This is a genomic window from Rhodobacter capsulatus (assembly GCF_052363175.1).
GTDB classification, from domain to species: domain Bacteria; phylum Pseudomonadota; class Alphaproteobacteria; order Rhodobacterales; family Rhodobacteraceae; genus Rhodobacter; species Rhodobacter capsulatus_D.
In genome coordinates, this window is record NZ_CP198946.1 from 1053580 (window position 1) to 1161332 (window position 107753).

Annotated in this window: 112 protein-coding genes, 3 tRNA genes, 1 other RNA gene, 2 pseudogenes and 3 riboswitches (2 of these 121 only partly in view); of the genes and pseudogenes, 50 read left to right on the top strand and 68 right to left on the bottom strand. The window is 65.6% G+C overall.

Annotation, left to right across the window (positions count from 1 at the left end; all coding sequences use genetic code 11):
• From ACTTAI_RS05970 to ACTTAI_RS06015, 10 genes are all read right to left on the bottom strand, one after another.
• A protein-coding gene (locus ACTTAI_RS05970; RefSeq protein WP_444454891.1) for a phage portal protein crosses the window boundary here: on the bottom strand, positions 1–636 show its 5' portion. 657 nt of this gene lie to the left of the window's left edge; 636 of the gene's 1293 nt are visible here — the first part of the coding sequence; it begins with the start codon at positions 634–636; its stop codon lies beyond the left edge, outside the window.
• Complete coding sequence (locus tag ACTTAI_RS05975) at positions 633–2306, bottom strand: terminase large subunit (RefSeq protein WP_444454892.1); 1674 nt, start codon at positions 2304–2306, stop codon at positions 633–635. Before ACTTAI_RS05975 ends, ACTTAI_RS05970 begins: the two co-directional genes overlap by 4 nt.
• The gene (locus ACTTAI_RS05980) at positions 2290–2730 is read right to left on the bottom strand and encodes a phage terminase small subunit P27 family (RefSeq protein WP_444454893.1); all 441 of its coding nucleotides are present in this window, start codon (positions 2728–2730) and stop codon (positions 2290–2292) included. The genes ACTTAI_RS05975 and ACTTAI_RS05980 overlap by 17 nt, the downstream gene beginning before the upstream one ends.
• A gap of 124 nt (positions 2731–2854) precedes the next feature.
• Entirely contained in the window at positions 2855–3229 is a 375-nt protein-coding gene (locus tag ACTTAI_RS05985) for an HNH endonuclease (protein WP_444454894.1), read from the bottom strand.
• A 95-nt stretch (positions 3230–3324) separates the two neighbouring features.
• Positions 3325–4236, bottom strand: coding sequence for a hypothetical protein (locus ACTTAI_RS05990; RefSeq protein ID WP_444454895.1), 912 nt, complete (start codon positions 4234–4236; stop codon positions 3325–3327).
• The gene (locus ACTTAI_RS05995) at positions 4233–4847 is read right to left on the bottom strand and encodes a hypothetical protein (RefSeq protein ID WP_444454896.1); all 615 of its coding nucleotides are present in this window, start codon (positions 4845–4847) and stop codon (positions 4233–4235) included. Before ACTTAI_RS05995 ends, ACTTAI_RS05990 begins: the two co-directional genes overlap by 4 nt.
• 172 nt (positions 4848–5019) lie before the next feature.
• Positions 5020–5685: a hypothetical protein gene (locus ACTTAI_RS06000; RefSeq protein ID WP_444454897.1), complete on the bottom strand. Its 666-nt coding sequence runs from the start codon at positions 5683–5685 to the stop codon at positions 5020–5022.
• A gap of 109 nt (positions 5686–5794) precedes the next feature.
• Entirely contained in the window at positions 5795–6115 is a 321-nt protein-coding gene (locus tag ACTTAI_RS06005; protein ID WP_444454898.1) for a hypothetical protein, read from the bottom strand.
• The gene (locus ACTTAI_RS06010) at positions 6112–6558 is read right to left on the bottom strand and encodes a hypothetical protein (protein WP_444454899.1); all 447 of its coding nucleotides are present in this window, start codon (positions 6556–6558) and stop codon (positions 6112–6114) included. The genes ACTTAI_RS06005 and ACTTAI_RS06010 overlap by 4 nt, the downstream gene beginning before the upstream one ends.
• Complete coding sequence (locus tag ACTTAI_RS06015) at positions 6555–6887, bottom strand: helix-turn-helix transcriptional regulator (protein WP_444454900.1); 333 nt, start codon at positions 6885–6887, stop codon at positions 6555–6557. Before ACTTAI_RS06015 ends, ACTTAI_RS06010 begins: the two co-directional genes overlap by 4 nt.
• Positions 6888–6979: 92 nt before the next feature.
• On the opposite strand from ACTTAI_RS06015, the gene ACTTAI_RS06020 reads away from it, so the two are divergent.
• From ACTTAI_RS06020 to ACTTAI_RS06065, 10 genes are all read left to right on the top strand, one after another.
• Entirely contained in the window at positions 6980–7318 is a 339-nt protein-coding gene (locus ACTTAI_RS06020) for a helix-turn-helix domain-containing protein (RefSeq protein WP_023920829.1), read from the top strand.
• Between the two features lie 426 nt (positions 7319–7744).
• A complete protein-coding gene (locus ACTTAI_RS06025) occupies positions 7745–7969 on the top strand; it encodes a hypothetical protein (RefSeq protein ID WP_444454901.1) in 225 nt (74 codons plus the stop codon).
• A gap of 69 nt (positions 7970–8038) precedes the next feature.
• The gene (locus ACTTAI_RS06030; RefSeq protein WP_444454902.1) at positions 8039–8332 is read left to right on the top strand and encodes a DUF2312 domain-containing protein; all 294 of its coding nucleotides are present in this window, start codon (positions 8039–8041) and stop codon (positions 8330–8332) included.
• An 86-nt stretch (positions 8333–8418) separates the two neighbouring features.
• Complete coding sequence (locus ACTTAI_RS06035) at positions 8419–8631, top strand: hypothetical protein (RefSeq protein ID WP_023912138.1); 213 nt, start codon at positions 8419–8421, stop codon at positions 8629–8631.
• Positions 8628–8822, top strand: a complete 195-nt coding sequence (locus tag ACTTAI_RS06040; RefSeq protein WP_444454903.1) for a hypothetical protein — start codon at positions 8628–8630, stop codon at positions 8820–8822. The genes ACTTAI_RS06035 and ACTTAI_RS06040 overlap by 4 nt, the downstream gene beginning before the upstream one ends.
• Positions 8822–9541, top strand: a complete 720-nt coding sequence (locus tag ACTTAI_RS06045) for a hypothetical protein (protein ID WP_444455703.1) — start codon at positions 8822–8824, stop codon at positions 9539–9541. The genes ACTTAI_RS06040 and ACTTAI_RS06045 overlap by 1 nt, the downstream gene beginning before the upstream one ends.
• Entirely contained in the window at positions 9534–9743 is a 210-nt protein-coding gene (locus tag ACTTAI_RS06050) for a hypothetical protein (protein ID WP_444454904.1), read from the top strand. The genes ACTTAI_RS06045 and ACTTAI_RS06050 overlap by 8 nt, the downstream gene beginning before the upstream one ends.
• A 2-nt stretch (positions 9744–9745) precedes the next feature.
• Entirely contained in the window at positions 9746–9910 is a 165-nt protein-coding gene (locus ACTTAI_RS06055) for a hypothetical protein (protein ID WP_444454905.1), read from the top strand.
• A complete protein-coding gene (locus ACTTAI_RS06060) occupies positions 9897–10196 on the top strand; it encodes a helix-turn-helix domain-containing protein (protein WP_074555961.1) in 300 nt (99 codons plus the stop codon). Before ACTTAI_RS06055 ends, ACTTAI_RS06060 begins: the two co-directional genes overlap by 14 nt.
• Positions 10082–11083 (top strand): tyrosine-type recombinase/integrase, encoded by a 1002-nt coding sequence (locus ACTTAI_RS06065; RefSeq protein ID WP_444455704.1) that lies wholly within the window; start codon positions 10082–10084, stop codon positions 11081–11083. The genes ACTTAI_RS06060 and ACTTAI_RS06065 overlap by 115 nt, the downstream gene beginning before the upstream one ends.
• 82 nt (positions 11084–11165) lie before the next feature.
• Here ACTTAI_RS06065 and ACTTAI_RS06070 read toward each other — a convergent pair.
• From ACTTAI_RS06070 to ACTTAI_RS06085, 4 genes are all read right to left on the bottom strand, one after another.
• A tRNA-Val gene (locus tag ACTTAI_RS06070) sits at positions 11166–11240 on the bottom strand.
• A 19-nt stretch (positions 11241–11259) separates the two neighbouring features.
• Positions 11260–11616, bottom strand: coding sequence for an HU family DNA-binding protein (locus tag ACTTAI_RS06075; protein ID WP_444454906.1), 357 nt, complete (start codon positions 11614–11616; stop codon positions 11260–11262).
• Between the two features lie 136 nt (positions 11617–11752).
• A complete protein-coding gene (lon, locus tag ACTTAI_RS06080) occupies positions 11753–14164 on the bottom strand; it encodes an endopeptidase La (protein WP_444454907.1) in 2412 nt (803 codons plus the stop codon).
• Positions 14165–14724: 560 nt separating this feature from the next.
• Positions 14725–16065: an ATP-binding protein gene (locus tag ACTTAI_RS06085; protein WP_444454908.1), complete on the bottom strand. Its 1341-nt coding sequence runs from the start codon at positions 16063–16065 to the stop codon at positions 14725–14727.
• A gap of 39 nt (positions 16066–16104) precedes the next feature.
• Here ACTTAI_RS06085 and ACTTAI_RS06090 point away from each other — a divergent pair, with 39 nt between their 5' ends.
• The 3 genes and pseudogenes from ACTTAI_RS06090 to ACTTAI_RS06100 form a co-directional block, all read left to right on the top strand.
• On the top strand, positions 16105–16977 hold the full coding sequence (locus ACTTAI_RS06090; RefSeq protein ID WP_444454909.1) for an MBL fold metallo-hydrolase: 873 nt from the start codon (positions 16105–16107) through the stop codon (positions 16975–16977).
• Between the two features lie 66 nt (positions 16978–17043).
• Positions 17044–17118, top strand: a tRNA-Asn gene (locus tag ACTTAI_RS06095).
• Positions 17119–17170: 52 nt separating this feature from the next.
• Positions 17171–17380: pseudogene (locus tag ACTTAI_RS06100) on the top strand (DUF6538 domain-containing protein); the annotation flags it as partial.
• A 614-nt stretch (positions 17381–17994) separates the two neighbouring features.
• On the opposite strand, the gene ACTTAI_RS06105 reads toward ACTTAI_RS06100, so the two are convergent.
• From ACTTAI_RS06105 to ACTTAI_RS06115, 3 genes are all read right to left on the bottom strand, one after another.
• Entirely contained in the window at positions 17995–18315 is a 321-nt protein-coding gene (locus ACTTAI_RS06105) for a J-domain-containing protein (protein ID WP_444454910.1), read from the bottom strand.
• Positions 18312–18929, bottom strand: coding sequence for a TetR/AcrR family transcriptional regulator (locus ACTTAI_RS06110; protein WP_444454911.1), 618 nt, complete (start codon positions 18927–18929; stop codon positions 18312–18314). The genes ACTTAI_RS06105 and ACTTAI_RS06110 overlap by 4 nt, the downstream gene beginning before the upstream one ends.
• 125 nt (positions 18930–19054) lie before the next feature.
• Positions 19055–19963, bottom strand: coding sequence for a pirin family protein (locus tag ACTTAI_RS06115; RefSeq protein WP_444454912.1), 909 nt, complete (start codon positions 19961–19963; stop codon positions 19055–19057).
• 270 nt (positions 19964–20233) lie between these two features.
• On the opposite strand from ACTTAI_RS06115, the gene ACTTAI_RS06120 reads away from it, so the two are divergent.
• Both ACTTAI_RS06120 and ACTTAI_RS06125 read left to right on the top strand, forming a co-directional pair.
• Complete coding sequence (locus ACTTAI_RS06120; protein WP_444454913.1) at positions 20234–21439, top strand: GTP-binding protein; 1206 nt, start codon at positions 20234–20236, stop codon at positions 21437–21439.
• 2 nt (positions 21440–21441) lie between these two features.
• A complete protein-coding gene (locus tag ACTTAI_RS06125; RefSeq protein WP_444454914.1) occupies positions 21442–21708 on the top strand; it encodes a DUF6525 family protein in 267 nt (88 codons plus the stop codon).
• Here ACTTAI_RS06125 and ACTTAI_RS06130 read toward each other — a convergent pair.
• From ACTTAI_RS06130 to ACTTAI_RS06150, 5 genes are all read right to left on the bottom strand, one after another.
• Positions 21692–22432, bottom strand: a complete 741-nt coding sequence (locus tag ACTTAI_RS06130; RefSeq protein WP_444454915.1) for an ABC transporter ATP-binding protein — start codon at positions 22430–22432, stop codon at positions 21692–21694. The two genes, ACTTAI_RS06125 and ACTTAI_RS06130, sit on opposite strands and share 17 nt — an antisense overlap.
• A complete protein-coding gene (locus ACTTAI_RS06135; RefSeq protein ID WP_444454916.1) occupies positions 22429–23415 on the bottom strand; it encodes a FecCD family ABC transporter permease in 987 nt (328 codons plus the stop codon). Before ACTTAI_RS06135 ends, ACTTAI_RS06130 begins: the two co-directional genes overlap by 4 nt.
• Positions 23412–24257, bottom strand: coding sequence for an ABC transporter substrate-binding protein (locus ACTTAI_RS06140; RefSeq protein WP_444454917.1), 846 nt, complete (start codon positions 24255–24257; stop codon positions 23412–23414). The genes ACTTAI_RS06135 and ACTTAI_RS06140 overlap by 4 nt, the downstream gene beginning before the upstream one ends.
• Before the next feature lie 2 nt (positions 24258–24259).
• On the bottom strand, positions 24260–26116 hold the full coding sequence (locus ACTTAI_RS06145) for a TonB-dependent receptor plug domain-containing protein (protein WP_444454918.1): 1857 nt from the start codon (positions 26114–26116) through the stop codon (positions 24260–24262).
• Between the two features lie 129 nt (positions 26117–26245).
• Positions 26246–26440, bottom strand: a riboswitch (cobalamin riboswitch).
• Between the two features lie 19 nt (positions 26441–26459).
• Positions 26460–27299, bottom strand: a complete 840-nt coding sequence (locus ACTTAI_RS06150) for a DUF4198 domain-containing protein (protein WP_444454919.1) — start codon at positions 27297–27299, stop codon at positions 26460–26462.
• Positions 27300–27423: 124 nt separating this feature from the next.
• Positions 27424–27632, bottom strand: a riboswitch (cobalamin riboswitch).
• 63 nt (positions 27633–27695) lie between these two features.
• A riboswitch (cobalamin riboswitch) is annotated at positions 27696–27882 on the top strand.
• Between the two features lie 186 nt (positions 27883–28068).
• Here ACTTAI_RS06150 and ACTTAI_RS06155 point away from each other — a divergent pair.
• The gene (locus ACTTAI_RS06155; RefSeq protein ID WP_444454920.1) at positions 28069–29640 is read left to right on the top strand and encodes a cobyric acid synthase; all 1572 of its coding nucleotides are present in this window, start codon (positions 28069–28071) and stop codon (positions 29638–29640) included.
• Positions 29637–31091, top strand: coding sequence for a cobyric acid synthase (locus ACTTAI_RS06160; RefSeq protein ID WP_444454921.1), 1455 nt, complete (start codon positions 29637–29639; stop codon positions 31089–31091). The genes ACTTAI_RS06155 and ACTTAI_RS06160 overlap by 4 nt, the downstream gene beginning before the upstream one ends.
• A gap of 103 nt (positions 31092–31194) precedes the next feature.
• On the opposite strand, the gene ACTTAI_RS06165 is transcribed toward ACTTAI_RS06160, so the two are convergent.
• The 3 genes from ACTTAI_RS06165 to ACTTAI_RS06175 form a co-directional block, all read right to left on the bottom strand.
• Positions 31195–32025 carry an amino acid kinase family protein gene (locus ACTTAI_RS06165; protein ID WP_444454922.1) on the bottom strand — a complete coding sequence of 277 codons (831 nt, stop codon included), beginning with the start codon at positions 32023–32025 and terminating at the stop codon, positions 31195–31197.
• Positions 32026–32038: 13 nt separating this feature from the next.
• Entirely contained in the window at positions 32039–32851 is an 813-nt protein-coding gene (locus ACTTAI_RS06170) for an amino acid kinase family protein (protein ID WP_444454923.1), read from the bottom strand.
• Positions 32852–33143: 292 nt separating this feature from the next.
• Positions 33144–33647 carry an isochorismatase family protein gene (locus tag ACTTAI_RS06175; RefSeq protein ID WP_444454924.1) on the bottom strand — a complete coding sequence of 168 codons (504 nt, stop codon included), beginning with the start codon at positions 33645–33647 and terminating at the stop codon, positions 33144–33146.
• Positions 33648–33738: 91 nt separating this feature from the next.
• On the opposite strand from ACTTAI_RS06175, the gene ACTTAI_RS06180 reads away from it, so the two are divergent.
• Both ACTTAI_RS06180 and ACTTAI_RS06185 read left to right on the top strand, forming a co-directional pair.
• A complete protein-coding gene (locus ACTTAI_RS06180; protein WP_444454925.1) occupies positions 33739–34497 on the top strand; it encodes an AraC family transcriptional regulator in 759 nt (252 codons plus the stop codon).
• On the top strand, positions 34439–34741 hold the full coding sequence (locus ACTTAI_RS06185; RefSeq protein WP_444454926.1) for a hypothetical protein: 303 nt from the start codon (positions 34439–34441) through the stop codon (positions 34739–34741). The genes ACTTAI_RS06180 and ACTTAI_RS06185 overlap by 59 nt, the downstream gene beginning before the upstream one ends.
• On the opposite strand, the gene ACTTAI_RS06190 is transcribed toward ACTTAI_RS06185, so the two are convergent.
• The gene (locus ACTTAI_RS06190) at positions 34732–39114 is read right to left on the bottom strand and encodes a beta strand repeat-containing protein (protein ID WP_444454927.1); all 4383 of its coding nucleotides are present in this window, start codon (positions 39112–39114) and stop codon (positions 34732–34734) included. The two genes, ACTTAI_RS06185 and ACTTAI_RS06190, sit on opposite strands and share 10 nt — an antisense overlap.
• Before the next feature lie 324 nt (positions 39115–39438).
• On the opposite strand from ACTTAI_RS06190, the gene ACTTAI_RS06195 reads away from it, so the two are divergent.
• The 6 genes from ACTTAI_RS06195 (at position 39439) to fumC (ending at position 44226) form a co-directional block, all read left to right on the top strand.
• Positions 39439–40719: a hemolysin family protein gene (locus ACTTAI_RS06195; RefSeq protein WP_444454928.1), complete on the top strand. Its 1281-nt coding sequence runs from the start codon at positions 39439–39441 to the stop codon at positions 40717–40719.
• A 33-nt stretch (positions 40720–40752) separates the two neighbouring features.
• Positions 40753–41107, top strand: a transfer-messenger RNA (tmRNA) gene (gene ssrA / locus ACTTAI_RS06200).
• Between the two features lie 74 nt (positions 41108–41181).
• Positions 41182–41607, top strand: coding sequence for a nuclear transport factor 2 family protein (locus ACTTAI_RS06205; RefSeq protein WP_444454929.1), 426 nt, complete (start codon positions 41182–41184; stop codon positions 41605–41607).
• Positions 41608–41685: 78 nt separating this feature from the next.
• The gene (locus tag ACTTAI_RS06210; RefSeq protein WP_444454930.1) at positions 41686–42147 is read left to right on the top strand and encodes an SspB family protein; all 462 of its coding nucleotides are present in this window, start codon (positions 41686–41688) and stop codon (positions 42145–42147) included.
• 11 nt (positions 42148–42158) lie between these two features.
• A complete protein-coding gene (locus ACTTAI_RS06215) occupies positions 42159–42746 on the top strand; it encodes a hypothetical protein (RefSeq protein ID WP_444454931.1) in 588 nt (195 codons plus the stop codon).
• Between the two features lie 85 nt (positions 42747–42831).
• A complete protein-coding gene (gene fumC / locus ACTTAI_RS06220) occupies positions 42832–44226 on the top strand; it encodes a class II fumarate hydratase (protein ID WP_444454932.1) in 1395 nt (464 codons plus the stop codon).
• Between the two features lie 38 nt (positions 44227–44264).
• On the opposite strand, the gene ACTTAI_RS06225 is transcribed toward fumC, so the two are convergent.
• Together ACTTAI_RS06225 and ACTTAI_RS06230 are read right to left on the bottom strand one after the other, a co-directional pair.
• Positions 44265–45077: an alpha/beta fold hydrolase gene (locus ACTTAI_RS06225; protein WP_444454933.1), complete on the bottom strand. Its 813-nt coding sequence runs from the start codon at positions 45075–45077 to the stop codon at positions 44265–44267.
• Complete coding sequence (locus ACTTAI_RS06230; RefSeq protein WP_444454934.1) at positions 45077–45676, bottom strand: 2-hydroxychromene-2-carboxylate isomerase; 600 nt, start codon at positions 45674–45676, stop codon at positions 45077–45079. Before ACTTAI_RS06230 ends, ACTTAI_RS06225 begins: the two co-directional genes overlap by 1 nt.
• Before the next feature lie 107 nt (positions 45677–45783).
• Here ACTTAI_RS06230 and ACTTAI_RS06235 point away from each other — a divergent pair, with 107 nt between their 5' ends.
• Positions 45784–46803: a ribose-phosphate pyrophosphokinase gene (locus tag ACTTAI_RS06235; RefSeq protein WP_444454935.1), complete on the top strand. Its 1020-nt coding sequence runs from the start codon at positions 45784–45786 to the stop codon at positions 46801–46803.
• Between the two features lie 905 nt (positions 46804–47708).
• Here the strand turns inward: ACTTAI_RS06235 and ACTTAI_RS06240 are convergent.
• From ACTTAI_RS06240 to ACTTAI_RS06250, 3 genes are all read right to left on the bottom strand, one after another.
• On the bottom strand, positions 47709–48773 hold the full coding sequence (locus ACTTAI_RS06240; RefSeq protein WP_444454936.1) for a 5-(carboxyamino)imidazole ribonucleotide synthase: 1065 nt from the start codon (positions 48771–48773) through the stop codon (positions 47709–47711).
• Positions 48766–49251, bottom strand: coding sequence for a 5-(carboxyamino)imidazole ribonucleotide mutase (gene purE / locus ACTTAI_RS06245; RefSeq protein ID WP_444454937.1), 486 nt, complete (start codon positions 49249–49251; stop codon positions 48766–48768). The genes ACTTAI_RS06240 and purE overlap by 8 nt, the downstream gene beginning before the upstream one ends.
• Positions 49252–49317: 66 nt before the next feature.
• The gene (locus ACTTAI_RS06250) at positions 49318–49548 is read right to left on the bottom strand and encodes a YdcH family protein (protein ID WP_444454938.1); all 231 of its coding nucleotides are present in this window, start codon (positions 49546–49548) and stop codon (positions 49318–49320) included.
• A 223-nt stretch (positions 49549–49771) separates the two neighbouring features.
• Between ACTTAI_RS06250 and ACTTAI_RS06255 the strand changes: the two genes are divergently transcribed.
• Together ACTTAI_RS06255 and ACTTAI_RS06260 are read left to right on the top strand one after the other, a co-directional pair.
• Entirely contained in the window at positions 49772–50185 is a 414-nt protein-coding gene (locus ACTTAI_RS06255) for an Hsp20 family protein (protein ID WP_444454939.1), read from the top strand.
• A 9-nt stretch (positions 50186–50194) separates the two neighbouring features.
• Positions 50195–50422, top strand: coding sequence for a DUF1150 domain-containing protein (locus tag ACTTAI_RS06260; protein WP_444454940.1), 228 nt, complete (start codon positions 50195–50197; stop codon positions 50420–50422).
• 127 nt (positions 50423–50549) lie between these two features.
• On the opposite strand, the gene ACTTAI_RS06265 is transcribed toward ACTTAI_RS06260, so the two are convergent.
• Positions 50550–52256, bottom strand: coding sequence for a bifunctional sulfate adenylyltransferase/adenylylsulfate kinase (locus tag ACTTAI_RS06265; protein WP_444454941.1), 1707 nt, complete (start codon positions 52254–52256; stop codon positions 50550–50552).
• 238 nt (positions 52257–52494) lie between these two features.
• Between ACTTAI_RS06265 and ACTTAI_RS06270 the strand changes: the two genes are divergently transcribed.
• Entirely contained in the window at positions 52495–52950 is a 456-nt protein-coding gene (locus ACTTAI_RS06270; protein ID WP_110806299.1) for a hypothetical protein, read from the top strand.
• 54 nt (positions 52951–53004) lie between these two features.
• On the opposite strand, the gene trxB is transcribed toward ACTTAI_RS06270, so the two are convergent.
• On the bottom strand, positions 53005–53946 hold the full coding sequence (gene trxB, locus ACTTAI_RS06275; protein WP_444454942.1) for a thioredoxin-disulfide reductase: 942 nt from the start codon (positions 53944–53946) through the stop codon (positions 53005–53007).
• Between the two features lie 185 nt (positions 53947–54131).
• Between trxB and ACTTAI_RS06280 the strand changes: the two genes are divergently transcribed.
• The gene (locus ACTTAI_RS06280) at positions 54132–54632 is read left to right on the top strand and encodes an Lrp/AsnC family transcriptional regulator (RefSeq protein ID WP_110806297.1); all 501 of its coding nucleotides are present in this window, start codon (positions 54132–54134) and stop codon (positions 54630–54632) included.
• A 184-nt stretch (positions 54633–54816) separates the two neighbouring features.
• Here ACTTAI_RS06280 and ACTTAI_RS06285 read toward each other — a convergent pair whose 3' ends face one another.
• From ACTTAI_RS06285 to ACTTAI_RS06295, 3 genes are all read right to left on the bottom strand, one after another.
• Positions 54817–55788, bottom strand: coding sequence for a Gfo/Idh/MocA family protein (locus ACTTAI_RS06285; RefSeq protein ID WP_444454943.1), 972 nt, complete (start codon positions 55786–55788; stop codon positions 54817–54819).
• A 51-nt stretch (positions 55789–55839) separates the two neighbouring features.
• A complete protein-coding gene (gene rpoH / locus ACTTAI_RS06290; RefSeq protein ID WP_444454944.1) occupies positions 55840–56739 on the bottom strand; it encodes an RNA polymerase sigma factor RpoH in 900 nt (299 codons plus the stop codon).
• Positions 56740–56876: 137 nt separating this feature from the next.
• Positions 56877–57920 carry an RluA family pseudouridine synthase gene (locus ACTTAI_RS06295; RefSeq protein ID WP_444454945.1) on the bottom strand — a complete coding sequence of 348 codons (1044 nt, stop codon included), beginning with the start codon at positions 57918–57920 and terminating at the stop codon, positions 56877–56879.
• Between ACTTAI_RS06295 and ACTTAI_RS06300 the strand changes: the two genes are divergently transcribed.
• Complete coding sequence (locus ACTTAI_RS06300) at positions 57910–58212, top strand: DUF6476 family protein (RefSeq protein ID WP_444454946.1); 303 nt, start codon at positions 57910–57912, stop codon at positions 58210–58212. The genes ACTTAI_RS06295 and ACTTAI_RS06300 overlap by 11 nt on opposite strands.
• Before the next feature lie 136 nt (positions 58213–58348).
• Here the strand turns inward: ACTTAI_RS06300 and ACTTAI_RS06305 are convergent, their stop codons facing one another.
• A complete protein-coding gene (locus ACTTAI_RS06305; protein ID WP_023916636.1) occupies positions 58349–58588 on the bottom strand; it encodes an accessory factor UbiK family protein in 240 nt (79 codons plus the stop codon).
• Between the two features lie 135 nt (positions 58589–58723).
• Here ACTTAI_RS06305 and lgt point away from each other — a divergent pair, with 135 nt between their 5' ends.
• The 5 genes from lgt (at position 58724) to ACTTAI_RS06330 (ending at position 62966) form a co-directional block, all read left to right on the top strand.
• A complete protein-coding gene (gene lgt / locus ACTTAI_RS06310; RefSeq protein ID WP_444454947.1) occupies positions 58724–59608 on the top strand; it encodes a prolipoprotein diacylglyceryl transferase in 885 nt (294 codons plus the stop codon).
• Positions 59605–60675, top strand: coding sequence for a class I SAM-dependent methyltransferase (locus tag ACTTAI_RS06315; RefSeq protein WP_444454948.1), 1071 nt, complete (start codon positions 59605–59607; stop codon positions 60673–60675). The genes lgt and ACTTAI_RS06315 overlap by 4 nt, the downstream gene beginning before the upstream one ends.
• A 3-nt stretch (positions 60676–60678) precedes the next feature.
• Complete coding sequence (pgeF, locus tag ACTTAI_RS06320; RefSeq protein ID WP_444454949.1) at positions 60679–61440, top strand: peptidoglycan editing factor PgeF; 762 nt, start codon at positions 60679–60681, stop codon at positions 61438–61440.
• Positions 61441–61663: 223 nt separating this feature from the next.
• The gene (locus ACTTAI_RS06325) at positions 61664–61834 is read left to right on the top strand and encodes a hypothetical protein (protein WP_444454950.1); all 171 of its coding nucleotides are present in this window, start codon (positions 61664–61666) and stop codon (positions 61832–61834) included.
• 316 nt (positions 61835–62150) lie between these two features.
• The gene (locus ACTTAI_RS06330; RefSeq protein WP_444454951.1) at positions 62151–62966 is read left to right on the top strand and encodes a Hint domain-containing protein; all 816 of its coding nucleotides are present in this window, start codon (positions 62151–62153) and stop codon (positions 62964–62966) included.
• A 214-nt stretch (positions 62967–63180) separates the two neighbouring features.
• Here ACTTAI_RS06330 and ACTTAI_RS06335 read toward each other — a convergent pair whose 3' ends face one another.
• Entirely contained in the window at positions 63181–64356 is a 1176-nt protein-coding gene (locus tag ACTTAI_RS06335; RefSeq protein WP_444454952.1) for a dipeptidase, read from the bottom strand.
• A 77-nt stretch (positions 64357–64433) separates the two neighbouring features.
• Positions 64434–66260: a M3 family oligoendopeptidase gene (locus tag ACTTAI_RS06340; RefSeq protein ID WP_444454953.1), complete on the bottom strand. Its 1827-nt coding sequence runs from the start codon at positions 66258–66260 to the stop codon at positions 64434–64436.
• Between the two features lie 202 nt (positions 66261–66462).
• Between ACTTAI_RS06340 and ACTTAI_RS06345 the strand changes: the two genes are divergently transcribed.
• Genes ACTTAI_RS06345 through ACTTAI_RS06360 form a run of 4 tightly spaced genes read left to right on the top strand, consistent with a single transcriptional unit; the run spans position 66463 to position 70396 of the window.
• Positions 66463–67875 (top strand): circularly permuted type 2 ATP-grasp protein, encoded by a 1413-nt coding sequence (locus ACTTAI_RS06345; protein WP_444454954.1) that lies wholly within the window; start codon positions 66463–66465, stop codon positions 67873–67875.
• Between the two features lie 4 nt (positions 67876–67879).
• Positions 67880–68833 (top strand): alpha-E domain-containing protein, encoded by a 954-nt coding sequence (locus ACTTAI_RS06350; RefSeq protein ID WP_444454955.1) that lies wholly within the window; start codon positions 67880–67882, stop codon positions 68831–68833.
• Positions 68830–69642 (top strand): transglutaminase family protein, encoded by an 813-nt coding sequence (locus tag ACTTAI_RS06355; protein WP_444454956.1) that lies wholly within the window; start codon positions 68830–68832, stop codon positions 69640–69642. The genes ACTTAI_RS06350 and ACTTAI_RS06355 overlap by 4 nt, the downstream gene beginning before the upstream one ends.
• Positions 69643–69670: 28 nt before the next feature.
• Positions 69671–70396: a peptidase gene (locus ACTTAI_RS06360; protein ID WP_444454957.1), complete on the top strand. Its 726-nt coding sequence runs from the start codon at positions 69671–69673 to the stop codon at positions 70394–70396.
• 236 nt (positions 70397–70632) lie between these two features.
• Here ACTTAI_RS06360 and ACTTAI_RS06365 read toward each other — a convergent pair whose 3' ends face one another.
• A complete protein-coding gene (locus ACTTAI_RS06365; protein ID WP_444454958.1) occupies positions 70633–71571 on the bottom strand; it encodes an alpha/beta hydrolase in 939 nt (312 codons plus the stop codon).
• On the bottom strand, positions 71568–71855 hold the full coding sequence (locus tag ACTTAI_RS06370; RefSeq protein ID WP_110806284.1) for an SCP2 sterol-binding domain-containing protein: 288 nt from the start codon (positions 71853–71855) through the stop codon (positions 71568–71570). Before ACTTAI_RS06370 ends, ACTTAI_RS06365 begins: the two co-directional genes overlap by 4 nt.
• A 63-nt stretch (positions 71856–71918) precedes the next feature.
• Between ACTTAI_RS06370 and ACTTAI_RS06375 the strand changes: the two genes are divergently transcribed.
• From ACTTAI_RS06375 to ACTTAI_RS06395, 5 genes and pseudogenes are all read left to right on the top strand, one after another.
• Positions 71919–72479: a tetratricopeptide repeat protein gene (locus tag ACTTAI_RS06375; RefSeq protein ID WP_444454959.1), complete on the top strand. Its 561-nt coding sequence runs from the start codon at positions 71919–71921 to the stop codon at positions 72477–72479.
• A gap of 18 nt (positions 72480–72497) precedes the next feature.
• Positions 72498–75391, top strand: a pseudogene (locus ACTTAI_RS06380) (helicase-related protein).
• A gap of 3 nt (positions 75392–75394) precedes the next feature.
• On the top strand, positions 75395–75676 hold the full coding sequence (locus ACTTAI_RS06385) for an RNA-binding S4 domain-containing protein (protein WP_444454960.1): 282 nt from the start codon (positions 75395–75397) through the stop codon (positions 75674–75676).
• A 358-nt stretch (positions 75677–76034) separates the two neighbouring features.
• Positions 76035–76373 (top strand): ferredoxin FdxA, encoded by a 339-nt coding sequence (gene fdxA, locus ACTTAI_RS06390; RefSeq protein WP_444454961.1) that lies wholly within the window; start codon positions 76035–76037, stop codon positions 76371–76373.
• 401 nt (positions 76374–76774) lie between these two features.
• Positions 76775–77284 carry a CarD family transcriptional regulator gene (locus tag ACTTAI_RS06395; protein ID WP_013068497.1) on the top strand — a complete coding sequence of 170 codons (510 nt, stop codon included), beginning with the start codon at positions 76775–76777 and terminating at the stop codon, positions 77282–77284.
• 83 nt (positions 77285–77367) lie between these two features.
• On the opposite strand, the gene ACTTAI_RS06400 is transcribed toward ACTTAI_RS06395, so the two are convergent.
• The 5 genes from ACTTAI_RS06400 to ACTTAI_RS06420 all read right to left on the bottom strand — a co-directional run bounded on the left by ACTTAI_RS06400 (position 77368) and on the right by ACTTAI_RS06420 (position 85144).
• A complete protein-coding gene (locus ACTTAI_RS06400) occupies positions 77368–79260 on the bottom strand; it encodes a cation:proton antiporter domain-containing protein (RefSeq protein ID WP_444454962.1) in 1893 nt (630 codons plus the stop codon).
• Between the two features lie 147 nt (positions 79261–79407).
• Complete coding sequence (locus ACTTAI_RS06405; protein WP_444454963.1) at positions 79408–82389, bottom strand: hypothetical protein; 2982 nt, start codon at positions 82387–82389, stop codon at positions 79408–79410.
• 169 nt (positions 82390–82558) lie between these two features.
• A complete protein-coding gene (locus ACTTAI_RS06410) occupies positions 82559–83842 on the bottom strand; it encodes an O-acetylhomoserine aminocarboxypropyltransferase/cysteine synthase family protein (protein WP_444454964.1) in 1284 nt (427 codons plus the stop codon).
• 144 nt (positions 83843–83986) lie between these two features.
• On the bottom strand, positions 83987–84964 hold the full coding sequence (locus tag ACTTAI_RS06415; RefSeq protein ID WP_444454965.1) for a hypothetical protein: 978 nt from the start codon (positions 84962–84964) through the stop codon (positions 83987–83989).
• Between the two features lie 96 nt (positions 84965–85060).
• Positions 85061–85144 (bottom strand) — tRNA-Tyr (locus ACTTAI_RS06420).
• A 107-nt stretch (positions 85145–85251) separates the two neighbouring features.
• On the opposite strand from ACTTAI_RS06420, the gene rlmB reads away from it, so the two are divergent.
• Positions 85252–86046 carry a 23S rRNA (guanosine(2251)-2'-O)-methyltransferase RlmB gene (gene rlmB, locus ACTTAI_RS06425; protein ID WP_444454966.1) on the top strand — a complete coding sequence of 265 codons (795 nt, stop codon included), beginning with the start codon at positions 85252–85254 and terminating at the stop codon, positions 86044–86046.
• Positions 86047–86233: 187 nt separating this feature from the next.
• Positions 86234–86653: a CoA-binding protein gene (locus ACTTAI_RS06430; protein ID WP_444454967.1), complete on the top strand. Its 420-nt coding sequence runs from the start codon at positions 86234–86236 to the stop codon at positions 86651–86653.
• Positions 86654–86767: 114 nt separating this feature from the next.
• Here ACTTAI_RS06430 and ACTTAI_RS06435 read toward each other — a convergent pair whose 3' ends face one another.
• From ACTTAI_RS06435 to ACTTAI_RS06485, 11 genes are all read right to left on the bottom strand, one after another.
• Positions 86768–87952 (bottom strand): DegT/DnrJ/EryC1/StrS family aminotransferase, encoded by a 1185-nt coding sequence (locus tag ACTTAI_RS06435; RefSeq protein ID WP_444454968.1) that lies wholly within the window; start codon positions 87950–87952, stop codon positions 86768–86770.
• Positions 87953–88044: 92 nt separating this feature from the next.
• Entirely contained in the window at positions 88045–89352 is a 1308-nt protein-coding gene (locus ACTTAI_RS06440) for an NAD(P)/FAD-dependent oxidoreductase (RefSeq protein WP_444454969.1), read from the bottom strand.
• 3 nt (positions 89353–89355) lie between these two features.
• Positions 89356–90723: a glutamine synthetase family protein gene (locus tag ACTTAI_RS06445; protein ID WP_444454970.1), complete on the bottom strand. Its 1368-nt coding sequence runs from the start codon at positions 90721–90723 to the stop codon at positions 89356–89358.
• A 39-nt stretch (positions 90724–90762) separates the two neighbouring features.
• Positions 90763–90933, bottom strand: a complete 171-nt coding sequence (locus ACTTAI_RS06450; RefSeq protein WP_444454971.1) for a hypothetical protein — start codon at positions 90931–90933, stop codon at positions 90763–90765.
• Between the two features lie 2 nt (positions 90934–90935).
• Positions 90936–91619, bottom strand: a complete 684-nt coding sequence (locus ACTTAI_RS06455) for a type 1 glutamine amidotransferase (protein ID WP_444454972.1) — start codon at positions 91617–91619, stop codon at positions 90936–90938.
• Positions 91620–91793: 174 nt separating this feature from the next.
• On the bottom strand, positions 91794–93125 hold the full coding sequence (locus ACTTAI_RS06460; protein ID WP_444454973.1) for a glutamine synthetase family protein: 1332 nt from the start codon (positions 93123–93125) through the stop codon (positions 91794–91796).
• 4 nt (positions 93126–93129) lie between these two features.
• A complete protein-coding gene (locus tag ACTTAI_RS06465; RefSeq protein WP_444454974.1) occupies positions 93130–93963 on the bottom strand; it encodes an ABC transporter permease in 834 nt (277 codons plus the stop codon).
• On the bottom strand, positions 93960–94841 hold the full coding sequence (locus tag ACTTAI_RS06470; protein ID WP_444454975.1) for an ABC transporter permease: 882 nt from the start codon (positions 94839–94841) through the stop codon (positions 93960–93962). Before ACTTAI_RS06470 ends, ACTTAI_RS06465 begins: the two co-directional genes overlap by 4 nt.
• 90 nt (positions 94842–94931) lie before the next feature.
• On the bottom strand, positions 94932–95651 hold the full coding sequence (locus tag ACTTAI_RS06475) for a transporter substrate-binding domain-containing protein (RefSeq protein ID WP_444454976.1): 720 nt from the start codon (positions 95649–95651) through the stop codon (positions 94932–94934).
• A 36-nt stretch (positions 95652–95687) separates the two neighbouring features.
• Entirely contained in the window at positions 95688–96485 is a 798-nt protein-coding gene (locus ACTTAI_RS06480) for an ABC transporter ATP-binding protein (protein ID WP_444454977.1), read from the bottom strand.
• A gap of 134 nt (positions 96486–96619) precedes the next feature.
• Positions 96620–97063, bottom strand: coding sequence for a TerB family tellurite resistance protein (locus tag ACTTAI_RS06485; RefSeq protein WP_444454978.1), 444 nt, complete (start codon positions 97061–97063; stop codon positions 96620–96622).
• A gap of 145 nt (positions 97064–97208) precedes the next feature.
• On the opposite strand from ACTTAI_RS06485, the gene ACTTAI_RS06490 reads away from it, so the two are divergent.
• Both ACTTAI_RS06490 and ACTTAI_RS06495 read left to right on the top strand, forming a co-directional pair.
• A complete protein-coding gene (locus ACTTAI_RS06490; RefSeq protein ID WP_444454979.1) occupies positions 97209–97835 on the top strand; it encodes a TetR/AcrR family transcriptional regulator in 627 nt (208 codons plus the stop codon).
• Complete coding sequence (locus tag ACTTAI_RS06495) at positions 97832–98383, top strand: L,D-transpeptidase family protein (RefSeq protein WP_444454980.1); 552 nt, start codon at positions 97832–97834, stop codon at positions 98381–98383. Before ACTTAI_RS06490 ends, ACTTAI_RS06495 begins: the two co-directional genes overlap by 4 nt.
• 94 nt (positions 98384–98477) lie before the next feature.
• Here the strand turns inward: ACTTAI_RS06495 and ACTTAI_RS06500 are convergent, their stop codons facing one another.
• From ACTTAI_RS06500 to ACTTAI_RS06520, 5 genes are all read right to left on the bottom strand, one after another.
• Complete coding sequence (locus ACTTAI_RS06500) at positions 98478–99317, bottom strand: cytochrome c1 (protein WP_444454981.1); 840 nt, start codon at positions 99315–99317, stop codon at positions 98478–98480.
• A 17-nt stretch (positions 99318–99334) separates the two neighbouring features.
• Complete coding sequence (gene petB / locus ACTTAI_RS06505; RefSeq protein ID WP_444454982.1) at positions 99335–100648, bottom strand: cytochrome b; 1314 nt, start codon at positions 100646–100648, stop codon at positions 99335–99337.
• A gap of 12 nt (positions 100649–100660) precedes the next feature.
• The gene (gene petA, locus ACTTAI_RS06510; RefSeq protein ID WP_110806257.1) at positions 100661–101236 is read right to left on the bottom strand and encodes a ubiquinol-cytochrome c reductase iron-sulfur subunit; all 576 of its coding nucleotides are present in this window, start codon (positions 101234–101236) and stop codon (positions 100661–100663) included.
• Between the two features lie 194 nt (positions 101237–101430).
• Positions 101431–102144 carry a response regulator gene (locus ACTTAI_RS06515; RefSeq protein WP_444454983.1) on the bottom strand — a complete coding sequence of 238 codons (714 nt, stop codon included), beginning with the start codon at positions 102142–102144 and terminating at the stop codon, positions 101431–101433.
• Positions 102144–102644 carry a MarR family winged helix-turn-helix transcriptional regulator gene (locus ACTTAI_RS06520; RefSeq protein WP_444454984.1) on the bottom strand — a complete coding sequence of 167 codons (501 nt, stop codon included), beginning with the start codon at positions 102642–102644 and terminating at the stop codon, positions 102144–102146. Before ACTTAI_RS06520 ends, ACTTAI_RS06515 begins: the two co-directional genes overlap by 1 nt.
• Before the next feature lie 148 nt (positions 102645–102792).
• On the opposite strand from ACTTAI_RS06520, the gene ACTTAI_RS06525 reads away from it, so the two are divergent.
• Entirely contained in the window at positions 102793–103662 is an 870-nt protein-coding gene (locus ACTTAI_RS06525; protein ID WP_444454985.1) for a branched-chain amino acid aminotransferase, read from the top strand.
• A gap of 378 nt (positions 103663–104040) precedes the next feature.
• On the opposite strand, the gene ACTTAI_RS06530 is transcribed toward ACTTAI_RS06525, so the two are convergent.
• The 6 genes from ACTTAI_RS06530 to recR all read right to left on the bottom strand — a co-directional run.
• Positions 104041–104235 (bottom strand): hypothetical protein, encoded by a 195-nt coding sequence (locus ACTTAI_RS06530; protein ID WP_110806253.1) that lies wholly within the window; start codon positions 104233–104235, stop codon positions 104041–104043.
• Between the two features lie 82 nt (positions 104236–104317).
• On the bottom strand, positions 104318–105268 hold the full coding sequence (locus ACTTAI_RS06535; protein ID WP_444454986.1) for a DMT family transporter: 951 nt from the start codon (positions 105266–105268) through the stop codon (positions 104318–104320).
• 37 nt (positions 105269–105305) lie between these two features.
• Positions 105306–106343, bottom strand: a complete 1038-nt coding sequence (queG, locus tag ACTTAI_RS06540; RefSeq protein WP_444454987.1) for a tRNA epoxyqueuosine(34) reductase QueG — start codon at positions 106341–106343, stop codon at positions 105306–105308.
• 140 nt (positions 106344–106483) lie between these two features.
• Complete coding sequence (gene fzlA, locus ACTTAI_RS06545; protein ID WP_444454988.1) at positions 106484–107149, bottom strand: FtsZ-binding protein FzlA; 666 nt, start codon at positions 107147–107149, stop codon at positions 106484–106486.
• 74 nt (positions 107150–107223) lie between these two features.
• A complete protein-coding gene (locus tag ACTTAI_RS06550; RefSeq protein ID WP_444454989.1) occupies positions 107224–107571 on the bottom strand; it encodes a TfoX/Sxy family protein in 348 nt (115 codons plus the stop codon).
• Positions 107571–107753, bottom strand: partial view of a recombination mediator RecR gene (recR, locus tag ACTTAI_RS06555; protein ID WP_444454990.1) — the 3' portion only. Its footprint extends 417 nt past the window's final position; the window shows 183 of its 600 coding nt (coding positions 418–600); its start codon lies off the right edge, out of view; it ends in the stop codon at positions 107571–107573. Before recR ends, ACTTAI_RS06550 begins: the two co-directional genes overlap by 1 nt.

Genomic DNA, 107753 nt, shown 5'->3' on the forward strand with positions numbered 1-107753 from the left:
CACCTCGATCGGGCTGCGCCCGGTCCAGCCGTCCTCGGCCATGTAGCGCAGATGCGCCATCACCCGGCCCGAGACACGGCGGTGCACCTGCGCGCCGTCTTCGAACTCGTAATAGCGTTCGCGCCCGCTGCGCAGCACGGTGCAGTGATCGGGCCGGATCGCCTCGATCAGCGTGACCTCGCCCGCGCCGTCGCGCGGCGCAAAGGCAAAGCCGCGGCCGCGCAGGGTGAAGGCATAGCCGATGGCGAAGCGCATCACATGGGCGGGCACGCCGGGCGCGGCCTCGGCATTGAGCAGGTGATCGAGCGGATGGTCGCGCAGCCGGATCTCGCGCCCGCTGCCCGCGCGCTGAAACACGCCGAGCGGCAGCTTTGCCAGATCGCCCGCGATCACCGTGCAGGCGGCCACCACGGTCGCATGCTTTTGCGCCAGATCGGGCGTCACCCGCGGCAGGCTGCGCACCCGGCTTGCGCCCGTGATCCCGAACTCCCGCCAGCCCGCGTCGTGCGAGACGGGCAGGGCGGCCGCGCCCGCCGTCGCCCGTTCCGTCGCCAGTCCGGTCAGCGCCGGTTCGATCCGCGCCGCGGCAAGCCGCGTGGCACGGCCGCCAAAGCCCAGAAGACCGCGCAGGTTCATAATGTCTCCACCCCTCTTGCTTGCTTGCGCCTGCGCTCGCCCGCGGCGGCGCGTCCCACCGCCATGATCATCGCCACCGCGGCATCGATCCGCCCGGTCGAGCGTTTCTTGTTCGGCTTGATGTTCTCGGCCGCGTCCTCGTCGCGGTGCACGTTGCCCACCTGCCAGGCGAGCACCGGATTGCCGCCGTGGCGGATGCGGTTTTGCGCCACCAGCTCCTCGACCCGCTTCATCGGGTTCGACATGCTGGCAAAGCCCTGCCGGTGCTCGACCATCGGCAGGCGCCGCTTCGCCAGCCGGTCGGCCATGTACTTCATCCCCCAGGGATCATAGGCGATCTCCTGCACCGCGAAGGTCTTTGCGATCCAGCCGATCCGCGCCTCGATCTGCGCCTCGTCGATCGAGCCGCCGGTATGCACCTCCAGCCAGCCCTGGTCGCGCCAGGCGACATATTCCCGTTTCTCCTTTTGTGCCCGCACGATGAACCCCTTCGGCCCGGCGGGCAGGAAGGTGTAGGCGATCAGGTAGATCAGCCCGTCGAGCGGCACGGCGACGACAATCGCCGTGGTGTCGATCTTGTTCGACAGGTCCACCCCCACCCAGGCATCGCGGCCGTAAAGCATGCGGGGATCGAAGGGCGCATCGGCCGCGCCCTGATCCCAGCTCTCGCGCGCGATCCACATCTGTTCGCCCTCGGTCCAGAGGTTGCAGTGGAAGCGCTTGAAGTTCGGCATCGAGGCGGCGATCGCCGCCGCTTTCGAGGCCGCCTCGTGCATCTTCCCGATCGGCTTCGACACGCCGAGGTTCGGATTGCCCATCGGCCAGAAGGCCGGATCGAGCGGGTCGCAATCGGCGGGCGGCTCGGCGACGAAGCCGAAAAAGGCGTCATCGGTGATCGCGCCGCGCAGCACGCCCTCGGCATAGCCGCGCAGCTCGCCGCAAAGCGAGTGGCGGTCATGGCCCGCGGTGGTGATCACCCAGTCGATCGGTTGCGCCCGCGCGATCATCGACTCGACGATCGTTTCGGCCAGTTCGCGGTCGGTCCAGCGGTGCATCTCGTCGCGCGCCAGAAAGCTCGGGTTGATCCCGTCGCTGGAATCGCCGTCGCGCGAGAGGCACTTGATCACCCCGTCCACCCGCGGCGTGACGATCTCGTGGCGCATCGTCTGCATCATCTTGCCCAGGACCGGCGAGCGCTTGACGATCCGCCCCACCTCCTTGAACAGAAGCCCCGCCTGATCGCGCGTCGTTGCCGCGCAAAAGCCCTGCGGCGCCGCCTCGCCGTCCAGAAGCTGGGTGAACAGCATCGGCACCGCGGTATCGGTGGTCTTGCCGTTCTTCTTGCCGACCTGGTGATAGGTCGAGCGGAACCGGCGCAGCCCCGAGCCTTCGCGCTTCCAGCCAAAGACCGAGCCGTGCCGGAACACCTGCCAGGGCTGCAGCTCCAGCGGCTTGCCCGCCATCGGGCCGACCGTGTGTTGCAGCATCCGCGCGAAATTGACGATCCGGTCGGCGGCGGCGCAGTCGAAGTAAAGCCCGCGTTCGGCGCCGGTGTCGAGATCGCGCAGATGGCGCGCGCAGGCCAGCCGCACCAGCTCGCCCGCCACGATCCGCCCCTCCATCACATCGGTCGCATAGCGCGAGACCGGGTGATCAAGCGGAGGGCGCATTCACCGCCCGCATCAGATCCTCGAAGAGATCGCCCTGGCTCGCCGCGCCGAGCCGCTTCTCGTCGATCGGCGAGAGCCCGAAGAGCGCGCCGAGCCGGATCATTCCCTCCAGCGCGGATTTACGCAGATGCACCTCGGGGCGGGTGCGCTTTTGGTTGCCGTTGCGCCCCGCGCCGGTCTCATAGGTCACGCCATGCGCGCCGATATCGCGCGTCATCGCGATATAGACCGCGACTTCCTCGCAATAGCCCGCGAAGAGCTCGTGATAATGCGGCTCCAGCCGCTTGAGCCGGACCAGCTGCGGGGCGAGCCGCAGCCAGACTTCGCGCGCATCCGCGCTCATGAACTCGGGCGGCGCCGGGATGGCCTCGTCTTCGCCCTTCATCGGGGTGACGATCCTCAGATTGCCTTTCGCGCCGCGCATGCCGCCCTCGTGTTCCTTCCTTCCAAGTGGGTTTTTGATCCCAATTTCCCGGCCGCGAAAACAGATCTCCTCCCGCCGGTGCGGGGGGGAGGAGGCCAGTTTCCGGATACCCCCCGGGGGGGGCTCAGTCTGCGCCGTGCCAGATCTCGCGCGCGGTCTTGCGCGAATGGCAGCGCTTGCACAGCGGCTGCCAGTTCGTCCGGTCCCAGAACGCCCGCGCATCGCCCCTGTGGCGGGTGATGTGATCGACCTCGCGCGCGGCTTCGATCACGCCCAGTTCGGCGCAATCGGCACAAAGCGGATGCGCCGCCAGAAAGGCCGCCGCCGCCCGCCGCCAGCGCGGATCCTGATAAAGCGCGTGCCAGCGCCTGGCCTCGGCCGAGCGCGCGGCCTTGGCCTTGCGCTCTCTGTCACGGGCCAGATGTTCGGGGCAACGCGAGCCGCCGGGCAGGGCCAGCGCCTCGCAGACCGGCGCCGAACACAGCTTCCTGATGGCCATGTCGTCCCCGGAAAATGAAAACGCCCGCAAGGCCGGTCAGCCTTCGGGCGCAATTCGTGATCATGCAAAATCCATACGCAGTCGCGATTTAACGGTCAAGCGCAAAGTCGCATCCTTTCCAGCGCCGCCGCCAGCGCCTTGCGCAGGGCCTCGATGTTCTGCCCGCTCTTCGCCCAGCCATGCGCCAGCAGCACATCGCCAAGGCTCTGGCCCTGCAGGCAGACACCATCGACCAGCGCCCGATCCGCGATCAGGCGCGCGCCGCCCTCTTCGGCGCGTTTCGAGGGCCGCACCCGGCGCACCGAAAGCGCCGCGCCCGAGCCGATCAGCGCCCGCATCCGCGCCACCCGCGCCGCCGCCTGGGCGTGCCGTTCGATCCAGTCAAGCCCGCCCGCGCCGCCGCCGCCGATCCGCCCTTCGAGGCTGGAGCATTTGACCCCGCCCGCCGAGACGAATTCGACCAGCGCCGCATAGCTGCGCCCCGCCAGAACCTGCCCGGGCGAGAACGGCGCCGCCTGACCGCGCCGCTGCGCCGCCCGTTCCATCTTGTCGAAGAGATCGGCCCGCCGCACCGCATCGCGGCCACGATAGCCCACCGGTTCCGCGGCAAAGCCCTCGGCGCCCTTCGGCACCATTGCGACCGGCTGAAACCGCAGCGCGGCGCCCCGCGCGGGCGCGGCCGCGATCTCCGGCCCGCAGCTTTGCGGCACCGCCGCCCGCGCCATCACGCAGGCCTGCGCCAGCGCCTGCATCCGCGTGACGGAGAGCACCACGTCAAGCGGGCCGCCCGCGCCGCCCCGCCGCGCCCAAAGCTCGCTGCGCGCCACCGCCTTCGTCGTCAGCGCCCAGTCAAGCACCTCGACCCAGAAACGGAACTGCGCCCGATCGCGCTCGGCGAGCGCCCGGATCGCCGCGGGATCGGCCGTGCCCGTCAGCTGGCGCACCGCCAGATCGGCCAGAACTGTCGCGGGAACGACCCGCCCCCCGGGAAATGTCATCAGGCTCATGCCGCGCGATCCTCTGCATCCGAAGTCTTCATCATCGATTCCGCCAGCGCCAGATCGGCGTGATAGGCCTCCAGCCAGGCGTGATCCTCGCGGCGCAGGCTGCTACCGCGCTCCAGCATCTGGCGAAGCCCGGCGCGGCGGCGGGCATTGTCGGCGGCCTCTTCGCGCAGCTTCGAAATCATGTAGCGCCCGGGCGGCGGGCCCAGCCGCCGGGCCATGCGCATCAGCTCGACCAGATAGCCGCCGTCGCCCGCCTCGCGCCCCGCCGCCGAACGTAGCAATGAGGCGACGTAATCGCTCTTTTGCGGCGGCGGTTGCTCCAGCCCATAGCCCCAGCTCAGCAAGAGCGCCGGTTCCGGCCAGACCCCGCGCGCCTGTTTGAGCGCCATCTCGCACAGGCCCCGCAGGTTCTGTCGGCTCATGTAAGACAGCCTGCGCGCGATCATCGCCTGATCGCGGGCATGGTCCCCGGCCGTCACCTTGCGGCTGCGCCGCAGCCCGGCCATCGGCCCAAGCAACTCGGCGCGCACCCGCGCCTCGCTCCGGCCCCCGTCCGGACGTTCACCGTCCTGTTCCTGTTCCTGATCCTGGTCCTGGTCCTGCCCTGTCATCTTCCCTGCTCCTTTCTCGGCACTTATCCACATATCCACAGGCTCGCCGCTCGGGTCCGTCTGCGGATCGGCCTCTATCCCTTTCAATGTCTTGTCCTTTTCCCTGTCGTGCAGGACAGTCCGAGAGTGTCCGAGACTGTCTTGACACTGTCTTTCGGACACTTCGGGACAGTTATGGCCGGTCCGATCTGGCCCGCATGGTCAGGGCCAGCATGTGATCCGACCAGGCCGCCAGCGCCCGCTCGATCCATGCCGAGGACCGGTACTCGCAACCCTGGCTCACCAGCCATTCATCCATGAACAGCAGCGCCGCATCATTTTTGGCCAGATCCGCCGCATAGCCGGAGATCGTGATCCGCAGCCGCTGGCGGCGCTTGGCGGCATTGGCCGCCTCGTTCTTCGCGCGGTTGTCTTCCTTGCGCGCGATCGCTTCGGTCAGGGTGCGCAGCACCATCGGATGCATCAACCGGATCTCGCCGCCATCGCACCGGCAGCGCTCCCAGCGGTGCAGGGGCCCGTAGGGCAGGCTGCACAGCGCCCGCATATGCACCGGATCGACCATCACCAGCCGCGCCAGAATATCGGTGTCGATCGGCAGCGTGCCGACCGGCGACTGGTCATAGGAGATGAAGATCAGATCCAGATAGATCGCCCGGCATTCGGCCGTACCGCGCAAGCGCATGTCGGAGTTCAGCCAGCGCCGCCGCTCCCAGGGAACGAAGTAATGGCTGTCGAGCCGGTCTTCGTTCGACAGCGGATAGTCGCGGATCTCCTCGGCGCCCACCGGCTTGAAGATCGCGGCGCGCTGTATCCCGGCCCCATTGAATGCCTCAACCACCCCAGATCCTCCCCGCGTTGAGAACTGCCCCGCCGACAGGCGACAGCATCACCTTGCCCTGTGCCCGCGGCCCGCTGATCAGCTTCATGCCCATCGTGCCGCCCCGTCCTCAGAACGCCCGCGCGAGCAGGTCATCAACCTCGCCCGCCTCGGGCGGCACATGGACCCCGGCAAAGGCCACCGCCATCGCCGCCCAGGGCGCGCAGCCGATCCGGTCCAGAAAATGCAGCATGCGCAGGCTCGGCACCGCCAGCAGCACCAGCGCGCCGCCCTCGGGCGGTCCCTGCACCAGCCGCACCAGCCCCGCGGCGTCGCAAAACCGCTCGACCGCGTCGATCTCGCCATCGCCCAAAAGCACCAGCCGGTCACGCATCAGCCCCAGAAACCGCGCCATCCGCCCGGTCTCGATCCGCAGCGCCGCGCCGCTCATGGCCGCCCCCGCGCCGCCGGGTCATAGGCCAGCGGCTCCAAGAGCTCGATCAGCCGCGCCGCCAGCGGACGCATCTGCGCCGCCTCGCGGTGATCGACGTAACCATCTGCCACCGCTTCGGAAATCTGCATCACCAGCTCGCCCAGCGAGGCCGCCACCCGCAGATGCTCGGGCTCGCCCGGGCTCGCCTCATGCGCCATCTGCCCGCAGGCCGCCAGAATGTCGCTGGTGAAGGACGGCCCCAGCACCGAGCAGATCGACAAAAGCGCGCTCAGCTGCGGCGTCGTCCCCTGCACATAGCTCTCCAGCGTCCGCGTCGGGATGCCCGTCGCATCCGACAGCGCCGGAAACGAAAACCGACGCCCCCGCCCGACCCGAAGCCGCAGCGCATCCTCGATCCGCCGCGCCGCATCTTCTTGCGAGATCAAAGTGCCGTTTCTCATGGGAGACGTCCTTCCGCACCGTCAGGATGACGCGTATCGGTCAAGGAATTTTGCGAAAGGGCAGGTGCCATTTGAACGGCAGGCAAGGTGCGAAGACCCGGCGCAAGGCTCGCGCCCTCGGCATCCGAGGGGGCATCGGGCTCCGGCACCCAAGAGGCTGCGGGCACGGCGCCAGCGGTTTCACGTTCGATCCGCACCGCGAGATCAAGCGAGGGAAGCCTTGCCCCGCTGATCAATGCGCTGAGGTGACCGCGCGATACGCCAAGAACTTCCGCGAATGCGGATTGCAGCACACCGGCCTGCCGAAGATGTTCCGAGAGTTTGCTCATGCCAAATGTTTGCATGAAGCAAACATAAATTCAAGCGGATTGTTGGCCCTCAGCAATTAGCCAAAAGGCGGGCCAAATGGCATCATGCAAACATGATCAGTGCGATGAAGAAGCTTAGAAACGACCGCGCGTTGACGCTTGAACAGCTCGCCGACATCACGGGGCTGTCCAAAGGCTTTTTGTCACAGATTGAAACGGGAAAGCGTCAGGCCAGCCAGGCGACGCTGCAGCTTATCGCTGACGCGTTGGGCTGTTCCATGTCAGCCCTGATTGCCGAAGAGCTTTCCGCCCAGGCGCTTCGGGTGTTCGAGGCGCTATCGCAGGACGGTCGGCGCGACGCCCTGCGGTACCTTCATTTTCTAGCAGCGCAAGAAGCTTCAGAAGCATCCGAGCCTTGCTCGCCACATCAAGACTCTCGAACCCGTTCTTGAATTCCTCTTTCACTTTATAGACCCCCAGTCGGACGGCGCGAACATTGCGTGAACGAGGGGGCGGCGCAACCCGCAAGATTTTGCGGTCGAATGCACAGCTGAACCCCACTATTTGACGATCCATCCTGGATCAAGCCATCAGGGCAGGGCGATCCCTGCGGGAGGCTCATCGTCTGCGTCGCAGCTTTGCTCGGCATGCGACTCGATTTGCGCTGCCACAAGCCAAGCCTCGCGCAAAGCCTGCTTGCACGGCTGACTTCGCGCCCCGCCCTCCCCTGATTGCATGTCGACAGCATTGCAGAGAGCGAATCGCCCTCAAATCAAATGTTGCTATTAGCAAACTTTTTTCTTGCGTGGAAGTTTGCGGTATGCAAATCTTTGGCGGCGCAATCCAGCGCACCAAAGACCACCACACAGGAGGCAGTGATGCGGCGCGACGAACCCAGATTTTTGCGACTGCGCGACGGGCTTGCCGTGTCGCATCACCCCTCGCTTTCGCTTTCGCTTTCCGCCTATGCGGCGATCCTCGCGGCCACGCTGCTCTTCGGCCATCTTGGCCTGCGCACCGCTTTGAACCTCACCCTCGCGCTCGAACCGCACATCTGCCACCCGGCCTTTGCGACGGCGCCTCTCTATCCCGAGTGCCGTTGACTCCCGGCCGGGCACCTGGCCCGGGCGCTCAAGCGACACCGCGCCCGGGCCCTTTTTCCAGGACACAGGATGCTGGACCAGACCCCGATGAAAGAGACCGCCGCCGATTGCGCGGTGCGCGATCGCGCCTATGCCGTCGCCGCCGACGAGCTGCGCCAGTTTATCGAGCAATACGAGCAGCTTGATGCCGAAAAGAAAGACATCGCCGAACAGCAAAAGGACATCATGGCCGAGGCCAGGGGGCGCGGCTATGACACCAAGGTGATCCGGAAGATCATCGCCCTGCGCAAGCGCGACAAGAATGATGTCGCCGAGGAAGAGGCGATCCTCGATCTCTACAAAACCGCCCTCGGCATGATCTGAGATCCCGTGCGCCCACCCGCACGGGCAAGGCTGCGGCGCGTCATCCCCCTCCACGCGCCGCAGCCCCCCAACACGCGAGCCCCCCCATGACCTTTCCTGTCCGCGTCGAAGTCATCGACCCAGAGCTTGACGAAGTGATCCGCGACACCGGTCGGTGCGAGATCGACTATCACACCCCCGCCGGTCGCGGCTGGCTGCAAGGGCAGATCATGTCCCGCCTGCTGAGCGGCCTTGCGCTGAAAATCACCCCGCTGGCCCGCCCGCGGCCCGGCATCCCGAGAGACAGGAGCGAAACATGACCATCATCGGCGCTATTCTTGTTTTTGTGTCCGTCTTTGGCATCCTTGCCATCAGGCGGGTGATCGTCGCCGATCCGGAAAGCGGCGGACCCGATCGGGTGGCGGACGGGCTCAGCGTCTTGTTGCCAGCCTATGCCTGCTGTGCGCTTGGCTCTTTGGGTGCGTGGCTCATTTTCGCGGCATGGCAATGATGCGCGTTCTGATCGGCTGCGAAACCTCAGGCGTGATGCGCCGCGCATTCTCGGCCCGAGGGCATGATGCCTGGAGCGTCGATCTGCTCCCCAGCGAGGACGGCAGCAACCGGCACATTGTCGGCGACCTGCGCGACTATCTGGCGGACGGCTGGGATCTGCTCGCCGTGATGCACCCGCCCTGCACGCGGCTGTGCAACAGCGGTGTCAGGTGGCTGCACGAGCCCTCGAAGCGCCTGCCGGAGACCTATGCCGCGGCGGAGCGGGAGGCCTACCTGCGCATGAGTCGTGAGGAGCGGCTCGCCTTCCTGTGGGCCGACCTCGACCGCGGGGCTGCACTGTTTGCGGCCTGCTGGCAGGCGCCGGTGCCGCGCGTGGCTGTCGAGAACCCGGTGATGAACCCGCACGCGCGCGAACGCCTGCCCGCGGATCTGCCGCGCCCGCAGATCGTCCAGCCGTGGTGGTTCGGTGATCCGTTCTTCAAGGCCACCGGCTTTTATCTGCGCGGCCTGCCGCCCCTCGTCCCGACGAACAAGCTGGTGCCGCCGCGCAAAGCCGAAGAGCCGGAGCGGCACGCGAAATGGTCCGCGATCCACCGCGCCAGCCCCGGGCCGGATCGGTGGAAGATCCGCAGCCGCACCTTCCAGGGCCTCGCCGAGGCCTGTGCTGATCAATGGGGCGGCTTCGTCGAGCGGCAGCAGGAGGTCCGCAATGGCTGATCAACTGACCAAGGAGCAATTCGTCGAACGGTTCGTTGCGCATTGCCTGACGAAATGCGGGTTTACCCATTTCGACGACGGCACGCCGGTCGCGGCCTATGCCAGCGAGGTCGCGGAATCGTACTTCGCAGATCCTGAATTCGGCAGTGAAGGCCCGGAGGTCTGCGCCGAGAGCGATATGGATTATTGGGGAGAGAGCTGATCATGGCTGGCAAAACCAAGATTGGCTGGACCGGCGCCACCTGGAACATCATCACCGGCTGCAGCATGTATCGCATCGGCAAGCGCGCATCTGGCCGCATGCTCGACGGCCGCACCTGGGACGAAATGCCGGGAAGCAAAGGGGGGCAAGCCAATGACCAAACATGACCAGCGCCCGTTCACGCCGGAAACGTTGGCCGATCTGTGGGGCGTCTCTCCGCAGACGGTGCGCAACTTGATACACCGGCGCGAACTGCGCGCTTACAGAGTCGGCCGCCTGTTGCGCATCAAACCCGACGCCGTCGAAGAATACGAAAGGAACGCGGAGCAATGCCCGACATCAGCATCGGACGCCTGCGAGGCGGATATTGCGTCTACTGGCACGACGATACCGGACGCCGCCGCTATCAGCTTGAGGCACGCACCCGAAAGGAAGCCGAGAGCGAGGCAATAGCCGTTTATCGCCAGAAAACCGCGGCATCGACCAGCGCGGCAACGGTGGCCTCGATCTGGGCAGACTACGTCCGGGATCTTGGCGACAAACCAACCGCAAAGACGATGGGCTACACCGGCAAGGCGATCCTGCCCACCTTTGGTCACATGGCGCCAGAGCAGATCGACCGCACCGCCTGCCGGGCCTATGCCACGGCGCGCGAGGCGGCCGGGATATCGCAGGGCAGCATCTGGACCGAACTCGGCCACCTGCAAAGCGCGCTGAACTACGGCAAAAAAACGCGCCTTTATGCCGGGGAGACCGTGCATGTCTGGCGCCCGCCGAAACCGGATCCCGAAAAGCGCATCCTGAATGCGGGTGAGGCGCGGCGCTTGATCGAGCACGCCAGCGCGCCGCATATCCGCCTGGCGCTGATCCTGTTGCTCGGGACCGGGGCGCGGGTCGGCGCCGTGCTGGATCTGACCTGGGACCGGGTGGATTTCGAGCGCAACTGCATCAACCTGCGAATCGCCGACAGCAAGACCCGCAAGGGCAGGGCCATCGTGCCGATGAATGCCAGCGTGCGCGCCGCACTTTACACGGCGCGCGAGGCGGCACTGTCCGATTCGGTGATCGAATATGCGGGCGGGCCTGTGGCGTGCATCCGCAACGGCGTGAGCGCGGCGGTTCGCCGGGCCAGGCTGGGGCATGTCACCATCCACGAGTTGCGCCACACCGCGGCGGTTCACATGCTCGGGGCAGGGGTGCCGCTTGAGAAAGTCTCGCAGGTCCTCGGCCACAGCAACACCGCGGTGACGTTCCGAACCTATGCGCGCTACCTGCCGAACCAGATGGACGATGCCGTCGCGGCGCTCGACTTCATGAACCTGCGGAAGGTTCCGAAGTGACATTCTAGGTTCACCGAACCGGAGCGCGCTTCGTAGAAATGAAGAAAGCGCCGGAAAAATCCAGCGCTTTCAACGTGAAACATGGTGGGCGATAACGGATTTGAACCGCTGACATCTTCGATGTGAACGAAGCGCTCTACCGCTGAGCTAATCGCCCGGTAGCGGGGTGTTTAGCGTCACTCCTCGGCGACCGCAAGGGGGTCTTCTGCGGAATCGTCATCCTTTTTCGCATCCTCCGCCGTGCCCATCCGGCGCAGCTTGACATGAAGCATGTCGCCACCCGCCTTGCTGATGCTGCGCGTCACCGAAATCTTGCCAAGCGGCGGCAGAACCAGCGTCTCGCCCTTGGCCAGCGCTTCGCCCAGCGTTGCAAGGACCGCCTCGGTCAGATCGCGGGCGACCGGCTTCTTGGCGCCGCTGCGCAGCACCACGCGCTCGACGAAATCGCGTTTCTTGACCTGAACGCTGAGCGCGGCGCCGCCATCGCCCGCTTCGGCCGCGTCCGCGTCGGATGTCTTCGTGGATTTGCTCATGGCTGCCCCATTGGTTCTTCGATCGCCCAGAGGTTAGGTCGCAATGCCGCAACAATCCATCAGATTGCGGAGCACGCGGCCCTGAAAAAAAGACGCGCCCCGAAAGGGGCGCGCCGGGGATCAATCGTCGTGAGGATCAATGCGCGGTGGCACTGGCGGCTTCGGCCCGCGCCGCAGCGGCGGCCGCAGCGGCGGCTTCCTCGGCCGCTTCGTCCCATTCCACGGGCTCGGGCATCCGCACCAGCGCGCGGGCCAGAACCTCGCGCACATGGGTGACCGGGATGATCTCCATCCCTTCCTTCACGTTCGCCGGGATGTCGGCGAGGTCCTTTTCGTTCTCTTCCGGGATCAGCACGGTCTTGATGCCGCCGCGCAGCGCCGCCAGAAGTTTCTCTTTCAGCCCGCCGATCGGCATCGCATTGCCGCGCAAGCTGACCTCGCCCGTCATCGCGATGTCCTTGCGCACCGGAATACCGGTCAGCACCGAAACGATCGAGGTCACCATGGCGAGCCCGGCCGAGGGACCGTCCTTCGGCGTCGCGCCATCGGGCACGTGCACGTGAATGTCGAGCGTTTCGAATTTCGGCGGTTTCACCCCGATTTCCGGCGCGATCGAACGGACATAGCTCGACGCCGCCTCGATCGACTCCTTCATCACGTCGCCCAGTTTCCCGGTCGTCTTCATCCGCCCCTTGCCGGGCAGCTTCAGCGCCTCGATGTGCAAGAGATCGCCGCCGACCGAGGTCCAGGCCAGACCCGTGACGACGCCGACCTGATCTTCGGCCTCGGCCAGACCATAGCGGTGCCGCTTCACGCCGAGATAATCGCCGAGTTTCGCCTCGTCGACCGTGACCGATTTCACCGTGCCCTTGGCCTTGATGATCTCGGTCACCGCCTTGCGAGCGGTCTTGGCGATCTCGCGTTCCAGGTTCCGCACCCCGGCTTCGCGCGTGTAGTAACGCACGATGTCCGAAAGCGCCCCGTCGGTCAGGGTGAATTCGCCCTTCTTCAGCCCATGCGCCTTGACCTGTTTGGGGATCAGGTGCTGACGGGCGATCTCGGACTTTTCATCCTCGGTGTAGCCCGCAAGGCTGATGATCTCCATCCGGTCCAGAAGCGGCCCGGGCATGTTGTAGCTGTTCGCCGTGGTCAGGAACATCACGTTCGAAAGGTCATATTCGACCTCCAGATAGTGATCGACGAAGGTCGAGTTCTGTTCCGGGTCGAGCACTTCAAGCAGCGCCGAGGCCGGATCGCCGCGGAAATCATGCCCCATCTTGTCGATTTCATCGAGCAGGATCAGCGGGTTGGTCGTCTTCGCCTTTTTCAGCGCCTGAATGATCTTGCCCGGCATCGAGCCGATATAGGTGCGCCGGTGGCCGCGGATTTCGCTCTCATCTCGCACGCCGCCAAGGCTGATGCGGATGAATTCCCGCCCCGTCGCCCGCGCGACCGAACGGCCCAGTGAGGTCTTGCCGACGCCCGGAGGGCCGACAAGGCACAGGATCGGCCCCTTGAGCTTGTCCGAGCGCGCCTGCACGGCGAGATATTCGACGATGCGTTCCTTGACCTTTTCAAGCCCGTAGTGATCGGCGTCGAGCACCTTTTCGGCGCCAAGCAGATCCTTCTTCACCCGGCTCTTCACGCCCCACGGCAGATTGAGCAGCCAGTCCAGATAGTTGCGCACCACCGTCGCTTCGGCCGACATCGGGCTCATCGAGCGCAGCTTCTTCAGCTCGCCCTCGGCCTTGTCCTTGGCTTCCTTCGACAGCTTGGTCTTGGCGATCTTTTCTTCAAGCTCGTTGAGCTCGTTCTGACCATCCTCGCCATCGCCCAGCTCGCGCTGGATCGCCTTCATCTGTTCGTTCAGGTAATATTCGCGCTGCGTCTTCTCCATCTGGGATTTGACGCGCGACTTGATCTTCTTCTCGACCTGCAGGACCGAAACCTCGCCCTGCATCAGGCCATAGACCTTTTCGAGCCGCTCCGAGATGTCGAGCGTTTCGAGCAGTTCCTGCTTGAGTTTGACCTCAAGCCCCAGATGCCCCGAGACGAGGTCCGCCAGCTTGTCGGCCTCGCGGGTTTCGGCCACGGCGGCCATCGCCTCTTCGGGGATGTTCTTCTTGATCTTCGCGTAGCGCTCGAATTCCTCGGCGACCGAGCGGGACAGCGCCTTGATCGTGTCAAGGTCGCCCTCGACCTCGGTCAGGGTTTCGGATTGCGCTTCGAAGAAGCTGTCATTCGAGACGAATTCGGTGATCCGCACCCGCGTCTTGCCCTCGACCAGCACCTTGACGGTGCCATCGGGCAGTTTCAGCAGCTGCAGGACATTCGCCAGCACGCCGACGCGGAAGATGCCCTCGGCCGTGGGTTCGTCGATCGAGGGGTCGATCTGGCTGGCAAGAAGGATCTGGCGGTCGTCGGCCATCACCTCTTCGAGGGCGCGCACGGATTTCTCGCGGCCAACGAAAAGCGGCACGATCATGTGCGGAAACACCACGATGTCGCGCAGCGGCAGGACCGGATGGGTGGAGGGGAGTGCGGTCATTCTCTGTCCTTGTTTGCGGCGAAAGGCACTGGTCCCGCGATTGGCAACCCGTCCCTTCCCATGCCCCATATCTAGGGGGGGGCGGGGCACAGTTCAACTGCACCGGACCGACAGCCCTCCCCGCCGTCATCAAGCCTTCACACTGCGGCAGATCGCCCTGCGCTGCAAGCGAAGCTTGGTTCGAATTCGGTGCATCCTTAAGAACGACGCACCTGACCGTTCCTGCGCTGCGGATTTCCGGGCTTCCGGATTAACCAATGAGTAGGAAAGTCGCCCCTGACCCGACAAACCCTGCCGCGGTGAAAGACTTCGTTAAGAATTCGAGCCCTAGCCTGACTTCGGGAAAGTGGGAACTGGTGTGAAGGAGTGGGGTCGTGACAACGACAACAGCGGATATGCATGTCGATGCATCGATGTCGGCAGATCGGGCGGAGGCGGGGGGGGGCATGCCGTCGGGTTGGTGGCTGATCCCCTCGGTCTTGACCGGGGCCGGTATGTGGGTGGGCCTGTTTATCCTGATCCTCTGACCGCAGCCGCGTCTGTGTGGCAGGATCTTGGCCTTACAAAGGCAGGTGCAGTTCCGCCGCAAGACCGCTCAGCCGCGCGCTTTCGAGCAATTTCAGACTGCCGCCATGGCCGCGTGCAATATCGGCGGCGATCGCCAGACCAAGACCGACGCCCTGACCGCGGTCCTGGTTGCGTGCAGGATCCAGCCGCGTGAAGGGTCGCATAGCCTCTTCGCGCCGATCCGCCGGGATGCCGGGGCCGTCATCCTCGACAATGATGCGCAGGCTGCGCGAACGCACGGCGACCGTGACCTCGGCGTTCGTGCCGTATCGGACCGCATTGCCGATCAGATTTTCCAGCGCGCGCCGCAAGGCATCCGGGCGCACCACGGCGGTGACCGGGGTTTCAGGGCAGGCCACCAGCCGCACCGGCTGCCCGGCGCGGATCGCATCTTCGACCACCTGAACCACGAAAGGACAGATGTCGATGCGTTCGGCCTCGCCCGCCACGGCCTCTTCGCGCGCGACATTCAGGAAGGCGTCGATCATCTTGCCCATCTCGGTCACGTCGCGCGCCATCGCGGCGATCTCGGCCTCGGTCTCGGCCTCTTCGGGCAGCATCGACAGCCCCAGCCTGAGCCGCGTCAGCGGCGTGCGCAGATCGTGGCTGATCCCCGACAGCATCAGGCGCCGGCTTTCGGTCTGCCGCTCGATCCGGTCGCGCATCTCGAGGAAGGCCTTGCCCGCCGCCCGCACTTCCAGCGCCCCTGTCGGCCGATAAGCCACCACCTGTCCCTTGCCGAACGCCTCGGCCGCCTGGGCAAGGCGCTGGATCGGCCGCAGCTGGTTGCGCAGGAAAAGATAGGCGATCAGCGTCATCAGCACCGAGACGAAGACCATCAACACCAGAAGCTGGTGCGGGTTCGAGGCCGAGACCCAGCCGCGCGGAAAGGCGATGTAAAGCGGGCCGTAGCGGTTTTCGACCCAGAGCTGCACCCGTCCGCCATTGGTCAGATCGAGCGCGATCAGCCCCGGAAGCCCCGCATGCAGCGTCGATTGCACGGTGAGGCCGGTGAAATCGGTGATCTCGCGCGCGTCGGTGGCCGGGGCGGGGATCTGCGCGGGCAGCGCCAGGTCGAGATCCAGCGCCTGCGACAGTTCCGTCAACCGCGCTTCGGCCTGCGTCAGCGTTGCCGCACTGTCGGCGCGTTCGATCACCAGCGCAATCTCGCGCAGCATCGAGGTCGTCATCTGTTCGGTGACGCGTTCGAAATGGCGCTGGATGAAGACCACAGAGACAACAAGCTGGATCGTGACGACGGGCAAAATCAGGATGAGCGCGGCCCGACCGTAAAGCCCGCGCGGCAGGAATTGTTTGAGCCAGCCGAAATCCATGCCACAACCTAGCGGCGGAAGCGGCAGAGGGGAAGAGCCATGGATATCCTGGAACCGGACGTGCGGCGGCGGCTGGCGCCCAATCCCTCGGCGCTGACCCATCGGGGTACCTGCACCTATGTTCTGGGCACGGGCGAGGTGGCGGTGCTTGACCCCGGCCCGGCCGATCCCGGCCATCTGCGCGCGCTGCTCGATCATCTCGAACCGGGCGAGCGGGTGGGGGCGATTCTGGTCAGCCACGCGCATCTTGATCATTCCGAGGGGGCACGGGCCTTCGCCGATCTGACCGGAGCGCCGATCTTCGCCTTCGGCGGCCCCGAGGCGGGTCGCTCCGCGCGGATGCAGGCGCTTGCGGCCGAGGGGCTCGCGGGCGGTGGCGAGGGGGTCGATGCCGGTTTCCGGCCGGATGTGGTTTTGCTCGACGGCGAGACCCTCGCGATGGGCGACTGGTCGGTGACGGCGCTGCACACGCCGGGGCATTTTTGCAATCACCTGAGCTTCGCGATGGGCGATCGGGTTTTCACGGGCGACGTGGTGATGGGCTGGTCGACGACGCTGATCTCGCCGCCCGATGGCGATCTGGAGGCCTATTTCGCGTCGCTCGACCGGCTGGCGGGGCAGGGGGCGCGGATCTTCTATCCGGGGCATGGCGATCCGGTCTGCGATCCCGCCGCGCGACTGGCGGAACTGGCGGCGCATCGGCTCGCCCGGACCAAGCAGATTCTCTCGGTTCTGGCTGCCGGGCCTGCGACATTGTCGGCGCTGACGGCACAAGTTTACGTCGAAACGCCCGCCGCCCTGCACCCGGCGGCGGCGCGAAATCTCTTTGCGCACCTTGTTTCGCTGGTATTTCAGGGCCGGATCGAGGCCCATCCGCAGCTTGCGACGACGGCGATTTTCGAGATTGCATGAGGTGTGAAAAAAACCGTTTGACCCTCTTGCGCCCCCCAAACACCGCCGCTATACACCCCCTCGTGTTCCGGCGTAGCTCAGCGGTAGAGCAGTTGACTGTTAATCAATTGGTCGTAGGTTCGATCCCTACCGCCGGAGCCAAATCAACCAAATAACTGGCTGATATTGGGTGGATTTCTTGCGAGGGCAAGGGATGAACCCATCAGCGGATAACGAGCCGTATAACAAATCCGGCTCCTTCGTCTTCCAAAAATCCGGTGTTTTCTACTTCGTTCGGCGGGTGCCAACCGACCTCGCACGACATCACACCACACGCCGCATCTCGTTCTCGCTGCGCACCCGCTCGGCGGCAGCCGCAAAGCGGCAAGCCCAAGAAATCGCTGCCAAACTTGATCGTCAGTGGCACGATCTGAGGATGTCTGACGACACCATCGTCTCACGATATCTGCGCAAAATCCCCCAATCGTCTGAAACGATCCCGCAATCCGTGGGGATCGATCCTTCCCCAAGGGTTGCCGCTGATCCTGTTGCCGACCCTGTCGAAGCGTTGCCGAAACTCTCGGTTGCCGTAGAACATTATGTAGAACAAACGGGGCGGAATCGTCCGGCAAGTTTCCATCACGCTGTGCGCAGGGTCTCGCTGAGGCTCATCGATCTTTGTGGCGACAAACCTGCGGACAAATATTCCCGCAAAGATGCCTGCACCTTCCGGGACAGCCTTGTGAACAGCGGTCTGGCAGGAAGCACGATCGTCCGGGAGATCAACACGATCCGGGCGATCCTCAACTTCGCTGCGTCAGAGGCTGGGGTGTCGACTTCGACCACTTTCACGAAACTCTTCGTCGATGCCAAGAGGGGACGACCGAGCGGCAATGGTCCGCGATCTACGGCGCTTGAGCGCTTCGTTATAGGCGGGCCAGTTCCGGGTCTTGTCGGTCGGGCGGCTGCTCATCCAGAACACCTGCCAGACGGGATTTACGAGATGATTTCCCAAAGCGATTGCTGCAACAGAGCCGCTCAGCGGCCGTAAAACCGCCGCCGCGCCTCGACCTCGATGTCGAGGCGCAGCTGCAGATCGGCCAGAACCTTGGTCTCGCGGCGGCGGTCCTCTTCTGTCGTTGCCGCGCGCAGCCGGGCGGTTTGCGCCTCGACCGCCTTGCGCAGCTCGATTTCACGCGGCAGGGCCCCCGCCTCGGCCATGATGCGAAAACCGATGGCATCGGAACTGCCCGCATCATTGTCCATGTTGAGCGGCTTGCCCGCGCCGCGCAGGTTCTCGAACTGCCCCTCGGCCTGCGCCTTCAGGATCTGCCGCTCGGCCATGTCGGAAAACTTCATCGCACTCCTCCCTCAGAGCGGGCCAGCAGCCCGCGTTCGATTTCGGCAAAGACCGGCCAGAACAGCGCCAGCCCGCCGGGGCCGCGCGGACCAAAGGCGCTCAGCGCCCCGGTGATCATCAGCGCGGCTGGCAGCGGTTCGAGATCGGCACGGAAGACGCCCTGGGCGCGGCCCTGCGTCAGGATTTCGACATAGCGGGCGCACCAGCCGCGGGTGAACGCCTCGATCAGTGCGCCGATCGCGGGCTCGGAGGGGGCGATCTGCGTGAGTTGCGCGAAACAGGCGGCGAGTTCGGGGTGATCGCGCAGGCTGTCGTGATAGGCCTGCACCTCGGCGCGCAATTGTTCCTGTGCGCCGAGGTCGGCGGCGGGCAGGGGGGGCAGCAGCGCAAGAAACGTCTCACGCGCCGTCTCGGCCGCCAGCCGCAGCAGATCGGATTTCGTCGCCACATGGAAATGCAGCGTCGAGATGTTGATGCCGACGCGCGCCGCCACGTCGCGGGTGCGCAGTGCCGCGGCGCCCTTTTCGAGGATCAGCGCGATAGCCGCCGCCGCGATCATCTCGCGCCGCGTCTCTTGTCGCAGATAATGGTGAGGCGAGGTCTGTTTACCCATGAATCAATCATATGATTGATTCATGGGTATTTCAAGCCCGTTGCGCGGCTCGCGCGTCGCCGCGAGGGTGCGTTTCCTTCGATGACCCGAATCCGCAAGGAACCTGCCGCCCGGCTGGGGCGTGGTCACCCGTGCTTGATGAAGGTGCCGTTGTTCAGTTCGCGCAACGCCTGATGCAGTTCTTCTTGCGTGTTCATCACGATCGGCCCGTGCCAGGCGACGGGTTCCTGAATGGGGCGACCGGTCATCAGAAGAAACCGGATGCCCTCGTCGCCCGCCTGCACCGTGATCGCATCCCCCGCGCCGAAACGCACGAGCGTGCGATTGCCCGTCCGGTCGCGCAGCGCCAGTTCCTGCCCGCGATACTCTTTTTCGACCTTGATGCCGATGGGGTCGCTGGCATCGCGGAACGTCCCCGAGCCAGCAAAGACATAGGCGAGCGCATTCGCCCGCGTGTCGACCGGCAGCACCTTGCGCCGCCCCGGCGGGACAGAGACGTCAAGCAGCATCGGATTGGCCGCGATGCCATCGACCGGACCGGTCTTGCCCCAGAAGCTGCCGATGATCACCTTGACGGTGGTGCCGTCCTCATCGCCCTCGATCGGAATATCCCCCGCCGCGACGTCCTGATACCGCGGCGCGGTCATCTTCAACGCAGAAGGCAGGTTGGCCCAAAGCTGAAAGCCATGCATTTTCCCCTCGGCATTGCCGAAGGGCATTTCCTGATGCACGATGCCCGAACCCGCGGTCATCCACTGCACGCCGCCGGGGCCAAGCAGCCCCCGGTTGCCCAGCGAATCCGCGTGTTCGACCTGTCCGTCAAGAACATAAGTGATCGTCTCGATCCCCCGATGCGGGTGCCAGGGGAAGCCCTTGGAATAAAACCGCGGGTCGTCGTTGCGGAAATCATCCATCATCAGGAACGGATCGGTGAGCGCGGGATCGCCAAAGCCGAACACGCGTTGCAGATGCACCCCCGCGCCTTCGATGGCCGGTTGTGCGGTGCTGGTGGCCAGAACGGGTCTGAAAGTCATCGGAGCCTCCCTGTTGCGATGTCTTTAATCTGGGCCTGTGCCGAGAAATTGAAATTGGCGAAGATCCGGCATGTGTTGTGCGCTGGCGCGCAGAATGGCCCGTCTCGGGGGCAGCGCACGGGCCGCGCGGACGTGGCATTGCGCCTCTCGGCCAGCTGACCGTCGCAAGTCTTCAGGTTGGGGCGCTGCCCGCTGCCTTCAAGGTCATGGTTGCACGCGGCGGGACGCTGCAGTAGAAAAAATGTAATGATATAACATTAGGTGACCTTCATGACCCTTCCCCCTTCCGACACCCGCCTTCCGGTCACTGTGCTCTCGGGCTTTCTGGGCGCGGGCAAGACGACGCTTCTGAACCATGTGCTGAACAATCGCGCCGGGCGTCGCGTTGCGGTGATCGTCAATGACATGTCCGAGGTGAATATCGATGCCGATCTGATCCGCGAGGGCACCGAGCTGAACCGCGCCGAGGAAACGCTTGTCGAAATGACCAATGGCTGCATCTGCTGCACTTTGCGCGACGATCTGCTCAAGGGCGTGCGGACCTTGGCCGAGGCGGGGCGGTTCGACTATCTGCTGATCGAGGGCACGGGCATCGCCGAACCGCTGCCCGTCGCCACCACCTTCGATTTTCGGGACGAGACCGGCGCCAGCCTCTCCGATATCGCGCGGCTCGATTGCATGGTGACCGTGGTCGATGCGATCAACCTGACCAAGGACTTCTCCTCGAACGATTTTCTGGCCGATCGCGGCGAAAGCCTTGGCGAGGAGGACGCGCGCACGCTGGTGAACCTTCTGACCGAGCAGATCGAATTTGCCGATGTGGTGGTGTTGAACAAGGTCACCGACGCCGGGCCGGAAAGGCTGCGGATCGCGCGGCAGATCATCAAGGCGCTCAACCCCGATGCGCGGCTGATCGAGACCGATTTCGGGCGTGTCGAGGCCGAGGCGATCTTCGACACCGGGCTCTTTGATTTCGACCGTGCGGCGCAGCATCCGCTTTGGGCGAAAGAGCTTTACGGCTTCGCCAACCACACCCCCGAAACCGAGGAATACGGGATTTCGAGCTTCGTTTATCACGCCCGCGCCCCTTTCGATCCGGGCAAGATCGAGGCTGCTCTGGGGGGCGCTCTGCCCGGGGTGATCCGCGCCAAGGGGCATTTCTGGCTGGCGACGCGGCCCGATTGGGCGCTGGAGTTCAGCCTTGCGGGGGCTTCGGCCCGGATCACGCCCTTGGGGCGTTGGTGGGCCTCGGTCCCGCCCGAGCGGCTGCCCGCGCATCCCGAGGCGCAGCGCGAGATTGCACGGCACTGGGCCGAGCCCTGGGGCGACCGGCGGCAGGAGATCGTCTTCATCGGCGCGGGTCTGGATCGCGACAGGATCTGTGCGCGGCTGAATGCGGCGCTGGTTCCGGCCCTGGACTTCACGCCAGAGGTCTGGGCCGGTCTGCCCGATCCGTTTCCGTGTTGGGGGGCGTGAGCATGGGGGCAGGGGGCCTTCGGCGCAACCTTGCCACCACGCTGCCCTGCCGTCTCCGGGCGAATCCGATGGCGGCTTTCGACCGGCTGCCGCCGCCCGCGCGGGCTTGGGTGCGCGACGCGGTGCTGCCCTGGTCGGCGGCCTCTGTCGGACGGCTCTGGGCGCGGGCGCTGGCGGAAACCGGATGCCCGCAGGCCGCGCTGGCGCGTTTGCATGCGGCCGAGGCGCGCATGCTCGCCCGCGAGCGATCTGTCAGCCCGGGGCGGTGACGCCTTCGAGCGGCTGCACGATCAGCCCGGCCTCGGTCTCGGCCAGATGGCAGCGGATGGCAAAGACCTTGCGCAGCAGATCGGGGGTGAGCACGGTGCGGGGCGGGCCGTCAGCAACAATCCGGCCTTGATGCAGCACCAGAAGCCGGGTGCAGAACCGCGCGGCAAGGCCAAGATCATGCGCCGAGGCGATGACGGCGCGCCCCTCGGCGGCAAGATCGGCAAAGACCCGCATGCAGGCGAGCTGATGCGCGGGGTCAAGGCCCGCGATCGGCTCGTCGGCCAGAAGGAGCGGCGTGTCCTGCGCCAAGGCGCGGGCGATCAGCACCCGCGCCTGTTCCCCGCCCGAAAGCGCGGTGGCGGGGCGATCGGCGAGCGACGCCACATCCATGCGCGTCAGGGCCGCGGCAACCTGCGGGGCCGTCGCGTTGCCGTTTTGCGCCAGCGCCACCAGCGCCGCGACGCGCAGCCCCCAGGCGATCTCGCGCGCTTGCGGCAGCCAGGCGGCGGCGCGGGCGCGGGTGGCGGGCGTGAGCCGGGCAAGCGAGGAGCTGCCCAAGGCTGGGATCAACCCGAGGCCCGCGCGCAGAAGCGTCGATTTCCCCGCGCCATTCGGACCGATCAGGCCGATGAACTCGCCCGCATCCACCCGCAGGCTGGCGGGATGCAGCGTGACACGGCCGCTCCGCGTCACGGTCAGATTTTCAAGCTGCATCAGGGTCATGGCTGGCCTCGCATCCGCCAGATCAGGTTCAAAAACACCGGCGCGCCGACGAGCGCCATCAGGACGCCGAGTTTCAGATCCTGCCCCGGTAGCACCTTGCGCACCGCAATGTCGGCGATCAGCACCAGAACCGCGCCGCCCAAGGCCGCCGCGGGCAAGAGCCGTGCGGGGCTCGCGCCCACAAGCGGGCGCAGCAGATGCGGCACGACGAGGCCGACGAAGCCCACCGTGCCCGCCACCGCCGTCGCCGCGCCCACAGAAGCCGCTGTGCCAACAATCACCGCGAGGCGCAGCCGGGTCAGATCGATGCCCATCGAGGCGGCGGCGTCCTCGCCGAGCGTCAGGGCGTCAAGGCCGCGCCCGGAGCGGGCAAGCAGCAGGGCCCCAAGCGCCATGAACGGCGCGGAGATCGCGACATGGATGAAAGAGCAATCGGCGAGCGAGCCCATCATCCAGAACACGATATCCTGCGCGGCGAAAGGGTTGGGCGAGAGGTTGAGGACGAGCGAAGTGAGCGCCGAAGCGAGCGCCGACAAAGCGATGCCTGCAAGGATCAGCGCCAGCGTGCCGCCACCGCGCCCGGCCAGAAACAGGATCGCCCCCACGCCCAGCAGCGCGCCCAAAAGCGCGGCCAGCGGCAGGGCGAGGGCGAAGCTGGCGGCAAGGCCCGTCTGCAGCGCGATCACCGCACCCAAGGCCGCCGTGGCGGAAATGCCGATCACGCCCGGCTCGGCCATCGGATTGCGCAAGAGCCCCTGCAACGCTGCGCCGGACAGGCCAAGGCTCGCCCCCACCATCGCCGCAAGGATCGCGCGCGGCAGCCGGATTTCCCGCATGACGATGCCCAACGGCCCCTCGCCGCCGGTCAAAAGGGCCTTGAGGGCGGTCATGGGGGCGACCTCGGCCACGCCGGTCAGGAGCGAGGCGAGGACCAGCGCGACCAGCGCCAGACCTAGCCCGACATGCAACTGTCTTTCCGTCATTTCATATCCTCGAGCCGTTCGGTGGCGTCGAGAACCGAGGGCAGGCCGCAGATCCAGTCGCGGTCCTCCAGTGCGGCGTGGTTTCCCGTCAGGGCACGGAAGGCCGGATGGGTCAGCGGTTCCTCGGCGCGGGAAGACCCCTTCTCGATCCGGCCCGTCACCACCAGATCGGGCGCGGCCATCACCAGCGCTTCAAGCGGCAGGGTGCTGCCCCGGTCCCGCCCCATCCGGGCGGCGAGCGTGTCGAACCCGGCGGTGGTCAGGATTTCGCCCGCAAGGCTCTTGTGCCCCGACATGTAGCCCTGCGCCGACCATGTTGCGGCGAGCGGGCGCGGACCGGGCAGCGTCGCGGCGCGGATCTGCGCGAGCCTTGCGGCGAAGGTGCGGGTCATCTGCGCAGCCTCGGCCTCGCGCCCAAGGACCTGCCCCATCCGGGTGATGTCCGTTTGCATGTCGGCAAAGCTGGTGGCGGGCTCGAAGACTTCGACCGGAATGCCAAGGCGACGCAGCATCGCCACGGTGGGTTGCGCGGTGAAGCGCCCGGCCAGCACCAGATCGGGATGCATCAGATAGACTTCCTCGGCGCGGCCGCGGTTGGTCGGCCAGGCTTTCGCCGCCTCGGCCATCACCGAAGCGGCGGGGTCACGCGCCAGATGCGTGACCGACACAAGCTGGCCCGGGGCGGCCAGCATCATCGCCAGCTGATCGGTGCACAGGTTGATCGAGACGACGCGGCCGGGGGCAGCCGCGGCAGGCAGTGCCAGCGCGCCGATCAGCGCCAGAGCGCCTGCCCGGGTCCTGAGCCGGGCAGAGGCGGGTTTGGGGAAAGGGCGCAGGCGCATCGTCAGAATGTCGTGCCGATGCCAAGATAGACCGCGCGCTCGGGCTGGTTGTAGCCGGTGACGGTCTCGTAATCGGCATCGAACAGGTTCTCGATGCGCAGGCTGGCCCGGGTCGTGTCGGTCAACGCGTAGCTCACCGTCATGTCTGCCACGGTGTAATCGGGCATCGACACCAGCGCGCCGCTGACCTTGTCGAGCCGGTCGGCCACATGGCGGGCGCTGAACGTGCCCTGCCAGCCCGAGGCGAAATCGCGGCTCACCCCCGCCACCAGCACATGGCGCGGCGCCCTTGCGGCGCGGGTGGTGGTGCCGGCATCGCGCACATCGGCGTCGGCATAGGTGTAGGTGCCGAAGATCTGCCAACCCGCGTCCAGATCGGCCTTGCCCTGAAGCTCGATCCCGCGCGAGCGGGTGGTGCCCGAAACCGTCGCATAGCAGCCCGCCCAGCCGGTGTTCGCGTAGCTCGTGCAGCTGGTTGCGCTCGGGTCCCAGTCGATCTTGTCGGTGATCCGCGTGTCGAACAGCGTGGCCTTGAGTGACCCCGCCGCGAAAAGCCGCTCGGCGCCAAGTTCAAAGCTGCGGCTTTGTTCGGGTTGCAGATCCGCGTCGCCGTAATCGCTCCAGAGCTCATAGGGCGAAGGGGCGCGGAACCCCGTTGCCGCCACGGCGCGGATCACCCAGTCCGGTGTCGGCCGGAAGGCAAGGCCAAGCCGCCCCGAGGTCTCGCCGCCAAAGAGGCTGTGCTGGTCATGCCGCAGCGCAAGCGACAGGTCGAGATCGTCGCGCGGCGCCCAAAGCGCTTCGGCAAAGACCGCATTCGTGGCGATGCCGGTGTCGAGCAGACTGCCGTAGGACGACATGTCCAGATCTTCCTCGGTCCGGTCGGCGCCCCAGTTGAGCGATAGGGCCGCGCCTTCCCAACGTCCGGTATAGGCCTCGGTCAGCCGGTCGCCCTGAAAGACCGAGCCATAGGAATACACCCGCTCGTTTCGCATCCGGGCGAGCGAAACCTCCTGTGTCACTGCTCCGCTCTCCAGCGTGGCAAAGACCCTGCCGCCGCGCAGCCGCGTGTCGACGGTGTCATCGGTATCGCCCGCGGTGCTGTCGAGATCGGCAAGGCTGTCGGCGCCGATCAGGTTCGCGCCAAGGCTGAGGGTCTCGGTGAGCGCGTAGCGGCCGTGCAGGCTGGCCGAGCTGCCGCGAAAGCCGTCGTCCTCGGTGCCGCGCGAAGAGGCCGAAAACCCGTCGGTCAGCGTGCGCGACAGGCTCAGCGCCAGTTCCGCCCGGTCGGATTTGACCCCCGCCGAACCTGCGGCGCGAAGCGTGCCCATCGAGCCCCCCTCAAGGCTCACCCGCCCCGAGGTTCCGTCATGCTCGGGCCGCCAGCTGGTGATGTCGATCACCCCTGCCACCGCCTCCGAGCCGTAAAGCGCCGATTGCGAGCCGCGCAACACCTCGATGCGCGACAGCCCCGCCGTGGTCAGCGTGCCGAAGTCGAACTGCAGCTGCGGCGCGCTCGGGTCGGAAACGTCGATCCCGTCGATCCGGGTGCCGAGGTAAGCCCCCGGCAGACCGCGCAGGCGCAGATCGGTGACCGCGCCAAGCCCGCCGGTCGAGATCAGCGTGACCCCGGGCAAGCGGGAGACAAGCGCGCCAAAGGACAGCGGCGCGGTCTCAAGCTCGGCGCCGGTCAGCACGTCGACACTGGCGCCGGTGCGGCTTAACGCGACAGGCTCGGCCGAGGCGGCGACGGTGATCGTGTCAAGAATGGTGGTGTCCTCCTCCTCCAGCGCAAAGGCGGGCAGCGCCGGGGTGGCAAAGAGCGGGAGCATGAAAGCAAGGCGCGACAAACGCGGCATCGGACAGACCTTTTCCGTTCGGACCCGAAGGCCCGGCATGAGAGATGTCGCGGAAAAGCCTGGGCTTTCCGCAGACGGCGACAGCTCACCTCTGCGGATCAAGCCGCTTCCGCAGCGCCCCACGCGCCCGGAAAGGGTGATGTCCAAGCAGGTCTCCTGGCTCACGGGTCGTTGCTCGGTCGGCCTTCCCGGGGGATCCCAGTGGCATGTCGACGTCGCTCGCCGCTCACAGTTGCGGGGGCAGCCACGGTCTGGGCCTTGCGGCCGTTCCGTGTTCCCTTTCAATCCGGCCCGCAGGCCGGAACTTGGACGGGGGGTACCGAAATCGAAAACGGCCCGCAGGTCAAGCGGGCATTTCGCGGGGCCTGCGCTGCGGCGTGACGGCCCGCGCATGGTCCACGCGCGCGGGAAATTTGTCTGGCTCGGTGCCAGAGGCGGTGCCAAAGCGCAGCCAGGCCGTGGTGACATGTCGCACCGGCCGCAGCCCGGACCAGCCAAAGGGGCCCGTGGCGGTGATCGCCCAAAGACCGGGGGCAGGCAGCGAGAGCTGAAACCGCCCCGCGCGGTCGGTCTCGGCGATCATCCAGAGCGGGGCCGCGTTGCCCGGCAACGCTTGCACACGCCCGCCAAAGGGTTCGGCCGCCACCCGTTCAAGATGCACGGATGTTGCTGCAAGGGGCCGCCCCTGCGCCAGAACCCGGGCCGAAAACCGCATCCCCGGCAGAAACTCCGGCACGAGCACATCGGGCAAGATCTCGACGGCAAGGCCGAGCGGCTCGGGCGTTGCAGCCTCGGTGCTGCGCAGAACAAAAGTCTGGGCCGTGTGCTGCATCAGCCCGCGGCCGTCGGGATCGCGCCCGGCCGGAGCCTCGGCGACGATCCGGTGCAGCCCCGGGCTCGACAGATCGACGCAGCCCTGCCAGGCCCGCGCGGCATTGCCCGCGCCCTGCAGCAGATCCGCCGTCAAGCCAAGCGTGAGGTCGGTGCGGCGGATGCCGTGCAGGTGCACCACTGCGCGCGGCGGGGGCAGGTCAAGAACCACGCCACCCCCCAGCGGGTCGCCAAGGGCGAGGGTCAGCAGATTGCCCGTCTCGGGCAGATGCGCCATCAGCCCCGGTGTGGCGGGGCGGGGGATTGACAGCAGCGCGCGGGCGGCCGCCATCAGGTTGCCGTGTAGAAACATGGTCGTTCCCTTCCGTGGCGGTCCGGGTCACCCGGCCGCAAAACGCGAAAGGACGAAGGGGTTTTGGCACCCGGAGGCTGGACCCCCGAGGGCCAGACGCGCACCCCGGCGTCCGGTTGAATCGGGCAAGGCCCGAGGGGTGGCAGGTCTCCTGGCTTGCGGGTCCGGGCTCGGGTCGGCCTTCCCGGGGAAGCCCCCAGTGGCATTTTCGACCGTCGCTCGCCGCTCACAGTTGCGGGGGCAGCTGCGGTTTTGTCCCGGTCTTTTCCGGGGCGCACCACATTCCCTTTTCATCCCCGCGCGAACGGGGAACCAATCCCGCCTTGGGTGTGACAGGCGCCGGAGCCCGCGTCAATCTGCAAGCTTGGGGGGAATTGACAGTCCCGGGTCAAGCGCGCATGGTCGCCGCGCCTTGGTTCCGCGGCTGATCCCGCGGACGAAGAGGGAAGCCGGTGCAAGTCCGGCGCTGCCCCCGCAACTGTAAGCGGCAAGCCTGAAGCATGGCCACTGACCCACGGGTCGGGAAGGCGCGACGGGCGTTCGAGCCGCAAGCCAGGAGACCTGCCAGGCCAGAAACCATCCCGGGCGGCGGGCCCGGAGGCAGGGTGCTTCGGCTTGTCCGGGGCCTGTCCCCTTACCGCTTTCCGGCCCACTGCCACAGGAACGGTATGGCGCCGAAAGACATGATCTCCCTCAGGGCCCCGTGCGGCCCGGTTTCCGGGCGCAATCGCGGCGCCGTGCTTGCCTTGCCGCCTGAACGGACCCTGCAATGACCTTTTCGCTTCCCGATCCTGACCCGGTGCCACCGCTGCCGGACCTCGATGTGCCGTTGCTGACGCCGCCGCCGCCCCGTCGTGGCCGGGCGCTGATGATCCAGGGCACCAGTTCCGACGTCGGCAAGAGCCTGCTTGTCGCGGGGCTGTGCCGTGCCTATGCCCGGCGCGGGCTGAAAGTGGCGCCGTTCAAGGCGCAGAACATGTCGAACAATGCCGCCGTCACCGTGGACAGCGATCTGCCCCCCGGACCCGACGGCCCGCGGCGCGGCGAGATCGGCCGGGCGCAGGCCTTGCAGGCGCGGGCCGCCGGGCTGGCGCCTTCGATCCACATGAACCCGGTGCTGCTCAAACCGCAGGCGCTGGTCGGCTCGCAGGTGGTGTTGCGCGGCCGGGCACTCGGCAACTGGCCCGCGCGGCATTACCACCATCTGAAGCCCTTCCTGATGCCTGCGGTAATGGACAGCTATCGCCGCATCGCCGCCGAGGCCGATCTGGTGCTGGTCGAGGGCGCGGGCGCGGCGACCGAGACCTGGATCAAGCATTGCGACATCACCAACATGCGGCTGGCCGAGGAGGCGGATCTTCCGGTGGTGCTGCTCACTGACAACGACCGCGGTGGGGCGCTGGCCGCCGTCGTGGGCAGCTGGATGCTGCATGACGAGGCCGAGCGGGCGCGGGTGAAAGGCATTCTCGTCAACAAGTTCCGCGGCTATTTCTCGCTTTACGAACCCGCCTGTCGAACGATGACCGAGCTGACCGGCTGGCCCTTTCTGGGCGTCGCGCGCTGGTTCGAGGCGGCGGGGCAGCTTCCGGCCGAGGATGCGCTCGCGCTTGAACGCCCGGCCACGGGCGCTGGCGCGGGGCTGATCGTTGCCGTGCCGCATCTCGATGGTGTGGCGAATTTCGACGATCTCGACCCCCTGGGCGCCGAACCGGGCGTCGATCTGCGCTGGGTCCGGCACGGCCAGCCGATCCCGGCCGAGGCCGATGTGGTGCTGTTGCCCGGCTCGAAAACCACCCGGGCGGCGCTGGCCACGCTGCGCGCGCAGGGCTGGGATGTGGACATCCGCGCGCATCTGCGCCGGGGCGGTCGTGTTGTGGGGATTTGCGCCGGCTTTCAGATGCTTGGCCGGGTTGTCCGCGACCCCGACGGGATCGAAGGCCCGGCGGGCGAGACCGAGGGGCTGGGGCTGCTCGATCTGGAAACCGTGATGATGCGCGACAAGCTGCTGACCGAGGTGCGGGCGACGGACAGCCTCTCGGGGCAGGTGCTTTCGGGCTACGAGATGCACATGGGCCGCACCACCGGGCCGGGGCTCGATCGGCCGTGGTTTCGGCTCGACGACCGCCCCGAAGGTGCGGTCTCTGCCGATGGCCGGGTGATGGGCAGCTATCTGCACGGGCTGTTCGGCGCGGATGGCTTTCGCAGCCATTGGATCGAGGCGATGGGCGGGCGCACCTCGGGGCTTGATCACGCCGCACAGATCGAGGCGACGCTCGATGCCTTGGCCGATCAGCTCGAGGAAGACCTTGATCTCGATGCGCTTCTGGCGCTGGCGAAATGAGGGCGCGGCGGCTGATGGTGCTCGGCACCGGCTCGGATGTGGGGAAAAGCCTGCTGGTGGCGGGGCTGTGTCGTGCCTTCACCCGGCGGGGCCTCAAGGTGGCGCCCTTCAAGGCGCAGAACATGTCGAACAACGCCGCCGTGACGGCGGATGGTGGCGAGATCGGCCGGGCGCAGGCGCTTCAGGCGCGGGCGGCGGGGCAGCCCCTGTCGGTCCACATGAACCCGGTGCTTTTGAAGCCCGAGACCGATGTCGATGCGCAGGTCGTGGTGCAGGGGCAGGTTCTGGGGCGGTTCTCGGCGGCACAGTATCAGGCGCTGAAGCCAAGCCTGCGGCCGCGGGTGATCGAAAGCCTCGATCATCTGTCAGCCGCCCATGACCTTGTGCTGATCGAGGGGGCGGGCAGCGGCGCGGAACGCTATCTGCGCCCGCAGGACATTTCCAACATGGGTCTGGCCGAGGCCGCCGATCTGCCCGTGGTGCTTCTGGGCGACGAGTCGCGTGGGGGCGTCACGGCGGCGGTGATCGGGCATCATCACCTTTGGAGTGCTTCGGACCGCGCCCGGGTGGGCGGCGTGATCGTGACGAAATTCCGCGGTGATCCGGCGATCTTTGCGCCAGCGGCCCATGACATCCGCACCGAGACCGGTTGGTCGGTGCTGGGGTTGATGCGCTGGTCCGAGGCGGCGCGGCGCCTGCCCGAGGAAGATTCGCTCGGGCTCGCCCGTCGTCCCGGCCCCAAAGGATCGCTGGTGATTGCCGTCCTCGATCTGCCGCGGATCGCGAATTTCGACGATCTCGACCCGCTCGCCGCCGAGCCCGGCGTCGATCTGCGCTGGGTGCGTCCGGGCCAGCCGATCCCGCCCGAGGCCGCGGTGGTGATCCTGCCCGGATCGAAGGCCACCCGCGCCGCGCTTTCCGCGCTGCGGGCCGAGGGCTGGGACATCGACCTGCGCGCGCATCTGCGCCGGGGCGGTCGCGTGGTCGGAATTTGCGCGGGGTTTCAGATGCTTGGTCGGGTTGTCCGCGACCCCGAGGGGATCGAAGGCCCCCCGGGTGAAACCGAGGGGCTTGGTCTGCTCGACCTTGAAACGGTGATCGGCCCGGCCAAGCGGCTTGCCGAAATCGACGCCCTTGACCATGCCAGCGGCGCCCGCGTCACCGGCTATGAGATGCACATGGGCCGCACCACCGGCCCCGCTCTGAACCGCCCTTGGCTGACCTTGAACGGGCGGGCCGAGGGGGCGATCTCGGCCGATGGCCGGGTGATGGGGTGCTATCTGCACGGGCTTTTCGGCGCGGGCGCGTTTCGCGCCCAGTGGCTTGCCGCGCAGGGAGGGCAGGCGGCGCAGATCGATCACGCCGCCCGGATCGAGTCTGCGCTGGAGGCCTTTGCGGGCGAAATCGCGGCTGATCTCGATCTTGACGCGCTGCTTGCCCTGGCGCGCTGAGCCCGCACAGTGGCTTCGGGCGATCATCCGCCGTTCCGGGTTGCGCCGCCCGGATATCTGCCGGTTTCGGACCGGGAGAGGCGGGGCCCCTCCCGGTCTTGTCTCAAAGTGCCGCGCCGGTGTGGATCACCGTGCCCACATGATCGCCGCGCAGCGCGGCGGTCAGACGGCCCGGGACGAGGCCGTTGACGATCTGCACCCGCTTGAGATGCCGCGCCGTCGCCAGCACCTCGACAAAGGCCGGATCGACCGGCAGCGTGCCGGTGAAGGCGGCCAGTTCCGCCGCGGTGACCTCCGGCAGAAGCTGCGCCGCGGCGCTTTCGGGCCCGTTCGGGTCGGTGCTGCAGATCCCGTCCACATCCTCGACGATGGTCAGCCCCGCGGCTCCCAGCGCGTCGGCCAGCAGGAAGGCCCCCACATCGGCCCGGTGCGGCGGCAGGCGCTGGCCCGGGAATTCGTGGTGGTGATAGGGCGGGAAGGCGCTGCCCACCACGGCGCGCGCGGCGGAAAGGTGGATCGCCAGCTGGCTGGCCAGCGTGTCATGTTCGACATAGGACACGCCCTCGGGCGCCAGCATCGCGGCCAGGATATGGCCGTTCTGCCCCGCTTCGGTCGCGGCGAGCGGAGCGAGCGAGCCCACGGGCAGGCCCAGATCGAGCGCCACACTGTAAAGATGGCGCGCCCGGATCCCCGCGCCGGTCAGGATCAAGAGCCGATGTTCGGGCAGGAGTTTGCGGATCTCGTCGACGACGGGCAGGATCGCCTCGGCGCCGCGGTCCATGATCGAGCGACCGCCGATCTTGACCACCTGCAGCCAGGGCAGGATGCGGATCGGGCGCTTGCCTGCGACGGGGCGGGTCAGGCTGCCATCGAGCAGGGTCTGACGCGCAAGGGCCGAGGCGACGTGTTTGATGCCGGGATTGGTTTCGGACATGGTCGTGCCTTCCTCAGCGCGCGGTAATGATGGTGCCGACATGCTCGCCCGCCAGCGCGCGCGTCAGATTGCCGGGTTTGAGGCCGTTGACGACCTGCACCTCGCGGACATGCCGCGCGGACTGGATCAGGTCGAGCACCGGGAATTCGAGGATCGAATCCTGCAGCCCCGCGGCCTTCATCTCGTCGATCGATATCTTCGGAATGAACTTCGCCTCGGGCGAGGTCTTCGGATTGGCGGTGTAAAGCCCGTCCTCGTCCTTCACATAGATCATCTGCTTGCAGCCGAACTGTTCGGCCACCAGATAGCAGCCCGCATCGGTGCGATAGGGCGGGATCACGCCTTCGGGCGCGGGCCGCATCCACAGCCCATAGGGCGGCATGCCGCTGAAGATGACGGCGTGGATTTCGCTCAGCGCCAGCGGCACCGAGGACAGCGCCGCCCCCGAGACGAGCGGAATGCCGTAGCGCGCCAGCAGCTGGCCCAGCATCGCGGCGTTCTGATCGGCGACCGAAGCGCCCAGTTGCGACAGCATCCCGGCGGGCAGGCCAAGCCCCGCCGCGATCGAATAGATGTGACGCGCGCGGGTGCCCGCGCCGGTGCCGATCAGCATCTGATGGTGTTTGCGCGCGGCCGCGATTTCCTCGACGATCGGCCAGATCGCCGACCGGCCACGGTCGATCATGCTCTGGCCGCCGATCTTGATCACGGTGGCCTCGGGCAGGATCCGGTAATCAGGGGCGCGTTCGGTGGCCGCGACAAGCTCGGGATCGCTGAGCGATCTGTGCATGAGGAGCGCTTCGAGCTGCTCCGTGCTCTCGATCATGGGTTCGCCTTTCCAAGGACATGCGGGCAACAGGCGTGCAGGCGCCCACCCGCGGGGCAGAGAACGAGAGGCGGTCACCGGGCCTGCGACGAAACCCGGCCGGGCGGAACTTGTCACCGGCAAACCGCGGAAGACGCACCAGACAGACCCCTCGGGTCCGACCCTGCCACGCGGGCGGTTTCCCGTCAATGCAATCATGGGAATAGGAAATAAAAATCAATGCGTTATGGGAAATCGCCCCATAACGCCAAAAGATTGGGCAATGCGTTGACGGCGCGGCTTTCAGAGCGGGTTACCCTGGCCAGACCTCGGTCGTTTCGCTCAGGGGCAGTTTCGAGCCGAGTGCGCTCAGTGCGATGCGATGCACGATCTCGCTCGGCGCGGTGCAAAGATCCGAGAGAACCCGCAGCCGCAGCCCCTCGGTCGCGTGCGAGAGCGCGGTGAAGACGACGCAGTTCTGCGTCATCATTCCGCAGATCAGAAGATCCTCCACCCCGGCCAGAACGGTCGTCAGATCGGTGTCCTGAAACGCATCGGCAAAGGTCTTTTCGACCACCGGGGCCGCGCCTGCCGCTGCCAGAACGGCGGCGCGGATCGCGCTGCCCGTGGAGTGTGCCGACAGAAGCCCGGGGCCGGGCGCGACATGGCGCACCAGCACCACCCGGTCGTTGGCGGCGCGCGCAAGGCCGATCGCGGTGACGATCCGCGCCGCCACCTCTTCGGCTTGCCAGAGCGGCAAAAGCCCGCCCGGGAAATAGTCGTTCTGAATGTCGATCACGAGCAGACAGCGGGTCATGCAGGGTTCCTTTCGCTGGATCGGGCCAGAGTATCGGCGCAAGCCCGCGGCGATACTGGCCCGATGGACATATTTCTGCTAAATCGGGCCAATGCGCCTTGCCCTGCTTGCCTATGACGGGATCAGCCCCTTTCTGCTGTCGACGCCGCTCGCGGTTTTCGGCGAGCCCTTCGTGCAGGGCCCCCATCATGTCGACATCTGCGCGGCCACTTCCGGCCTTTGCACGTCGGCCGGGCTGCGGCTTGAAGGGCTGCAACCGCTTGCCCTTGCGGCCGAAGCCGATCTGGTGATCCTGCCCGGCTGGCGCGATGCGGCCGAGCCGGTCAGCCCCGAAATCGTCGCGGCGCTGACCGCGGCGGCGGCGCGGGGGGCGATCGTGGTGGGGCTTTGCCTTGGTGCCTTCGGACTGGCGCAGGCCGGGTTGCTGGACGGGCGCCGCGCCACCACGCATTGGGCGCGGGCCGAGACCTTCGCGCGGCGGTTTCCGCGGGTGCAGGTCGATGTCGGGGCGCTGTTTGTGGATGAGGGCGCCGTTGTCACCTCGGCCGGGGTCGCGGCGGGGCTGGATTGCTGCCTGCATCTGCTGGCGCGGCTTTCGGGGCTGGGTGAGGCGAACCGGGTGGCCCGGCATCTGGTCGTCGCGCCGCAGCGTTCGGGGGGCGCAGCCGCAACGGCTGGCCGCCCCCGCCATCGCCTCTTCGGCCGAGCGGCGTCTGGCCGAGGCGCTGGAGGCGATCCGGGCCGATCCGGTCGACTGCCCGGCGCTGGATGCCTTGGCCGCACGGGTGGGGATGAGCCGACGCAGCCTGACCCGCCATATCCGCGCCCGCACCGGTGGCAGTTTCGGTGACTGGTTGCGGCAGGTGCGGCTGGCCCGGGCGCAAGAGATGCTGGCCGCCGGGGCAAGGGGGGCTGAACGATGTCGCCGCGCGCAGTGGTTTTCCGAACGAGGCGGCGCTGCGCAATGCGTTTCGTCTCGAACTCGGTCTGACGCCGCGCCAATGGCTGGCGCGGCACCGTCTGGGATAAGATCTCTGCCGTCGCGGCTTTGCCCCGTCCGGCCGAGGGAACCGACGCTCCCGGTTCAGAGATAGAAATTGGCGCTTGAAAGCGTCAGCGTTCCAGCCAGTTCGATCACCAGATCGGCCGTCCGGTCGCCATCGGTGTCGCCCTGCACATAGGTCGTCCCGCCGCTCTGGCTGATCCGCAGCTCGCCCGCCGCGCCGGTGAAGGCCGCCGTGCCGAGGAAGCTGAAGTACTGGTTGCCGCTGTCGATCGTGTCGGCATCTATGTCGGAAAGATTGATCCGGTCCTGTGCGATGTTGAAGTTCAGGATCCGGTCGGCGGCACCTCGCGCCGAGTCCGCGACGGAGGTGAAGACGAACATGTCGTAATTCGCATCGGCCCCCGCATCCATCGTGTCCTGACCGAGGCCGCCGAAGATCGTGTCGGCTCCCGCGCCGCCCGAAAGCGTGTTGTTGCTCGCATTGCCGGTCAGCTCGTTGTTCAGCGCATTGCCGGTGCCGCGGATCGCCGTGCCGGAGAGGATCAGGTTTTCGACATAGGTGCCCAGCGTGTAGTTGATCGAGCTGAGGACAGTGTCATCATAGCCGTAGGTGTCGATTTCCAGCACGACATCGGTGGCGCGGTCCACTTCGTAGGTGTCGCTGCCCTTGCCGCCGACCATCGTGTCGCTGCCGGTGCCGCCCGTCAGCGTGTCATCGCCATCCGATCCCGCGAGCGAGTCATTTCCGGCCCCGCCCTCGAAGCGGAAGTCTGTATAGGTGCTCGAACTGCTGTTCCAGATGATCACGTCGTTTTGGCCGGTGCCGACGATCCCCTCGACATTGCGCAGAAGGTCCGAGCCCTCGCCAGTCACCACCCCGGTCGAGAGATCGGCATGGATGCCCGATGTGGTGAGTGTGGCATAGCTGACCACATCGAAATAGCCGCCGCCGTCGATCGTGTCGTTGCCCGCACCGCCAAGGATCGTGTCATAGCCGTAATCGCCAAGGATCGAGTCATTGCCTGCGCCGCCGCTCAGAAGGTCATTGTCCGAGCCGCCGTTGATCAGGTCATTCCCCGCACCGCCGTCGATCGTGTCGTTCCCGCTGTCCCCGCCCAGCGTGTCATTGCCGCCATTGCCGTTCAGCACGTTCGCATAGGAATTGCCCGTGATGCTGTCGGCCCGGCTTGTGGCGTTGATATTCTCGATCCCGTTCAGCGTGACGATCGAGGCGCTGGCCGTGAAGCTGGCATTGCCCCAGCTCGACAGCGTGCCGCTGACGGCGGTGATCAGATCGGAGAAATCGGCCAGGTCGGTGCCGTCGCCGCCCGAAAGCACGTCGCTGCCAAGCCCGCTGCGCAGCGTGTCATTGCCGGCATTGCCGATCAGCGTGTCGTTGCCCGCAAGACCGATCAGCAGATCCGACCCGGCGGCGCTTGTCAGCACGTTGTCGGCGGCATTGCCGATGCCGGTGACGCCCGCGGTGGTGGTCAGGGTCAGGTTTTCGACATCGACATCGGCCAGCGTGTAGCCGACCGCGGCAATGATCGTGTCATTGCCCTCGGCCGCATTCTCGCGCACCTGATCGCCGCCGACACCGACGTAAAACAGATCATTGCCTGCACCGCCGCTCATCACGTCGAGCCCGTCGCCGCCGTCGATCGTGTCGGCACCGCCTCCACCCGACAGCGTGTCGCCCTGCGCCCCGCCTTCGATCCATTCCGCCGCATCCGAGCCGGTGATGCTGTCGGCAAAGCGGGTGGCGAGGATGTGCTCGAAGCCCGAGAGCACGTCACGGCCGGTGGCGGTGCCGGTCATCGTTCCCGCCAGCGCTCCGCTGATTGCCGCCGTCGCTGCGGAATAATCCACAAAGTCGATGTAATGCGTCGAGCCGTAATCGCCGCCGCCCGCAAGCGTGTCATTGCCCGCGCCGCCGATCAGCGTGTCATCGCCGTAAGCCGCGGTGAGCAGGTCATTGCCCTCACCTCCTTCGAGCCGGTTGTCGGTGATGTAGCTGGTGCTCTCGGTCATGGTGTCGGCGAAACGCGAGCCGATCACCGCTTCGATGTAGCTCAGATGGTCGGTCCCCTCGGCGCCATTGGCGGAACGCACAGTATCGTCCCAGGTCGACAGGGTCACGGTCAGCCCCGAAGTCGCGGCGGAATAATCGATCGTGTCAAAACCATTGTAGCCGTTCAGCGTGTCATCGCCGCCCAGGCCGATGAACAGGTTGTCTCCTGCATCGCCCACGATGCTGTCGGCATAGGCCGAGCCGATGACGTTCTCGAAATCCACGAGTGTCAGCACGTCGCCGCCGCCGGGCAGGGTGGCCGAGCCCGCATAGAGCGAGACGTTGACCGCTGTCCCGTTGCGGAACGAGACGAAATCATTGCCGAAACCGCCGATCAGCGTGTCATCGCCGCCCATCCCCTCGATCACGTTGTTGCCGCTGTTGCCGGTGATGCGGTTGGCCAGCGCATTGCCGGTGCCGTTGATGTTGTCCGACCCGAGCAGCACTAGGTTTTCGACATTCGCGGTGATCGCGCGGTTGAGCGTGAAGCTGACCGTGGTTTCGACCGTATCGGTGCCGCCGTCCACCGCCTCGACGATCCGGTCGCCGGTCGTGTCGACGCGGTAGGTATCGTTGCCGCTGCCGCCTGCGAGCGTGTCGACCCCGGCGCCGCCGTCAAGCGTGTCATTGCCGCCCCCGCCCGAAAGCGAGTCATTCGAGGTCAGCGCGCCCACGGTGATCGTCTGGGTGTTGGTGATGGTGGTGGCATCGGCATCGTTCAGCACCAGCCGGGTTTCGACGATATTGGTGCCGGTCGAGTCGAGCCCGGGGATGGTGACCGAATATTGCCAGCCGAACGGGGTCTGGGTGAACTGATCGGGCGTCAGCGTCGCGATGCGCGTGCCGTTGAGCCAGACCTCGAGCCCGGCGATGTCTTCGGTCGAGACCTGCGAGCCCAGAAGTCCGGCATCGAGCGAGGCCGGGTCGGTCACGTTGATCGCCGAGCCGTTCCGCAGCCCGTCGTCCAGCAGGTCGAGCACGTCGTAATAGCTGCCCGCCGCCTCGAAGCCGAGCGCGCGGATCTGCGCATCGATCCCGGCAGAATCGCGGAGCCTTGTCAGCATCGCGCTGTAGTCATTGCCGTTCGGCGCACCGTCCGAAAGAAAGAACACCTGATTGCTGCCCTCGGGGGCGGCGTTGAAGAACGTGATCGCGGATTGCAGCCCGGCATCGTAATAGGTGCTGCCGTCATAGTCGAGCGCGCGGGCGGCATCGATGATATCGGCCGCGCCATTGCCGTTGGCATCCGAGACGGGCGAGCCGGTGGCGGCAATCGTGCTGGAGCTTTCAAAGGGGATCAGGGCGATGTTGACGCGGTCGGACAGGCCGAGTGCGGCGATCGTCTCGACCAGTTGCTCGAAGGCGGCGATGGCCGCATCAAGCCGGGTGTCGGCGGCGCCGTCGCCGTTCTGATCGCCGACATCGGTGCCGGTGAAGGCATCGCCCATGCTGCCCGACACATCGAGCACGAAGGCAAGGTTGATGACATTGCCCCCCGCCGCGTTGTTGATCGTGCCGGTGAGCGTGGTGGTGCCGGTGGTGGAGGTCTCGGGCAGGCCCGAGGTCAGCGTGATGCGCCGGTCCGGATCGCTGGGTGCCGGGGTGGCGGAGGAAAGGATCGCCTCGGTGCCAGCCGCATCGCCCACGAGCAGGTCGTCGCCCTCGCCGGCGATGAGCGTATCATTGCCGTTGCCGCCGCTCAGCGTGTCGTCGCCTGCAAGGCCGCTGAGCGAATCCGCGCCGCCGCCACCGCGGATCAGGTTGTCGCCACCGTTGCCGGTGCCGCGAAAGGCGCCATCGCCGGTAAAGGTCACCGCCTCGACATTGCGCCCGAGCGTGTAGCTCGACAGCGTGGTCTCCACCCGGTCGAAGCCGCCATTCGCCAATTCGGTGATGCTGTCGGAGGCGCTGTTGACCCGGTAAAGATCATCCCCGGTGCCGCCGATCATGCTGTCATTGCCCCCGCCGCCGTCCAGCGTGTCATTGCCCGCGCCGCCAAACAGCACGTCATTGCCGCCAAGCCCCGACAGCAGATCCGCGCCGTCGAAGCCGTTCAACCGATCGGCAGAGCTGGTGCCGGTCAGCCGGTCGTTGCCCGCCATCAGCCCGGCCAGATCGTCATCGGCGAGCAGTTCCTGAAAGCGGTCGAAATCGAGCGCAAGATGCGTCATGTCGACCTGGGCCACGCCACCGTCGCGCAGCGAGATCCCGGTCACGGTGCCGCCGGTCACCTCGCCGTCGGTGAGGGTGAACGTGCCGGAGACAGTCAGCACCCGTGTACCGAAGGTCATTGTGATCAGGGTCGTCGTTGCCGTGGAGCTGCCGATCAGGAAGTCGCCCGGATGCAGGCTCGACAGATCGAACACACGACGAAACAGCAGATTTGCCATTGGATCACTCCTTGAAAATAGGATCTTGCGAATGGAAAGGGCAGGCAGGGTCTTGGGACGCGGCGATGATGTGCGAAGCCGTCGTGACTCGTCAAGCGCAAGCGGCTGGCACCGGCTGTGCTGCTGCAAATCCGCGGCCAGCCGCGCGTATGGGGGTGCAGATTGTGCTTGTGCCGCCGCGGTGCGATCCCTACCTGAGGGACATGCCCTGCGACCCCAGCCTTGCCCCCGATCCCGGCCAGCCCGGAGCGCCATGCCCGTTGCGCGGCCCCGGCCTCTGTCCCGTCGTCTCGCCCGTCCTGATCCGCAACTCCGGACCTGCCCATGTTTCTTGAAATCGCCATCGTCCTGCTGCTGACCCTCGTCAACGGCGTTCTTGCCATGTCCGAGCTGGCCATCGTGTCCTCGCGCACGGCGCGGTTGAAGCTTCTGGCAAGCCGGGGCAGTCGCGGCGCCCGCATCGCGATGAAACTGGCCGAGGAGCCGGGGCGGTTCCTGTCCTCGGTGCAGATCGGCATCACTGCCGTGGGGGTGCTGTCGGGCGCCTTCTCGGGGGCGACGCTGGGCACGCGGCTGTCCGACTGGCTGGCTGCACAGGGGCTGTCAGTCAGCCTTTCCGAGACGCTGGGCGTCGGCGGGGTGGTTGTGGCGATCACCTATGCCTCGCTCGTCTTTGGCGAGCTGGTGCCGAAACAGATCGCTCTGCGCCGTCCCGAGGCGGTCGCCGTGCGCATCGCGCCGCTTCTGCAGCTGATCGCGATCGTCGCCGCGCCGGTGGTCTGGCTGCTGGATGTTTCGGGGCGCGTCGTCCTGTTCGTGCTGGGCCAATCCGGCACCACCGAAAGCAACATGACCGATGAAGAGGTCAAGATGGTGCTGGCCGAGGCGCAGACGGCCGGGGTGATGGAGGCCGCCGAAACCGAGATGATCGCCGGGGTGATGCGCATCGCCGACCGCACGGCGAAGGGGCTGATGACGCCGCGCCACGAGGTCGAGCTGGTCGAGATCAGCGACAGCCCCGCCGCGATCGTGAAGCGCTTCCGCGAGACCGGCCATTCGCGGCTGCCGGTGCGCGACGGTGGCGCGGATGAAATCGTCGGCGTGCTTTCGGCACATGACTTTCTGGACCATCGACCGCGGTCCGAGACGGCGGATCTGCGCGCGCTGATCCTTCCGGCGCCGGTGGTGCTGGACGGGATGTCGGCGCTTGATGTGGTCGAGACCTTGCGCACCTCGCCCGCGCATATCGTGCTGGTTTTCGATGAATATGGCCATTTCGAAGGCATCGTGACGCCGATGGACCTTCTGGAAGCGATCACCGGCGATTTTCACGATGCGGGCGAACCCGATGAGCCGAAGATGGTGACCCGCGCCGATGGCTCGGTGCTGGTGGCGGGCTGGATGCCGGCCGACGAATTCGCCGATGCCTTCGGGATCGTGCTGCGCGAGGGCCGCGACTACCAGACCGTGGCGGGGCTGGTGCTGGACGAGACCGGCCAGCTGCCCGAGATCGGCACCGTCTTCACCCTGCACGGCCTGCGCATCGAGATCCTCGACCTTGACGGGCGCCGGATCGACAAGCTTCTGGTCAGCCGTCCGGCGTGAATGGGCGGCCTGAAAAGGGCAGGACGAGCGCGGCCCCTTGCGCAGCCCGGCTTTGACGCCTATCTTTGTCCTTGTCGGGGGCAACCCCGACTATGGGCATAAACGCGCACGGAATAAGCGGATCGGACCCGGGGGCGGTACCCGGCGGCTCCACCAAAACTCCCTCGTTGGGGGCGAATGGGGCCGAAACAGGATCGACGAACGTCTAAAGGTGATTGCTTTGTCCCGGTGAGCTACCACCGTTATCGGTGCAAATGTACAGTTGCCAACGACAACCGTGCTCCGATGGCTCTGGCTGCGTAAGCAGTTCGAGGTATCGAAACCTAAGTCCTTACGCTTAGCCGCTTAAGGCGGGGCTCGCAGGTGCCTGGCAACAGAAACCTGCACTTTCCCTTCATGTTTAACCACGTTTCAACCTGTGCACGTCAGGGTTGTGTCGTGTCGTTGTAAATGGGGCAAGTCATGACCAAGATCGATCGACTTGAAGAGTGGTATCACACGGTTTGGCTGCGCGGTGATCTGCGCGCCATCGGCAATTTCTTCCCGCCGGATGCGACCGAGACAGGCTTGATGCCCGGTCATTCGCTGCGCCCGGCGGATTTCGCGGAGCTGGTGCCGATGCTGATGCGGCTCGTCACCGAACCCAGCTTCCGGATCGTGCGGCATTTCGAAGCCGGGGATTGGCTCTGGGCGCTGGTCCATATCAAGGCGCGTTCGGCGCGCGATCTCAAACCCATCGATCTCACCTCGCAGGTGGCGGTCCGGTTTCAGGACAACAAATTCATCGAAGCCTACAACCATGTCGACATGCTGGGTTTCTTTGGCCAGATCGGCGCCTTGCCCGCCGAAGTCATGGCATTGTGCCTGATGGGTGAACAACTGGGCTGAGCGGGCGGGAACTTGCCGCCTTCCCCCTTTCCTTGCTCGGCGAATCCCCTATGCTGGGCCGAAAGGAAAGGCGGCCAGATGACCCGTTCGATCGACTACGGCACCCTGATGCACCGCGCCATGCGGGGGCTGATCCAGACCGTTCTGACCGAGGTGGCCGAGCACGGCTTGCCCGGGGCGCATCATTTCTTCATCACCTTCGACACCCGCGCGCCGAAGGTGGAGATGGCGGACTGGCTGAAGTCCCGCTACCCGGAAGAAATGACCATCGTGATCCAGCACTGGTTCGAGAACCTTGTCGTCACCGACGAGGGCTTCTCGATCACGCTGAACTTCGGTAACCAGCCCGAACCGCTGGTGATCCCCTTCGACGCCGTGCATACGTTCGTCGATCCCTCGGTCGAATTCGGCCTGCGCTTCGAATCGCAAGAGAGCGACGAGGAGGACGGGGACGACGAGGACGAGGACGAAACCGAAGACGAACCGGAAAAGCCCCGGATCGAAGCCGAAGTGGTCAGTCTCGACAAATTCCGCAAATAAGATCGAAACCCATGTTCAACTTCCTCAAACCGAAAGTCACCACCACCGTCACCGCGCATCTGCCGACCTGCCTTTTGAAGGACGATCGCGTCCAGCGCTATGACGAGCCCGTGCAGAAGATGCTGGTCGCCGAAGGGTTTGGCAGTGTCGTCAGCGCCAGTTCCGCCATAAATGCCGAAGGGCGGGGCACGTCCTCGCAGATCGTGATGAGCCTGACCGGGCTCGACGCGAAGAAGATGGACCGGCTGGTGGCGCATTTCGACAGCCTCGGCTCGCCGAAGGGCTCGTGGTTTACCGATGCCGAGGGCAAGGAAATGCGCCGCTTCGGCACCACCGAGGTTGTGGTGATGGAACTCGACCCGGCCGCCTTGCCCGCGGGCCAGACCGCGGGTCAGGTCGCGGCCAAACTGATGGGCCCGATCGAGGAGCGCGTAAGTTCCGCCGGGCGGCTGCAGGGCACCGGCACCTTCCCGAACGCAGTCGAGCTTTACTTTCACTGCCGCTCGCCGCGCATCGTCGAGGCGGCGCTGGCCGAGCTTCTGGTCAGCAATCCGCTGTGCCGCAATGCCCGCGTCTACCGGATGTCCGTCGACGCCTGATGGCGGTATACGGTTGCATGCCGATTGCAATATGTGTCCCGCCGTCCTATGACGCGCGGGACATTTCGCATCACGGAGGCCCACGATGACCGCGACCAGAACGGAAACCGACAGCTTCGGCCCGCTCGAAGTTCCCGCCGACAAATATTGGGGCGCGCAGACGCAGCGCTCGATCATGAACTTCCCGATCGGCTGGGAAAAGCAACCGAAGCCGATCATCCGCGCGCTCGGCGTGATCAAGAAGGCCGCCGCGCTGGTGAACAAGGCGCAGGGCGACATGGATGCGGCGATTGCCGATGCCATCGCCGCCGCCGCGACCGAGGTGATCGAGGGCAAGTTCGACGACAACTTCCCGCTCGTCGTCTGGCAGACCGGCTCGGGCACGCAGTCGAACATGAACGCGAACGAGGTGATCTCGAACCGCGCCATTGAAATGCTGGGCGGCGTGATGGGCTCGAAAAAGCCGGTGCACCCGAATGACCATGTGAACATGGGGCAATCGTCGAACGACACCTTCCCGACCGCGATGCATGTCGCGATCGCGATGCAGGCGCGTGATGTGCTGATCCCCGGCCTTGAGAAGCTGTCGAAGGCGCTCTGGGCGAAGTCGGAAGAGTTCAAGGATATCATCAAGATCGGCCGCACCCACACGCAGGATGCGACGCCCTTGACGCTGGGTCAGGAATTCTCGGGCTATGCGACGCAGGTCGACCGTGGCATCGAGCGGGTGAAACTCGCCCTGCCGCATATCTACGAACTGGCCCAAGGCGGCACCGCCGTCGGCACCGGTCTGAACACCCGCGTGGGCTGGGACACCCGCATCGCCGCGCAGATCGCCGAGATCACCGGGCTGCCCTTCGTCACCGCACCGAACAAGTTCGAGGCGCTGGCCGCGCATGACGCGATGGTGTTCTTCTCGGGCGCGCTGAAGACCGTGGCCGCCTCGCTCTTCAAGATCGCGAACGACATGCGCCTGCTCGGTTCCGGCCCGCGCTCGGGTCTGGGCGAGCTGATCCTGCCGGAAAACGAACCGGGGTCGTCGATCATGCCGGGCAAGGTGAACCCGACGCAGGCCGAGGCGCTGACGATGGTTTGCGCCCATGTCATGGGCAACGACGCCGCCGTCGGGTTCGCCGGCTCGCAGGGGCACTTCGAGTTGAACGTCTACAACCCGATGATGAGCTACAACGTGCTGCAATCGATGCAGCTTCTGGGCGACTCGGCTTCGGCCTTCACCGACAACATGGTGGTGGGCACGCAGGCGAACACCGCGCGGATCGACAAGCTGATGAAGGAAAGCCTGATGCTGGTGACGGCGCTGGCGCCGACAATCGGCTATGACGCGGCGACCAAGGTCGCGAAGACCGCGCACAAGAACGGCACGACGCTCCGCGAGGAAGCGATTGCGCTGGGCTATGTCGATGGCGAGACCTTTGATCGCGTCGTGCGCCCCGAAGACATGATCAGCCCGAAAGGCTGAGGATCAAGGCGGGAACCGGCGGTCCGGTTCCCGTTCCCTCAACTGCGCTCGAGATTCATCGCGATCAGATCGCGCACCTGCTCGGGATGGGTCAGCGGCAACATGTGCCCGCCGCCCGGGATGCAGGCCACGCCCACATCGCCAAGCCGCGCCGCAATCGCCTCGCAGACCGGGCGGACGATGGCCGGGCTTTGATCGCCATGCAGGATCATCACCGGCGCGTCGATCGCCTCGATCCCGTCCGGGCGCCAGATCTGCCCCGGATCGCTGAAATTGGCCGCGGAAATATTGCCCACCATCGGCATTTGCGCGGCAAAGCGGGCGCGGTGATGCGCGGGCAGATCCTCCCACGGCACGCCCGCCCCCCAGGCCCCCATGAAGCCCTTGGCCGCGGCTTCGTAAGCGCCGTCCGCGATCAGCGTCTCGAAATGATCCTGATGCGCGCGCAACGCGACCCAGTCGGCGCTGCCTTCAACCGCCTTGAACAGCACCGGCTCGATCAGCGTCAGCGAACGGATCGCGTCGGGCGCCGCCACCGCCAGCCGCAGCGCCACCGAGGCACCGAAACTGTGGCCGACCAGATCGAGCGGCCGGTCGATGAAACTCGCCGCGATCTGCGTCACAAGGCGCTGGAACGCGCCGGGCTCGGCGCCCTCGGCCGACCAGTCGGCGGATTGCCCATGCCCCGGCTGATCGAAACTCGTTGCGGTGACCGTCTCGCCCAAGGGCTCCAGCACCGGCCCCCAGATCCCCGAGGTGCCCAAGGTGCAATGAACGGCGAGCATCGGCCGCGCGCCGGTGCCGAAGCTTTGCCAGAAGATGTCGTGTCCCTGCCGGATGTCCTTGGCCATCAGAGCGTGCCCAGATGCGCATCGAGGAAGTCGAGCCGGTCCTGTCCCCAGAAGCGCTGATCCGTCTCGCGCACGATATAGAAGGGCGCGCCGAAGACGCCGCGATCGATGGCTTCCTCAAGGTTCTTCACATAGGCCATCGCGCCGGTGAAGAGCCCGGTCGTCACCAGGTTCGGATCGAACCCGGTCTCGGAGAGCTTTTCGCGCAGCACGTCATCTTCGCCGATGTTGCGATCCTCGACCCAGAGCGCGCGCAGGATCGCGCGCACCAGCGCCCCCACGTCGCCGCCGCCCGCCGCCTGCGCCGCGATGACCGCATAAGACCCCGGCGCCGCGTTCGGCGGATAGATCGTGGGCTTCAGGTTCATCTCCAGGCCCAGATGCTTCGCCCAACGTTCGAGCTCCTGATTGCGATAAGCCATGCGCGACGGGTGCCGCGCCGCGGGCCGCACGCCGCCGGTGCGATCAAACAGCGCCAGCACGTCGAGCGGCTTGTAGCTGATGCTCGCGCCATGTTTTGCGGCGATGCGTTCCAGCCGGTCGCCCGCCAGATAGGTCCAGGGGCTGAACACCGAGAAAAAGTAATCAATCTGCGCCATCTTATCGCTCCCCCGGCTTGCAAGGTTTGCGGGCAGGCTAGCCCGGTGCTAAGGCAGGCGCAATCCGGCGAATCCGCTGCTGCCGCAGCGGCAAGAAAGGAACTGCCATGGCTGCGATGACCGAACCGAAGCTCATTTCCGGCAATGCGAACCGGCCTCTGGCGCAGGCGATCGCCCGCCGGATGTCGATGCATCGCGGCATGTCGGTGGGGCTTGTGGATGCCCGCGTCGAGCGCTTCAACGATCAGGAAATCTTCGTCGAAGTCTATGAAAACGTCCGCGGCGAGGACATGTACATCATCCAGCCGACCTCGAACCCGGCGAATGACAACCTGATGGAACTGCTGATCATGACCGACGCGCTCAAGCGCTCGTCGGCCGATCGCATCACCGCCGTGATCCCCTATTTCGGCTATGCACGTCAGGATCGTCGCGCCAAGGCCCGCACGCCGATTTCGGCGAAGCTCGTCGCGAACCTCTTGACCGAGGCGGGCGTGGACCGGGTGCTGACGCTTGATCTGCACGCGACGCAGATCCAGGGCTTCTTCGACATTCCGGTGGACAACCTGTACGCCGCCCCGGTCTTCTCGCTCGACATCCTGCATCACTTCAAGGGCGCGCGGGAAGATCTGATGGTGATTTCGCCCGACGTCGGCGGTGTGGCGCGGGCGCGGGAGCTGGCCAAGCGCATCGGCGCTCCGCTCGCCATCGTCGACAAGCGCCGCGAGAAGGCGGGCGAGGTCGCGGGCATGACCGTGATCGGCGACGTGACCGGCAAGAAATGCATCATCGTCGATGACATCTGCGACACCGCCGGCACGCTGTGCAAGGCGGCCGAGACGCTGATCGCCGCCGGCGCGACCGAGGTGCACAGCTACATCACCCACGGCGTCCTCTCGGGCCCGGCGGTGGAGCGGGTCGAGAATTCGGTGATGAAATCGCTCGTCATCACCGATTCGATCGAGCCCACCGAAGAGGTGAAGAACGCCCGCAACATCCGCATCGTGCCGACCGCGCCGATGTTCGCGCAGGCGATCCTGAACACCTGGTCGGGCACTTCGGTCAGCTCGCTCTTCGAGACCGACACGCTGGTGCCGATCTACGAGGGGCTCTATTCGACGCTCTGAGGCTGGACAGGCCGCCGCATTTCGACAAGGCTCGGATCATGCTGATCCGGGCCTTTTTTCCTTTGTGTCTGAGTGCGGCCCCGGTCGCCGCCGATTGCGTGCTGCTCTTGCATGGGCTCGCCCGCAGCCCGCGCTCGCTTTTCGTGCTCGAAGAGGTGCTCGAGGCGCGGGGCAAGCGGGTGGTGAATCTGGGCTACCCTTCGACCAAGGAGCCGGTCGAGGCGCTCGCTGGCCGGATCGATGCCGGGCTTGCGGCCTGCGGGCCGGGTCCGGTCGATGTGGTGACGCATTCGATGGGCGGCATCCTGCTGCAGGTCTGGGCCGAGCGCGGCGCGAATGCAGGGCGCATCCACCGCGCGGTGATGCTCGCGCCGCCGAATGGCGGGTCCGAGATCGTCGATACCTTCCGCGATCAGGCGTGGTTTGGCTGGATGAACGGCCCGGCCGGGCTCGCCCTTGGCACGGGGGCGACCGACGCCCCGGCCCGCCTGCCGAAACCGAAATTCGACTTTGCGGTGATCGCGGGCTCGGACAGTCTGAACCCGATCACCTCCTGGCTGATCCCCGGGCCGGATGATGGCAAGGTCTCTGTCGCCAGCGCGAAACAGGCGGGGATGGCGGATTTTCTGGTACTGCCGGTGACCCACACCTGGATGATGGATGATCCCCGCGTGATCGTCGAAGTGCTGGCGTTTCTGGACACGGGCCAGTTCGACCCGGTGCCGAGCTGGGGCGCGGCCTTGACGCGGCTTGCGCAGCCCCTGAGCGGGGCGGGGGGGCGCTGCCCCCCTCTTGCCTGCGGCAATTCACCCCCCCGGCGTATTTGCACCAAGAAAAAGATCGTCTGCTTTATCTTGCCACAAATATCTCGGGGGTGCGGGGGCAGAGCCCCCCGCCGCCGCGGGTCAGAGGATGCGGTTCACATGCCCCATCTTGCGACCCGGCTTCGCTTCGGCCTTGCCGTAAAGATGGATCTGCGTGTTCTTCGCGCGGGCGAGGTCCGGCACGCGGTCGACATCATCGCCGATCAGGTTCAGCATCTCGACATCGGCATAGCGGCCACCATCGCCGAGCGGCCAGCCCGCTACGGCGCGGATATGCTGTTCGAACTGATCGACGGCGCAGCCCGCCTGCGTCCAGTGGCCCGAGTTGTGCACTCGCGGCGCGATCTCGTTCACCAGCAGCCCCGCGGGCGTCACGAAAAGCTCGACCCCCAGCACGCCGACGTAATCGAGCGCATTGAGGATCCGCGCCGCGATCAGCACCGCATCCGAGCGCAGGGCAGGGGGGATGCGGGCGGGCACGGTCGTCGTGTGCAGGATGCCCGACTTGTGCACGTTCTCGCCGGGGTCGAAACAGGAGATCGAGCCGTCGAGACCGCGCGCGGCGATCACCGAAATCTCGGCCGAGAAATCGACAAAGCCTTCCAGAACGGCGGTGGCGCCGCCCATCGCGGCCAGCGCCGCGGGCGCGTCGGCGGGGGTCATGATCCGCGCCTGCCCCTTGCCGTCATAGCCGAGCCGCGTCGTCTTCAGGATCGCGGGCGTGCCGATCTGTGCAATCGCCGCATCCAGCGAGGCAGCGTCCGTCACCTCGGCCCAGGGCGCGGTGGTCAGGCCGATGCCGTTCAGGAACGACTTTTCGAGGATGCGGTCCTGCGAGGTGGCGAGCGCCTTGCGCCCCGGGCGGATGGGCCGCAGGCTTTCGAGCAGATCAAGCGCCGAGGTCGGGATGTTCTCGAATTCATAGGTGATGACATCGACCGCTTCGGCAAAGGCGCGCAGCGCGGCCGCGTCCTCGTAGGGCGCGGTGAAGACCCGGTCGGCGACCTGACCCGCGGGCGGGTTGGCGCCCGGTTCGAAGATCGCGCATTTCAGACCAAGGCGCGAGGCTGCAACCGAGAGCATCCGCCCCAGCTGCCCGCCGCCCAGAATCCCGATCGTGGCGCCCGGTTTCAGCATCTCAGTCATCTTGCGGCTCGTCCGGAATGGAGGCGGAAAGGGCGTCGCGCCAGACATCGAGACGGGCAGCCAGATCCGCATCCTGCAGCGCAAGGATGCCTGCGGCCATCAGCCCGGCATTGGCGGCACCCGCGGCGCCGATCGCCATCGTCGCGACGGGAAAGCCCTTCGGCATCTGCACGATGGAATAAAGACTGTCGACGCCCGACAGCGCCTTCGTCTGCACCGGCACGCCAACGACCGGCACCCGGGTTTTCGAGGCCATCATGCCGGGCAGATGCGCCGCGCCACCGGCGCCCGCGATGATCACCTGCAACCCGCGCTCGACCGCGGTCTTGCCATAGCTCCAGAGCCGGTCCGGGGTGCGATGCGCCGAGACGATCTTCTTTTCATAGGGGACACCCAGTTCATCCAGAACCGCCGCCGCCTCGCGCATGGTCGTCCAGTCGGACTGGCTGCCCATGATGATTCCAACTTTCACGCCCATTCGGCCTCCCATCTTGTGGCGGCACTATAGGCAGTGGGGCCCCCGGTTCAAGGGTTTGGGCAAGTCTCAGGCGATGATGTCGGGGGTCAGCCGGTCTTCGATCCGGGCGATCTGGTCTTTCAGCGACAGTTTCTGCTTCTTCAGCCGCACCAGCCGCAGCTGATCGGGGTGGGCGGCATTGACCAGCGCGCTGATCGCCTCGTCAAGGTCGCGGTGTTCGCGCTTGAGAACCTCGAGCTTGACCCGCAGAACCTCGTCGGTGTTCATCTCGATCGGGCTGTCAGTATGGGCATTCATGGCATGTGTCCGATCACAGGCTGAGACAGATAAGCAGAGCCAAGCCCTCCGACTCGCCCCGCTTTTGTTCAAGCATATCAAATCCGAGGCCTTTGCGGGAAATTTCCTGACTGCGACGCGCCGCCGCCCCCTTGCACCTGCGGCGGCGCTGCCCATATCCTGCATACGGGACTGCCGCTGCGCGGGGTTCCCCAAGCAACGTCGCTTTCCAAAGGGCTTGCCAATGACGAAACTGAGCTTCGGCGCACATCCTTATCTGCTGGGCTTCGACCAGCTGGAGCGCCTTGTCGAGCGGACCGCAAAATCCGGCTCCGACGCCTATCCTCCTTACAATATCGAGCAATCGGGCCCGGACGAATTCCGCATCACCCTCGCGGTGGCGGGCTTTGCCGAGGCCGATCTGGCGATCACGATGGAAGATCGTGCCCTCGTCATCCGCGGCCGTCAGGCCGATGACGGGTCCGAGCGCATCTTCCTGCACCGCGGCATCGCCGCCCGCGCCTTCCAGCGCAGCTTCGTGCTGGCCGATGGCGTCGAGGTGGCGGGGGCGGCGCTCGAGAATGGCCTTTTGCATGTCGAGCTGAAACGGGCGCAGCCCGAGCCGGTCGTGCAGACGATTCCGATCCGCAAAAAGTAAGGGGGCATCATGGATCACACTGCAGATTTCGACGTCGCCGCGGGCGAACGCATCGTCTATGTCCGCTCGGTCCCGGTGACCGAGATTCCGGAGGAAATCCGCGACCGGGTGGGCCATATCGAGCACATGTATGCACTACACAACATCAATGGCGAGCGTCTGGCGCTGGTGAAAGACCGCGAGATGGCCTTTGTGCTGGCGCGGCAAAACGAGATTACTGCGGTCAGCGTGCACTGAACGCGCCCGAGATCATGGCATCAAGGAACGGCAGGGCGATTTCCCTGCCGTTTTTGTTTTCAGCCGGCTCAAAGCAAAACGCGCCCGGGTTTCCCCAAGGCGCGTTCGGTCTCGCTTTCAGTCAGGCTTACGCCTTGATCAGGCCCATCGACTCGAGCTTCAGGATCACCTGATGCGCGCAGTGATCGACATCGACGCCGGTGGTGTCGACGGCCAGTTCCGGGTTCGCGGGCACTTCATAGGGGTCGGAAATGCCGGTGAATTCCTTGATCTTGCCTTCACGGGCGAGTTTGTAGAGCCCCTTGCGGTCGCGGCTTTCGCATTCCTCAAGCGAGGTCGCGACATGCACTTCGACGAAGGCACCGTAAGCCTCGATCATCTCGCGCACGGCGCGACGGGTCGCGGTATAGGGCGCGATCGGCGCGCAGATCGCGATGCCGCCGTTCTTGGTGATTTCCGACGCCACATAGCCGATGCGCTTGATGTTGATGTCGCGGTGCTCTTTCGAGAAGCCCAGTTCCGACGACAGATGCTTGCGCACCACGTCGCCGTCGAGCAGCGTCACCGGACGGCCGCCCATCTCCATCAGCTTGACCATCAGCGCGTTGGCGATCGTCGACTTGCCCGAGCCCGAAAGGCCGGTGAAGAAGACGGTGAAGCCCTGCTTGGCCCGCGCTGGCGAGGTGCGGCGCAGCTCGGCCACCACTTGCGGGAAGCTGAACCATTCCGGAATATCAAGGCCTTCACGCAGACGGCGGCGCAGTTCGGTGCCCGAGATATCCAGCACGGTGCAGCCTTCCGGCACTTCGTTCGCCGGGTAGTATTGCGCTTTTTCCTGCACATAGACCATGTGCTTGAAGTCGACCATGGTGACGCCGATTTCCTCTTCATACTGCTTGAAGAGCGTCTGCGCGTCATAGGGGCCGTAGAAGTCCTGACCGGCCGAGTTCTTGCCGGGGCTGGCGTGATCGCGGCCGACGATGAAATGAGTGACGCCGTGGTTCTTGCGGATCAACCCGTGCCAGACCGCCTCGCGCGGGCCCGCCATGCGCATCGCAAGGTTCAGAAGGCTCATCGTGGTGGTCGATTGCGGGTATTGGTCGAGCACGGCTTCATAGCAGCGCACGCGGGTGAAGTGATCGACATCGCCCGGTTTCGTCATGCCGACGACCGGATGGATCAGCAGGTTCGCCTGTGCCTCGCGGGCGGCGCGGAAGGTCAGCTCCTGGTGCGCGCGGTGCAGCGGGTTGCGGGTCTGGAAGGCGACGATCTTCTGCCAGCCGAGCTTGCGGAAGTAGCTGCGCAGCTCGTTGGGCGTGTCGCGGCGGGCCTTGAAGTCATAATGCACGGCCTGCTGGATGCCGGTGATCGGGCCGCCCAGATAGATCGCGCCTGCCGTGTTGTGCAGGTAGTTCACCGCCGGGTGGGCGAGATCGTCGGCGCCGAAGACCTTTTCGGCCTCTTTCGCCTTGTTCGGCACCCATTTGTCGGTGACCGACAGGATGGCCAGAATCACGCCTTCCTGATCGCGCAGCGCGATGTCTTGCCCGGGCGCGATGCCTTCGGCGAATTTTTCGGTCACGTCGAGCGTGATCGGCATCGGCCAGAGCGTGCCGTCGGCCAGACGCATGTTCTCGACGACGCCATCGTAATCGGCTTCGCTCAGGAACCCCTTGAGCGGGAAAAAGCCGCCGTTCATCAGAAGTTCGAGGTCGCAGATCTGACGCGGAGTCAGATCCCACGACGGCAGGTTGCCCGCTTCGATTTTCAGCTTCTGGGCAGATTCGTGAGAAACATAGAGCTCCGGAATGGGAGCGAGATTGGGAAGAGTCATCGCCTGACCTGTTTTTTCGAGGGCTAATCGCTGCGCCACACCGACGCTTGGTCGCGGCTTTGCCCGCAAATATGGCGTTTTTCAAGCAAAAGCCGGGGGTGTCCGGTGAAAGAAGGCGGTTTTGGTGCGTTTGTGCCGAAGGCCGGAACGAAGTTTCTGCAAACTGCGTCAATCCACGCCGTTTGTTGCGGTTCGAACCGGTGCTATCGTGCCCCGAAGTTTGCTTTGAGGGGAAGTCATGGGTCTGAAATCAAGTCTGACGCCTATCATCGCCGGTTGGGTGTGGATCTCCGGTTGCGAGTACGGCATCAATCAGGTCTGGCTGAAAAGCCAGTGGGAAGACTACTACAGCGCGCTCGGGTTCGCTTATCCCGACGACATGATGAAATGGGCTGCGTGGTGTTTCGTCTTCGCTCTGGCGATGCGGATGCTCGTGTCCCGCTTCAACGTGCTGGCGGCGGGGATCATCTCGTGGATCTTCGTGGTCGGCCTGTCGCTGGTCGCGCTTTGGAACTACGCACCGATGCCGGTGGAAATGTTCCAGCTTTATGGTCCGGCCAGCTTTGCCGAAACGCTTTCGGCGGCTCTGGTGATCTCGATGTTCGTCGGCATTGCGGGGGCGGTGAAACGCTCGCAGCAACGCGCGAAAGAGAAGGCCAAAGCGAAACTGAAGGCCAAGGCCGTCGCGGCCTGAGCCAGTCACAAAGGGAAACGGGCCGCCTTCGGGCGGCCCTTTTCGTTTCGGGTCTCAGCCCTGTTCGGCAAGCCAGCGCTCGGCATCCAGCGCCGCCATGCAGCCCATGCCCGCCGAGGTGATCGCCTGCCGATAGGTGTGATCGGTCAGATCGCCCGCGGCAAAGACGCCCGCAATGCCGGTGCGGGTCGTGCCCGGTTCCACCTTCACATAGCCGCCGTGATGCAGCTCGAGCTGATCCTTGACCAGTTCCGAGGCCGGTGCATGGCCGATCGCGACGAAGAAGCCGTGGCAGGGGATCTCGCGTTCTTCGCCGGTCTTCACGTCCTTGATCCGCGCGCCGGTGACGCCCAAAGGTGCGTCGGTGCCCAGCACTTCCTCGACCGTGGCGTTCCAGATCACCTCGATCTTCGGGTTCTTCATCAGCCGCTCGATCAGGATCTTTTCGGCGCGGAAGCTGTCGCGGCGGTGGATGACGGTGACTTTCGAGGCGAAATTCGTCAGGAACATCGCCTCTTCCACGGCCGCATTGCCGCCGCCGACCACCACGACCTCCTTGCCGCGATAGAAGAAGCCGTCGCAGGTGGCGCAGGCCGAGACGCCGAAGCCCTGGAACTTCTGTTCCGACGGCAGGCCAAGCCAGCGCGCCTGCGCGCCCGTGGCCAGAATCACCGCATCGGCGGTGTAGACCGTGCCCGAATCGCCCGTGGCGACGAAGGGCCGGGTGCCCAGATCCAGCTTGGTGATGATGTCGGTGATGATCTCGGCGCCCATCGCGCGGGCGTGCTCTTCCATCTGCACCATCAGCTCGGGGCCCTGCACCTCGGTGCGGCCGGGCCAGTTTTCGACCTCGGTGGTGATCGTGAGCTGCCCGCCGGGCTGCATGCCCTGCACGAGAATGGGCGAAAGCATCGCGCGCGAGGCATAGACCGCCGCCGTATAGCCGGCCGGTCCCGACCCGATGATCAGAACCTTGGTGTGCTTCGTCTCGCTCATGCCGGAACTCCTGTTGTGACGTCGCTCATATAAGCAGCAGAAGGGCGCGGGGAAAACCCCTGTGCGGCTCCGCTGTGTCGCAGGCGCCGCCGTCGACGCGGATTGCGCTTGCGCAGGAATGGGCGAAACAATATTGCGCATGCAAGCGCCAATATATAAGGTTCGCGCAGCCAAGGAGGTTCGGCATGGGCACGAGCAAGCTCGACGAGATCGACCGGAAAATTCTGGCCGAGCTGCAGGCTGACGGCCGGATGACGAACGTCGAACTGGCCAAGCGAGTCGGCATTTCCGCGCCGCCCTGCCTGCGCCGGGTGCGCACGCTGGAAGAGGCGGGTTATATCCGCGGCTATCACGCCGATGTGAACCCGCGCGAACTCGGGTTCGAGGTGCAGGTCTTCGCGATGGTGCGGCTGCATTCGCAGGCGGAATCGGATCTGAGCGCGTTTGAACGCCGCTGTCAGGCCTGGCCGCTGGTGCGCGAATGCCACATGCTGAACGGCGAGATCGACTTCGTGCTGAAATGCGCGGCGCCCGATCTGTCGACCTTCCAGAATTTCCTGACCGGGCAACTGACCGCGGCCGAGAATGTGGCGAGCGTGAAGACCTCGCTCGTGATCCGCTGCGCCAAGGATGAACCCGGCGTGCCCTTCGACGTGCTCGAAGAGCGGCTCGCCAAACACGCCTGAGCGATCGACCCACAGTGGGGCAGGGGGGCTCGTTCAGGGGGCTTACGCGGCGCCACTGGCGCCACGGTCCCCCTTCACCCCGTCCTGCGGACTCCCCCCGAGATATTTCAGGCAAGATAAAAGGCACCCTTTTTATCTTGCTCAAAATATCCCGGGGGTCCGGGGGCAGCGCCCCCGGCCTTGCTCAGATTTCGCCCGCGCGCACCAGATCGATCATCGCTTGACCGGCGCGGGCCTCTTCGAGGCTCCACGTATAGGGCTCGCCCGTGCGGATGTGGCGGACAAAGGCTTCGACCTGCAGCACATATTGGTTCACGCCGGGGAAGCGGTGCGTTTCGGCGCTATTGTAACCGTGCAGCGTCACCTCGGCCTGATCGAAGACCCCGGCGTTGAAGGGGGCCGAAAGGGTGATCCGGCCGGTTTCGCCCTGAAAGGTCACCTCCTGCCGCGGGAAGAGCCGGGTCGAGGTCATCGCGGCGAAGGTGAAGTCCCCGCCCGGGCCCGCCATCTCGCCCCAGACCTGCGCGAAGGTATCAACGCCATGTTCTCGCTGGATGCGCGAGGCGAGCCGCACCGGCTCCGCGCGCGCCGCGAAGCGGATCGAGGAATAGGCATAGACGCCGATATCGGGGATCGAGCCGCCGCCTGTCTCGGCGCGGTTGCGGATGTTCGCGGGGTCGGGGTTGTCGAAGGTGAAGGCCACGTCGGCGTGCTTGAGCCGACCGATCCGGCCCTCGTCGAGCCAGCGCCGCACCAGTTGCCATTGCGGGTGGTGCACGATCATGTAGGCCTCGGCCGCGCATTTGCCCGCGGCGTCGCGGGCGGCGATCAGCGGGTCGATGTCCTCGGCGCGCAGGGCGAGCGGCTTCTCGATCAGCACATGTTTGCCAGCGGCAAGCGCCTTGATCCCCCATTCCACATGCAGATGGTTCGGCAGCGGAATGTAGACGACCTCGACCGCGGGATCGGCCAGAAGCGCCTCGTAGCTGTCATGCAGGGTCAGATCCGGGGCGAAGGCGGTAAAGGCTTCGGCCTTGGCGGGGGAGGAGGTCGCCAGCGCCGCAAGCCGCGCGCCTTTGGCGGCATGGATCGCGGGCCCCATTCGGCGCGCCGCGAAATCCGACGCGCCGAGAATTCCGAAAGTCACTGGCTGCATGGTCGTCTCCCTTTGGCGCCAAGCTAGCGCGCGGCGCAAAGGGGGGCAACGTCAGCCCGGCAGCGCCATACCCTTTTCCTTGGCGAGCGCCTTCATCCGGCCTTGCAGCTTCTCGAAGGCCCGCACCTCGATCTGCCGGATGCGCTCTCGGCTGACGTCATATTGCGCCGACAGCTCTTCCAGCGTCACCGGCTCGTCGCGCAGCCGCCGCGCCATCAGGATGTCGCGCTCGCGTTCGTTCAGCACATCCATCGCCGCGACCAGCATCGCGCGACGGGCCTGCAGCTCGTTTTCTTCGGCATAGGCCTCGGCCTGATCGGCATCCTCGTCCTCGAGCCAATCCTGCCATTGCGTGGCGCTTTCGCCTTCGCCCGCGCCGACCTGCGCGTTCAAGGAGGCATCCGAGCCAGCCAAGCGCCGGTTCATCTCGATGACATCGTCTTCGGTGACGTTCAGATCCTTGGCGATCTTGGCCACCGCATCGGGGCGCAGATCCCCCTCCTCGAAGGCGCCGATCTTCGATTTCGCCTTGCGCAGGTTGAAGAAGAGCTTCTTTTGCGCCGAGGTCGTGCCCAGCTTCACCAGCGACCACGAGCGCAGGATGTATTCCTGAATCGCGGCACGGATCCACCACATCGCGTAGGTCGCCAGCCGGAAGCCACGCTCCGGATCGAAGCGTTTCACCGCCTGCATCAGCCCGACGTTGGCTTCGGAAATCACCTCGGCCTGCGGCAGGCCGTAGCCGCGATAGCCCATGGCGATTTTCGCGGCGAGCCGCAGGTGCGAGGTCACCAGCCGATGCGCGGCCTTGGGGTCCTGATGGTCGACCCAGGCCTTGGCCAGCATGTATTCCTCTTCCGGTTCCAGAAGCGGAAACTTGCGAATCTCCTGCAGATAGCGGTTCAACCCCTGTTCGGGGCTGGGGGCTGGCAGGTTGGCGTAGCTCGACATGTGGTCATTCTCCCTTCGCACCCCAGATGGGGAAGGAGGCCTGTCGCTTCAAGGGCTTCGGTCCTCCGTCATGGGGGATGAACGCAGGATGGGCCTGATTCCGCCGTCGGGCAAGCACAGATGACGCAACTGTGAGATCAGGTGGCGCCCGGCCCCGCGCGCAAGATCGCCAGAAGCGCCTCGATATCCGCGGGCAGGGGGGAGGAGAAACTCAGTTCCTCGCCCGTGACCGGATGGGTGAAGCCGAGCGTCGTCGCATGCAGCGCCTGACGCGGGAAATTGGCGACCGCCTCGGCCGCCGCGGCGCCGACCGCGCGGACGGACAGCTTGCGCTTGCCGCCATAGGTGGGATCGCCGACGAGCCCATGCCCCACATGCGCCATGTGCACGCGGATCTGATGCGTACGCCCGGTTTCAAGCCAGCAATCCATCAGCGCCGCGACGCCGCCGAAGGCCTCGACCGTGCGGGCGCGGGTCACCGCATGGCGCCCGCCAGTGAAGAGCACCGCCTGCCGTTGCCGGTCGGTCGGGTGGCGGGCGAGTTGCGAGGTGATCTTCAGGATGCCGCCCTGTTCGAAATTGACGCCGCGGATGCCGCGCAGGCGTGGATCGGCGGCACTGGGCACACCCTGCACCAGCGCGGTGTAATGGCGGTGCACGGTATGTTTCTCGAATTGCGCCGCCAGCCCGTGATGGGCGCGGTCGGATTTCGCGACGACGAGCAGGCCCGAGGTTTCCTTGTCGATGCGGTGCACGATGCCCGGCCGCGCTTCGCCGCCGATGCCCGAGAGCCTGCCGCCGAAATGGTGCAACAGCGCATTGACCAGCGTGCCGTCTTCCGAGCCCGGCGCCGGATGCACCACCATCCCCGCGGGCTTGTCGATCACGATCAGGTCTTCGTCTTCCCAAAGCACGGTCAGCGGAATGTCCTGCGCGACCGTTTCCACCGCGCGGGGCGGTTCGAGCGCGATCAGATAGACCTCGCCCGGGGTGACCTTGGCCTTCTGATCGGTGACGGCAATGCCGTCCTTCGTCACCGCGCCCTCGGCAATCAGCCGGGCAAGGCGCGAGCGCGACAGCGCCGCTTCTTCTGGCACAAGCGCCGCCAATGCCTTATCAAGCCGCTCGGCGGGGTCTTCGCCGATTTCGATGCGCAGGAGGTGTGCCGCGATGTCCGACATGATGCCTTCCGATCCGGCGCCGCCGCCCGAGGTGAAGTTTCTGAAGATTCTCACCACCACGCTTGCGGGCGTGATGATCTTCGGCCTTCTAACGATCATCTTCCTGCTTGTCACCCGCCTGCCGGGGGCGACGAAACTGCCCGAGCTGCCCGCGGCGATCACGCTGCCCGCGGGGGAGAAGGCCGAGACCGTGACCTTCGGCAAAGGCTTCACCGTGGTCGTTACGGAAAGTGGCCGGGTGCTGGTCTATCGGCCGGATGGCAAGCTGGCGCAGGATGTGGCGTTGAAGTGACGCCGATCTGGCCTCGGTCCTCGCCGCGGCCAAAACCCTCCGTGATCCGCGCTTTTCCTGGTCCAAATACGCAAAAAAAACCGCCGAAGGCGCGAACCTCCGGCGGGCGTATTTTTCCCAGGAAGAAGCCGAAAGCTTACTTCGCTTCCAGCGCGTCCAGACGGGCCTTGAGCGCCTCGTTTTCTTCGCGCGCCTTCGTGGCCATCGCCTTCACCGCGTCGAATTCCTCGCGGGTGACGAAATCGCGGTCGGCCATCCAGCGGTCCATCCAGCTTTTCATCGCCGTTTCCGCCTCGGTCTTGGCGCCCTGCGCCACGCCCATCGCATTGGTCATCAGCTTCGACATCTCGTCGAAAAGTTTGTTCGGAGCTTGCATCGTCTTCACCTTTTGTCTGCGGGCCGCCGCACCGGCCCCGCTTGCGCCCTATATGGGCTGGGAAGCCCGCCGAGACAAGGTTGACTTCGCCGCAGCGCAAGGGCCAAGTGGCGCCGCTGAAGCCCCGAGGACGCCATGGCCCTGCCTTTCCCCGAAATCTCCCCCGATGCCTTCGAAATCCCGTTCGTCGACTGGCCGATCCGCTGGTATGCGCTGGCCTATATCGCGGGGCTTTTGGCGGGCTGGCGCATCGTCGTCGCGCTGATGCGGCGCCCGAAGCTCTGGGGCAAACGCGCGCCGATGGCGCCCGAAGCAGTCGAGGATCTGCTGACCTGGGTCATTCTGGGTGTCATTCTAGGCGGGCGGCTGGGCTTTGTGCTGTTTTACGATCTCGACACCTATCTGGCCGATCCGCTGGCGATTTTCCGGGTCTGGGAAGGCGGCATGTCCTTCCACGGTGGCTTCGCGGGCGTCGTGATCGCCGGGCTCGCCTTCTGCCATCGCCGCGGCATCGCGCCCCTGCCGATCGGCGATGCCTTTGCCCTTGTCGCGCCGATCGGGTTGTTCCTTGGCCGTCTTGCGAATTTCATCAAGCCCGAGCTCTGGGGTCGGCCGACGGACATGCCCTGGGGCGTGATCTTCCCGGTCGAGGCGGCGCAGATCTGCAACGGCTGGGCCGGGCAGGTCGATTACGCCTGCGCCCGTCACCCGTCGCAGCTTTACGAAGCCGGGCTTGAGGGGCTGGTTCTGGGCGGTCTGCTGTGGTGGCTCTTCGCGCGGGGCGCGCTGCGCAAGCCGGGGCTCTTGATGGGGGTGTTCCTGATCGGCTACGGGCTCGCCCGCGCCTTCGTCGAGCTGTTCCGCCAGCCCGATGCGCAATTCGCCACCGACGCCAACCCGATGGGTTACGCCTTCTTTCTGGGCGATCTCGGCATCACCATGGGGCAGGCGCTCTCGGTGCCGATGATCCTGCTTGGGGGCGCGCTCGTCCTTTACGCCCGGATGCGGGGGGCGAAGTGACACCGCTGGCGCGTCTGCTGGCCTCGCGTATCGCGGCGGGCGGGCCGATCGGGCTGGATGCCTATATGGCAGAGTGCCTGCTTCACCCTGAACACGGATATTACGCCACCCGCGATCCCTTTGGCCGCGCAGGCGATTTCATCACCGCGCCGGAAATCAGCCAGATGTTCGGCGAGATGCTAGGCCTGTGTCTGGCGCAGGTCTGGCTCGATCAGGGCCGCCCCGCGCCCTTCACGCTGGCCGAGATCGGGCCGGGCCGGGGCACGCTGTCGGCCGATGTGGCGCGCGTCCTTGCCCGTGTGCCCGGCATGGCCGAGGCGGCGCAGCTGCATCTGATCGAGGCCTCGTCCACCCTGCGGGACATTCAGCGTCAAACCCTGCAGGGCCATGCCGTCATCTGGCACGACAGCATCGCGACCCTGCCCGAGGCGCCGCTCTTCCTGCTCGCCAACGAGTTTTTCGACGCCCTGCCGATCCGGCAATTCCTGCGCACCGAGGGCGGCTGGGCCGAGCGTCAGGTCGGCCTGCAGGGCGACAGCCTCGTTCCCGGCCTTGCCCCGCCCACCCGCTTTGCCGCGCTCGAGCCTCGGCTGGCCGATACGAAACCGGGCGATGTGGTCGAAACCTGCCCCGCCGCCGCGCCGATCATGGCCGAGATCGCCCGCCGCATCGCCACCCATGGCGGCGTCGCGCTCGTCATCGATTACGGCCATTGGCGCAGCCTTGGCGACACCTTTCAGGCGGTGAAGGCGCATGGCTATTGCGACCCCTTCGCCGCTCCGGGCGAGGCCGATCTGACCGCCCATGTCGCCTTCGAACCGCTGGCCGAGGCCGCCCGTGCCGCGGGCGCGCAGGCTTCGGCGATGACCCCGCAGGGCGTGCTTCTCGAACGGCTCGGCATCACGGCCCGGGCTGAGGCGCTGGCGGCGAAGCTCTCGGGCGCGGCACGTCAGGCCCATGTCGCCGCGCATCGGCGCTTGACCCATCCCGAAGAAATGGGTCAGGTGTTCCAAAGTCTTGCCATTTTTCCTGCAACCGCCCCGGTGCCTCCGGGCTTTGATGTCTGATCCATGCCGACGACGCTCGAAATCCTGACCTCGCCCGCCCTCAAGGACGTGAAGCACGGTTTTTTCACCCGAAAGGGCGGGGCGTCCTCCGGCATCTTTGCGGGACTGAACTGCGGCCACGGCTCTTCGGATCAGACCGAGGCGGTCGCGCTGAACCGGGCGCGGGTAGCAACCGCGATGGGCGTGGCGCCCGCGGCACTGGTGGGGGTGCATCAGATCCATTCCGCCGATGTGCTGGTGGTGGACGAGGTGCCCGCCCAGATCGTCCGCGCCGACGCGCTGGTGACGAAGCGCCCGGGGCTGTTGCTGAGCGTGCTGACGGCCGATTGCCAGCCGGTGCTCTTTGCCGATCGGGCGGCCGGAGTGGTGGGCGCGGCCCATGCGGGCTGGCGCGGCAGTCATGACGGCGTGCTCGAGGCGACGCTCGACGCGATGGAAGGGCTGGGCGCCGAGCGGGCGCGGATCACCGCGGTGATCGGGCCCTGCATCTCGCAGCGGGCCTATGAGGTTGGTCATGACTTCATGGAGAATTTCCTGATCGACGATCCGCAGGCGGCGCGATTCTTCGCCGGTGGTGCGGCGGGCAAGCCGATGTTCGACCTGCCGGCCTATGGGCTTTCGCGGTTGCGCGCGGCGGGCGTCGGCCATGCGGAATGGACGCGCCATTGCACCTATTCCGACCCGGACCGGTTCTATTCCTTCCGCCGCACCACCCATGCCGGTGAGGCCGATTACGGCCGCCTGATCTCGGCGATTCGTCTCTGATCTCACGGCTTTGGCTGCGGCCAGGGCCCGGATTGTGGCGAAATCCGTGCTGAAAGGGGCGTTAACCCTTTCTTTTCTGCTCCTGCGCAACAATCGGTGCCACAATTCCGCCCGTCGGTGGCGCAGGAATGCACCCTTGGTGCCAAATCGCTGCCGTATTGCGGGGGGAAAAGGAAACAACGGGCGATGTCACGCATCGGTCCCGAAACCGCAGGAGAGCAGAATGACCCTGAAATCAACGCCGCGCTGGATGAAGACGGCTCTTGAGGGCGCCGCCAAGACCACCGTGGCGATGCCGTGGCAACGCGGGGCCCACCGGGCCGAGATGCTGGCACGGCGCAAGGGATCGGTGGCGCAAGCCCCCGCGAAGCGCCCGTCGGTCGCCGCCTGCTGAGAATGTCCCCAACTCTTGTTTGACCCCCCATCCGGGGGCGGGTCATGCACCTTTGCGGTGCGGGGCTCGTTGGTCTGCAAGGGCCGGGGGCTGCCACCCCCGGCCACGGACCGGGTGATTCGAACCAATTGCGGCGGAATCTGGGCACTGTTGCCCGTTCTGCCCCAAGTTGCGCCGCGGACAGCCGGATTGGGTTTCCGGCGTTCAGCAATTCTTCACGAAATTTGACGCGCGCTGACCGGTTGGGCAATCTGGCGGGGTCTTTCTGCATTCGGTGGGGGCCGTCGCAGATGTGACCAGACCGGAAGGCTGTGCCATGTCGATTACCCACCGGCTCGGGGCCGGGCAGGCTGCTTTGCCTGTCGCCCGCAGCGACCATTCCGCCGGGATTCCCGCGCGCAAGCTGCCCGTTCCGGCGGCGAAAAGCCTGCGGGCGATGCCGCTGACCCGGCGTTACGACGCCTGCTGGCTGACGCCGGATGGCGCGATCATGGACAGCACGCGCCTTGCGCCCGCGACGCCGCTTTTCGAAGAGGCGTTTTCAGCCCTTGCCCGAGGCTCGGTGATCCTGACCGAAGACGGCCCGATCGCGATCGAGGATCTGCTGCCCGGCCAGCGCGTCCTGACCGCCGAAGGCCGGTCGGAGCGGGTGACCTGGATCGGCTCGATGGTGATCTATCCCGGCGCCGAAAACGGCCGCGATCTGGAGGAACAGGTCAGCCTGACCCGGATCACCGCCGAGGCCTTCGGGGCGGGGCGACCGCTGCTTGATGTGGTGCTCGGCCCGCGGGCGCGGCTTTGCCTGCGCGATCCGCGGCTGCGCCGGGTGTCGGGGCTGGAAGCGGCCTATGTGCCCGCGCGTGCTTTCATCGACGGGATCAGCGTGATCGAGGTGACCCCCTCGGCGCCGGTCACGGTCTATCATGCGGTTTTGGAAAGCCACGGTTCGATCCGGGTGGCCGGGCTCGAGGTCGAGGCGTTCCACCCGGGTGAGGGGGTGGAGCGGATGATCGATCCGCGGATGCTCTCGCTCTTCGAAGCGCAATTTCCGCAGATCGCGAGCCTGAGCGAATTCGGCCCTCAGGCCCATCCCCGGCTGACCCGGTTCGAAGTCGAAAGTCTCTGGGACTAGGGACTTTCGCCCCGGCAAGCCGGGGCGACCCACGGGGGGCTCCGCCCCCCGCACCCCCCGGCGTATTTTGCCAAGGAAAACAGGGCGCGCGGACACGATCCGGTGTCGGACGAAAACGGGATCGGGTTTCCTTGGCCAAATACGCATCTTGGGGGTCCGGGGGCGAAGCCCCCGGCGGGTCGCCGCGCGACAGCGCGGCGAAATCATCAGGCGCCTACTGCGGCAGGGTTTCGCGCAGGGTTCGCACCATGTTGCCGCCCATCACCTTGGCGATCACCGTCTCGCTCATCCCGGTATCGATCAGCGCCTGCGTCAGCGCGGCAAGCTCCGCGCTGTCGAACTGCGTTTCCACCGCGCCGTCGAAATCCGAGCCGAGCGACACGTGATCCTCGCCCACAAGCGCCACGGCCGCGGCGATTAACCTTGCCACGCCCGCGGGCGTCGCGTCGCAGGTCACCTCGGCCCAGTTGCCAATCCCGATCAGCCCGCCCTTGGCCGCGATCTGGCGCATCAGCGCATCGGGGAAGTTGCGCTTCACCGGGCAGACCCCGTGAATGCCGCTGTGGCTGACGATCGGGCGCGTACCCTCCATCGCCAGAACGTCCTTTGCCATCTGTTCCGAGGCATGGGCGAGGTCGATCACCATATGCTTTTGCACCATCGCTTCGACCACCTGCCGCCCGAAAGGCGTCAGCCCGGCGTCATCCTCGCCATGCAGCGAACCGCCGAGTTCGTTGTCGAAGAAATGCGTCAGCCCGATCAGCCGGAATCCGGCATCATAGAGCCGGTCGAGGTTCTCGATCTTGCCTTCGAGCGCATGGCCGCCCTCGGCGCCAAGGATCCCGGCCACGGTCTCGGCCCCCTTGGCCCGCGCCGCCAGCACGCGGTCGAGATCGGCCACACTGCGCACGACCACCAGTTGATCGGGGGCCTTGTCGGCCATCGCCTGCAACCGCGCGGCCTGATCCAGCGCGCGCTCGGTCAGGCTGAACCAGGTCTTCACAGGCCTGAGCTGCCCGAAGACCAGAGCCGTGATGTTGTCCCGCGCTCCGGCGGCGTTATGGTCGTAATTCATCCCGGCGGGGGTTTTCGTCACCGTGGTGAAGACCTGCACCGCCACATTGCCCGCCCGCAGCCGCGGCAGATCGACATGGCCGCGGTCCGAGCGTGTCAGCAGATCGCGGTCCCACAGAAGCGCATCGGAATGCCAGTCGCCGATCGTGAGCGTCTTGTGCAGCGCCGCCGCGCGCTCCGACACCGGCCAGGGCGCATGCGGCACGACCCGGTTCTGTCCCTTTTCCACGATCCCGGGGGCAAAGGCGAAGAACGCCCCCGCCGCCAGGATGACGACCCCGCCAAGCCCCATTGCGATGCGTTTGCCCCAGCCCATGCGATCCCTCCCGTTTCGGGAAGGCTAGCAGGGCCGGGCGCAGGCGCAAAGCGCGGACGTGAAGTGCCGACGTGGGGTCAGGCCTCCATCGCCTCGAGCTCGTCGATGAAGCCCGCGATCATGCTCAAGCCCTTGTCCCAGAACGCCGGGTCCGAGGCATCAAGGCCAAAGGGCGCCAGCAGATCCTTGTGGTGCTTCGAGCCGCCCGCTTCCAGCATCTCGAAATACTTCGTCTGGAAGTCCGGCAGGCCCGCCGCATAGGTCGCGTAAAGCGCATTCACCAGCCCGTCGCCGAAGGCATAGGCATAGACGTAGAAGGGCGAATGCACGAAATGCGGGATGTAGGTCCAGAAGGTCTCGTAGCCCGGCATGAATTCGAACACCGGGCCAAGGCTTTCCGCCTGCACCGACATCCAGAGCGCGTTGATATCCTCGGGCGTGAGTTCCCCCTGCGCCCGCGCCGCATGCAGCTTGCATTCGAAATCGTAGAAGGCGATCTGCCGCACGACGGTGTTGATCATGTCCTCGACCTTGCCCGCGAGCAGTTGCTTGCGCTCGGCGGGTGTCGTGGCGGCATCGAGCAGCGCGCGGAAGGTCAGCATCTCGCCGAAAACGCTCGCCGTTTCGGCCAGCGTCAGCGGCGTATCCGAGAGCATCGGACCCTGACCTGCGGCCAGCACCTGATGCACGCCGTGGCCCAGCTCATGCGCCAAGGTCATCACGTCGCGCGGTTTGCCAAGGTAGTTCAGCATCACATAGGGGTGCACGGTGGTGACGGTCGGATGCGCGAAAGCCCCCGGCGCCTTGCCCGGCTTCACCCCGGCGTCGATCCAACCTTTTTCAAAGAAGGGCGCGGCAATCTCGGCCATGCGGGGCGAAAACGCGCCATAAGCGTCCAGAACCGTGGCCTTCGCCTCGTCCCACAGGATTTTGCGCGGGGTTTCGGTGGGCAGGGGGGCGTTGCGGTCCCAGACCTGCAGCTTCTCAAGCCCCAGCCATTTCGCCTTCAGCGCGTAATAGCGATGCGAGAGCCGCGGATAGGCGGCCACGACCGCGTTGCGCAGGGCCTCGACCACCTCGGGCTCGACATGGTTCGACAGGTGCCGCCCCAGCTGCGGGGTCGGCATCTTGCGCCAGCGATCCTCGATTTCCTTTTCCTTGGCGAGGGTGTTGTGCACGCGGGCGAAAAGCTTGACGTTCTCGCCAAAGACCCGGGCGAGTTCGCGCGCCGCGGCCTCGCGCTTGCCCCGGTCATGGTCGCTCATCAGCGTCGTCGTGGCTTCAAGGCTGAGCGTCTCGCCTGCGACGGTGAATTCCAGCGCCGCGGTGGTTTCGTCAAACAGCCGGTTCCACGCAGCCGCGCCCACAACCGACTGATCGTGCAGGAACTTTTCCAGCTCGTCCGACAGCTGATAGGGCTTCATCGCCCGCATCCGGTCGAAGACCGGCTTGAAGCGGGCGACGCGCGGATCGGCAAAGACAGCTTCATACTGCGCATCTTCGATCCGGTTGAATTCGAGGCTGAAGAAGACCAGCGGCGTGGTGAAGGTGGTGATCTTGTCGCCGGCATCGGACATGAACTTGGCGCGCTCGCCATCGACCGTGTTCTGATAGTAGCGCAGCCCCGCATAGGACATGATCCGCCCGGCCGTGGTCTCGATCGCCTCGTGCCGCGCGATGCACTCGGCCATTCCGGCCGCATCGAGCGCGGCCAGCTTGCCCTCGTAATCGCGGGCGAAAGCGGCGCATTCGGTTTCGAGCCAGGCCATGTCGCGGGCGAATTCCGGCGCATCGGGGGCGGTGTAAAGATCGCTCAGGTCCCAGTCGGGAAGCGCACCGAAGTCACCCGAGCCTCCTTGCGCGGGGGCGGCATCGAAACGGGGCAGGGCAAAGGCTCGGATCATGGCGTTCTCCTTGGTGTCGTCTCACAGATAGGGGCAGGGCAGGGACCGTGCAAGCCGGGTCCGGATCGTTGATTTGCTGCAATATTGTGCAAACGCACAGCGATCGGGCGGCTATTTCGCGCTTTCTGGCCTGTTTCGTGCTGCGGCGCTTCCGCTTCCTCCGCACCCTGCCTAGGATTCAATCAGGGCGAGGGAATCACGCATGACGACTTATTTCAACGAAATGTACGAGGGCGGCCAGGTCCGCGAGCCCTATGCGCGGCTTGAAGACTGGACCAAGGCGATGCCCGCCGCATTGCGCGCAATGAAACAGGCCGAGGCAGAGGCGCTTTTCCGCCGCATCGGCATCACCTTCGCGGTCTATGGCGAGGGCGGTGATCCGGACCGGCTCATCCCCTTTGACATGTTCCCCCGCGTCTTCACGCAGGCCGAATGGCGCAAGCTGGAACGCGGCATCAAGCAACGGGCGCGGGCGCTGAACGCCTTTCTGCTCGATGTTTACGGCCGCGCCGAGATCGTCCGCGCGGGCAAGATCCCGGCCCGGATGGTGTTTCAGAACGAGGCTTTCGAACGCGCCGTGGCGGGCTTCACCCCGCCGCGTGGCATCTACTCCCATATCGTCGGCATCGACATCGTGCGCACCGGCGCCGATGAGTTCTTCGTGCTGGAAGACAACTGCCGCACCCCCTCGGGCGTCAGCTACATGCTGGAAAACCGCGAAATCATGATGCGGATGTTCCCGCAGCTGTTCCGCGAAAACCGCATCGAGCCGGTCGATGGCTATTCCGATGCGCTTCGCCGCACGCTCGCCTCGGTCGCGCCGGCGAAATGCGAACGCGAGCCGACGATCGCCATTCTGACCCCCGGTCACTACAACAGCGCCTATTACGAACACAGTTTCCTGGCCGATCTGATGGGCGTCGAACTGGTCGAGGGCGCCGATCTTTTCGTCGAGGGCGGCTTCGTGTGGATGCGCACGACCGAGGGGCCGAAGAAGCTCGACGTGATCTATCGGCGCATCGATGATGCCTTCCTTGACCCGCTCTGCTTCCGCCCCGATTCCATGCTGGGCATTCCCGGCCTGATGGATGTCTACCGCTCGGGGGGCGTGTCGATCTGCTCGGCGCCGGGGGCGGGCGTGGCCGATGACAAGGCGGTCTATACTTTCGTGCCCGAGATGATCCGCTTCTATCTGGGCGAAGAGCCGCTTTTGAACAACGTGCCGACCTGGCAATGCGCCAAGCCCGACGATTGCAAGTATGTGCTTGAAAACCTGGGCGAGCTGGTGGTGAAAGAGGTGCACGGCTCGGGCGGTTACGGCATGCTGGTCGGGCCGAAATCGACAAAAGAGCAGATCGAGATGTTCCGCGCCAAGATCGAGGCGCATCCGGAAAACTACATCGCGCAGCCGACGCTCGCGCTGTCCGCCACGCCGACCTTCGTCGAGGAAGGCATCGCACCGCGGCATGTCGATCTGCGGCCCTACTGCCTTGTCGGCGAGAAAATCGAACTGGTGCCGGGCGGCCTGACCCGCGTCGCGCTGAAGGAGGGATCGCTGGTCGTGAACTCGTCTCAGGGCGGCGGGGTCAAGGACACCTGGGTTTTGGCGGAGTAAAAGCATGCTGAGCCGGACCGCTGAAAACCTGTTCTGGATTGCGCGTTACATCGAACGCGCGGAAACCATGGCGCGCTTGCTGGAAGTGGGCGCCCGCATCGCGCTGATGCCCTCGGCCGGGCATGGCTATCGCAGCGAGTGGGAGAGCCTGTTGCAGGCCTCTGGCACCTCGGTCGGATTTGCCGAGAAATATGGCGACCCGGTGCAGCGCAACATCGAAAGCTATCTGTTCTTTGACCGCGACAACCCGTCGTCGGTGGCCAGTTGCATCGAACGCGCGCGGGAAAATGCCCGCATCGTGCGCACGGCGCTGACCTCGCAAGTCTGGGATGCGCTGAATGGCGCGTTTCAGGAGATGCGCCAGCTCGAGCGCAAGCCGCGCTCGGAAATGGAGCTGACGGAACTCACCGAATGGGTGATGCGGCAGGCGGCGCTGGTGCGGGGCGCGATCGACGCGACGCTTTTGCGCAACGACGGCTATGCCTTCCTGAACCTCGGCTTCGCGCTGGAACGGGCCGACAACACCGCGCGGCTGATCGACGTGAAATATTACGTCCTTCTGCCCTCGGTCGATTTCATCGGCTCCGGCCTTGATAACTACCAATGGCAGACGCTGCTGCGCGCGCTGTCGGCGCATCGGGCCTTCCACTGGGCTTATGGTGGCGAGATCACCGCGGCGAAGATTGCGCATTTCCTGATCCTCAATCCGCAATCGCCACGGTCGCTGGTCACCGCTGTCACCATGGCGATGGAAAATCTGGATGCCTTAGCAAGGGGTTACCAGAAATCCGGCGCGGCGCAGATGCGCGCGCGTGCGCTGGTGGGCGAGATCGCCGAAACCCGTGTCGAGGAAATTTTCGACGAAGGCCTGCATGAATTCCTGACCCGCTTCATCCGCGATGTCGGCGAATTGTCCGACATGGTGCAGGCGGCTTATCTGAGCGGAGAAGCGCGATGATCCTGACGGTCCATCACGTCACCACCTACGAATATGACGCGCCGATGCGCGGGGCCGTGCAATCCTTGCGGCTGTTTCCATCGCGCTTTGACGGGCAGCGGACGATCCGCTGGGATGTCGCGGTCGAGGGCGGTCTTCGCGGTGGCAATTTCCGCGACGGGGCGGGCGACAAGGTCGAAGGCTGGTCGCTGCGCGGCCCGGTGACCGAGGTGACGATTTCCGCCATCGGTCAGGTCGAGACCACCGACACCGCGGGCGTGCTGCGTGGCCATCGCGAGATCGTCTCGCCCTTCGCCTATCTGCGCGAAACCTCGGCCACCTGGATCGACCACGCCCTGCGCGATCTGGCCGAAACCGCGGCCGACGGCGTGAAAGATCCGCTCGACCGGGCGCATCGGCTGTCGCGCGCGGTCAGCGATGCCATCGCCTATCGCCCCGGCACGACGCATGCCCATACCACCGCCGCCGAGGCGTTGGCACAGGGCGAGGGGGTCTGTCAGGATCACGCCCATGCGCTGATCGCCTCGGCCCGCGCCGTGGGGATGCCCGCGCGCTATGTCTCGGGCTATCTTTTCGCCCGCGACGATGGCGAGGCCCACGAGGCCGCCCATGCCTGGGCCGAGATCTGGGTGGAAAACATCGGCTGGATCGGCTTCGATCCGGCCAATGAATGCTGCCCCGATCAGCGGTATATCCGCATCGGCTCGGGTCTTGATGCGCGCGAGGCGGCGCCGATCAAGGGCATCGCGCAGGGCGACGGTTCCGAGCGTCTCGATGTCACGGTTGCCTTGGAGGCCGTGCAACAATAATGTGGGCGCCTGTTTTTCCGGGGGAATGATGACCTATTGCGTGGGCCTGCTGCTCGATCAGGGCATGGTTCTTCTGTCCGATACCCGCACCAATGCGGGGCTCGACAATATTGCGACCTATCGCAAAATGTTCGTCTTCGAGGACCCGGGCGAGCGGGTGGTGACAATCCTCACCGCGGGTTCGCTCTCGGTGACGCAAACCACGATTGCCCGGCTGCGCGAGGCGATCGAGCACCCCGAAACCAGTGCCGACACCTCGATCATGCAGGCGCCGACGATGCTGGCCGTGGCCGAGATCATCGGCAACACGCTGGCAAGTGTGCGGCAGGACATCGATCACAAGATGAACGCCTCGAAGGTCACGGTGTCGGCCTCGATGATCGTCGCCGGGCAGCGCAAGGGCGGCACGATGCGGATGTTCCTGGTCTACCCCGAGGGCAATTTCATCGAGGCGACCGAGGACACGCCGTTCCTGCAGATCGGCGAGCACAAATACGGCAAGCCGATTCTGGACCGGGTGGTGCGGCCCGCGACGTCTTTGGAAGACGCGCAAAAGGCGGTGCTTTTGTCGATGGATTCGACGTTGCGCTCGAACCTGTCGGTGGGCATGCCGCTGGATCTCGCGGTGATCGAGAAGGACGCCTGCCGGGTCGGGCTGCGCAAGCGGATCGAAAAGGACGATGCGCAGTTTGCGGCGATGTCGCAGGCCTGGTCCGAGGCTTTGCGCGACGGGTTTACGCGGATCACGCTCTGAGGCTATCCCCACTGCCATGACCGAGGCCATCGCCGAGGTCACGCGGGGGCAATTGTCCCGTGACCGCCGGGGGCCCAAAGGCCCGCGGCCAGCGCCCGCCCCGCCATCGGCGGGCGCTTCTCGCCCGCCGGGGCTGGCGCCGGCCTCTGCTGTGCTTGGGGAAGCGGTCTTTTGACTTCGGTGGCGCTGCGGGCGGGGGAAAGGCGATGCCTTTCCTGATCCGCCCGGGTGGCCGGTCAGCCCCGATGGGCGTCAAACAGCGCGGCGCAGGCGTCATAGAACCGCGCCCGCATCACGGGGCCTTCCATCATCACCTCGTGCTCGGCGCCGTCGTAAAGCGCCAGTTGCCCCTGCGCCCACTCGCCCATGCGGGCGCGGATCGGCTCTTTTGGCACGATCCTTTCCCGCGTGCCAAGCGCGCAGTAACAGGGCAGGTCGGGCGCGGGCAGGGCGGCGAGAGCCTCGCATTCGAGCACCGCTTCCGCGACCCAATGCAGGCAGGCGCCCGCAATGGCGAGCCCCGGTGCCTTTGCCACCTGCCGCAGCAGCATCGACCACATGTCGGGATCGCTGGTCAGGAAATTGTCGTGAAACCCGGCGCGATGCACGAAGCTCACCGGACCCCAGCCGGGCGCATAGGCCAGCGCGAGCGGACTGCCCCCGGTCATGCGTGCGAGGGGCCCCCCGAAAGGTTTGATCACCCGGGGCAGGCCCACGCCCCACATCGGCGCGGAAAAGGCAACGGCGGCAAAGGGATGCGCCCCCATCAGACGGCGCAACGCGATCGTGCCGCCCATCGAATGCGCCAGCACGACCCAGGGCCGCGGCAGATCGAGCCGCGCCGCCGCCGCCAGCATCGCATCGACATCGCGCTGATAATCGCTGAAGGCGCCGACATAGCCCTTGACCGGATCGTCGATCAGCCGGTCCGAGAGCCCCTGTCCGCGCCAGTCGATCACCAGCGTGCTGTAGCCGCGGCGTGCCAGATCGGCCGCCGCAGGCCCGTATTTTTCCGCATATTCGGCCCGGCCCTGAAACAGGAACACCGTGCCCTTCGCCCCCCCGCCCCAAAGCGTCAGCCGCAGCCGCACCCCATCGGCGGCGGTCAGCCACATGGCCTGACCGCCTTCGGGCCCCTCGGCCAGATCGGCGTGAAGGGGGGCGTCCTCGATCACGAGAGCGCGGAGCCCAGTTGCATCGCCACGCCCATCGCGCCGTCGATCTTCAGCTTGCCCGACATGAAGGCCATGGTCGGGTTGACCGTGCCCTCGATCATGCCGCGGAACGTGTCGGTGTCGGAGGTCAGCGTGACCTCGGCCGCGTCATCGCCCGCGCGCACGCCATCAGGGTCGCAGATGATGCTGCCCTCGCCCTCGATGACGAATTTTGCCGTGGACGAAAAGCCGTTCGGCAGCTTGGCCGCCAGTTGTTCCACGGCTTTTTCGATGACTTTGCTCATGTTGCCTCCGATTGTGAACGCCGCCCCCTCGATTTTCGCGGCATATGGGTTAGAGTTCCGTATATGCGGGCGCTTTCGATCAGAGACAAATGTATCGTTGCGGCAGTTGCCGTCTTCGTCAACCTCGGTTTTCCGGCCTGGGCCGAGACCACGGGGCTGGAACGGCAGTTTTCCGAACTGGCCGATCCCGCCTACGAGGGCTGGCAGACCGCCGAATCGGATATTCGCCGCGCCTGGTCGCGGTCGGGGTCTTCGACGATGGATCTGCTTCTGAAGCGCGGCGAAGAGGAGATGGATGCGGGCGATTTGCCCGCGGCGATCGAGCATCTGACCGCGCTCACCGATCACGCCCCCGATTTCCCCGAGGGCTGGAACGCCCGCGCGACCGCCTATTACATGGCCGGGCAGCTTGGCCCCGCGATGGCCGATATCGCGCAGGTGCTGAAGCTCGAGCCGCGGCACTGGGGCGCCCTGGCGGGTCTGGGGATGATTTTCGCCGACATGGGCGACAAAGCCCGGGCTCTGGCGGCCTTTCGCGCCTCTTTCGCCTTGAACCCGCATCAGCAGGATGTGAAGGATTCGATCACACGGCTGGAAAAGGAGCTTGCGGGCGTCACCTTGTGAGCCTGCAGGAGGAATGCGATGACGGGGCGGATCACCGCGGTCCTTGGGCCGACGAACACCGGCAAGACACATTATGCGATCGAGCGGATGCTCTCGCACCGCACCGGGGTGATCGGCCTGCCGCTGCGGCTTCTGGCGCGCGAGGTCTATGACCGCATCGTCAAGGCGCGCGGCCCCTCGGTCGTGGCGCTGGTGACGGGCGAGGAGCGGATCGTTCCCGAACGCGCGCAATACTGGGTCTGCACCACCGAGGCGATGCCCGAGGTCGGCGCCGATTTCGTCGCCATCGACGAGATCCAGCTCTGCGCCGATCCCGAGCGGGGGCACGTCTTCACCGAGCGTCTGCTCTACATGCGCGGCCTGCATGAGACGCTGTTTCTGGGCTCGGATGCGATGAAGGGCGCGATTGCCGCACTGGTTCCGAAAGTGCAATTCGCTCGGCGCGAGCGTTTGTCGAAATTGTCGTGGGCAGGTTCGAAAAAGATAAGTCGGATGAAGCCAAGGGCGGCAATTGTCGGCTTTTCGGTTGAAAATGTGTATGCGATCGCCGAGTTGATCCGGCGGCAAAAGGGCGGCGCCGCGGTGGTGATGGGGGCGCTTTCGCCGCGCACGCGCAACGCGCAGGTCGCCATGTATCAAAACGGCGATGTCGATTATCTCGTCGCCACCGATGCGATCGGCATGGGGCTGAACCTCGACATCGAACATGTCGCCTTTTCCGCCACGGCGAAATTCGACGGGCGGCGGATGCGGCATTTGTTCCCGCATGAGCTTGGCCAGATCGCGGGCCGCGCCGGGCGGCACACCCAGGACGGCACCTTTGGCATCACCGGCGAGGCGCATCCGCTGCCCGAAGAGGTGATCGAGGCGATCGAGGAGCATCGCTTCGCGCCGATCCAGCGGCTGCAATGGCGCAATCCGCGGCTCGAATTCGGCACCGTTCCGCGGCTGATCCAGTCGCTCGAAGAGGTGCCGCAGAACGAATGGCTCAGCCGTGGCCGCGAGGCCGACGACCTGCGCGCGCTGAAGGCGCTTTCCGAAATGCCCGAGATCCGCGACCGCGTGCGCGCGCCTGCGGATGTGCGTCTCTTGTGGGATACCTGCCGTATCCCCGATTTTCGCTCGATTTCCGAGACCGAACATGCCACGCTTCTGGCGCGCATCTTCGGCTTTTTGCAGACGGGCAAGGGCGTGCCTTCGGACTGGCTGAAATCCCAGATCGAACGCATTGACCGGACCTCGGGCGATATCGACACTTTGTCGAAACGTCTCGCCTTCATCCGCACTTGGACCTATGTTGCGCAGCGCAAAGGGTGGGTGGATGACGAAACCCATTGGCGCGAGGAGACTCGCGCTGTAGAAGACCGCCTGTCGGACGCGCTGCATGGCGCTCTGACCCAACGATTTGTGGACCGGCGCACCAGTGTTCTGCTGCGGCGGCTCAAGCAGAAGGAGACCCTCGTGGCCGAGGTGAACGACAAGGGCGAAGTGATGGTCGAAGGCGAATTCGCCGGCCGTCTTGAGGGGTTCCGCTTCCGGCAGGACACGACGTCCTCGCCCGACGAGGCGAAAATGCTGGCGAAGGCCGCCTATGAGGCGCTGAAGCCCGAATTCAGCCTGCGGTCCGACCGCTTCTACAACGCCCCCGACACCGAGATGGATTTCACCGAGCAGGGGGGGGCCTGATGTGGGGCACCTACGCGGTGGGCAAGCTCGTGAAGGGTGCCGATCCGCTCAAACCCTCGGTCGAGCCCTTCGTCGACGAGGAAGCCGGTCCCGAGGTTGCCGAAAAGGTCCGTCGCCGTCTGCAACATTTCATCGACCGCAAGGTGGCTGCGCTGTTCGAGCCGCTTCTGGCGATGAGCCGGGACGAGGCGCTGACCGGGCTCGCCCGCGGCTTCGCCTTCCGTCTGGTCGAGCATATGGGCATCCTGCCGCGCGAAGGCGTGGCAAACGAGGTCAAGGAGCTGGATCAGGAAGCCCGCGGCGCGCTGCGCAAGCATGGCGTTCGCTTTGGCCAGTACACGATCTTCCAGCAACTGCTGCTGAAACCCGCGCCGACCCGGCTGCGTCTGGTGCTGGCCTCGCTCTGGGAAGGGCTCTCGGAGTTCCCGGAAAGCCCGCCGCCCGGTCTGGTGACGATCCCCTATATCGCGGAAGTGCCGGTCTCGGCCTATACGCTCTCGGGCTACCGCCCGGCGGGCGTGCGGGCGATCCGCATCGACATGCTCGAGCGTCTTGCCGACATGCTGCGCACGCAAGACAGCAAGGCGGGCTTTGAAGCCACGCCGGACATGCTGTCGATCACCGGCATGACGCTGGAACAATTCGCCGATCTGATGGGCGGTCTTGGCTATCGCGCCGACAAGGGCGAGCGCGAAAAGGCGAAGCCCGTCGTCGAAGTGGCGGCGCCCGAGGCCGGGTCGGACAATCCGATCCCCGAGGAAGCCTCGCCCATCGCCGAGGCGCAGGCCGAGGTCGAAGCGGCTCCGGTCGAGATGGAAACCTTCTACACCTTCGCCTGGGCGCCGCGTCCGCGCGCCGAGCGTGGCCCGCGTCGCGAACCGCGCGAAGGCGGTGGCGAGGGTCATCGTGGCCCGCGCGAGCATCGCGGCGGCGAGCACAAGGGCGGCGATCGTCCGCATAAGGGTGGCGAACATCGCGGGGGCGAACACAAGGGCGGCGAGAAGCGGTCCGAGGGCGGCAAGCCGCGGCATCGCGACGAGGATGGTCCGCGCGGTGAACGCAAGTTCGGCGACAAACCCAAGGGCGGCAAGCCCTACGGCAAGGGCAAGCCGGGTCAGGATGACCGCAGCCGCGGTTTCGAGGCCCATCCGCCGAAGAAAGACAAGCCGATCGATCCCGACAACCCGTTTGCCGCCGCGCTGATGGGGCTCAAGGGCAAGCTTTGATCCTTGTCTGACGGGGATCGCATCCGCATCGACAAATGGCTCTGGCAGGCGCGGTTCGTAAAGAGCCGCGCCTTGGCTGTTGATCTGGTCGCCGCGGGCCGGGTTCGGGTGAACGGGCAGAAGACCGAGAAACCGGGCCGCGCCGTCGGCCCTGGGGACGTGCTGACGCTGGTTTTGGGCGGCGAGGCGCGCGTGCTGCGCATCCTGGCCTGTGGCACACGCCGCGGACCCGCGCCCGAGGCCGCGACGCTCTACGAGCTGATCGGGGCGGCGGCGGAGGGTTGACCAAGGTGCCATGACCGAGGCCATCGCCGAGGTCACGCGCAGCATCAGCCCCGTGACCGCCGAGGGCCCAAAGGCACTCGGCCAGCGCCTGCCCCGCCCTCGGCCAGCGCCTGCCCCGGCGGGCGCTTCTCGCCCGCCGGGGCAGGCGTCGGCCTCTGGTGCGCTTGATGGAAACGGTCCTGTTGCCTCGGTTGTACTGCGGGCGGGGAAAGGCGGTGCCTTTCCTGTTCCGCCCGATCCGAAGCGTGCATTCGCCCCCCGGCACTTCGCCGCACCCGGTTTTTGTATATCTCCTGCTCTTGATTGATCGTCGCCGGAGGGCTAGGAAAACCCTGCGCCAAAGATTGGGGTTAAAAGAATGACCTATGTCGTCACCGACAACTGCATCGCCTGCAAATATACCGACTGTGTGGAAGTCTGCCCGGTGGACTGCTTCTACGAAGGCGAGAACACGCTGGTGATCCATCCCGACGAATGCATCGACTGCGGGGTCTGCGAACCGGAATGCCCGGCCGACGCGATCCGTCCGGACACCGAGCCGGGCATGGAGGACTGGGTCGAGTTCAACCGCACCTATGCGAGCCAATGGCCGGTCATCACGATCAAGAAAGACCCGCTGCCGGATCACAAGAAATTCGACGGCGAGACCGGCAAACGCGAGAAATACTTCTCGCCGAATCCTGGCACCGGCGACTGATCGCGGCGCTCATGGGGGGGACGCAAGCGCGTCCCGCCCCTTCCGGCTGAGTCGTTTCGCAAAACGGCTGGCTGTCGACTCTGCCCTTGAAGGGCGGAGTTTGTGTCTGAACTTTCCCTGCGCCGATTCGTCGCTGTCAGGCAGCCCACAAGACTAGGGCAAAACGCGGATTCATCATCAAATTCCGGCTGTTCACGCGCATGTTCCCCTGTGCGAAGCTATGAATCGGCTGATTTTTGTGCTATAAAGTCGTTACAAAGGAGAACGCCCCACCTCCCCGCACAGAACTGCTCGTCTGTCGGGAATTCTCACGTGAAAGTCCGGACACTGCTGCACCTTTCGTGCCGCGTGTTTCTTTTTGACCGTGAGGGGGCCGTAACCGGGTGCAAGGAAGCGACTGAATGACCAAAATGAAGAAGACCGAATTCCGTCCGGACGATTTCGTTGTGTATCCGGCTCATGGTGTCGGCAAGATCATCTCGATCGAGGAACAGGAAATCGCCGGGCTGCGGCTGGAACTGTTCGTGATCTCGTTCGAAAAGGACAAGATGACGCTCCGCGTTCCCACCCACAAGGCGGTGGATATCGGTATGCGCGGCCTGTCGAGCCCCGACGTCGTGACCAAGGCGCTCGAAACCCTGAAGGGCAAGGCCAAGGTCAAACGGGCGATGTGGTCGCGCCGGGCTCAGGAATACGAGCAAAAGATCAATTCGGGTGACCTGCTGTCGATCGCCGAGGTGGTGCGCGACCTGCACCGCGCCGACGATCAGCGGGAACAATCCTATTCGGAACGCCAGCTTTACGAAGCCGCGCTGGAGCGGCTGACCCGTGAAGTGGCGGCGGTTTCGGGCACTGACGAAGCCGGGGCCGCGAAGAAGGTCGACGAGGTTCTGGTCGGCCGCGCTGCCTGAGCTTTGCCTTTGCAGACAGGAAACGGGCCCCCGCGGGGGCCCGTTTTCGTTTGGCGCACCGGGTTGGCGGAACGGGGAGGGGCTCAGCCCTCTTCGATCACGTCGCGGTCCTGCGGCGCCTTGCCCTGGGCATCGGACTCCCGCCGCCGTTCGGTGAAATGGGCCAGCATCTGCGCCTCGAATTCGGTGTTCAGCGCCTTCACCCGCTCGACATATTCGGCGTTCTTCTCGGCCTCGACGCCCGGCTTCCAGACCTCGGCCAGATCGCGCACCGCGGCGCGGTCCAGCTTCCAGAACAACCGTTCCAGCTCATGCGCCTCGAACTCGCTGAGGCCCACATTTTCCAGCACATAGCGCGCTGCCCGGCAGGAGCTGTCGAACATCTCGCGCACGATGTCATCGGCACCCGCGGCGTAAAGATCGTAGACGTGATAGCGGTCGCGGGCGCGGGCGATGATGTGCAGGTCGGGCCGTTCCTTGCGGGCATAGGCCACCAGCCGGTTCGTCGCCTCCTTGTCGTCAAGCGCCGCCACCAGCACGCGCGCACGGCTCAGCCCGGCGGCGGCCAGCAGCTGCGGCTGCGCGGGGTCACCATACCAGGCCTTGAAGCCGAAAGTGCGCAGCGTCTGCACCGTCTTCAGATCGGCATCGAGCACGGTGGTGCGAAAGCCCGACATCGTCACCATCCGGTTCACCACCTGACCAAAGCGCCCCGCGCCCGCGATGATGATCGGCTGTTCCTCGTCGATCTTGTCGGGATCGGGGCGGGCATCGGGCTTGGTCTTCCGTGACAGCCGCTCGTGCAGCAGGAACAGCATCGGCGACAGCAGCATCGACAGCGCGATGACCAGAAGCGCCTTTTCCGCGGTCTCCTGCGGCAAGATCCGTTGCATCGTCGCAAAGGACACGAGCACCAACGAGAATTCCCCCGCCTGCGCCAGCCCGAAGGTGAAGAGCCAGCGGTCGGTGCCCAGAAGCCCGAAGAGCCGCGCAAGCCCGTAAAGCACCGCCGATTTCAGCGCCACAAGCCCCAGCACCAGCGCGATGATCTTCAGCGGCCCGGCATAGAACACCTCAAGGTCGATGCCCGCGCCGACGGCGATGAAGAAAAGCCCCATCAAGAGACCCTTGAAGGGCTCAAGACTGCTTTCCAGCTCATGCTTGAATTCGGAATCGGCCAGCACCACGCCCGCAAGGAAGGTCCCAAGCGCCGGCGACAGCCCGACAAGGTTCATCAGCGAGGCGATGCCGACGACCAGCATCAATGCCACGGCAGTGTGGATCTCGCGCAGCTTCGAGCCCTGCACGAAGCGAAACAGCGGCTGGACAAGGAAATGGCCGATCCCCACCACCAGCACGACTGCGGCGAGCGTCACCAGCGTCATTCCCCAGGCGGGCAGGGATTCCATGAAGGCGGTGGCGCCATGGCCCGAAGCCTCGGCCCGGGCCAGTTCGCGCGCCCCGGGCAGGGCGAGCAGCGGCAAGAGCGCCAGCATCGGGATCACCGCGATATCCTGTGTCAGCAGCACCGCAAAGGCAGACCGCCCGCCCGCCGTCTGCATCAACCGCTTTTCCGTCAGCATCTGCACCACGATCGCGGTCGAGGACAACGACAGGATCGCCCCCAGCGCAATCGCGCCCCGCGGCGGCTGTCCCACCGCCAGCGCCACGATGGCCACGACGACGGTGGTGATCAGCACCTGCAGCCCGCCCAGACCCACAAGCTTGTCCCGCATCGACCAGAGCGCCTTCGGATCCAGCTCAAGCCCGATCAGGAACAGCATCATCACCACGCCGAATTCGGCAAAATGCTGCAGATCATGTGCCTCGCCCTGCACCAGCCCAAGGCAGGGGCCGATGATCACCCCGGCGATCAGATATCCCAGCACCGAGCCCAAACCCGCCCGTGTGGCCAATGGCACCGCCACAACCATGGCGACAAGATAAAGCGTGGCCTGAAGCAGGAAGCTTTCCATGCAATCTCATTCAAACAAGGACGCTCCGGCTGCGGGGCAGCGCGGTTGGGCGTCAAACGCGGGGGATGGGGTAAGCCTAACGAGAAAGGGCTTTTGCGCCAAGCGCAAAAGCCCGAGGTTTCAGCCCTGTTACCGGATGTGAACGGCTCAACCGCCCTTGAGCAGTTTGAGCGTGATCGGACGGCTGCCTTTTTGATAAGTCATCTGGTTGTCGCCGATCGCGGTGACCTGTCCGCCGTCGATCCGGTCGCCAACTTGCAGCTTGAAGAAACGGCCGTTCGGCATCCGCACCAGCGCGCGCCGGTTGTTCGGGTTGCCGTAAAGACCGATCAGGGAGATCTTGCTCAGATCGAGGGCATTTTTCTGCGTCGCCTCGCGCGCGACAGAGGCAGCGGTCGGCCCCCGCAACGAAACCGGGGCGGATTCGACCTCGCCGGTTTCCACATCGGGGCTGGCGATGACCGTCGGTTCGGGGGGCGGCGAAGGTTTCCTGCGCACAGGCGTCGTCGGAGCGGGGGTGACGACGGGGAGGGGCTCCGGAGCGGCCGCAACGCGGACCGCAGGCGCGGGTTCGGCGGCAATCGCCGCGGCCAGCGCCGTCTGCGCCGCGGTCTGCAACTCCCGCGGCCGCGACAGCGGACGTCGGGACGAGGCCAGCCCGGCCTCTTCTGCCGCCTTGGCCTCGGCCGCCAGCTTCGCGTCTTCGGCGGCTTTCGTCATGGCGACTTCGGCCTGTTTCTCCACCGAGGCCGGGCGCGGCTTCGGCTGTGCGCGGTTGAGCACCGCCGCAAGATCGGGCGAAAGTCCGGGGGCGAGCAACGCGCCATCATCAGGGTTCGCCGCGGGCGTCGTCTGATCCGGGGTCGGGGTCGGCTCAGGCGTGGCCGCCGCTTTCGCCGCAGCGCTTTCGACCGAGGTCGGGCGGGCTTTCGGACGGGCTTTCTTCAGCGCCGGATCGACGGCCGGGGTCTCGGCCGCTGTCGCTGCCGCGGCGGCTCTCTCGGCCGCGCGGCTGACAGAGGCCGGGCGCGGTTTCGACTTCGACGGCGGAGCGCCTTCGAAAAGCGTGATGCCGTCGGCGGTCAGCGTGCCGTTTTTCGTCGGATTGGCGACCGGCGCTTCGGCCACCGGCGGTGCGGCGGGCGCCGTTTCGGGAGTGGCCGCAACGCTCGGCGCGGCGGCGGTCGGCAGCGCGGGCTTTTCAGTCGGCTTCGTGGAGACCGGCGGCAGTTTCGGCAAATCGGGCAGCGTCACCTGCGATGTCGACACGGTCGCTTGCGGCGCAGGCGTTGCCTCGGGCGGGGTGGCGGCAGGCGGGGCCGCGGGCGGGGTCGGTTTCTGCGCCGCCTGCGCCTTTGCCTCGGCATCCGAAAGGCTCATCGCTGGCGCGTCCTGCATCGCCGCGAGCGGCGCTGTGGCCGGAGCTGTCGTCGTCGGCGGCGCGCTGGCGGTCTCGGGGCTGCTCGCAGGCGTCGTCGTTTCCGGCTCGATCAGGAAGCTCGACCACAGCGCGGCAATGACGAGGAAGGCCACCAGCCCCCCCACCAGCGAGACGCCCATGTATTTCGGTTTGCCGCCGATCTTGTCCGCCTCGCGTCCGCCGATGACGGTCTTGCCGCGCGCGGTCGAGGGGATCACCTCGGGTTGACCCGGTGCGGGGCTGCGGCTCGGGATTTCGACCTTCGGGCGCATGTCCTGCGCCTTGGCGATCACCTTGCCCGCGGTTGCGCCCAGAGCGGCAGTGCCCAGAGCCGCCAGACGACGGCTGTCCTCGACCACCTTTTGCAGCTTGTCGGCCGCGGCCTCGCTGTCGCGCGCCGCAAGCATCGGATTCGGCTGCTGCGGGGTCGATTGCTGCGGGGCGCGCGGTGCTTCGATCCGCGGCTCGGTTGCGCCAAGGCTCGCGGCACCGGGACGTTCGGCCCCGGCTTCCAGCGGCTTGCGCTGGACGGGTTTTTGCCCGCCCTGACCTTGACGTGCGCCCGCCTGTCCACCCGGACGGCCCTTGCCCTGCGCCCCCGGACGCGCCGCTCCGGGCAGCGGTTTGCGCGCCGCCTCGTCGCGGGCGGGGACACTTGCCGCGGCGGTGTCGGTCATTGTGATCGTCGAGGACGGGACGGTGTCGAAGCCGCTCGGCCGGTCCCCATCAAGCGCCGCCAGCAACTCGGCGCTTTCGCGCGCAGCTATTGCCGGGGTCGGGGCTTCGGCAGGCTGCTCCGCCACCACCTCGGCTTGTGCTTCTGCCTCGGGGACATTCTGCGCGGCGGGGGGGAGTGCGGGCGGATCTTCCGCAACGGGGGGCACGGCCTCTGTGACAGGCTCAGCCTCGTTTGCGGGTGCGAGCACGGTGGTCTCGGGCGCTTCGACCGGTTCCGCCTCTGCGGCAACGGGGGGCGCCTCGTAAAGCTGCTCTGCGACAGGTTCGGGCGCGACCTCGACGACGGGAGCCTGTTCCGGCATCGGTTCGGGAATTGGGGCGGGGGCGGGTTCGGGGGCCTGCGCCACCGCGGGCGGCAGGTGCAGTTCCGGCGCCGGAATGTCTTCTGCGGCTTCGGTCGGCGCGGCTGTCGCGACACTGCCCAGAATCAGGTTCAGCGGCAGCGCCGCCTCGTCGCGTTCGATCCGTGCGCCCTGCGGCAGATGCGCGGGTGCCATCGAGGTAATGCCGAACCACGGCTCGCCGTCGAAAGACGCGGGATCGGGGGCCGCCACGAAGGAGACCGGGCAGAACCCGCAGTCATCCGCAAAGGCCTCGGCCTCGGCCAGTGTCTCGCGGGCGACGACGGCGACCTGCACCACCTCTCCCTGACCGGACCAGTCGAAGACCAGCTCCGCGACCTCGTAGGGGGTCATCCCCTCCAGCGCCGCGGCGATCTGCTTGCGCCGCACCGCCGATTGCGGGCCGGGGGCCTCGACTTCGGTATAAAGGATCTGCGATGCCGGAACGACGATCTTCGAGGTCACCCCCTCGGGCGCACGGGATTTCGCCGCGCGCCGCAGCGCGGTCAGGCGTTCGCCGAAATCGGGCGCGTCCAGCGCCACTTCGCCCACCAGCTCCCAGCCGCTTTTACCGCGGTGAAGCAGTCCGATACCGTCATGCGAGAGATTGAGGGCGAAGTTCGGTTTCATGCCTTGGATTCAACACAGGGGGCAGGGGGGCCCAACCGGGCGCCGCAGCAGTAACACATGGACAGAGGCGCCGATACCGGCACCGCAACGCTGAAATCTAGGTAAAGCAGAAAACCGCGCATGAAAAGCCGCCCACCAGATTGTGAGGGCGGCTTTTCGCTGCAGTGGCTCAGGCGGTGGCGGCGGCCAGCGCCTGATCGAGATCGGCGATCAGATCGGCGGCATTCTCGATGCCGATCGAGAGCCGCACCACATTCGGCGCCGCGCCCGCCTTGATCTGTTGTTCTTCGGTCAGTTGGCGGTGCGTGGTCGAGGCCGAATGAATGATCAGCGAGCGCGCATCCCCAAGATTGGCCACATGGCTGAACAGCTTGAGATTGTTCACAAGTTTCACGCAGGACTCATAGCCGCCCTTGACCGCGACGGTAAAGAGCGCGCCCGCCCCCTTCGGGCAAAGCCGGGTCGCGCGTTCATGCCAGGGCGAGGACGGCAGCCCGGCCCAGGTGACGAATTCGATCCGCGGATCGTTCGCCAGCCATTCCGCCACCGCTTTCGCATTGGCGACGTGCTTCTCCATGCGCAGGCTGAGGGTTTCGATCCCCATCAGCGTGTAATGCGCGCCCTGCGGGTTCATCGTCATGCCCAGATCGCGCAGCCCGACCGCGATCGAATGGAAGGTGAAGGCCATCGGCCCCAGCGCCTCGTGGAATTTCAGCCCGTGATAGGCCGGTTCCGGCGCCGAAAGGCTGGGGAATTTGCCCGAGGCCGACCAGTCGAACTTGCCCGAATCGACGATCACGCCGCCGGTCACCGTGCCGTTGCCGGTCAGGTATTTCGTGGCGGAATGGACAACGAGCGTCGCACCGTGCTCGATCGGGCGGCACAGATAGGGCGAGGCCAGCGTGTTGTCGACAATGAGCGGCAGGCCGACCTTGTTCGCCACCGCGGCGACGGCGGGCAGGTCGGTGATGTAACCGCCCGGGTTCGAGATCGATTCGCAGAAGATCGCCCGGGTGTTGTCATCCACCGCGGCCTCGAGCGCCGCCAGATCGTCGAAATCGACGAAGGTGCAGGACCAGCCGAAGCGTTTGATCGTCTGGCTGAACTGGGTGATCGTGCCGCCGTAAAGCCGGGTCGAGGCGACGATGTTCAGCCCCGGCCCCATCAGCGGAAAGAGCGCCATGATCTGCGCCGCATGGCCGGAGGAGCAGCAGACGGCGCCGACGCCGCCTTCCAGCGCGGCGACGCGCGCGGCCAGCGCCGAAACCGTCGGGTTGGTCAGACGCGAATAGATGTAGCCCACTTCCTGCAGCCCGAACAGGCGCGCCGCATGGTCGGCGTCCTTGAAGACATAAGAGGTGGTCTGGTAGATCGGCACCTGCCGCGCGCCGGTTGCCGGGTCGGGCGCCGCGCCTGCGTGGATCTGCAGCGTGTCGAAGGAATGGTCGGTCATCGGGGTCTCCCTGAATGGTCGCGGGCGAGCCTATCCGCCTGCCCGTGCCCCTTCAAACACATTCGTTTTCGCCGATGTGGGCACTTGCCCGCCAAGTGCGCCGAAGCCGGTGGTGTCCGAGCGGCACACTTCGCGGCTCTTTCGTCAGCGCAGCCAGAGTTTCTCGCGCTTGATCGCGTTGCGCAGCATCGACTCGCGCCGCGGCAGCGCGTTGCGGTCGAATTTCACGCGCAGTTTCAAACCCTTGCGTTGATAGATCAGCTTCTTTGCCGGTTCGTAAAGGCGCAGGATGCGCTTGACCGGCTGCGGTGCACAGATTGCTTCGAGCTGGGCGACGACGGCATCGCTTTCGCGCGCATAAAGCAGTGGCAGGGCGCGGTAATGGCAGCTCACTGCACCATCGAGCCCCGCCAGCTCGGGCCCCGGACGCCCGCCGCTGAAACTGTGAATGACGAGCGGCAGCGCCACCTGATCGAGCCACGGGTCGAGCGACTGGCTCGCCAGTTCATCGGGCGTGTCCCAGCGGATCGCATGGGCGTAATGCAGGAAGCGCTTGCCGAAGGCCTGTGCATCGGCGCCAAAGAACCAGCCCGCGTTGAAGTAAAGATAGCGCTGCCAGTAGTCGTCATACTGGCTTTGATCCAGCGAGCTTTCGAAATCGAGCCCGAACTTGTCGTAAAGGCTCTTCCAGATCGTGGTGTAATCGGCGCCGTAAAGCTGCGGCTCGGGCCAGGTGCCCTCGCGCCGCATCGAGGCCGAGGGGCGGTTGAAATCGAACCCCACCTGCGCAAGCGGTCCCAGAAACAGCGTGTCGGTGTCGAAAAAGACGAAGGGCTCCGCGGGCAGGGCGGCCATCGCCTCGATCTTGTTGCCGTGCGGATAGCTTTCGCCGAAGTGCTGGTTGTCGAAGGGGATGATTTCGACGCCGTGATCCAGCAGGAAGCGCCGCACCGGGTCCGAGATCGCCACCGGCGTGGACCATTTCGCACCGGACGGTTCCGCCGCGATCAGCCGTCCCTTGAAATCGGGGTTGGTGGCGCGGAACGAGGCCGCGAAGATCATCGCCTCATATTCGAGACGCCCCGCCTGCACGACGAAGAAGACGTTGTAATTCGGCTGCATTTTGCCCGCGGCTACTGATCTTGGTGGCGTCACACTAGCGGGATTTGCGGGCCGCACAAGCGGGCCTTGTCGGTATCATCACCACTTGTTGGGAAGTGGTGGGTGACCCTGGAATCGAACCAGGCGTGGGTCTCCCCGGCGGAGTTACAGTCCGCTGCCGCACCTTGCAGCTCGTCACCCGACGTGGGGCGATGTAACGAAGGGGGCCGGGGGCGTCAAGCAGCATTTTCGCGCCCTCTTGCCAAAAGGAGCCCCGCAGCGCAGAGAGATCGAAACGGGAGAGCAAGATGAAGAAACCGGAATGGGTGATCGAAAAGGAACGCGCCAAGCGGGCGGCGGCGGCGGAAACGCTGTGGCTTTTCGGTCTGCATGCGGTGCGCGATGCGCTGATGAACCCGGCCCGGGTCAAGCTGCGGCTGGTGCTGACGAAGAACGCCGCCGACAAGCTTGGCGAGGCGATCGCGGCGGGTGGGCTGGAGCCCGAGATCCTCGAGCCGCGCAAGTTCGACACGCAAGTGCCGCTTGGTCCCGATCAGGTGCATCAGGGCGCGGCGCTCGAGGTGAAGCCGCTCGACTGGGGCAAGCTCGCCGATGTGGCGCTGACGGGCGAGGGGCTGCCCTTGGTCGTGCTGCTTGATCGCGTCACCGATCCGCATAACGTCGGCGCGATCCTGCGCTCGGCCGAGGTGTTCGGCGCCCGTGCCGTCGTCGCGCCCGCGCGCCATTCCGCGCCGGAAACCGGGGCTTTGGCCAAAACCGCCTCGGGCGCGCTGGAACGGCAGCCCTATCTGCGCATCACCAATCTGGCCGATGCGATGGGCGAGCTGCGCGACATGGGCTATGTGCTCATCGGTCTCGCCGGCGAGGCGACGATGACGCTGGCCGAGGGGCTGGCCGAGGTCGGCACGCGCCCCGTGGCCATCGTTCTGGGCGCCGAGGGGCCGGGGCTGCGCGAAAAGACCCGCGAGACCTGCGATCATCTGGTGCGGATCCCGTTTGGCGGGGCCTTCGGCTCGCTCAACGTCTCGAACGCGGCGGCGGTCGCGCTTTACGCGGCAAGCTCCGGTCGGGGCGGGGCGTGAGATCACGAAAGGGCGATCCTTGCGGAATCTTTTTCTGCGACCCTTTAACGCGGCCTTTACATCCCTATGTCTCACTTATCGGGCGCGGCATTGGAACCTCCGCGTCGACTGTCACTGTCCCTCGTTCCGCACTCATGCGCCCGGTGCCCCCTGTGGTCCGGGCGCTTTTTCTTGACCGGAGGCGCTGATGACCGATGCCGAGCTGCGCGAGATCCTGTCCCGGGTCCGCACGATTGCCGTCTTGGGCTTTTCCGCCAAGCCCGACCGCCCCTCGCACGGGGTGGCGGCCTTCCTGCAGGCGCGCGGCTATCGGGTGATTCCCGTCAATCCGGGGCTGGCCGGGCAGGTGGCGCTGGGCGAGACGATCTATCCCGATCTGGTCGCGATCCCCTCCGATATCGCGATCGACATGGTCGATGTCTTCCGCGCGCCCGAGGCCGTGCCGGACATTGTCGCGCAGATGCTGACCCATCGCCCCGAGGCGGGCGTGCTCTGGCTGCAGCTGGGGGTGATCCACGCCGAGGCGGCTGAACGGGCGCGGGCAGCGGGCAAGCTGGTGGTGATGGACCGCTGCCCGAAAATCGAGATCGCGCGTCTGGGGATGTGAGGCAGGGGGGCGTTGCCCCCCAATCCCCCAGCGTATTTTTCCCAAGAAAAAGCCCGAGGTTTTTTCTTGGCCCAAATACGCTCTTTCGCCCCGCTAGACCGGGGCGGCGCGGTGTCAGCCTTTGACTGCCGCGGCGGCTTCGACGATGGCGGAGGCGATGAAATCAAGCTCGGGGCGGGTGAGCCGCGCGGGCAGGCGGGTGTCGCAGGCGCGCATCAGCATCGCGCGGGTCTTCGGCAGATCGGGCTGTTCGCCCAGGAACTGCCAGTTCCAGAAGGCGCGGGCATTGTCGGGGGAAAGCCCGAAAACCTGCACGCCGACGCCGCGGGATTTCGCCTCGTCCTGCAGCCGGATCGCCTCCGCATCGGTCCAGTCGCCCACCAGATTGAATTGCAGGCTGTCAGGGGCGCGGGTTTCGGGGGCAAGCGGCGGCGGCACATCAAGCCACGGGCTTTCGTTCAGCTTTTCCGCGACATAGTCGTGGTTCTCCAGCCCCGCCGTGACACGCCGATCCAGCTCGGGCAGCTGCGGGCGGATCACCGCGGCCGACAGGTTCTGCATCCGCGTATTGTAAAGCGGCAGCTTGTTTTGCCAATGCACGAAGCTGTTCTGCAGGCCCGGGTGCTTCTTCCAGTTATGCTCGTAGGCCCCCGACATGATGATCGCCCGCGCCGCCAGTTCCGGATCGTCCGTCACCAGCACGCCGCCTTCGCCCGCGTTCACCATCTTGTAGCTCTGGAAGCTGAAGCAGCCGATCTTGCCGATCGTGCCGATCTTCTTGCCGTGCCAGAGCGTGCCCAAGCTGTGCGCCGCATCCTCGATCACCGGCACGCCTTTCGCGTTGGCCAGTTCCATGATCACGTCCATGTCCGAGGTGTGGCCGCGCATGTGGCTGATCATCACCGCCGCGATCGTGTCGTCGAATTTGGCGCGGAAGTCATCCAGATCAATGCGGAAGTTCGACCCCACTTCGACCAGCACCGGCTCGCAATCGGCATGCACGATCGAGGAGGGCACGGCGGCAAAGGTGAAGGCGGGCACCAGCACGCGGGCGCCGCGCGGCAGGTCAAGCGCCTTCAGCGACAGGAACAGCGCCGCCGAGCAGGACGCGACGCAGACCGCGTAGCGTACCCCCAACAATTCGGCGAATTCGGCTTCCAGTTTCGCGACCGGCGCGTTCTCCGAGGTGTAGCGGAACAGGTCCCCGGTCGCGAGCAGCCGTTCGATCTCGGCGCGGGCGGCCTCGGGGATCGGTTCGGCATCATAGCAATTCGGAGGGGTCTGGCCGTCGCGGGGCATGTTCAGCTTTCCTGAATGTGACATTCAGCAACGCTTTAGACCTGTGCCCCGCGCGCGCCAAGTGAAAGTTTCGCGACGCGGCCAAGCGCCGCCTAGACGCCCAGCCGATCGCGTAGCGAAAACCACGTCATCCCCGCCAGCAGCAGCGGAAACCGCAGCGCCATCCCCCCCGGGAAGGCGGGCTGCGGCAGGCTCGCCATCACGTCAAACCCGTCGCCCGTGGCGGTGATCGCCTCGGCCATGAGTTTCCCCGCATGGATCGAGAGCGCCACCCCATGCCCGGAATAGCCCGAAGCCGAGAGGCAATTCGGCGCCGGGCGCCGGAAGCAGGGCATCCGGTTCACGGTGATGGCCAGCGTGCCACCCCAGGCATGGGTGAATTTCACGCCTTTCAGCTGCGGATAGACCTCTTCCAAAGGTTTGCGCACCTTCGCCGCGATATCGGCGGGAAAGCGGTAGCTGACCGTCTCGCCGCCGCCGAAGATCAGCCGATCTTCGTGCAGACGCCAGTAGTTGACGACGAACTTCAGATCATGAGCGGCGATGTCGCGCGTCAGCACCTCGCGCACGCGCTCGCCCAAAGGCTCGGTGGCGACGATGTAATTGTTGATCGGCATCACCCGCGCGGCGATCTGCGGTTCCAGCCGGTCAAGGTAGCCATTCGCGCCCAGCACCACGTGATCGGCGATCACGACGCCCGCGTCGGTCTCGATCCGGCTTTTCGCCCCCGCCGCTTGGCCGTGGTTGATCTTCACCACCGCCGAGCGCTCGTAGATCACCGCGCCCGCCGCCTCGGCCAGACGCGCGAGGCCAAGGCACAGGTTCAGCGGATGCACATGCCCGGCACCATGGTCCAGATCGCCGCCGGTATAGACGGGCGAGGGCACCAGCGCCTGCGCCGCGGCCTTGTCGAGCGTCTCGATCTGATCATAGCCGTAATGGGTGGCCAGATGGTCTGCCTCCTCGTGCAGCCACGCGACTTCGGAGCGCTTGCGCCCCAGATGCGCGACGCCGCGATGCGTCGGCACGCCCGCCTGATCGGCAAGCGCATAGGTCAGCGCCTTGGCCTCCTCGGCCATGTCCCACAGCCGCCTCGCCGTGGCCTTGCCGACCATCTTCTCCAGCGTTCCGACATCGAGCCGCTGCCCCGAGCCGATCTGCCCGCCGTTGCGGCCAGAGGCTCCAAAGCCCGCCCTATGTGCTTCCAGCACGACGACCTTGCGGCCTGCGCGCGCCAGATGCAGGGCGGCCGACAAGCCCGTATACCCGCCGCCGACGACGCAGACATCGGCCCGCTGTTCGCCCCGCAACGCGGGCCGCTCGGGCGCGGGATCGCGGGTGGATGCGTAGAAGCTGGCGGGGTATTCCCCCGCCCGGTCATTCACATGCAACAGATCCATGCGTCACACGTTCAGCAGAAGGTGTTCGCGCTCCCACGGGCTGATGACCTGCAGGAATTCCTTGTATTCGTTGCGCTTGACCGCCTCGTAGACAGTGCAGAACTCGATGCCGAGCGCCTCGCGCACCGGCGCGCTGTCGGAAAACAGATCGAGCGCGTCGCCCAGATTGAAGGGCAGGTCGGTCTCGCCCATATAGGCGTCGCCCTGACATTCCGCCCGTGGCATCTTCTTTTCCTTCAGCCCCAGATAGCCGCAGACCATCGAGGCGGCGAGGCCCAGATAGGGGTTGCAATCCATTCCGGCCAGACGGTTTTCCAGTCGCCGCCCCGCAGGGTCCGAGATCGGCACGCGCAGCCCGGTCGTGCGGTTGTCGCGGCCCCATTCGATGTTGATCGGGGCGGCGAAATCCGGAACGTAACGGCGATAGCTGTTCACGTAAGGCGCCAGCAGCGCCACCACCGCGGGCAGATGCGTCTGCATCCCGGCGATGAAATGCAGGAACTGCTCGCTCTCGCCGCCATCGGGGTTCGAGAAGATGTTCCGCCCGGTCTTCGCATCGATCACCGACTGGTGGATGTGCATGGCCGAGCCGGGTTCACCCTCGATCGGTTTCGCCATGAAGGTGGCGAAGCAATCGTGGCGCAGCGCGGCTTCGCGGATCAGCCGCTTGAAGTAGAAGATCTGGTCCGCCAGCGCCACCGGATCGCCGTGGGCGAGGTTGATTTCGACCTGACCTGCGCCGCCCTCCTGCAGGATGCCGTCGATCTCGAAGCCCTGCGCTTCGGCGAAGTCGTAGATGTCGTCGATCACCTTGCCATATTCATCGACGGCGCTCATCGAATAGGCCTGTTTCGCCGCCGCCCGGCGACCCGAGCGCCCCATCGGCGGGATGATCGGCTGGTTCGGGTCAAGGTTCCGCGCAACAAGGAAGAATTCCATCTCGGGGGCGACGATCGGTTTCCAGCCCTCGGCCTCGTAAAGCGCGACGATGCGCTTGAGCACGTTGCGCGGGGCCACAGGCATCGGCTCGCCGCTCTGGTCAAAGACGTCGTGGATCACCTGCAGCGTGATATCGGCGGTCCAGGGCGCGGCCGAGGTGGTGGTCCAGTCGGGCGTCAGCACCATGTCGGGCTCGGTGAAGGCGCCCATCGGGTTGTCGGCCCATTCGCCGGTGATCGTCTGCAAAAAGATCGAATTCGGCAGGTAGAAGCGGTCCTGATAGGCGAATTTCGAGGCGGGCATGGCCTTGCCGCGGGCAACGCCCGCGATATCGGCAACGATGCATTCCACTTCGTCCAGGCGACGCCCGGCGATGTAGTCGCGGGCGGCTTTCGGGATAAGGGCGGTCCAGTCCGGGGATTTGCGTGACATGTCTTTCGCTTTCCAAAATGTTTCGGGGAAGTCGGAAAGTCACGCCTCGGGGTCTGGCATCAGGCGGGCAAGTGGCACGCCTTCGGAGAAGAATTCGGGATCGGCACAGCCGGTCAGGATCGGCTTGCGATGCGCCGCCGCCGCGCGCCGCCCTTCCATCACCACAGGTGCGGTGAAGGGGGACACGCAGGGCATCGGCGCGGGAGCCATGGTCAGCCTCGTTTCAGAAAGAAATCGGCGATCCGGTCGGCCATGCGGGCGGAATCGGTGCCCTTGCCCTCAGCCATTTTCGCACGGGCCGAGGCCATCAGCGGATCGGGCACCAGACCCGGGCCGCGTGTCGCCATCAGCCCTTCGACAAAGGCATCGCGGAATTCGGGATGGGCCTGAATCGTCAGCGCTGTCTCGCCGTAAACGAGCGCCGCGTTTTCGCAAAAGTCGTTGCAGGCGATGACCTGCGCCGCCTCGGGGCGCACTGTCACCTGATCGCGGTGCCAGGCGTTCAGCGTGACCGGATCGCCTCCGAAATCATAGACTTGCGGGCCGACGGCCCAGCCGCCGGGAAACCGTTCGACCTTGCCGCCCATCGCCTGCGCGATGATCTGATGGCCAAAACAGATGCCCACCATCGGCACCTTTGCCGCGATCACGTCGCGGATGAAGGCTTCGAGCGGCTGAATGAACGGATGGCTCTCATAGGCGCCATGCCGCGAGCCGGTGATCAGCCAGCCCTCGCAGTCATGGACCGAGGCGGGAAACGCCATCGCCTCGACATTGAAGGTCTGGAACGTTAGCCCGTGATCGCGCAAAAGCGCCACGAACATGTCGGGATAATCACCTGCCTCCCCCCGCAATACGTCGGGGGACTGGCCGGTCTGCAAGATGCCGATACGCATGAAAGTCTCGTGATTGGGTGGCTCAAGCGTAGCCCTGCGGCGCGACCCGGGCAAGGGGGGCCGATGGCCCCTTGGGTGCCCCCTCGGATATTTGATCAAAAGTCAAAGCGGCTGCCTTTTTCTTGGTCGAAATACGCGCAGGGGGTCCGGGGGGCTTGCGCCCCCCGGCCTTTCTCAGACGGTGTCGAGGTAAAGCTCGGTCTGCTCTTCCTCGGAAAGTTCCGCCATGTAGTGGATCTCCTGACGCTTGGTCATCAGGAAGTTCTCGATCAGTTCTTCCTCGAAGATGCGCTTGATCAGCGGGCAGCTGTCGAACTGGTTGATCGCCAGATTCCACGTCGCCGGCAGCTGCGGCAGATATTGCGCATAGGCATTGCCGACGATCGGCTCGTCGGGGACCATCTTGTCCTCGAGGCCCACCAGCGCCGCGCCCAGAATCGCCGCGATCATCAGATAGGGGTTCACGTCACCCCCCGCCACCCGATGCTCGATCCGCCGCGCCGACGGCCCCGAAGACGGGATCCGCAGCGCCGCGGTGCGGTTTTCATAGGCCCAGCCGATGCCCGTGGGCGCATGGGCGTTCGGCACGAGCCGCGCGAAGCTGTTCTGATGCGGCGCAAAGATCAGCGTCGAGCCGGGCAGGGCGGCCAGACAGCCCGCCACGGCCGAGCGCAGCGCATCCGAGCCCTTTTCGGTGCCATCGTTGAAGATGTTCTCGCCCTGCGCATCAAGGATCGAGAAATGCGTGTGCATCCCGTTGCCCGACCACAGGTCATAGGGCTTGGCCATGAACGAGGCGGCAAAGCCATGCTGCCGCGCCAGACCCTTGACGAGCATCTTGAAGAGCCACGTATCATCCGCGGCCTTCAGCGGATCGGCCTGATGCATCAGGTTGATCTCGAACTGCCCCGGACCGGCTTCCGAAATCGCCGTATCCGCAGGAATGTCCATCACCTCGCAGGCCTCGTAAAGCGCGGTGAAGAAGCCATCGAAGGCATCGAGCGCCCGCAGGCTCAGGATCTCGCCGCCGGTTCGGCGCTTGCCGGAGCGGGGCGAGGGCGGCACGCGCAGCTTCGTGCCGGAATCGTCGATCAGGAAGAATTCAAGTTCCGTCGCCACCACGGGCGTCAGGCCCTTTTCGGTGTAGCGGTCCTTGACCCTTGCGAGCGCCTGCCGCGGATCGCCCGAATAGGGGCGGCCGTCCATGTGGAACATCCAGATCGGCAACAGCGCGGTGGGGGCCTCGAGCCAGGGCATCGGCATGAAGCCCCTCTCGGTCGGGCGCAGCAGGCCATCGCAGTCGCCGGTCTCGAAGACCAGCGGACTTTCCTCGATGTCCTCGCCCCAGATGTCGAGGTTCATCACCGAGAATGGAAATCGTGTTCCCTCGGAAAAAACCTTGCTTGCGAAACGTGCGGGTATGCGCTTACCCCTTGCCACCCCGTTGAGGTCCGCAGCAGCCACGCGAATGGTGCGCACCTCGGGATGCTCCTTCAGCCAGTCCATGTCCTCACCTGATGATTTGCGGCCTGATCCTGAGCTTGGGGCGGGATTGCCCCGGGAGATGCCGGTTCAGACGGCGGTTGATCATCCCGAACAACCCGATCAGCGTCAACGTGAGCAGGATGAAGTAGAAGGCGGTGATCGGGTAGGGGATGAATGGGTTGAAAGTCTTGTCCGCGAAGAACTTGGCGTAATAGAGCGCGTCGCCGCGCTGCTGATACGCCGGAAAACCGGAGAAGAAGACGATCGTCGTCGCGTGGAACAGGAAGATCGCTTCGTTGGTATAGGCGGGCCAGGCCAGCCGCAGCGTCGTCGGCCACAGGATGCGGCGGAACTTCTGCCAGCCGGTCAGGCCGTAGGCGTCGGCGGCCTCGATATCGCCCTTCGGCACCGCCATCAGCGCGCCGTGAAAGATTTCCGCCGAATAGGCCGAGGTGTTGAGGAACAGCACCAAAAGCGCCCCCGCCCAGGCCGAGGTGGTCCAGTCGGTCGGGATGAGCAGCCCGCCAAGGGTGATGCCGGTCTTCGGCAGCTGCACCAGAAGCTCGTAGGCGAGGAAGAACTGGATGAAGAGCGGCGAGCCGCGGAAGACGAAGATGAACCCTTCCGCCGGGCGGCGTAGCCAGCCGTTCGAGGAGGCTTTCGCCAGCGCCAGCGCCGTGGCGAAGAAGAAGCCGAACACAAGCGCGAGGGTGCCGAAATAGACGTTCCAGATCAGCCCCGAGCCGATCAGCGTGAACTCGTGGCAGAGCGTGAAATCGGACCGCGGCAGCATGCGCTCGCCATAGCCGAGCGAACGAAAGGCGTAATCCGCGATGATCTGGGTGCAGCTGTCGCTCATGCCGCGGCCTTCCGTTGCGCTTCGCCCGCCATCGTCGCCTGACCCTTGGACAGACGGCTGGTCACCCGGTCCAGCACGATTTCCGAAACCTTGGTCATGCCAAGGTAATAGCAAAGCAGCGCCAGCACATACCACACGCGCCAGTCGCCGTGCGGGAAGTCGTAAAGGGCCGATTTCGTGGCACCGAGTTCGCGCGCCCAATAGACGATATCCTCGACGCCGAGCAGGAACAAAAGCGGCGTCGCCTTGATCAGGATCATCCAGAGGTTCGACAGGCCCGGCAGCGCATAGGTCCACATCTGCGGAATGAGGATGCGCCGACGCACCTGCGCGGTGGTCATGCCGTAAGCCTCGGCCGTTTCCAGCTGCGCCTTTGGCACGGCATTCATCGCGCCATAAAGCACGTTCGCGGCAAAGGCGCCAAAGACGATCGAAAAGGCGATGACGGCGAGGAAGAAGCCATAGACCTCGTGCCAGATCTGCGGCGCCGTCGAGAGCGGTAGTTTTGCAGCAGCGCAGACGTTGAATTCGTTGTTCGCCCAGACCGGCGTGCCGTCATGCGGGCATTTGTAGAGATAGCGCAGATATTCGAGCCCCTGATCCATCGCGACCGGGACGAACAGGAAGAAGACGATATCGGGGATGCCGCGCACCATCGCCGTATAGGCCTTGCCGAACAGGCGCAGCGGCAGGATGGGCGAGCGCGCGGCAATCGCGCCACCAAAGCCGAAGGCGAGCGCAATCGGCGCCACGATCAGCATCAACGCCAGAACCACGAAGAACGAGCCATAGAAAAGCAGATGCTTGCCTGTGGTCAGGTAGCACAGAGCCCAGGCAAGGCCCTCGAGGGATTTCGGATCGGCGCAGCTGTCAAACATGGGAAAGGGCGCCTCCGGCGGGGGCGTATTTTTGCCAGGAAAAAACGGCTGCTTTTTCTTGGCTCAAATACGCCCGCCGGAGGCCTGATCTCAGAACACTTGCGAGTCTTCGCCGAACCACTTCTTGATCATCGCATTGAGCGAGCCATCGGCTTTCATCGCGGTGATCACGGCGTCGAATTTCGCCTTCAGTTCGGTGTCCGACTTGCGCAGGCCGATGCCGACGCCGCCGCCCAGCGGCACATCCGGGCCCGACCAGACCAGCTCTCCGCCTTCGGTCACGAAGGGCTTGATCGCGTCCTTGTCGGCAAAGACCGCATCGGCCTCGCCGTTCTTCACCGCCGCGATCGTGTCGTCGAGCGTCGGGAATTCGAGGAGCGTCGCGCCCGATTTGGCGACGTAATCCGCCTGGATCGTGCCGACCTGCGCGGCCACGACGCCCTTCAGGTTCGCATCCGCCGATTTCGCCGCATAGGCCGAGGCCGCCGGCGGGATGTAGTTCTGCGTGAAGTCGATCGTCTGCTTGCGCTCGTCGGTGATGCTCATCCCGGCGATGATCGTGTCATAGTTGCCCGAGAGCAGGTTCGGGATGATGCTGTCCCATTCGTTCGTCACCCACTCGCATTTCAGTGCGGCCTTGGTGCAGAGCGTGTCGCCCAGTTCGCGCTCGAACCCGTCGACTTCGCCCTTGTCGTTGATGAAGTTGTAGGGCGGGTAGGCGCCCTCGGTGCCCATGCGCACGACATCGCCCGCAAAGGCGGTGCCCGCGCTCAGCGCCAGGGCTGCGGCGGTCAGGATCAGCTTCTTCATGGCTCTCTCCACGGTTGGGGTCTTGTTGTTCTTGTTTTACGCCGGCAGCGTTGCCGACAGGAATTGCTTCAGGCGTTCGGATTTCGGCGCACCGAACAGCGTTTCGGGCGGGCCTTCTTCTTCGATCCGGCCCTGATGCAGGAAGACGACGTGATCGGAGACATCGGCCGCAAGCCGCATGTCATGCGTCACAAGGATCATCGTGCGGTGTTCGGCGGCCAGATCCTTGATCACCTTCACCACCTCCTGCTGCAGCTCGGGATCGAGCGCCGAGGTGGGTTCGTCGAACAAAAGCGCTTGCGGCTGCATGCAGAGCGCGCGCGCGATCGCGGCGCGTTGCTGCTGACCGCCCGACAGCTGCGCAGGCCAGGCGTCGGCCTTGTCGCCGATGCCGACCTTGGCCAGCAGGCTGCGGGCGAGCGGTTCGACCTCGGCGGCGGGGCGGCCGAGCACCGTCACCGGCGCCTCCATGACGTTTTGCAGGATCGTCATGTGGCTCCAGAGGTTGAACTGCTGGAACACCATCGACAGGTTGGTGCGAAACCGCGTCACCTGCGCCCGGTCGGAGGGGCGGCGCGCAAGGCCGGTGCCCTGCCATTTCACCGCCTCGCCGGAAAAGATCACCTCGCCCGACTGGCTGTCCTCGAGCAGATTGCAGCAGCGCAAAAGCGTGGATTTGCCGGACCCGGACGAGCCGATCAGCGACACGACCGTGCCCCGTTCGGCGCGGATCGACACGCCCTTGAGCACTTCAAGGGAGCCGTAGCTCTTGTGCAGGTCCCTGATTTCGATGACGGGCGCAGTGGGGCTCGGGGCAGTCGGGCTGTTGGTCACGTTTCGGCTTCTCTTTGTCCGGTCGGTCAAGTTGGCGCGATTTCGGGGGCAAATGCAACGGGCGAGTTGTGCTTGCCCCAAGGGAAGCCGCCAAAAGCACAGGCAGATGGCGCGGGAATGGGCAAAGCCTGCAATCAGGGCAGCCCGGCCGCTACCCTTTGCCGCGCCAGCCCCGAATCGCGATCCGAAACCCCCAGCAACCGGGCGGCGAGACGGATCAGCGCGTCCTCCTCGGGGTTGCGCGCGTCATCGGCCAAGGCCACTTGCCAGAGCGCCTCGATCACACCGATGCGGTCCTCGTAGGCGATCTTTTCCTTCAGCGCGCGTGTGAAGCGGACTGTATCGGGAGCCTCGGCCTCAAGTGCCTCGGCGCGGGCGCGCAATTCGGCCGCCTCAATGTGCGACAGACCGGAGCGGGCCGAGAGCACCTGATCGATATGAAAGCGCTCGTCTTCGTCATAGTGCTCGTCCGACCGCGCCAGCCGCACCAGAAGCGCCGCCAGCGCAAGGTCGGCGTCATCCGCGGTCAGCGGTTTCGGATGCGGATCGGCCAGAAGGCCCGTCAGGAATTTGAACATGTCCGCAGTCTAACGCGCCGCGGCACGGGGGCAAGAGCGCGATACATTCCGATACGTCACGAGAACTGAGGATTTCCGGTCCGCCGCAGCTTGCCCGGTTTCTGGGCAAGGTCTAAGGTAAGACGCCCGTGGAGGCGGGCATCTCATGACGCAGGTTCAAGTCGGTATCAAGAAGGGGCGCAAGTTCGATCAGGTTCTCGAAGGGGCGCGCAAAGTGTTTTTGCGCGACGGGTTCGAGGGGGCCTCGGTCGACGACATCGCCCGCGAGGCGGGGGTGTCCAAGGCGACGCTTTACAGCTATTTTCCGGACAAGCGGCTCTTGTTCATGGCGATTGCGACCGGCGAGTGCCAGCGGCAGGCCGACGAGGCGCTTCAGTTCATCAACGAGGGCGACAAACCCGTGCGCGAGGTTTTGCGCTACGCGGCAAACAAGCTCATCGATTACATCACCTCGCCTCTGGGCCTGCAGACCTATCGGCTCTGCGTCGCCGAGACCGACCGGTTTCCGGCGCTCGGGCTGCAGTTCTACGACTCGGGGCCGTTGCTGGTGCGCTCGCGGATGGTCGATTACCTGCAGCGCGCGGTCGCCCGGGGCGAGCTCGTCATCGAGGATTTCGATCTTGCGGCGGATCAGTTTGCCGAATTGTGCAAGGTCGATGCCTATCATGGCTTTGTCTGCGGCGCGGTCAGCGATTATCCCGCCGCGCGCCGCGCTCAGGTGATCGAGGGCGCGATCGAGATGTTTCTGGCCCGTTACGGCGCGCGCAGTTGAGGCGCAAAAGCCTGATCTGGGGCCCGCTCGTGCTGGCGATGGCGGGGCTCGGGGTTTTTGGCTACACCCGCGCGCTGGCGCATCTGGGCGGGGTTACGCCGCCCGATCCGGCGGTGCCCGAAGCCCGGGCCGATGCGGTGGTGGTGCAGAAATCCCGGCGCGCGTTGCAGCTTTTGCGCGCGGGGCAGGTGATACGCAGCTACGAGATTGCGCTCGGCGCCGATCCCGTTGGGCCGAAGCAGCGCGAGGGCGACGAGCGCACGCCCGAAGGGCTTTATCGCATCGACTGGCGCAACCCGCAGTCGGCCGCCTATCTGAGCCTGCATATCTCTTACCCCGACCGCGCGGATGTGGCGCGGGCGACGGGGCAGGGGGAGAGCCCGGGCGGCAACATCATGATCCACGGTCTGCCGAATGGCTGGGGCGCGGTGGGCGGGCTGCACCGGCTTGTCGACTGGACCGACGGCTGCATCGGCGTCACCAATGATGAGATGCGCGAGATCTGGGCGCTGGTGCCCGATGGCACGCCGATCACCCTGATGCCCTGAGCGTCCCGTCTGCGGAGCCTGCCGTCCTTTCCCCACCCCCGAAATGCAAAACGCGCCCCGTGGGGCGCGTTTCGGTTTCAGTGTCCGGCAGATCTCAGGCCTTGTGGCCCTTGTAGGGCGCCCACAGACGCTTGTTGGTCAGGTAGAGCAGCACGCTCAGCAGGCCGAGCATGACGAAGGCCACCATCCCCATCTGCTTGCGCGCGACGAGCTTCGGCTCGGCCGCCCACATCAGGAAGGCCGCAACGTCCTGCGCCATCTGATCGACGGTCGCCTTGGTGCCGTCTTCATAGGTCACCTGATCGTCCACGAGCGGCGGAGGCATGCGCGCCCAGCTGCCGTGGGTGATCTTCACGCCGGCGGCGTCCTTGCAGGTGTCCGGCACGCCGCCCACCTGGAAGACCTTGTTGTAGTAGTAACCATCGATCCCGTCCGGGGCGCATTCCGGGTTTTCTTCGAAACCGATGACGTAGTTGTAGATGTATTCCGGACCGCCGATGCCCTTGAAGAGCTGGTTCATGCCGGTGCCGTTCGGGCCCGAGAAGCCCGCACGCGCCTTGGCCATCACCGAGAGGTCCGGGCCCATGCCGTCACCGACGCGGGTCGGGAACATGTCGGTTTCCTTGCGGTCCCGCTCTTCGCCCGTGTCCTTGTCGATGATCGTGTCGAGACCGGCCGCATATTCGCGCACGACCGTCGGGTCGAGCTGCGGGCCGCCGTCATCCGACAGGGTGCGGATCGGCACGAACTTCATGCCGTGGCAGGCCGAGCAGACTTCCGAATAGACCTGGAAGCCGCGACGCAGCTGCGCCTGGTCATACTTGCCGAAGATCCCTTCGAAGCTGAAGGCATGATCGGGCACGTTGTTGTTCGCCAGTGCCGCGCCGGAACCGAGAACCAGGGCGGAAACGGCAGAGATCAGAATCTTTTTCATGATATCTTTCCCTTTCCTCACTCGGCCGGGTTGCCGTAGTGGCTGTTGAAGTCTTCCTCGATCGTGGCCGGGATCGGTTCCGGTTTTTCCGTGGCGCCCAGGAGCGGCAGGATCACGAGGAAGTAGGCGAACCAGTAGGTGGCCCCGATCAGCGAGATCGTCGCATAGGGCTCGGCCGCCGGCATCGCGCCCACCCAGGCGAGCAGGATGAAGTCGGCTACGAGCAGCCAGAACCACTTCTTGAACTTCGGACGATAGGCGCCCGAACGGACTTTCGACGTGTCGAGCCACGGCGCCAGCGCCATCGCAAGGATCGCACCGAACATCGCGATCACGCCGAAGAACTTGGCGTCGACGATGCCGAGGGTCAGCTTGTCCACGATGATCACGACCCAGACGTCCGCGGTGAAGGCGCGCAGGATCGCGTAGAACGGCAGGAAGTACCATTCCGGAACGATGTGAGCGGGCGTTTGCAGCGGGTTGGCCTGGATGTAGTTGTCCGGCTCGCCGAGGAAGTTCGGCATGTAGGCGACGACGGCGAAGAAGCCGAGCAGCACGAGGGCCAGCGCGAACAGGTCCTTGATCACGAAATACGGCCAGAAGGGCAGGGTGTCCTTTTCGGCATCGGCTTTCGAGGTGCGGCGGACTTCAACCCCGGTCGGGTTGTTGTTGCCGGTGGTGTGGAAGGCCCAGATGTGGATGGCGACGAGGGCCGCAATCACGAAGGGCAGCAGATAGTGCAGCGAGAAGAAGCGGTTGAGCGTCGCGTTGTCGACCGCCGGCCCGCCAAGGAGCCACGCCTGGATCGACGTCCCGATGCCCGGGATCGCGCCGAAGAGGCCGGTGATCACGGTGGCGCCCCAGAACGACATCTGGCCCCACGGCAGCACGTAGCCCATGAAGGCGGTGCCCATCATCAGCAGGTAGATGACCATGCCGACGATCCAGGTGATCTCGCGCGGGGCCTTGTACGAACCGTAGTAGAGGCCGCGGAAGATGTGGATGTAGACGGCGAGGAAGAACAGCGACGCGCCGTTGGCGTGGATGTAGCGGATCGCCCAGCCACCGTTCACGTCGCGCATGATGTGCTCGACCGAGGCGAAGGCCATGTCGATATGCGGCGTGTAGTGCATCGCCAGCACGACGCCGGTGACGATCTGCAGCACCAGCGTGAAGGCGAGGACGATCCCCCAGATCCACCACCAGTTCAGGTTCTTCGGCGTCGGGATCATGATGGTGTCATAGACGAGGCCGACGATCGGCAGGCGGTCGTGCAGCCACTTCTCGATGCCCGTCTTGGGCTCGTAATGGTCGTGCGGAATTCCGGACATGTGTCTTTCCCCTCAGCCCAGCTTGATCGTCGTAGCGTCGGTGAACGCCGCGACCGGAATGTCGAGGTTGCGCGGCGCGGGGCCCTTGCGGATGCGGCCCGCCGAATCGTAGTGCGAGCCGTGGCAGGGGCAGAACCAGCCGCCGAAATCGCCCGACTTGTCGCCCATCGGCACGCAGCCGAGGTGGGTGCAAACGCCGAGCATCACCAGCCATTCGCCGGTGTTGGAGCCATCGAACGCCGGGATGGTCCGGTTTTCGTCGGTCGCTTCCGCGCCCGGCTTGTTCGCATTCTCGGCCGATTGGTCGCGCAGGGCGCCGAGCGGAACCGAACGGGCCAGCTCGATGTCCTTTTCGTCGCGGCGGCGGATGAACACCGGCTTGCCGCGCCATTTCACGGTGAGCTGGGTGCCCACTTCGACCGCCGAGACGTCGACGAAGATAGACGCAAGCGCCTTCACGTCAGCCGAAGCGTTCATTTGGTTGATCAGCGGCCAGACGGCCGCACCGGTCACCACCACGCCGGTGGCGGCGGTGGCATGGTAGAGGAAATCCCTCCGAGTGCCTGCGTTGTCTTCTGCGTGGGACACGTGTCTTCTCCCTTCCCCGAACTTGAAGTTCAAGTCGATGCGCCATTGCGGGCCACACAGAATGCGGCCGGACAGTGCCCGTTTAGCGCCCGGGAAACCCGCAGTCCAGCATACATTCACAAGAGGGTGAGGCGAAAAGCCGCGGCACGGGGCGATTCGCGCTTTTTTGTCGCTGGGGCAGCGGCTTGCAGGCCTCAATCGGGTGCAAGCATGTAGCCAAGTCCGCGCACCGTCTGCAGGTAGCGCGGCTCGCGCGGGTCGGGCTCGATCTTGCGGCGCAGACGGGTGATCTGCACGTCGACGGCCCGGTCACCCGCGCCTTCCTCGGCGCTGGCCGAGCGGTCGCGACCCAGTTCCTCGATCAGCTCCGTGCGCCCGATCACCTCGCCCGCATGGGCGGCGAAGATTCGCATCAGCGCCGCTTCCGTCGCGGTCAGGCGCACCGGCTGATCGCCCTGGCTGAGTTCGCCGCGGTCAAGATCGTAGCGCAACTGCCCGAGCGTGAGATATTTCGGCCCCGCCGTCACCGCCTCGGGCACGCGCCGCAAGATCGCATTGATGCGCAGCAGAAGCTCCTTTGGCTCGAAGGGCTTGGCGAGGTAGTCATCGGCCCCGGCCTCGAACCCCTCGATCCGCTCGCGGGTTTCGCCGCGGGCGGTCAAAAGCAGGATCGGTGTCGTCATCTTGGTGCGCAGATCGCGGGTCAGGCTGAGGCCATCCTCGCCCGGCATCATCACGTCGAGCACGATCAGATTGAACTCGAGCCCCGACAAGAGCCGCCGCGCATGCGCCGCATCGCGCCCGGCGGTGACCAGAAAGCCGTTGCGCATCAGGAACTTCTGCAGAAGTCCCCGGATCCGCTCGTCATCATCGACAATCAGCAGATGCGGCGTGGAGGGGGCGGGCATCACGCGCCATCCTTCAGCATCTGGTAATGACGCCGCATCACCGGGTCCATCATCGCTTCGAGCACCTGACGGAAGCCCGCCACCGCCTGCGGCCCCGCCGCGCGATAGGCGGCGCGCATCCGCACCCGTTGCGCCTCGGACAGTTCGCGTTCCAGCACCGCGCCCTTTTCGGTCAGATAGAGATGCCGCTCGCGCTTGTCGCGCCGCCCGACCCGGCTTTCCACCAGACCATCGTCGATCAGCGTGCGCAGCACCCGGTTCAGGCTTTGCTTCGTCACGCCCAGCACCGAGATCAGCGTCGTCACCGTCAGCCCCGGCTCGCGGTTGATGAAGTGGATGGCGCGGTGATGCGCGCGGCCATAATCGTGCTGATCCAGAATCCGGTCCGGATCGGCGGTGAAGCCGCGATAGGCAAAGAACATCGCCTCGATGCCCTTGCGCAGCTGTTCGTCGGTCAGAAACAGGAGCGTTTCGCCCCCGGGGGCTCCGGTATCGGCCATGTGATCCTCGCTTTTGCGCGACTTTATGTCAGCCTTGTTGACTTTCCAAGAATCAATTGTTACCGAAGCGCAGATTTTGCGCAATATTATGTCCGGGACGGACCTAGATGGCGCAACTTGTGAAAACGAAGCAGCCAAGGAGGGCGTGATGGCCGGGGCTTATGACGATCGTGACGGCAAGATCTGGATGGACGGGAAACTGGTCGACTGGCGCGACGCCAAGGTCCACATCCTGACCCATGCGCTGCACTATGCGTCCTCGGTCTTCGAGGGCGAGCGCTGCTACAACGGCAAGATCTTCAAGGGCGTGGAGCATGCGATCCGCCTGCGCAAATCGGCCGAGCTGCTGGATTTCGAAATCCCCTATAGCGTGGAAGAGATCGAGGCGGCGAAATACGCGATGCTGGCCGCGAACGGCTGGAAGGACGCCTATGTGCGCGCCATCGCCTGGCGCGGCGCGGGCGATGACATGGGGGTCTCGGCCCGTCGCAACCCGGTGCGTCTGGCGATCGCCGGCTGGGAATGGGGCAACTATTACGGCGATGCGAAGATGAAGGGGGCCAAGCTCGACATCTCGAAATGGCGCCGCCCCGATCCGAAGACGATCCCGTCTGCCGCCAAGGCCGCCGGTCTTTACATGATCTGCACGATGTCGAAGCACGCCGCCGAGGCCAAGGGCTGCTCGGATGCGCTGATGATGGATTATCGCGGCTATGTGGCCGAGGCGACCGGCGCGAACGTGTTCTTCGTGAAAAACGGCGAAGTGCACACGCCGCTGCCGGATTGCTTCCTGAACGGTCTGACCCGTCAGACGGTGATCGAGATGCTGAAGGGCAAGGGCATCACCGTGCACGAGCGTCACATCGAGCCGGTGGAACTGGCGGGCTTCGAGCAGTGCTGGCTGACCGGCACCGCGGCCGAGGTGACCCCGGTGGGCCAGATCGGCGACTTCAACTTCGAAGTCGGCGCGCTGACCCGCGATATCTCGGAAAGCTACGAGAAGCTAGTGCGGGCCTGAATCTGCCCCCTCGGTTCGGGCGGAACAGGAAAGGCACCGCCTTTCCCCGCCCGTTCGGACACCGCTTGCACCAAGACCGTCTGCCCCGCGCGCATCAGAGGCCAGCGCCAGCCCCGGCGGGCGAGAAGCGCCCGCCATGGGCGGGGCGGGCGCTGGCCGGGGACTTTGGTCCCCGGCGGCGGTTGCTGCAGATGTCTCGCATGGCCGCGTCAACGGCCGCGGCCAAGGTAGGTGCGTTCAAAGATTGCGACACCCCGGAAAGACCAAGGCGGGCCGTCTGCTCACGGCCCGCCTTGGTCTTTTTCATAGCACCGCTACGGTGGCACGCCGGAGACATGCCCGTCACCGCTACGGCCCCCGGGTATCAGAAGGTCCGGTTCACTCGTCCCTCCGGGCTTCCTCACGATCGATGCGCAGAAATTCCCGGACCTTAGCTTCCGAGCGTTCCGCCGGACGTCGCACCAGCGCATCCACAGCCGGATGCACGCCGCCACGCCGATCGATTTCGAGGAATTGCCGCATCCGCGCCCCTTCGGCCGCTTGTTCGGCATGGTCGATGATGGAACGGGTCATGTGAGCCTCCTTCGCTTCATCTGAGATAAGACTAGCACAGAATCAGACCCGAGTCTTTGCTCAGGATCATTTCCGGCGAAATTCAACCTTGCGGGGTCACGGCCTTGCGCGCGCGTTGCCGCTCGAGCCCCAGCGCATGTTCGCGCCAGATGATCATCACGCCTGCGGCAATGATCAGCCCCGCGCCGCCCAGCATCCAGAGTGTCGGCACTTCGGCAAACATCCAGTAGCCGATGCCAAGCGCGAAGAGCATCGAGACATATTCGAACGGCGCCACGATCGAGGCATCGGCAAAGCGATAGGAGGAGGTCAGCAGGATCTGCCCGAGCCCGCCCAGAAATCCGCAGGAAATCAGCAGTGTCGCCTCAAAGGGGGAGGGTGCGACCCAGCCGAAGGGCACCGAAATCAGCGAGAGCGTCGCCGAGGTGACGGAAAACCAGAACACGATGGCCGAGGTGCGCTCGGTCGCGACCATCTTGCGGATGAAAACCTGCGCGAGCGCCGCAAAGGTCGCGCCCATGATCACCAGCATCGCGCCAAGGGTGGCGGTCGGGTTGGCTCCCTCAAAGCTGCCCAGCCGCGGCCAGAGCACGATCAAGACGCCGACCAGACCCAGCGCGACGGCAGAAAGGCGAAAGGCCCGGACCTCCTCGCCCAGAAACATCGCGGCGAAAATCACCGTCAGAAGCGGCGCGGCATAGCCCAGCGCCGTGACCTCGGGCAGGGGCAGGAAGGCCAGGCCCGCAAAGCCAAGTCCCATCGCCGACGTTCCCGCAACGCCGCGCCAGACATGGCCCATCGGCTGGCGCACCTTCAGCCCGACCGAAAGCTCGCGCCGCCACACAAGCCAGGCCAGAATGACCGGAATCGCGAAGAAGGAGCGGAAGAAGACGGTTTCGCCCGGCGGAATATGCGGCGCCAGAACCTTGATCACCGTCGACATGGCGATGAAGACAAGAACCGAGAGGATCTTCAGGGCAATCCCGGTAACCGGGTTCGGGTGCAGGCTGGCGGCAGGTGAGGGGGCAGACATGCGGCCACCTTACGCCTTTGTTCCGCGAAAGAAAGAGTCAAAGGGCCAGACGGGCGAGCGCCCAGGCGGCCGCCTCGGCCACAGCGGGATCGGGGTCGTTCAGATGCGGGCGGGCGGCATGGGCCAGATCGGGACGGCCAGAATTTCCCAACGCATATAGGGCGTTGCGGATCATCCGGTCGCGGCCGATGCGTTTGACCGGGCTGCCCGCGAAACGTGCGCGAAAGGCGGCATCGTCGAGCGCCAGGATCTCGGTCAGCGCGGGCGTGCCCTGTTTCGCCGCGTAACCGATGTCGCGCGCGGTGGCTGCGAATTTGTTCCAGGGGCAGGCGGCCAGACACTCGTCGCAGCCGTAGATCCGGTTGCCCAGCCCCGGGCGCAGCGCCGGATCGACCGGGCCGCGGTGCTCGATCGTCAGATAGGAAATGCAGCGCCGCGCATCCATTTGATAAGGCGCAGGAAAGGCGCCCGTGGGGCAGGCGTCCAGACAGGCGGTGCAGCTGCCGCAATGGCTGATCTCGGGCGCGTCGGGGGGCAATTCAAGCGTGGTGAAGATCGCGCCCAGAAACACCCAGTTGCCCAGATCGCGGGCGAGTAGATTGGTGTGCTTGCCCTGCCAACCCAGCCCTGCCGCCTGCGCGAGCGGCTTTTCCATCACCGGAGCCGTGTCGACGAAGACCTTGATCTCGCAGGGCGATTGCTCGATCAGCCAGCGCCCGAGCCGCTTCAGCCGCCGCTTCACCAGATCGTGGTAATCCTTGCCCTGCGCGTAAACCGAAATCGCGCCGCGCTCTGCCTGCCGCGTGGCGTCCCGCGGATCGACCTCGGGGCTGTAGCTCTCGGCAAGCATGATCACCGAGCGCACCTCGGGCCATAGCGCGGCCGGGTTGCCCCGCCATTCCATCCGCTCGGCCATCCAGGACATCTGGCCGTGATACCCGGCCTCGACAAAGGCCGAGAGTCGGTCGGGCAGATCGGGGCAGGCGTCGGGCCGGGTGATGCGGGCTTTCGCAAAGCCGACTGCAAGCGCTTCTTCGATCAGGCGGGTCTTCAGACGGTCCAGATGCGCCTCCATCAGCCGGGGCAGGGGGGCGCTGCCCCCTCTTTGCCTGACGGCAAATTCACCCCTGAGATATTTGAGGCAAGATGAAACGCATCCTTTTCATCTTGCCTCAAATACCTCGGGGGTCCGGGGGCAGAGCCCCCCGGCCTGCCTCAGAAATCCAGCTCCGCATATTGCGGCGAGGGCGGCACGCCGGGCAGCTGATCGGCCAGAAGCGAGCGGAAGGCCGGGCGCGACTTGATTTTCGCATACCATTCCTTGACCGCTTCCGAGCGGTGCCAGTCCACGTCGGAAATGTAGTCAAGGCAGCTCAGATGCGCGGCGGCGGCGAAATCGGCCAAGGTCATCACATCGCCCGCCAGCCAGCGGCGGCTGTCGAGCAACCAGGCCATGTAATCGATGTGATACTTGATCGCACCCAGGCCTTCCTTCACCGTCTTGCTGTCCGGGTAACCCTTTTTCTGCACCTTTTTCCAGACCCGTTCGCCCATCACCTTGGCGGTGACCTCGGTGTTGAACTTGTCGTCGAACCAGGTGCAAAGACGGCGCACCTCGTAGCGCGCATCGGCGTCACGCGGCATCAGGGGCGGCGTCGGCACCACCTCGTCGAGATATTCGCAGATCGCCTGACTTTCCGAAAACAGCCGGTTGTCATAGCGCAGCACAGGCACTTTCCCGGCCGGGTTGCGGCGCAGGAAGTCGGTGCTTTTTTCCCAGTAGCGCTCTTCGACCAGTTCGACCTCGATGCGTTTTTCCGCCAAGGTCAGCCGCACCTTGCGGCAAAAGGGCGAGAGAGCAACGTGATATAGGCGGTTCATCGGCAACACCCGCTGCAAGCTTTTCCCCCTGATAGACCCGGCGGGGGGTGGGATCAATGCTTCTTGCGATGGCGTTAACCATTCTCCTTTGGTTTAGCGGGTTTACGCGCTTTCGGCTTTGGTTCGGGAAGGCTGCGCGCCATCAGCGCGATCAGGCCCCAAAGCCAGTCGGCGTCTTCCCACAGGTCGGCCTCGATCCGGTAATGCGGTTTCGCGCCGGGGTAGGGGGGGGCCTCGACTGGGGTGCCAAGGTAAGCGGCGGCCTCGGGGATCGGGCGCACGAACAGGGTGTCGTCGCAGATCAGCGCCACCATCTTGCCGCTCGCATAGATGCCGTATTCGCCAAACATCTTGCGCGCGCTGACGCCGCGGCCCTCGAGCTGTTCCAGAAAGAAATCAACCGTTTCCGCGCTCGTGCCCATCAGAGGGCCCGCCTTGCCCGCAGTGCCGCCGAGATCGTGCCGTCGTCGAGGTAATCCAGCTCGCCCCCGATCGGCACGCCCTGGGCCAGCGAGGTCACGCGCGCCCCCGTGCCCTCCAGCGCCTCGGCGATGTAATGGGCGGTCGTCTGCCCCTCGACCGTGGCATTCAGCGCGAGGATCAC

Excerpts from the sequence above, each read along its gene's own strand:
- rlmB (WP_444454966.1), top strand. The coding sequence starts at position 85,252 with ATGAAGAAACCGGAATGGGTGATCGAAAAGGAACGCGCCAAGCGGGCG.
- ACTTAI_RS06175 (WP_444454924.1), bottom strand. The coding sequence starts at position 33,647 with ATGACCCGCTGTCTGCTCGTGATCGACATTCAGAACGACTATTTCCCG.
- ACTTAI_RS06415 (WP_444454965.1), bottom strand. The coding sequence starts at position 84,964 with ATGCAGCCGAATTACAACGTCTTCTTCGTCGTGCAGGCGGGGCGTCTC.
- ACTTAI_RS06005 (WP_444454898.1), bottom strand. The coding sequence starts at position 6,115 with ATGAGCGGCGCGGCGCTGCGGATCGAGACCGGGCGGATGGCGCGGTTT.
- ACTTAI_RS06535 (WP_444454986.1), bottom strand. The coding sequence starts at position 105,268 with ATGTCTGCCCCCTCACCTGCCGCCAGCCTGCACCCGAACCCGGTTACC.
- ACTTAI_RS06485 (WP_444454978.1), bottom strand. The coding sequence starts at position 97,063 with ATGTTCAAATTCCTGACGGGCCTTCTGGCCGATCCGCATCCGAAACCG.
- ACTTAI_RS06405 (WP_444454963.1), bottom strand. The coding sequence starts at position 82,389 with ATGAAACCGAACTTCGCCCTCAATCTCTCGCATGACGGTATCGGACTG.
- ACTTAI_RS06345 (WP_444454954.1), top strand. The coding sequence starts at position 66,463 with ATGACGACTTATTTCAACGAAATGTACGAGGGCGGCCAGGTCCGCGAG.
- ACTTAI_RS05985 (WP_444454894.1), bottom strand. The coding sequence starts at position 3,229 with ATGGCCATCAGGAAGCTGTGTTCGGCGCCGGTCTGCGAGGCGCTGGCC.
- ACTTAI_RS05980 (WP_444454893.1), bottom strand. The coding sequence starts at position 2,730 with ATGCGCGGCGCGAAAGGCAATCTGAGGATCGTCACCCCGATGAAGGGC.
- ACTTAI_RS06140 (WP_444454917.1), bottom strand. The coding sequence starts at position 24,257 with ATGCGCCTGCGCCCTTTCCCCAAACCCGCCTCTGCCCGGCTCAGGACC.
- ACTTAI_RS06520 (WP_444454984.1), bottom strand. The coding sequence starts at position 102,644 with ATGGCCGATACCGGAGCCCCCGGGGGCGAAACGCTCCTGTTTCTGACC.
- fzlA (WP_444454988.1), bottom strand. The coding sequence starts at position 107,149 with ATGAACCGCCTATATCACGTTGCTCTCTCGCCCTTTTGCCGCAAGGTG.
- ACTTAI_RS06125 (WP_444454914.1), top strand. The coding sequence starts at position 21,442 with ATGGGGGCAGGGGGCCTTCGGCGCAACCTTGCCACCACGCTGCCCTGC.
- ACTTAI_RS06285 (WP_444454943.1), bottom strand. The coding sequence starts at position 55,788 with ATGCAGCCAGTGACTTTCGGAATTCTCGGCGCGTCGGATTTCGCGGCG.
- ACTTAI_RS06015 (WP_444454900.1), bottom strand. The coding sequence starts at position 6,887 with ATGAGCAAACTCTCGGAACATCTTCGGCAGGCCGGTGTGCTGCAATCC.
- ACTTAI_RS06355 (WP_444454956.1), top strand. The coding sequence starts at position 68,830 with ATGATCCTGACGGTCCATCACGTCACCACCTACGAATATGACGCGCCG.
- ACTTAI_RS06085 (WP_444454908.1), bottom strand. The coding sequence starts at position 16,065 with ATGGATTTCGGCTGGCTCAAACAATTCCTGCCGCGCGGGCTTTACGGT.
- ACTTAI_RS06370 (WP_110806284.1), bottom strand. The coding sequence starts at position 71,855 with ATGAGCAAAGTCATCGAAAAAGCCGTGGAACAACTGGCGGCCAAGCTG.
- ACTTAI_RS06250 (WP_444454938.1), bottom strand. The coding sequence starts at position 49,548 with ATGAATGCCCATACTGACAGCCCGATCGAGATGAACACCGACGAGGTT.
- ACTTAI_RS06515 (WP_444454983.1), bottom strand. The coding sequence starts at position 102,144 with ATGCCCGCCCCCTCCACGCCGCATCTGCTGATTGTCGATGATGACGAG.
- ACTTAI_RS06465 (WP_444454974.1), bottom strand. The coding sequence starts at position 93,963 with ATGAGCGACAGCTGCACCCAGATCATCGCGGATTACGCCTTTCGTTCG.
- ACTTAI_RS06130 (WP_444454915.1), bottom strand. The coding sequence starts at position 22,432 with ATGACCCTGATGCAGCTTGAAAATCTGACCGTGACGCGGAGCGGCCGT.
- fdxA (WP_444454961.1), top strand. The coding sequence starts at position 76,035 with ATGACCTATGTCGTCACCGACAACTGCATCGCCTGCAAATATACCGAC.
- ACTTAI_RS06025 (WP_444454901.1), top strand. The coding sequence starts at position 7,745 with ATGCGGCGCGACGAACCCAGATTTTTGCGACTGCGCGACGGGCTTGCC.
- fumC (WP_444454932.1), top strand. The coding sequence starts at position 42,832 with ATGACCGCGACCAGAACGGAAACCGACAGCTTCGGCCCGCTCGAAGTT.
- purE (WP_444454937.1), bottom strand. The coding sequence starts at position 49,251 with ATGGGCGTGAAAGTTGGAATCATCATGGGCAGCCAGTCCGACTGGACG.
- ACTTAI_RS06430 (WP_444454967.1), top strand. The coding sequence starts at position 86,234 with ATGACCGATGCCGAGCTGCGCGAGATCCTGTCCCGGGTCCGCACGATT.
- ACTTAI_RS06455 (WP_444454972.1), bottom strand. The coding sequence starts at position 91,619 with ATGCGTATCGGCATCTTGCAGACCGGCCAGTCCCCCGACGTATTGCGG.
- ACTTAI_RS06500 (WP_444454981.1), bottom strand. The coding sequence starts at position 99,317 with ATGAAAAAGATTCTGATCTCTGCCGTTTCCGCCCTGGTTCTCGGTTCC.
- ACTTAI_RS06010 (WP_444454899.1), bottom strand. The coding sequence starts at position 6,558 with ATGAGAAACGGCACTTTGATCTCGCAAGAAGATGCGGCGCGGCGGATC.
- ACTTAI_RS06075 (WP_444454906.1), bottom strand. The coding sequence starts at position 11,616 with ATGAGCAAATCCACGAAGACATCCGACGCGGACGCGGCCGAAGCGGGC.
- ACTTAI_RS06340 (WP_444454953.1), bottom strand. The coding sequence starts at position 66,260 with ATGATCCGAGCCTTTGCCCTGCCCCGTTTCGATGCCGCCCCCGCGCAA.
- ACTTAI_RS06255 (WP_444454939.1), top strand. The coding sequence starts at position 49,772 with ATGACGAAACTGAGCTTCGGCGCACATCCTTATCTGCTGGGCTTCGAC.
- ACTTAI_RS06170 (WP_444454923.1), bottom strand. The coding sequence starts at position 32,851 with ATGATCGAGAGCACGGAGCAGCTCGAAGCGCTCCTCATGCACAGATCG.
- ACTTAI_RS06120 (WP_444454913.1), top strand. The coding sequence starts at position 20,234 with ATGACCCTTCCCCCTTCCGACACCCGCCTTCCGGTCACTGTGCTCTCG.
- ACTTAI_RS06530 (WP_110806253.1), bottom strand. The coding sequence starts at position 104,235 with ATGACCCGTTCCATCATCGACCATGCCGAACAAGCGGCCGAAGGGGCG.
- ACTTAI_RS06030 (WP_444454902.1), top strand. The coding sequence starts at position 8,039 with ATGCTGGACCAGACCCCGATGAAAGAGACCGCCGCCGATTGCGCGGTG.
- ACTTAI_RS06235 (WP_444454935.1), top strand. The coding sequence starts at position 45,784 with ATGGCTGCGATGACCGAACCGAAGCTCATTTCCGGCAATGCGAACCGG.
- ACTTAI_RS06105 (WP_444454910.1), bottom strand. The coding sequence starts at position 18,315 with ATGAAGTTTTCCGACATGGCCGAGCGGCAGATCCTGAAGGCGCAGGCC.
- ACTTAI_RS06330 (WP_444454951.1), top strand. The coding sequence starts at position 62,151 with ATGTCGATTACCCACCGGCTCGGGGCCGGGCAGGCTGCTTTGCCTGTC.
- ACTTAI_RS06215 (WP_444454931.1), top strand. The coding sequence starts at position 42,159 with ATGTTCAACTTCCTCAAACCGAAAGTCACCACCACCGTCACCGCGCAT.
- ACTTAI_RS06360 (WP_444454957.1), top strand. The coding sequence starts at position 69,671 with ATGACCTATTGCGTGGGCCTGCTGCTCGATCAGGGCATGGTTCTTCTG.
- ACTTAI_RS06110 (WP_444454911.1), bottom strand. The coding sequence starts at position 18,929 with ATGGGTAAACAGACCTCGCCTCACCATTATCTGCGACAAGAGACGCGG.
- ACTTAI_RS06300 (WP_444454946.1), top strand. The coding sequence starts at position 57,910 with ATGTCCGACATGATGCCTTCCGATCCGGCGCCGCCGCCCGAGGTGAAG.
- queG (WP_444454987.1), bottom strand. The coding sequence starts at position 106,343 with ATGGAGGCGCATCTGGACCGTCTGAAGACCCGCCTGATCGAAGAAGCG.
- trxB (WP_444454942.1), bottom strand. The coding sequence starts at position 53,946 with ATGAGCGAGACGAAGCACACCAAGGTTCTGATCATCGGGTCGGGACCG.
- ACTTAI_RS06475 (WP_444454976.1), bottom strand. The coding sequence starts at position 95,651 with ATGAAGAAGCTGATCCTGACCGCCGCAGCCCTGGCGCTGAGCGCGGGC.
- ACTTAI_RS06525 (WP_444454985.1), top strand. The coding sequence starts at position 102,793 with ATGGCCGGGGCTTATGACGATCGTGACGGCAAGATCTGGATGGACGGG.
- ACTTAI_RS06460 (WP_444454973.1), bottom strand. The coding sequence starts at position 93,125 with ATGGACTGGCTGAAGGAGCATCCCGAGGTGCGCACCATTCGCGTGGCT.
- ACTTAI_RS06050 (WP_444454904.1), top strand. The coding sequence starts at position 9,534 with ATGGCTGATCAACTGACCAAGGAGCAATTCGTCGAACGGTTCGTTGCG.
- ACTTAI_RS06305 (WP_023916636.1), bottom strand. The coding sequence starts at position 58,588 with ATGCAAGCTCCGAACAAACTTTTCGACGAGATGTCGAAGCTGATGACC.
- ACTTAI_RS06185 (WP_444454926.1), top strand. The coding sequence starts at position 34,439 with ATGAGCCGACGCAGCCTGACCCGCCATATCCGCGCCCGCACCGGTGGC.
- ACTTAI_RS06395 (WP_013068497.1), top strand. The coding sequence starts at position 76,775 with ATGACCAAAATGAAGAAGACCGAATTCCGTCCGGACGATTTCGTTGTG.
- ACTTAI_RS06280 (WP_110806297.1), top strand. The coding sequence starts at position 54,132 with ATGGGCACGAGCAAGCTCGACGAGATCGACCGGAAAATTCTGGCCGAG.
- ACTTAI_RS06190 (WP_444454927.1), bottom strand. The coding sequence starts at position 39,114 with ATGGCAAATCTGCTGTTTCGTCGTGTGTTCGATCTGTCGAGCCTGCAT.
- ACTTAI_RS06550 (WP_444454989.1), bottom strand. The coding sequence starts at position 107,571 with ATGGGCACGAGCGCGGAAACGGTTGATTTCTTTCTGGAACAGCTCGAG.
- ACTTAI_RS06445 (WP_444454970.1), bottom strand. The coding sequence starts at position 90,723 with ATGTCACGCAAATCCCCGGACTGGACCGCCCTTATCCCGAAAGCCGCC.
- ACTTAI_RS06115 (WP_444454912.1), bottom strand. The coding sequence starts at position 19,963 with ATGACTTTCAGACCCGTTCTGGCCACCAGCACCGCACAACCGGCCATC.
- ACTTAI_RS06055 (WP_444454905.1), top strand. The coding sequence starts at position 9,746 with ATGGCTGGCAAAACCAAGATTGGCTGGACCGGCGCCACCTGGAACATC.
- ACTTAI_RS06260 (WP_444454940.1), top strand. The coding sequence starts at position 50,195 with ATGGATCACACTGCAGATTTCGACGTCGCCGCGGGCGAACGCATCGTC.
- ACTTAI_RS06135 (WP_444454916.1), bottom strand. The coding sequence starts at position 23,415 with ATGACGGAAAGACAGTTGCATGTCGGGCTAGGTCTGGCGCTGGTCGCG.
- ACTTAI_RS05990 (WP_444454895.1), bottom strand. The coding sequence starts at position 4,236 with ATGAGCCTGATGACATTTCCCGGGGGGCGGGTCGTTCCCGCGACAGTT.
- ACTTAI_RS06195 (WP_444454928.1), top strand. The coding sequence starts at position 39,439 with ATGTTTCTTGAAATCGCCATCGTCCTGCTGCTGACCCTCGTCAACGGC.
- ACTTAI_RS06180 (WP_444454925.1), top strand. The coding sequence starts at position 33,739 with ATGCGCCTTGCCCTGCTTGCCTATGACGGGATCAGCCCCTTTCTGCTG.
- ACTTAI_RS06400 (WP_444454962.1), bottom strand. The coding sequence starts at position 79,260 with ATGGAAAGCTTCCTGCTTCAGGCCACGCTTTATCTTGTCGCCATGGTT.
- ACTTAI_RS06335 (WP_444454952.1), bottom strand. The coding sequence starts at position 64,356 with ATGGGCTGGGGCAAACGCATCGCAATGGGGCTTGGCGGGGTCGTCATC.
- ACTTAI_RS06160 (WP_444454921.1), top strand. The coding sequence starts at position 29,637 with ATGAGGGCGCGGCGGCTGATGGTGCTCGGCACCGGCTCGGATGTGGGG.
- ACTTAI_RS06410 (WP_444454964.1), bottom strand. The coding sequence starts at position 83,842 with ATGACCGACCATTCCTTCGACACGCTGCAGATCCACGCAGGCGCGGCG.
- ACTTAI_RS06350 (WP_444454955.1), top strand. The coding sequence starts at position 67,880 with ATGCTGAGCCGGACCGCTGAAAACCTGTTCTGGATTGCGCGTTACATC.
- ACTTAI_RS06090 (WP_444454909.1), top strand. The coding sequence starts at position 16,105 with ATGGATATCCTGGAACCGGACGTGCGGCGGCGGCTGGCGCCCAATCCC.
- ACTTAI_RS06060 (WP_074555961.1), top strand. The coding sequence starts at position 9,897 with ATGACCAAACATGACCAGCGCCCGTTCACGCCGGAAACGTTGGCCGAT.
- ACTTAI_RS06470 (WP_444454975.1), bottom strand. The coding sequence starts at position 94,841 with ATGTTTGACAGCTGCGCCGATCCGAAATCCCTCGAGGGCCTTGCCTGG.
- ACTTAI_RS06210 (WP_444454930.1), top strand. The coding sequence starts at position 41,686 with ATGACCCGTTCGATCGACTACGGCACCCTGATGCACCGCGCCATGCGG.
- ACTTAI_RS06155 (WP_444454920.1), top strand. The coding sequence starts at position 28,069 with ATGACCTTTTCGCTTCCCGATCCTGACCCGGTGCCACCGCTGCCGGAC.
- ACTTAI_RS06270 (WP_110806299.1), top strand. The coding sequence starts at position 52,495 with ATGGGTCTGAAATCAAGTCTGACGCCTATCATCGCCGGTTGGGTGTGG.
- ACTTAI_RS06265 (WP_444454941.1), bottom strand. The coding sequence starts at position 52,256 with ATGACTCTTCCCAATCTCGCTCCCATTCCGGAGCTCTATGTTTCTCAC.
- ACTTAI_RS06020 (WP_023920829.1), top strand. The coding sequence starts at position 6,980 with ATGATCAGTGCGATGAAGAAGCTTAGAAACGACCGCGCGTTGACGCTT.
- ACTTAI_RS06450 (WP_444454971.1), bottom strand. The coding sequence starts at position 90,933 with ATGGCTCCCGCGCCGATGCCCTGCGTGTCCCCCTTCACCGCACCTGTG.
- ACTTAI_RS06375 (WP_444454959.1), top strand. The coding sequence starts at position 71,919 with ATGCGGGCGCTTTCGATCAGAGACAAATGTATCGTTGCGGCAGTTGCC.
- ACTTAI_RS06205 (WP_444454929.1), top strand. The coding sequence starts at position 41,182 with ATGACCAAGATCGATCGACTTGAAGAGTGGTATCACACGGTTTGGCTG.
- ACTTAI_RS06240 (WP_444454936.1), bottom strand. The coding sequence starts at position 48,773 with ATGACTGAGATGCTGAAACCGGGCGCCACGATCGGGATTCTGGGCGGC.
- ACTTAI_RS06040 (WP_444454903.1), top strand. The coding sequence starts at position 8,628 with ATGACCATCATCGGCGCTATTCTTGTTTTTGTGTCCGTCTTTGGCATC.
- ACTTAI_RS06440 (WP_444454969.1), bottom strand. The coding sequence starts at position 89,352 with ATGGATCTGTTGCATGTGAATGACCGGGCGGGGGAATACCCCGCCAGC.
- ACTTAI_RS06150 (WP_444454919.1), bottom strand. The coding sequence starts at position 27,299 with ATGTTTCTACACGGCAACCTGATGGCGGCCGCCCGCGCGCTGCTGTCA.
- ACTTAI_RS06490 (WP_444454979.1), top strand. The coding sequence starts at position 97,209 with ATGACGCAGGTTCAAGTCGGTATCAAGAAGGGGCGCAAGTTCGATCAG.
- ACTTAI_RS05995 (WP_444454896.1), bottom strand. The coding sequence starts at position 4,847 with ATGACAGGGCAGGACCAGGACCAGGATCAGGAACAGGAACAGGACGGT.
- ACTTAI_RS06435 (WP_444454968.1), bottom strand. The coding sequence starts at position 87,952 with ATGCCCCGCGACGGCCAGACCCCTCCGAATTGCTATGATGCCGAACCG.
- ACTTAI_RS05975 (WP_444454892.1), bottom strand. The coding sequence starts at position 2,306 with ATGCGCCCTCCGCTTGATCACCCGGTCTCGCGCTATGCGACCGATGTG.
- lon (WP_444454907.1), bottom strand. The coding sequence starts at position 14,164 with ATGACCGCACTCCCCTCCACCCATCCGGTCCTGCCGCTGCGCGACATC.
- rpoH (WP_444454944.1), bottom strand. The coding sequence starts at position 56,739 with ATGTCGAGCTACGCCAACCTGCCAGCCCCCAGCCCCGAACAGGGGTTG.
- ACTTAI_RS06165 (WP_444454922.1), bottom strand. The coding sequence starts at position 32,025 with ATGTCCGAAACCAATCCCGGCATCAAACACGTCGCCTCGGCCCTTGCG.
- petB (WP_444454982.1), bottom strand. The coding sequence starts at position 100,648 with ATGTCCGGAATTCCGCACGACCATTACGAGCCCAAGACGGGCATCGAG.
- ACTTAI_RS06325 (WP_444454950.1), top strand. The coding sequence starts at position 61,664 with ATGACCCTGAAATCAACGCCGCGCTGGATGAAGACGGCTCTTGAGGGC.
- ACTTAI_RS06145 (WP_444454918.1), bottom strand. The coding sequence starts at position 26,116 with ATGCCGCGTTTGTCGCGCCTTGCTTTCATGCTCCCGCTCTTTGCCACC.
- ACTTAI_RS06035 (WP_023912138.1), top strand. The coding sequence starts at position 8,419 with ATGACCTTTCCTGTCCGCGTCGAAGTCATCGACCCAGAGCTTGACGAA.
- ACTTAI_RS06045 (WP_444455703.1), top strand. The coding sequence starts at position 8,822 with ATGCGCGTTCTGATCGGCTGCGAAACCTCAGGCGTGATGCGCCGCGCA.
- ACTTAI_RS06295 (WP_444454945.1), bottom strand. The coding sequence starts at position 57,920 with ATGTCGGACATCGCGGCACACCTCCTGCGCATCGAAATCGGCGAAGAC.
- lgt (WP_444454947.1), top strand. The coding sequence starts at position 58,724 with ATGGCCCTGCCTTTCCCCGAAATCTCCCCCGATGCCTTCGAAATCCCG.
- ACTTAI_RS06225 (WP_444454933.1), bottom strand. The coding sequence starts at position 45,077 with ATGGCCAAGGACATCCGGCAGGGACACGACATCTTCTGGCAAAGCTTC.
- pgeF (WP_444454949.1), top strand. The coding sequence starts at position 60,679 with ATGCCGACGACGCTCGAAATCCTGACCTCGCCCGCCCTCAAGGACGTG.
- ACTTAI_RS06230 (WP_444454934.1), bottom strand. The coding sequence starts at position 45,676 with ATGGCGCAGATTGATTACTTTTTCTCGGTGTTCAGCCCCTGGACCTAT.